Origin of the sequence: Pseudomonas kuykendallii, assembly GCF_900106975.1 — a bacterium.
In the GTDB taxonomy this organism is placed as follows: domain Bacteria; phylum Pseudomonadota; class Gammaproteobacteria; order Pseudomonadales; family Pseudomonadaceae; genus Pseudomonas_O; species Pseudomonas_O kuykendallii.
Window position 1 is genome coordinate 274070 of the sequence record NZ_FNNU01000002.1, and the last position, 115343, is coordinate 389412.

The 115343-nt window shown below is 66.5% G+C and carries 96 protein-coding genes and 1 riboswitch (2 of these 97 running past the window's edge); of the genes, 49 read left to right on the forward strand and 47 right to left on the reverse strand.

The window, feature by feature from the left end; genetic code table 11:
• The 8 genes from BLV15_RS06495 to hemE form a co-directional block, all read left to right on the forward strand.
• Nucleotides 1-1584, forward strand: the 3' portion of a protein-coding gene (locus BLV15_RS06495; RefSeq protein ID WP_090225671.1) for a type IV pilus secretin PilQ. It extends 585 nt beyond the left edge of the window; 1584 of the gene's 2169 nt are visible here — the last part of the coding sequence; its start codon lies off the left edge, out of view; the stop codon is at nt 1582-1584.
• 4 nt (nt 1585-1588) lie between these two features.
• A complete protein-coding gene (gene aroK, locus BLV15_RS06500; RefSeq protein WP_090227370.1) occupies nt 1589-2107 on the forward strand; it encodes a shikimate kinase AroK in 519 nt (172 codons plus the stop codon).
• Between the two features lie 47 nt (nt 2108-2154).
• Nucleotides 2155-3261, forward strand: a complete 1107-nt coding sequence (gene aroB, locus BLV15_RS06505; RefSeq protein WP_090225673.1) for a 3-dehydroquinate synthase — start codon at nt 2155-2157, stop codon at nt 3259-3261.
• A gap of 6 nt (nt 3262-3267) precedes the next feature.
• Nucleotides 3268-4878: an AAA family ATPase gene (locus BLV15_RS06510; protein ID WP_090225675.1), complete on the forward strand. Its 1611-nt coding sequence runs from the start codon at nt 3268-3270 to the stop codon at nt 4876-4878.
• A gap of 234 nt (nt 4879-5112) precedes the next feature.
• Nucleotides 5113-9561 (forward strand): glutamate synthase large subunit, encoded by a 4449-nt coding sequence (gltB, locus tag BLV15_RS06515; protein WP_090225677.1) that lies wholly within the window; start codon nt 5113-5115, stop codon nt 9559-9561.
• A 102-nt stretch (nt 9562-9663) separates the two neighbouring features.
• Nucleotides 9664-11082 carry an FAD-dependent oxidoreductase gene (locus BLV15_RS06520; RefSeq protein WP_090225679.1) on the forward strand — a complete coding sequence of 473 codons (1419 nt, stop codon included), beginning with the start codon at nt 9664-9666 and terminating at the stop codon, nt 11080-11082.
• Nucleotides 11083-11223: 141 nt separating this feature from the next.
• Nucleotides 11224-12336 (forward strand): glycerol dehydrogenase, encoded by a 1113-nt coding sequence (locus BLV15_RS06525; RefSeq protein ID WP_090225681.1) that lies wholly within the window; start codon nt 11224-11226, stop codon nt 12334-12336.
• Between the two features lie 93 nt (nt 12337-12429).
• Complete coding sequence (gene hemE / locus BLV15_RS06530; protein WP_090225682.1) at nt 12430-13497, forward strand: uroporphyrinogen decarboxylase; 1068 nt, start codon at nt 12430-12432, stop codon at nt 13495-13497.
• 77 nt (nt 13498-13574) lie between these two features.
• Here the strand turns inward: hemE and BLV15_RS06535 are convergent, their stop codons facing one another.
• Nucleotides 13575-14843 (reverse strand): MFS transporter, encoded by a 1269-nt coding sequence (locus BLV15_RS06535; protein ID WP_407072475.1) that lies wholly within the window; start codon nt 14841-14843, stop codon nt 13575-13577.
• Between the two features lie 119 nt (nt 14844-14962).
• Here BLV15_RS06535 and BLV15_RS06540 point away from each other — a divergent pair, with 119 nt between their 5' ends.
• On the forward strand, nt 14963-15862 hold the full coding sequence (locus BLV15_RS06540; protein ID WP_090225684.1) for a LysR family transcriptional regulator: 900 nt from the start codon (nt 14963-14965) through the stop codon (nt 15860-15862).
• Here BLV15_RS06540 and BLV15_RS06545 read toward each other — a convergent pair.
• The 22 genes from BLV15_RS06545 to BLV15_RS06650 all read right to left on the reverse strand — a co-directional run bounded on the left by BLV15_RS06545 (nt 15859) and on the right by BLV15_RS06650 (nt 34748).
• Nucleotides 15859-16086: a hypothetical protein gene (locus tag BLV15_RS06545; protein ID WP_245728145.1), complete on the reverse strand. Its 228-nt coding sequence runs from the start codon at nt 16084-16086 to the stop codon at nt 15859-15861. The two genes, BLV15_RS06540 and BLV15_RS06545, sit on opposite strands and share 4 nt — an antisense overlap.
• Nucleotides 16087-16216: 130 nt before the next feature.
• A complete protein-coding gene (locus tag BLV15_RS06550) occupies nt 16217-16654 on the reverse strand; it encodes an excinuclease (protein ID WP_090225687.1) in 438 nt (145 codons plus the stop codon).
• 61 nt (nt 16655-16715) lie between these two features.
• Entirely contained in the window at nt 16716-17942 is a 1227-nt protein-coding gene (locus BLV15_RS06555) for a beta-ketoacyl-ACP synthase (RefSeq protein WP_090225689.1), read from the reverse strand.
• Complete coding sequence (fabG, locus tag BLV15_RS06560) at nt 17942-18670, reverse strand: 3-oxoacyl-ACP reductase FabG (protein ID WP_090225691.1); 729 nt, start codon at nt 18668-18670, stop codon at nt 17942-17944. Before fabG ends, BLV15_RS06555 begins: the two co-directional genes overlap by 1 nt.
• Nucleotides 18667-19119 carry a hotdog family protein gene (locus tag BLV15_RS06565; RefSeq protein WP_090225693.1) on the reverse strand — a complete coding sequence of 151 codons (453 nt, stop codon included), beginning with the start codon at nt 19117-19119 and terminating at the stop codon, nt 18667-18669. The genes fabG and BLV15_RS06565 overlap by 4 nt, the downstream gene beginning before the upstream one ends.
• Nucleotides 19116-20324 (reverse strand): beta-ketoacyl-[acyl-carrier-protein] synthase family protein, encoded by a 1209-nt coding sequence (locus BLV15_RS06570; RefSeq protein ID WP_090225694.1) that lies wholly within the window; start codon nt 20322-20324, stop codon nt 19116-19118. The genes BLV15_RS06565 and BLV15_RS06570 overlap by 4 nt, the downstream gene beginning before the upstream one ends.
• Complete coding sequence (locus tag BLV15_RS06575; protein WP_245728146.1) at nt 20321-20839, reverse strand: DUF3261 domain-containing protein; 519 nt, start codon at nt 20837-20839, stop codon at nt 20321-20323. Before BLV15_RS06575 ends, BLV15_RS06570 begins: the two co-directional genes overlap by 4 nt.
• Nucleotides 20818-21561, reverse strand: coding sequence for a class I SAM-dependent methyltransferase (locus tag BLV15_RS06580; protein WP_090225696.1), 744 nt, complete (start codon nt 21559-21561; stop codon nt 20818-20820). Before BLV15_RS06580 ends, BLV15_RS06575 begins: the two co-directional genes overlap by 22 nt.
• Before the next feature lie 12 nt (nt 21562-21573).
• Nucleotides 21574-22824 (reverse strand): NAD(P)/FAD-dependent oxidoreductase, encoded by a 1251-nt coding sequence (locus tag BLV15_RS06585; protein WP_090225698.1) that lies wholly within the window; start codon nt 22822-22824, stop codon nt 21574-21576.
• Nucleotides 22811-23968, reverse strand: coding sequence for a cation:proton antiporter (locus tag BLV15_RS06590; RefSeq protein ID WP_090225700.1), 1158 nt, complete (start codon nt 23966-23968; stop codon nt 22811-22813). The genes BLV15_RS06585 and BLV15_RS06590 overlap by 14 nt, the downstream gene beginning before the upstream one ends.
• Nucleotides 23965-26307: an MMPL family transporter gene (locus BLV15_RS06595; RefSeq protein WP_090225701.1), complete on the reverse strand. Its 2343-nt coding sequence runs from the start codon at nt 26305-26307 to the stop codon at nt 23965-23967. The genes BLV15_RS06590 and BLV15_RS06595 overlap by 4 nt, the downstream gene beginning before the upstream one ends.
• Nucleotides 26291-26884 (reverse strand): outer membrane lipoprotein carrier protein LolA, encoded by a 594-nt coding sequence (locus tag BLV15_RS06600; protein ID WP_090225708.1) that lies wholly within the window; start codon nt 26882-26884, stop codon nt 26291-26293. The genes BLV15_RS06595 and BLV15_RS06600 overlap by 17 nt, the downstream gene beginning before the upstream one ends.
• Entirely contained in the window at nt 26881-27306 is a 426-nt protein-coding gene (locus BLV15_RS06605) for an acyl-CoA thioesterase (RefSeq protein WP_090225709.1), read from the reverse strand. Before BLV15_RS06605 ends, BLV15_RS06600 begins: the two co-directional genes overlap by 4 nt.
• Nucleotides 27299-28834 carry an HAL/PAL/TAL family ammonia-lyase gene (locus BLV15_RS06610; RefSeq protein WP_090225711.1) on the reverse strand — a complete coding sequence of 512 codons (1536 nt, stop codon included), beginning with the start codon at nt 28832-28834 and terminating at the stop codon, nt 27299-27301. The genes BLV15_RS06605 and BLV15_RS06610 overlap by 8 nt, the downstream gene beginning before the upstream one ends.
• Nucleotides 28824-29756 carry a lysophospholipid acyltransferase family protein gene (locus tag BLV15_RS06615; RefSeq protein WP_090225713.1) on the reverse strand — a complete coding sequence of 311 codons (933 nt, stop codon included), beginning with the start codon at nt 29754-29756 and terminating at the stop codon, nt 28824-28826. Before BLV15_RS06615 ends, BLV15_RS06610 begins: the two co-directional genes overlap by 11 nt.
• Complete coding sequence (locus BLV15_RS06620) at nt 29753-30487, reverse strand: glycosyltransferase family 2 protein (protein ID WP_090225714.1); 735 nt, start codon at nt 30485-30487, stop codon at nt 29753-29755. Before BLV15_RS06620 ends, BLV15_RS06615 begins: the two co-directional genes overlap by 4 nt.
• Nucleotides 30480-32162, reverse strand: coding sequence for an acyl-CoA synthetase family protein (locus tag BLV15_RS06625; RefSeq protein ID WP_090225716.1), 1683 nt, complete (start codon nt 32160-32162; stop codon nt 30480-30482). Before BLV15_RS06625 ends, BLV15_RS06620 begins: the two co-directional genes overlap by 8 nt.
• Complete coding sequence (locus tag BLV15_RS06630; RefSeq protein ID WP_090225718.1) at nt 32159-32704, reverse strand: COG4648 family protein; 546 nt, start codon at nt 32702-32704, stop codon at nt 32159-32161. The genes BLV15_RS06625 and BLV15_RS06630 overlap by 4 nt, the downstream gene beginning before the upstream one ends.
• Entirely contained in the window at nt 32701-32952 is a 252-nt protein-coding gene (locus BLV15_RS06635) for an acyl carrier protein (protein ID WP_090225720.1), read from the reverse strand. The genes BLV15_RS06630 and BLV15_RS06635 overlap by 4 nt, the downstream gene beginning before the upstream one ends.
• Before the next feature lie 11 nt (nt 32953-32963).
• Entirely contained in the window at nt 32964-33224 is a 261-nt protein-coding gene (locus tag BLV15_RS06640; protein WP_090225722.1) for a phosphopantetheine-binding protein, read from the reverse strand.
• Nucleotides 33205-34014: a lysophospholipid acyltransferase family protein gene (locus BLV15_RS06645; RefSeq protein ID WP_090225723.1), complete on the reverse strand. Its 810-nt coding sequence runs from the start codon at nt 34012-34014 to the stop codon at nt 33205-33207. The genes BLV15_RS06640 and BLV15_RS06645 overlap by 20 nt, the downstream gene beginning before the upstream one ends.
• Nucleotides 33990-34748: a beta-ketoacyl synthase chain length factor gene (locus BLV15_RS06650; RefSeq protein ID WP_090225725.1), complete on the reverse strand. Its 759-nt coding sequence runs from the start codon at nt 34746-34748 to the stop codon at nt 33990-33992. The genes BLV15_RS06645 and BLV15_RS06650 overlap by 25 nt, the downstream gene beginning before the upstream one ends.
• A 287-nt stretch (nt 34749-35035) precedes the next feature.
• Between BLV15_RS06650 and BLV15_RS06655 the strand changes: the two genes are divergently transcribed.
• Nucleotides 35036-35809 carry a ParA family protein gene (locus BLV15_RS06655; protein WP_090225726.1) on the forward strand — a complete coding sequence of 258 codons (774 nt, stop codon included), beginning with the start codon at nt 35036-35038 and terminating at the stop codon, nt 35807-35809.
• Between the two features lie 6 nt (nt 35810-35815).
• Here the strand turns inward: BLV15_RS06655 and BLV15_RS06660 are convergent, their stop codons facing one another.
• The 8 genes from BLV15_RS06660 to BLV15_RS06695 form a co-directional block, all read right to left on the reverse strand.
• On the reverse strand, nt 35816-36265 hold the full coding sequence (locus tag BLV15_RS06660) for a YiiD C-terminal domain-containing protein (RefSeq protein ID WP_090225727.1): 450 nt from the start codon (nt 36263-36265) through the stop codon (nt 35816-35818).
• 87 nt (nt 36266-36352) lie between these two features.
• A complete protein-coding gene (trxC, locus tag BLV15_RS06665) occupies nt 36353-36787 on the reverse strand; it encodes a thioredoxin TrxC (protein ID WP_090225729.1) in 435 nt (144 codons plus the stop codon).
• A 67-nt stretch (nt 36788-36854) separates the two neighbouring features.
• Nucleotides 36855-38132, reverse strand: coding sequence for a bifunctional O-acetylhomoserine aminocarboxypropyltransferase/cysteine synthase (locus BLV15_RS06670; RefSeq protein ID WP_090225730.1), 1278 nt, complete (start codon nt 38130-38132; stop codon nt 36855-36857).
• A gap of 116 nt (nt 38133-38248) precedes the next feature.
• The gene (locus BLV15_RS06675) at nt 38249-39226 is read right to left on the reverse strand and encodes a sulfite exporter TauE/SafE family protein (RefSeq protein ID WP_090225731.1); all 978 of its coding nucleotides are present in this window, start codon (nt 39224-39226) and stop codon (nt 38249-38251) included.
• A gap of 140 nt (nt 39227-39366) precedes the next feature.
• Nucleotides 39367-40827, reverse strand: a complete 1461-nt coding sequence (gene selO, locus BLV15_RS06680; protein ID WP_090225733.1) for a protein adenylyltransferase SelO — start codon at nt 40825-40827, stop codon at nt 39367-39369.
• An 84-nt stretch (nt 40828-40911) separates the two neighbouring features.
• Nucleotides 40912-44229, reverse strand: coding sequence for a mechanosensitive channel MscK (mscK, locus tag BLV15_RS06685; RefSeq protein ID WP_090225735.1), 3318 nt, complete (start codon nt 44227-44229; stop codon nt 40912-40914).
• A 95-nt stretch (nt 44230-44324) separates the two neighbouring features.
• Nucleotides 44325-46070 carry a potassium/proton antiporter gene (locus BLV15_RS06690; RefSeq protein WP_090225736.1) on the reverse strand — a complete coding sequence of 582 codons (1746 nt, stop codon included), beginning with the start codon at nt 46068-46070 and terminating at the stop codon, nt 44325-44327.
• A gap of 217 nt (nt 46071-46287) precedes the next feature.
• A complete protein-coding gene (locus BLV15_RS06695; protein WP_090225738.1) occupies nt 46288-48090 on the reverse strand; it encodes an acyl-CoA dehydrogenase in 1803 nt (600 codons plus the stop codon).
• A 132-nt stretch (nt 48091-48222) separates the two neighbouring features.
• On the opposite strand from BLV15_RS06695, the gene BLV15_RS06700 reads away from it, so the two are divergent.
• Complete coding sequence (locus BLV15_RS06700) at nt 48223-49056, forward strand: 23S rRNA (adenine(2030)-N(6))-methyltransferase RlmJ (RefSeq protein WP_090225740.1); 834 nt, start codon at nt 48223-48225, stop codon at nt 49054-49056.
• Nucleotides 49057-49065: 9 nt separating this feature from the next.
• Here the strand turns inward: BLV15_RS06700 and BLV15_RS06705 are convergent, their stop codons facing one another.
• The 5 genes from BLV15_RS06705 to aceE all read right to left on the reverse strand — a co-directional run bounded on the left by BLV15_RS06705 (nt 49066) and on the right by aceE (nt 58832).
• Nucleotides 49066-50313 carry an HD-GYP domain-containing protein gene (locus BLV15_RS06705; protein WP_090225741.1) on the reverse strand — a complete coding sequence of 416 codons (1248 nt, stop codon included), beginning with the start codon at nt 50311-50313 and terminating at the stop codon, nt 49066-49068.
• A 107-nt stretch (nt 50314-50420) separates the two neighbouring features.
• Nucleotides 50421-51068, reverse strand: coding sequence for a peptide-methionine (S)-S-oxide reductase MsrA (gene msrA, locus BLV15_RS06710; RefSeq protein ID WP_090225743.1), 648 nt, complete (start codon nt 51066-51068; stop codon nt 50421-50423).
• Between the two features lie 132 nt (nt 51069-51200).
• The gene (locus BLV15_RS06715; RefSeq protein WP_090225744.1) at nt 51201-53894 is read right to left on the reverse strand and encodes a putative bifunctional diguanylate cyclase/phosphodiesterase; all 2694 of its coding nucleotides are present in this window, start codon (nt 53892-53894) and stop codon (nt 51201-51203) included.
• Nucleotides 53895-54164: 270 nt separating this feature from the next.
• Nucleotides 54165-56159: a dihydrolipoyllysine-residue acetyltransferase gene (gene aceF, locus BLV15_RS06720; RefSeq protein WP_090225746.1), complete on the reverse strand. Its 1995-nt coding sequence runs from the start codon at nt 56157-56159 to the stop codon at nt 54165-54167.
• Between the two features lie 27 nt (nt 56160-56186).
• On the reverse strand, nt 56187-58832 hold the full coding sequence (gene aceE / locus BLV15_RS06725) for a pyruvate dehydrogenase (acetyl-transferring), homodimeric type (protein ID WP_090225748.1): 2646 nt from the start codon (nt 58830-58832) through the stop codon (nt 56187-56189).
• A 271-nt stretch (nt 58833-59103) separates the two neighbouring features.
• Between aceE and glnE the strand changes: the two genes are divergently transcribed.
• The 19 genes from glnE (at nt 59104) to BLV15_RS06820 (ending at nt 80890) form a co-directional block, all read left to right on the forward strand.
• A complete protein-coding gene (gene glnE / locus BLV15_RS06730; RefSeq protein WP_090225752.1) occupies nt 59104-62049 on the forward strand; it encodes a bifunctional [glutamate--ammonia ligase]-adenylyl-L-tyrosine phosphorylase/[glutamate--ammonia-ligase] adenylyltransferase in 2946 nt (981 codons plus the stop codon).
• A 61-nt stretch (nt 62050-62110) separates the two neighbouring features.
• A complete protein-coding gene (locus tag BLV15_RS06735) occupies nt 62111-63034 on the forward strand; it encodes a branched-chain amino acid transaminase (RefSeq protein WP_090225753.1) in 924 nt (307 codons plus the stop codon).
• A gap of 87 nt (nt 63035-63121) precedes the next feature.
• Nucleotides 63122-64156 carry a lipopolysaccharide heptosyltransferase II gene (gene waaF, locus BLV15_RS06740; RefSeq protein ID WP_090225756.1) on the forward strand — a complete coding sequence of 345 codons (1035 nt, stop codon included), beginning with the start codon at nt 63122-63124 and terminating at the stop codon, nt 64154-64156.
• Between the two features lie 2 nt (nt 64157-64158).
• Nucleotides 64159-65175 (forward strand): lipopolysaccharide heptosyltransferase I, encoded by a 1017-nt coding sequence (gene waaC / locus BLV15_RS06745; RefSeq protein WP_090225758.1) that lies wholly within the window; start codon nt 64159-64161, stop codon nt 65173-65175.
• Nucleotides 65175-66296 (forward strand): glycosyltransferase family 4 protein, encoded by a 1122-nt coding sequence (locus BLV15_RS06750; protein ID WP_090225761.1) that lies wholly within the window; start codon nt 65175-65177, stop codon nt 66294-66296. Before waaC ends, BLV15_RS06750 begins: the two co-directional genes overlap by 1 nt.
• Nucleotides 66293-67111: a lipopolysaccharide core heptose(I) kinase RfaP gene (gene rfaP, locus BLV15_RS06755; protein ID WP_090225763.1), complete on the forward strand. Its 819-nt coding sequence runs from the start codon at nt 66293-66295 to the stop codon at nt 67109-67111. Before BLV15_RS06750 ends, rfaP begins: the two co-directional genes overlap by 4 nt.
• 25 nt (nt 67112-67136) lie before the next feature.
• On the forward strand, nt 67137-68093 hold the full coding sequence (locus BLV15_RS06760; protein ID WP_090225766.1) for a glycosyltransferase family 9 protein: 957 nt from the start codon (nt 67137-67139) through the stop codon (nt 68091-68093).
• Nucleotides 68093-68827: a lipopolysaccharide kinase InaA family protein gene (locus BLV15_RS06765; RefSeq protein ID WP_090225768.1), complete on the forward strand. Its 735-nt coding sequence runs from the start codon at nt 68093-68095 to the stop codon at nt 68825-68827. The genes BLV15_RS06760 and BLV15_RS06765 overlap by 1 nt, the downstream gene beginning before the upstream one ends.
• Entirely contained in the window at nt 68824-69576 is a 753-nt protein-coding gene (locus BLV15_RS06770) for a lipopolysaccharide kinase InaA family protein (protein ID WP_090225772.1), read from the forward strand. The genes BLV15_RS06765 and BLV15_RS06770 overlap by 4 nt, the downstream gene beginning before the upstream one ends.
• Entirely contained in the window at nt 69573-71024 is a 1452-nt protein-coding gene (locus BLV15_RS06775) for a lipopolysaccharide kinase InaA family protein (RefSeq protein ID WP_090225774.1), read from the forward strand. Before BLV15_RS06770 ends, BLV15_RS06775 begins: the two co-directional genes overlap by 4 nt.
• Nucleotides 71024-71971 carry a glycosyltransferase family 2 protein gene (locus BLV15_RS06780; protein ID WP_090225777.1) on the forward strand — a complete coding sequence of 316 codons (948 nt, stop codon included), beginning with the start codon at nt 71024-71026 and terminating at the stop codon, nt 71969-71971. Before BLV15_RS06775 ends, BLV15_RS06780 begins: the two co-directional genes overlap by 1 nt.
• 17 nt (nt 71972-71988) lie before the next feature.
• The gene (locus tag BLV15_RS06785; protein WP_090225779.1) at nt 71989-73146 is read left to right on the forward strand and encodes a hypothetical protein; all 1158 of its coding nucleotides are present in this window, start codon (nt 71989-71991) and stop codon (nt 73144-73146) included.
• Complete coding sequence (locus BLV15_RS06790; protein ID WP_090225782.1) at nt 73143-74060, forward strand: polysaccharide pyruvyl transferase family protein; 918 nt, start codon at nt 73143-73145, stop codon at nt 74058-74060. Before BLV15_RS06785 ends, BLV15_RS06790 begins: the two co-directional genes overlap by 4 nt.
• Nucleotides 74057-75238, forward strand: a complete 1182-nt coding sequence (locus BLV15_RS06795; protein ID WP_090225784.1) for a hypothetical protein — start codon at nt 74057-74059, stop codon at nt 75236-75238. Before BLV15_RS06790 ends, BLV15_RS06795 begins: the two co-directional genes overlap by 4 nt.
• A gap of 160 nt (nt 75239-75398) precedes the next feature.
• The gene (locus tag BLV15_RS06800) at nt 75399-77156 is read left to right on the forward strand and encodes a carbamoyltransferase family protein (protein ID WP_090225786.1); all 1758 of its coding nucleotides are present in this window, start codon (nt 75399-75401) and stop codon (nt 77154-77156) included.
• Nucleotides 77140-78273 carry a glycosyltransferase gene (locus tag BLV15_RS06805; RefSeq protein ID WP_090225788.1) on the forward strand — a complete coding sequence of 378 codons (1134 nt, stop codon included), beginning with the start codon at nt 77140-77142 and terminating at the stop codon, nt 78271-78273. Before BLV15_RS06800 ends, BLV15_RS06805 begins: the two co-directional genes overlap by 17 nt.
• Nucleotides 78270-79190 carry a glycosyltransferase family 2 protein gene (locus BLV15_RS06810; RefSeq protein WP_090225790.1) on the forward strand — a complete coding sequence of 307 codons (921 nt, stop codon included), beginning with the start codon at nt 78270-78272 and terminating at the stop codon, nt 79188-79190. The genes BLV15_RS06805 and BLV15_RS06810 overlap by 4 nt, the downstream gene beginning before the upstream one ends.
• A gap of 33 nt (nt 79191-79223) precedes the next feature.
• The gene (locus tag BLV15_RS06815; RefSeq protein ID WP_090225793.1) at nt 79224-79985 is read left to right on the forward strand and encodes a hypothetical protein; all 762 of its coding nucleotides are present in this window, start codon (nt 79224-79226) and stop codon (nt 79983-79985) included.
• 11 nt (nt 79986-79996) lie between these two features.
• Nucleotides 79997-80890 carry a glycosyltransferase family 2 protein gene (locus tag BLV15_RS06820; protein WP_175534305.1) on the forward strand — a complete coding sequence of 298 codons (894 nt, stop codon included), beginning with the start codon at nt 79997-79999 and terminating at the stop codon, nt 80888-80890.
• A gap of 4 nt (nt 80891-80894) precedes the next feature.
• Here BLV15_RS06820 and BLV15_RS06825 read toward each other — a convergent pair whose 3' ends face one another.
• On the reverse strand, nt 80895-81524 hold the full coding sequence (locus BLV15_RS06825; protein ID WP_175534306.1) for a phosphotransferase: 630 nt from the start codon (nt 81522-81524) through the stop codon (nt 80895-80897).
• Between the two features lie 100 nt (nt 81525-81624).
• Here BLV15_RS06825 and msbA point away from each other — a divergent pair, with 100 nt between their 5' ends.
• The 4 genes from msbA (at nt 81625) to hldE (ending at nt 87159) form a co-directional block, all read left to right on the forward strand.
• Entirely contained in the window at nt 81625-83433 is a 1809-nt protein-coding gene (msbA, locus tag BLV15_RS06830) for a lipid A export permease/ATP-binding protein MsbA (protein WP_090225801.1), read from the forward strand.
• 78 nt (nt 83434-83511) lie between these two features.
• Nucleotides 83512-84303, forward strand: a complete 792-nt coding sequence (locus BLV15_RS06835) for a hypothetical protein (RefSeq protein WP_090225803.1) — start codon at nt 83512-83514, stop codon at nt 84301-84303.
• A gap of 53 nt (nt 84304-84356) precedes the next feature.
• Nucleotides 84357-85580 (forward strand): O-antigen ligase family protein, encoded by a 1224-nt coding sequence (locus tag BLV15_RS06840; protein ID WP_175534307.1) that lies wholly within the window; start codon nt 84357-84359, stop codon nt 85578-85580.
• A gap of 157 nt (nt 85581-85737) precedes the next feature.
• Nucleotides 85738-87159, forward strand: a complete 1422-nt coding sequence (gene hldE / locus BLV15_RS06845; RefSeq protein WP_090225809.1) for a bifunctional D-glycero-beta-D-manno-heptose-7-phosphate kinase/D-glycero-beta-D-manno-heptose 1-phosphate adenylyltransferase HldE — start codon at nt 85738-85740, stop codon at nt 87157-87159.
• A 143-nt stretch (nt 87160-87302) separates the two neighbouring features.
• On the opposite strand, the gene BLV15_RS06850 is transcribed toward hldE, so the two are convergent.
• The 4 genes from BLV15_RS06850 to BLV15_RS06865 form a co-directional block, all read right to left on the reverse strand.
• Nucleotides 87303-88211 carry a metal ABC transporter ATPase gene (locus BLV15_RS06850; protein ID WP_090225812.1) on the reverse strand — a complete coding sequence of 303 codons (909 nt, stop codon included), beginning with the start codon at nt 88209-88211 and terminating at the stop codon, nt 87303-87305.
• 42 nt (nt 88212-88253) lie between these two features.
• Entirely contained in the window at nt 88254-89063 is an 810-nt protein-coding gene (locus tag BLV15_RS06855) for an aldo/keto reductase (protein WP_090225814.1), read from the reverse strand.
• Nucleotides 89060-90235 (reverse strand): NAD(P)/FAD-dependent oxidoreductase, encoded by a 1176-nt coding sequence (locus BLV15_RS06860; protein WP_090225817.1) that lies wholly within the window; start codon nt 90233-90235, stop codon nt 89060-89062. The genes BLV15_RS06855 and BLV15_RS06860 overlap by 4 nt, the downstream gene beginning before the upstream one ends.
• 91 nt (nt 90236-90326) lie before the next feature.
• On the reverse strand, nt 90327-90659 hold the full coding sequence (locus BLV15_RS06865) for a DMT family transporter (RefSeq protein WP_090225819.1): 333 nt from the start codon (nt 90657-90659) through the stop codon (nt 90327-90329).
• A 141-nt stretch (nt 90660-90800) separates the two neighbouring features.
• Here BLV15_RS06865 and waaA point away from each other — a divergent pair, with 141 nt between their 5' ends.
• On the forward strand, nt 90801-92069 hold the full coding sequence (gene waaA / locus BLV15_RS06870; protein ID WP_090225821.1) for a lipid IV(A) 3-deoxy-D-manno-octulosonic acid transferase: 1269 nt from the start codon (nt 90801-90803) through the stop codon (nt 92067-92069).
• A gap of 386 nt (nt 92070-92455) precedes the next feature.
• Here the strand turns inward: waaA and BLV15_RS06875 are convergent, their stop codons facing one another.
• Nucleotides 92456-93931 (reverse strand): TolC family outer membrane protein, encoded by a 1476-nt coding sequence (locus tag BLV15_RS06875; protein WP_090225824.1) that lies wholly within the window; start codon nt 93929-93931, stop codon nt 92456-92458.
• A 192-nt stretch (nt 93932-94123) separates the two neighbouring features.
• Nucleotides 94124-94230, forward strand: a riboswitch (TPP riboswitch).
• Between the two features lie 81 nt (nt 94231-94311).
• On the opposite strand from BLV15_RS06875, the gene thiC reads away from it, so the two are divergent.
• Together thiC and cytX are read left to right on the forward strand one after the other, a co-directional pair.
• Entirely contained in the window at nt 94312-96207 is a 1896-nt protein-coding gene (gene thiC, locus BLV15_RS06880; protein WP_090225826.1) for a phosphomethylpyrimidine synthase ThiC, read from the forward strand.
• Nucleotides 96208-96342: 135 nt separating this feature from the next.
• Entirely contained in the window at nt 96343-97635 is a 1293-nt protein-coding gene (gene cytX / locus BLV15_RS06885) for a putative hydroxymethylpyrimidine transporter CytX (protein ID WP_090225828.1), read from the forward strand.
• 33 nt (nt 97636-97668) lie between these two features.
• Here the strand turns inward: cytX and BLV15_RS06890 are convergent, their stop codons facing one another.
• Nucleotides 97669-98421 carry an RsiV family protein gene (locus BLV15_RS06890; protein ID WP_090225831.1) on the reverse strand — a complete coding sequence of 251 codons (753 nt, stop codon included), beginning with the start codon at nt 98419-98421 and terminating at the stop codon, nt 97669-97671.
• Between the two features lie 179 nt (nt 98422-98600).
• Here BLV15_RS06890 and BLV15_RS06895 point away from each other — a divergent pair, with 179 nt between their 5' ends.
• The 9 genes from BLV15_RS06895 to BLV15_RS06935 all read left to right on the forward strand — a co-directional run bounded on the left by BLV15_RS06895 (nt 98601) and on the right by BLV15_RS06935 (nt 107923).
• A complete protein-coding gene (locus BLV15_RS06895; protein WP_090225833.1) occupies nt 98601-99218 on the forward strand; it encodes an NUDIX domain-containing protein in 618 nt (205 codons plus the stop codon).
• Entirely contained in the window at nt 99209-99661 is a 453-nt protein-coding gene (locus BLV15_RS06900) for a DUF1249 domain-containing protein (protein ID WP_090225836.1), read from the forward strand. The genes BLV15_RS06895 and BLV15_RS06900 overlap by 10 nt, the downstream gene beginning before the upstream one ends.
• A 189-nt stretch (nt 99662-99850) precedes the next feature.
• Entirely contained in the window at nt 99851-100663 is an 813-nt protein-coding gene (cpdA, locus tag BLV15_RS06905; RefSeq protein ID WP_090225838.1) for a 3',5'-cyclic-AMP phosphodiesterase, read from the forward strand.
• A 50-nt stretch (nt 100664-100713) separates the two neighbouring features.
• Nucleotides 100714-101322, forward strand: a complete 609-nt coding sequence (locus BLV15_RS06910) for a YqiA/YcfP family alpha/beta fold hydrolase (protein ID WP_090225840.1) — start codon at nt 100714-100716, stop codon at nt 101320-101322.
• A gap of 13 nt (nt 101323-101335) precedes the next feature.
• Nucleotides 101336-103225, forward strand: coding sequence for a DNA topoisomerase IV subunit B (parE, locus tag BLV15_RS06915; RefSeq protein ID WP_090225842.1), 1890 nt, complete (start codon nt 101336-101338; stop codon nt 103223-103225).
• Nucleotides 103222-104214, forward strand: a complete 993-nt coding sequence (locus BLV15_RS06920; RefSeq protein ID WP_245728147.1) for an esterase-like activity of phytase family protein — start codon at nt 103222-103224, stop codon at nt 104212-104214. Before parE ends, BLV15_RS06920 begins: the two co-directional genes overlap by 4 nt.
• The gene (locus BLV15_RS06925; protein WP_090225845.1) at nt 104211-104747 is read left to right on the forward strand and encodes a retropepsin-like aspartic protease family protein; all 537 of its coding nucleotides are present in this window, start codon (nt 104211-104213) and stop codon (nt 104745-104747) included. The genes BLV15_RS06920 and BLV15_RS06925 overlap by 4 nt, the downstream gene beginning before the upstream one ends.
• A 5-nt stretch (nt 104748-104752) precedes the next feature.
• The gene (gene parC / locus BLV15_RS06930) at nt 104753-107014 is read left to right on the forward strand and encodes a DNA topoisomerase IV subunit A (protein WP_090225848.1); all 2262 of its coding nucleotides are present in this window, start codon (nt 104753-104755) and stop codon (nt 107012-107014) included.
• Nucleotides 107015-107224: 210 nt separating this feature from the next.
• Complete coding sequence (locus BLV15_RS06935; RefSeq protein ID WP_090225850.1) at nt 107225-107923, forward strand: PqiC family protein; 699 nt, start codon at nt 107225-107227, stop codon at nt 107921-107923.
• A 318-nt stretch (nt 107924-108241) separates the two neighbouring features.
• Here BLV15_RS06935 and BLV15_RS06940 read toward each other — a convergent pair whose 3' ends face one another.
• Nucleotides 108242-109783: an AhpA/YtjB family protein gene (locus tag BLV15_RS06940; RefSeq protein WP_090225853.1), complete on the reverse strand. Its 1542-nt coding sequence runs from the start codon at nt 109781-109783 to the stop codon at nt 108242-108244.
• Between the two features lie 170 nt (nt 109784-109953).
• On the opposite strand from BLV15_RS06940, the gene serB reads away from it, so the two are divergent.
• Nucleotides 109954-111168 (forward strand): phosphoserine phosphatase SerB, encoded by a 1215-nt coding sequence (gene serB, locus BLV15_RS06945; protein ID WP_090227382.1) that lies wholly within the window; start codon nt 109954-109956, stop codon nt 111166-111168.
• 52 nt (nt 111169-111220) lie between these two features.
• Here serB and ispA read toward each other — a convergent pair whose 3' ends face one another.
• A complete protein-coding gene (gene ispA / locus BLV15_RS06950) occupies nt 111221-112102 on the reverse strand; it encodes a (2E,6E)-farnesyl diphosphate synthase (protein ID WP_090225856.1) in 882 nt (293 codons plus the stop codon).
• On the reverse strand, nt 112099-112341 hold the full coding sequence (locus tag BLV15_RS06955; protein ID WP_090225858.1) for an exodeoxyribonuclease VII small subunit: 243 nt from the start codon (nt 112339-112341) through the stop codon (nt 112099-112101). Before BLV15_RS06955 ends, ispA begins: the two co-directional genes overlap by 4 nt.
• 225 nt (nt 112342-112566) lie before the next feature.
• Between BLV15_RS06955 and BLV15_RS22065 the strand changes: the two genes are divergently transcribed.
• Nucleotides 112567-113565 carry a hypothetical protein gene (locus tag BLV15_RS22065; protein ID WP_175534308.1) on the forward strand — a complete coding sequence of 333 codons (999 nt, stop codon included), beginning with the start codon at nt 112567-112569 and terminating at the stop codon, nt 113563-113565.
• Nucleotides 113566-113606: 41 nt separating this feature from the next.
• A complete protein-coding gene (locus tag BLV15_RS06960) occupies nt 113607-114605 on the forward strand; it encodes a glycosyltransferase family 10 fucosyltransferase (protein WP_175534309.1) in 999 nt (332 codons plus the stop codon).
• A 28-nt stretch (nt 114606-114633) separates the two neighbouring features.
• Here the strand turns inward: BLV15_RS06960 and BLV15_RS06965 are convergent, their stop codons facing one another.
• Nucleotides 114634-115343, reverse strand: partial view of a glycosyltransferase family 4 protein gene (locus BLV15_RS06965; RefSeq protein ID WP_090225864.1) — the 3' portion only. The gene runs 409 nt beyond the window's last position; only the last 710 of its 1119 coding nucleotides appear in the window; its start codon lies off the right edge, out of view — the gene reads right to left on this strand; it ends in the stop codon at nt 114634-114636.

The following is a 115343-nucleotide window of genomic DNA, read 5'->3' on the forward strand; positions in this document are numbered from 1 at the left end:
AAAATTCGGCTGGACTTCGCGAATACCCAGTTACCCGAGTCGCTACGAGTGCGACTGGATGTCAAGGATTTCGCAACCCCCGTACAGTTTGTAAGTGCGAGTACACAGGGCGGCCAAACCAGCATCAATATCGAGCCTACGGGTTTTTACGATTATCTTGCTTATCAGACCGATAACAAGCTGACCATCAGTATCAAGCCGCTGGCAAAAGAAGAGGTTGAACAGCGTAAGAGCGATAGATTCACCTACTCGGGTGAAAAGCTGTCTCTTAACTTTCAGGATATTGACGTTCGTTCGGTACTTCAGCTGATTGCCGACTTCACCGATTTGAACCTCGTGGCCAGCGATACGGTTCAGGGCAGCATCACACTTCGGTTGCAGAACGTGCCCTGGGATCAGGCGCTTGATCTGGTGTTGAAGACCAAAGGGCTGGACAAACGTCAAATCGGTAACGTGCTTCTGGTTGCGCCGGCTGATGAGATCGCGGCTCGGGAGCGTCAGGAGTTGGAGTCGCAAAAACAAATCGCCGAACTGGCTCCGCTACGTCGGGATTTGATCCAGGTGAACTACGCCAAGGCGTCTGACATCGCCAAACTGTTCCAGTCGGTAACCAGTTCCGAGGCGGGCGCGGCTTCTACGCCCGAGCGTGGCTCGATCACCGTGGACGATCGCACCAACAACATCATTGCCTATCAGACCCAAGAGCGTCTGGACGAGCTTCGTCGAATCGTTACCCAGCTGGATATCCCCGTACGGCAGGTCATGATCGAGGCGCGGATCGTCGAGGCAAACGTTGATTACGATAAGGCGCTGGGCGTTCGGTGGGGCGGAGCCTTGAACAAGGGCAACTGGACGGGCTACGGGCAGAACGGAAATATTGGTATCGATGAAGGTGGGACGGGCGGATGTGGTCCCTTTGCCGGTGGGTGCACGTTGCCTACTAGCAGCTCCGGCTCGGGTGCTGGAAGCGATAGCAGTAGCCCAGTTCCATTTGTCGATTTGGGCGTCAGCAACAGCACCTCCGGGATAGGTATTGGCTTCATTACGAATAACGTGATTTTGGACCTGCAGCTTTCCGCTATGGAAGCGACCGGTAACGGCGAAATCGTATCCCAGCCCAAGGTCGTTACTTCCGACAAGGAAACGGCTCGCATCCTCAAGGGTGCTGAAGTTCCCTATCAGGAGGCTAGCTCCAGCGGTGCCACCAGTACCTCGTTTAAAGAAGCAGCGCTATCGCTGGAAGTCACTCCGCAGATTACCCCCGACAATCGGGTAATCATGGAGGTGAAGGTGAACAAGGATGCGCCTGACTTCACTAATGCGGAGGCGTCAAATGGTGTTCCTGCCATCAACAAGAATGAGGTGAATGCCAAGGTCCTTGTGAGTGATGGCGAGACGATTGTAATTGGCGGTGTGTTTTCCAACACCCAAACCAAGAGCACCGAGAAAGTACCTTTTCTGGGTGATCTGCCTTACCTTGGGCGCCTGTTCCGCCGCGATGCTGTCCAGGACTCCAAATCCGAACTGCTGGTCTTCCTCACTCCGCGCATCATGAACAATCAGGCTATTGCAGTGGGTCGTTGATGCTGTGCGCAATCTGATTCTGGTAGGCCCGATGGGTGCTGGGAAAAGCACCATCGGGCGGCTTCTGGCCAAAGAGCTGCGGCTTCCCTTCAAGGATTCCGACAAGGAAATCGAGCAGCGCTGTGGTGCCAACATACCCTGGATTTTCGATGTCGAGGGCGAGCCGGGCTTCCGCGAGCGGGAGCGCTCGATGCTTGCGGAACTCTGCGAGCTCAATGGCGTGGTGCTGGCGACAGGCGGCGGAGCGGTGCTGCGTGATGACAACCGCGCCGTCCTTAAGGCTGGGGGCGATGTCGTTTATCTCTTCACCTCCGTTGCGCAGCAGTTGAACCGTACGGCGCGGGATCGGAATCGTCCGCTTCTGCGCACTTCCGACCCTGGCAAGGTGCTCCGAGAACTGATGGCCGTTCGGGATCCGCTTTATCGGGAGATTGCCGATATCGTCATCGAAACCGACCAGCGCCCGCCGCGGATGGTCGTTCAGGAAATACTCGAGCGCTTGCAGGCGTTGCGGCCGGATTAAACTCCGGCCGGATGCGCTATCCTATTGGCCTTTTTTACGGGGGCCTCATGCAGACTCTTCACGTCGACCTCGCTGATCGCAGTTATCCCATCTACGTCGGCGCCGGGCTCATCAGTCAGGGTGAACTCTTCGCCCGTCATGTTGCGGGCAAGAAGGTGGCGATCGTTACCAACGAGACGATCGCGCCGCTTTATCTCGAATCGGTGCAGCGTGCACTGGCTGCCTACGCACAGACAGCCATCGTTCTTCCCGATGGGGAGGCGTTCAAGACCTGGGAAACCTTGCAGCTGATTTTCGACGGCCTGCTTTCCGCCCGGCACGATCGCCGTTGCACGGTGATCGCGCTGGGCGGTGGCGTGATCGGCGATATGGCGGGTTTTGCCGCAGCCTGTTACCAGCGCGGCGTCGATTTCATCCAGGTGCCGACCACGCTGCTGTCCCAGGTCGATTCATCCGTGGGCGGGAAAACCGGGATCAATCATCCGCTCGGCAAGAACATGATCGGCGCCTTCTATCAGCCGAATGCCGTGCTCATCGATACCTCGACGCTGACCACGCTGCCGCCGCGCGAGCTTTCCGCCGGCCTGGCCGAGGTCATCAAGTACGGCCTGATCTGCGACGAGGGTTTCCTGGCCTGGCTCGAGGAGCATATGGATGCGCTGCGTTCGCTCGACCAGCAGGCGCTGACGTACGCCATCGAGCAATCCTGTGCGGCAAAGGCTCGTATCGTCGGCGCGGACGAGCGTGAGGCCGGGGTTCGTGCCACCCTCAATCTGGGCCACACCTTTGGCCATGCCATCGAGACCCACAAGGGCTACGGTGCCTGGCTGCACGGCGAGGCCGTGTCCGCGGGCACGGTGATGGCCCTGGAAATGTCGCGGCGCCTGGGCTGGATTTCCACGGAGGATCGCGATCGCGGGATTCGCCTGTTCCAGCGGGCGGGTCTGCCGGTGGTGCCGCCCGAAGAGATGACCCCGGCCGATTTCCTCCAGCACATGGCCGTCGACAAGAAGGTTCTCGATGGGCAGTTGCGCCTTGTATTGCTGAGGCGGATGGGGGAAGCCGTGGTTACGGCGGATTATCCTGATGAGACTTTGCACGCCACCCTGAGCGCGAATTACCGCGCCCTGGTGGGCCAGCTCGGAGAACAATGAGAGCTCATGACCAGTTTGCATGCCGATGAAGCGTTTCTAGGTTTTTACCAGTTCAGCCACGACCCTTTCGCACCGCGGGTGCCGGGGTTCAAGTTCTTCGCTGCCCAGCGCAAGCCGGTGTTGGGGCAGCTTCATCACCTCGCGCGTTACAGCCAGCTGCTTCTGGTGGTCAGTGGGCCTGAAGGCAGTGGCAAGACCCTCTTGCGCCAGGCTCTGGTCGCCAGTACCAACAAGCAGAGCGTGCTCAGCGTGGTGGTTTCCGCGCGTGGCGCCGAGGATGCGGCCAGCCTGTTGCGGCAGGTGGCCCAGGGGCTGGGCATGCAGGCCGCCGATTCCCGCTCTATCCAGTCGCAGGTGGTGCAGCTGGGACTGACCGGGCAGGAGGTCTATCTGCTCGTGGACGATGCCGAAGCGCTCAAACCGGATGCGCTCGAGGCCCTGCTGGCGCTGGCGCAGGGCAATGCCGACGGCCGCGCCCACGTGTTCCTGTTCGGCGAGCCTTCGCTGATCGCGCGTCTGGATGAGCTGGGCGACGGCGGGGAAGAGTGCTTCCACGTCATCGAGTTGCAACCCTACGAAGAGGAGGAGACGCGCGCCTACCTGGCTCGCCGCCTCGAGGGCGCCGGGCAGGGAATCGAAGTCCTCTCGGACGATCAGATCGCCGATATCCACGCCCAGTCCGAAGGTTGGCCGGGTGCGATTAACCAGGTGGCGCGCGAGACGTTGATCGAGGCCATGCTGGCGCAGCGCGGCTCGGGCAAGCGCGCCGGTTTCGCATTCAAGTTGCCGAAGAAGCACCTTCTGGCCCTCGTCGTGGTGTTCGTGGGTGTCCTGGCTGCCTGGTTGATGCAGGGGCAGGGCAGCAAGACCCCTGGCGACCCCGCTCCCGGCGTTGTGCAGGCGCCTCAGGATCAGGCGGCAGGCACTCCTGCGGGGCAGGCGCAGCAGGGGGCTTCGCAGGAAGGCAATCCTGCCGTCGAGTTTTCGGGGTCTTCCCAGCCGCTGCCGTTGCCACTGGTGGGCGAGGCTCAGCCGGTCATTCGCAGTCCTCTTGCTCAGGCGGCGGCTACGGAAGATGGCGACGAGACGGCTGCCGAGGTTCCCGGTCCGGCCCCGTTGCCCGAGCCGGGCGCCGCAGCGCCTATCGCCGCCGTACCTGCACCGCCGGTTGCCGCTGCGCCGCCGGTAGTGACCGCGCCAACCGCGAGCCCGGCTCCGGTGACGCAGCCCAAGTCCACGCCGCCCGCGGCGCCTGCGGCAACCAAGCCTGCGGCGCCCGCCACGGCTAAGCTCGACAAGCCTGCAGCGGTGGCGACTGCGGCAGCGCCGGGTGCGGACTGGTATCGGGCTCAGCCGGCAACGGCGTTCACTGTGCAGATTCTCGGCTCGGCGTCGGAGAGCAGCGCGCAGGCGTTCGTTCGGGCGAACGGCGATCAGTACCGGTATTTCAAGAAGGTCTTCCAGGGCAAGCCACTCTACGTGGTGACCTATGGCAGCTTCCCCTCCCGCACGGCGGCGCAGGCGGCGATCAAGACGCTGCCGGCCAAGGTTCAGGCCGGCAAGCCATGGCCGAAAACCTTCGCCAGCATCCAGCAGGAAATGGGCGCTTCGCGCTGATTCCTGGCGGCAAGAGGCGGCGGTTGCTATCACGGCCCGCTGCCTTATTCCTACGTTATTGCGACATTAAAATTCACTGCCACGCCACTAACGATTTGTGAGCGTCAGGGTGGATATGTACAATGACCTCCCTTTGCCTGCGCAAAGCTGGCGACTCGTCCTGCGCGTTCGGTAACTGATTGTATTTGAAAGCATTTTTGCCTTGTTATAGAAGGCAGCCTGGTGAGAGTCCCTATGAAAGCAGGTCTGTATCATCCTGATGAGTTCAAGGATAACTGTGGCTTCGGCCTGATCGCTCACATGCAGGGCGAGGCGAGCCACGATCTGTTGCAAACCGCCATTGAAGCGTTGACCTGCATGACCCACCGTGGCGGCATCAACGCCGACGGCAAGACAGGCGACGGCTGTGGCCTGCTCATACAGAAACCTGACCTTTTCCTGCGCGAGATGGCGCGCGAGCATTTCGCCGTCGAGTTGCCGCAGCAATACGCGGTTGGCATGGTCTTCTTCAACCAGGACCCGGCCCGCGCCGAAGCCGCTCGCGAGAACATGAACCGCGAGATCCTCGCCGCCGGCCTGCAACTGGTCGGCTGGCGCAAGGTGCCGATTGACCCGAGCGTGCTCGGCCGTCTCGCGCTGGAACGTCTGCCGCAGATCGAGCAGGTGTTCATCGGGGGCGAAGGGCTGTCGGACGAAACCTTCGCGGTCAAACTGTTCTCCGCGCGTCGCCGGTCCTCCGTGGCCAACGCCGAGGACACCGACCACTACATCTGCAGCTTTTCGCCGCGCACCATCATCTACAAGGGCCTGATGATGCCCGCCGACCTGGCGGCGTTCTTTCCGGACCTCAGCGACGAGCGCCTGAAGACCGCGATCTGCGTATTCCACCAGCGTTTCTCCACCAACACTCTGCCGAAATGGCCGCTGGCTCAGCCGTTCCGCTTCCTCGCCCACAACGGCGAGATCAACACCATCACCGGCAACCGCAACTGGGCGCTGGCGCGGCGTACCAAGTTCGCCAACGAGGCGATCGCCGATCTCGACGAGCTCGGCCCACTTGTCAACCGCGTCGGTTCCGACTCCTCGAGCATGGACAACATGCTCGAGTTGCTGGTCACCGGCGGCATGGACCTGTTCCGCGGCCTGCGCATGATCATTCCGCCGGCCTGGCAGAACGTCGAGACCATGGATTCCGACCTGCGCGGTTTCTATGAGTACAACTCCATGCACATGGAGCCCTGGGATGGCCCGGCCGGCGTGGTGCTGACCGATGGCCGCCATGCCGTGTGCCTGCTCGACCGCAACGGCCTGCGCCCGGCGCGCTGGGTGACCACCAAGAACGGCTACATCACCCTCGCCTCGGAAATCGGCGTGTGGGACTACCAGCCCGAGGACGTCATCGCCAAGGGCCGCGTGGGCCCGGGGCAGATCTTCGCGGTGGATACCGAGACCGGGCAGATCCTACAGACCGACGACATCGACAGCCGCTTGAAGTCGCGCCACCCCTACAAGCGCTGGCTGCGCGAGAACGCGCTGCGCATCCAGGCGACGCTGGACGACCACGACCACGGCTCGCCGTTCTACGACAGCGACCACCTCAAGCAATACATGAAGATGTTCCAGGTCACCTTCGAGGAGCGTGACCAGGTGCTGCGCCCGCTCGCCGAGCAGGGCCAGGAAGCGGTCGGCTCGATGGGCGACGACACCCCGATGGCGGTGCTGTCCAAGCGCGTGCGCTCGACCTACGACTACTTCCGCCAGCAGTTCGCGCAGGTCACCAACCCGCCGATCGACCCGCTGCGCGAAGCCATCGTGATGTCCCTGGAAACCTGCCTGGGCGCCGAGAGCAACATCTTCGAAGAAGACGCGTCCCACGCCAACCGGGCGATCCTCAGCACGCCGATCCTGTCGCCGGCCAAGTGGCGGACGATCATGACCCTCGAGCGCCCCGGCTTCGAGCGCCAGATCATCGATCTCAACTACGACGAGTCGATCGGGCTGGAAGCCGCGGTACGCAACATCGCCGATCAGGCCGAGGAAGCCGTGCGTGGCGGCAAGGTGCTGCTGATCCTCACCGATCGCCACATCGCCCCCGGCAAGCTGCCGGCGCACGCCTCGCTGGCGGTCGGCGCGGTGCACCACCGCCTGACCGAGAAGGGCCTGCGCTGCGATTGCAACATCATGGTCGAGACCGCCACCGCGCGCGATCCGCACCATTTCGCCGTGCTGCTGGGCTTCGGCGCGACGGCGGTCTACCCGTTCCTCGCCTACGAAGTGCTCGGCGACCTGATCCGCACCGGCGAAGTGCTCGGCGACCTCTACGAGGTCTTCAAGTACTACCGCAAGGGCATCTCCAAGGGGCTGCTGAAGATCCTCTCGAAGATGGGCATCTCCACCGTCGCTTCCTACCGTGGCGCACAGCTGTTCGAGGCGGTCGGCCTGTCCGACGAAGTCGTGGCGCTGAGCTTCCGTGGCGTGTCCAGCCGCATCAAGGGTGCGCGTTTCGTCGATATCGAGGCCGAACAGAAACTGCTCGCGCAGGAAGCCTGGAACAACCGCCGGGCGATCCAGCAGGGCGGGCTGCTCAAGTTCGTCTATGGCGGCGAGTACCACGCCTACAACCCGGACGTGGTGAACACCCTGCAGGCCGCCGTGCAGCAGAGCGATTTCGCCAAGTTCAAGGAATACACCGCACTGGTCGACAGCCGTCCGGTGTCGATGCTGCGCGACCTGCTCAAGGTCAAGCTCGCCGACGCCCCGCTGACGCTCGAGGAAATCGAACCGCTGGAGTCGATCTTCAAGCGCTTCGACGCCGCCGGGATATCCCTTGGCGCGCTGTCGCCGGAAGCCCACGAGGCCCTGGCCGAGGCGATGAACCGCCTGGGCGGGCGCTCCAACTCCGGCGAGGGCGGCGAAGACCCGGCCCGTTACGGCACGGTGAAGAGCTCGAAGATCAAGCAGGTCGCCACCGGCCGCTTCGGTGTAACCCCGGAGTACCTGGTCAACGCCGAAGTGCTGCAGATCAAGGTCGCCCAGGGCGCCAAGCCGGGCGAGGGCGGTCAACTGCCCGGCGGCAAGGTCAACGGCCTGATCGCCAAGCTGCGCTATGCGGTGCCTGGCGTGACGCTGATCTCGCCGCCGCCGCACCATGACATCTATTCGATCGAGGATCTGGCCCAGCTGATCTTCGACCTCAAGCAGGTCAACCCGAAGGCGCTGGTCTCGGTGAAGCTGGTGGCCGAGCCGGGCGTAGGCACCATCGCCGCCGGCGTGGCCAAGGCCTATGCCGACCTGATCACCATCTCCGGCTACGACGGCGGCACCGGCGCCTCGCCGATCACCTCGATCAAGTACGCCGGCTCGCCGTGGGAACTCGGCCTCGCCGAAACCCACCAGACCCTGCGCGGCAACGACCTGCGCGGCAAGGTCCGGGTGCAGACCGACGGCGGCCTGAAGACCGGCCTCGATGTGATCAAGGCGGCCATCCTAGGCGCCGAGAGCTTCGGCTTCGGCACCGCGCCGATGATCGCGCTGGGCTGCAAGTACCTGCGCATCTGCCACTTGAACAACTGCGCCACTGGCGTCGCCACGCAGAACGACAAACTGCGCAAGGACCACTTCATCGGCACCGTCGACATGGTGGTGAATTTCTTCACCTTCATCGCCGAGGAAACCCGCGAGTGGCTGGCCAAGCTGGGCGTGCGCAGCCTCGGCGAGCTGATCGGGCGTACCGATCTGCTGGAAATGCTGCCGGGCGAAACCGACAAGCAGGCGCAGCTCGACCTGTCCCCGCTGCTGGGCAGCGAGCATATCCCGGCTGACAAACCGCAGTTCTGCCAGGTGGAGAAGAACCCGCCGTTCGACCAGGGGCTGCTCGCCGAGCGCATGGTGGAAATGGCCATGCCGGCGATTTCCGACAAGCTCGGCGGCGAGTTCGAGCTGGACATCTGTAACTGCGACCGCTCCATCGGCGCGCGGATTTCCGGTGAGATCGCCCGCCGTCACGGCAACCAGGGCATGGTTTCGGCGCCGCTGACCTTCCGTTTCAAGGGCACTGCGGGGCAGAGCTTCGGCGTGTGGAACGCCGGCGGACTGAACCTGTACCTGGAAGGCGATGCCAACGACTACGTCGGCAAGGGCATGACCGGTGGTCAACTGGTGATCACGCCGCCGAAGGGCAGCGCGTTCAAGAGCCAGGAGTCGGCGATCATCGGCAACACCTGCCTGTACGGCGCCACCGGCGGCAAGCTGTTCGCCGCCGGCACCGCGGGCGAGCGCTTCGGCGTGCGCAACTCCGGCGCGCATGCGGTCGTGGAAGGCACCGGCGATCACTGCTGCGAATACATGACCGGCGGTTTCATCTGCGTTCTTGGCAAGACCGGCTACAACTTCGGCTCCGGCATGACCGGTGGCTTCGCCTACGTGCTCGACATGGACAACACCTTCGTCGACCGGGTGAACCACGAGCTGGTGGAAATCCAGCGGATCAACAACGAACCGATGGAAGCCTACCGCAGCCACCTGCAGCGCGTGCTCGCCGAGTACGTGCAGGAAACCGGCAGTGCCTGGGGACGCAACCTTTCGGAAAACCTGGACGACTACCTGCGCAAGTTCTGGCTGGTCAAGCCGAAGGCGGCGAGCCTTGGTTCGCTGCTTTCCAGTACCCGGGCGAACCCGCAATAAGAACGCCGCTTCAAGCGGCAAGCCCCCCTCGGGGCTTGCCGGCTCACCGTGATCGTCTCGCAGCGCGGCCCAGGTTCGGCGCTGCTGAAAAGAGGTTTTGAAATGACTGAACGTCTGAACAACGACTTCCAGTTCATCGAGGTCGGCCGCAAGGATCCGAAGAAGAAGCTGCTGCGCCAGCGCAAGAAGGAATTCGTCGAGATCTACGACCTGTTCAAACCGCAGCAGGCCGCCGATCAATCGCACCGTTGCCTGGGTTGCGGCAACCCGTATTGCGAGTGGAAGTGCCCGGTGCACAACTACATCCCGAACTGGCTGAAGCTGGTTTCGGAGGGCAACATCCTCGCCGCCGCCGAACTCTCGCACCAGACCAACACGCTGCCCGAAGTCTGTGGCCGTGTGTGCCCGCAGGACCGCCTGTGCGAGGGCGCCTGCACCCTGAACGACGGCTTCGGCGCGGTGACCATCGGCTCGGTGGAGAAGTACATCACCGATACCGCCTTCGCCATGGGCTGGCGTCCGGACATGTCCAAGGTCAAGCCGACCGGCAAGCGCGTCGCGGTGATCGGCGCCGGCCCCGCCGGCCTCGGTTGTGCCGACGTGCTGGTGCGCAACGGCGTGACGCCGGTGGTGTTCGACAAGAACCCGGAAATCGGCGGTCTGCTGACCTTCGGCATTCCCGAATTCAAGCTGGAGAAGAGCGTGCTGAGCAATCGCCGCGAAGTCTTCACCGGCATGGGCATCGAATTCCGCCTGAACACCGAAGTGGGCAAGGACGTCAGCATCGACGAGCTGCTCGCCGAGTATGACGCGGTGTTCATGGGCATGGGCACCTACACCTACATGAAGGGCGGCTTCCCCGGCGAAGACCTGCCAGGCGTCCACGACGCGCTCGACTTCCTCATCGCCAGCGTCAACCGCAACCTGGGTTTCGAGAAGTCCCCCGAAGACTTTGTCGACATGAAGGGCAAGCGCGTGGTGGTGCTCGGCGGCGGCGATACGGCGATGGACTGCAACCGCACTTCGATCCGCCAGGGCGCCAAGGCCGTCACCTGCGCCTACCGTCGCGACGCCGAGAACATGCCCGGCTCGCGCAAGGAAGTGAAGAACGCCAAGGAGGAGGGCGTGAAGTTCCTCTTCAACCGTCAGCCCATCGCCATCGTCGGCGAGGACAAGGTGGAAGGCGTGAAGGTGGTCGAGACCCGTCTCGGCGAACCGGACGCCCGTGGTCGTCGCAGCCCGGAACCGATCCCCGGTTCCGAGGAAGTCCTGCCGGCCGACGCCGTGGTCATCGCCTTCGGCTTCCGCCCGAGCCCCGCACCCTGGTTCGAGCAGTTCGACATCCGCACCGACAGCCAGGGCCGGGTGATCGCTCCCGAGCAGGCGCAGTTCAAGCACCAGACCAGCAACCCGAAGATCTTCGCCGGTGGCGACATGGTCCGCGGTTCCGACCTGGTGGTGACCGCGATCTTCGAGGGTCGCCAGGCCGCCGAGGGCATCCTCGACTACCTGGAAGTGTGATCCCGCGCGGCGTGAGCGCTCAGCTCGCGCCCTTCCGGCAGCAGGCGCGACGCGATGCCGCGCCAAGCTGACTTGACGCAAAACCCCGCCAGCGGCGTTCCCCTAGAGTGACGACATCCCCCGTTGTCCAGGAGTCTCGCCATGCTCACCACCGCCATTTTCCCCTCGCGTTACGTCCAGGGTCGAGGCGCGCTCGCGCAACTCGGTGAGGAGCTGGCCCGATTCGGCGGCAGCAGCCTGGCGTTGCTCGATCCCTTCGCCGACGACAACCTCGGCGCGCAACTCGACGCCTCCGCCAGCGAGCGGATCGATTTCCACCGCGTGCGCTTCACCGGCGAATGCTGCGACGAGGAAATCGCGCGGCTGGTCGACCTCGCCGAGGCGCGCCGTCCGGATTCGATCGTCGGCATCGGCGGCGGAAAGGCGCTCGACACCGCCAAGGCACTGGCCCACGAACTCGGCCTGCCGGTGGCCGTGGTGCCTACCCTGGCCTCCACCGATGCGCCGTGCAGCGCGCTGTCGGTGATCTACACCGCCGAGGGGGCGTTCAAGCGCTACCTGGTGCTGCCGCGCAATCCCGATCTGGTGCTGGTGGACAGCCAGGTGATCGCCCAGGCTCCGGCGCGTTTCCTCGTCGCCGGCATGGGCGACGCCATGGCGACCTGGTTCGAGGCCGAGGATTGCCGCATCCGCGGGGCCGCCAACATGACCGGGCGTCCCGGCCCGCGTACCGCCTTCGCCCTGGCGCGGCTGTGCTACGACACCCTGCTCGAATACGGCCCGCTGGCGCTGCAGGCGTGCCGCCAGCAGGTGGTGACGCCGGCGCTGGAGCACATCATCGAGGCCAACACCCTGCTCTCCGGTCTCGGCTTCGAGAGTGGCGGCCTGGCGGCGGCGCACGCCATCCACAACGGCTTCACCGCGCTGCCGGAGACCCACGCCTACTGGCACGGCGAGAAGGTCGCCTTCGGCGTGCTGAGCATGCTCATGCTGCGCGACAGCGCGCCGGCGCAGATCGATGAGGTCTACGACTTCTGCATCGCTATCGGCCTGCCGGTGACCCTGGCCGACATCGGCCTGCACGACGTCGACGATGCCTACCTGCTGCGCGCCGCCGAGCTGGCCTGCGCGGTCGGGGAGAGCATCCACAACGAACCCTTCCCGGTCGACGCCCTGACCGTTCTCGGCGCCATGCGCACCGCGGACGCCGAAGGTCGCCGGCGCAAGGCCCTGGTGGCCGCCGCCGTACACTGATCCCGATACCGCGTAACGCAAAGGCACGGCACCCGCCGTGCCTTTTGCCCTGCGCTCTGCGAAAATGCCCGCACTTTTTTCCCGGATGACCCCATGACTGTCCTGAAGAACGATCGCTTCCTGCGTGCCCTGCTCAAGCAACCGGTGGACGTTACCCCGGTGTGGATGATGCGTCAGGCTGGCCGCTACCTGCCCGAGTACCGGGCCACGCGGGCCAAGGCCGGCAACTTCGTCAACCTGATGAAGAGTCCCGAGCTGGCCTGCGAGGTCACCATCCAGCCGCTGGACCGCTACCCGCAGCTGGACGCGGCGATCCTCTTCTCCGACATCCTCACCATTCCCGACGCCATGGGCCAGGGCCTGTACTTCGAGACCGGCGAAGGCCCGCGCTTCAAGAAGGTCGTCAGTTCGATGGCCGACATCGAGGCGCTGCCGATTCCCGAGCCGGAACAGGACCTGGGCTACGTGATGGACGCGGTGCGCAATATCCGCCGTGAGCTGAACGGCCGCGTGCCGCTGATCGGCTTCTCCGGCAGCCCCTGGACGCTGGCGACCTACATGGTCGAAGGCGGCTCGTCGAAGGACTTCCGCAAATCCAAGGCGATGCTCTACGACAACCCTCAGGCCATGCACGCGCTGCTCGACAAGCTGGCGCGCTCGGTCACCGCCTACCTCAACGGGCAGATCAGGGCTGGCGCGCAGGCCGTGCAGATCTTCGACTCCTGGGGCGGCAGCCTGTCGGCGGCGGCCTACCAGGAATTCTCCCTGGCCTACATGAAGCAGATCGTCGACGGGCTGATCCGCGAGCACGAGGGCCGGCGCGTGCCGGTGATCCTGTTCACCAAGGGCGGCGGTCTGTGGCTGGAGTCGATGGCCGACAGCGGCGCCGAGGCCCTCGGCCTGGACTGGACCTGTGACATCGGCAGCGCCCGCGCCCGCGTCGGCGCCAAGGTGGCCCTGCAGGGCAACATGGACCCGAGCGTGCTCTACGCCAACCCGGCGGCGATCCGCGCCGAGGTCGGGCGCATCCTCGCCCGCTACGGCCACGGCGAAGGGCAGGTGTTCAACCTCGGCCACGGCATCACCCCGGAAGTCGATCCAGAGAACGCGCGGGCGTTCTTCGAGGCGGTGCACGAGTTGTCCGCGCAGTACCACGCCTGAGCGTTTCCCCTCCACATCGAGGAGCGCTGAAACGAAAACGCCCGGCAAATGCCGGGCGTTTTGCGTTGCGCTGCCGATCAGCCGTTGCGGTTGCCCGGCAGCACCGGCAGGCGCGCCAGGTGGATGGCCACGGCGAGGGCGATCATCAGCAGCGTACCGATGAACAGGCCGATGCCGTTCCAGCCCGCCGCGTGCCAGAACACCCCGCCGAGGGTGCCGGCGACGCTGGAACCGATGTAGTAGCTGAACAGGTACAGCGACGACGCCTGGCCCTTGGCCTTGGGGGCGCGGCGGCCGATCCAGCTGCTCGCCACCGAGTGCGCGCCGAAGAAGCCGAAGGTGAAGGTCAGCAGGCCGATCACCACCAGCGGCAGCGCGGTGAACAGGGTCAGTGCGAGACCGGCGGACATCAGCACGATGGTCGCCCAGAACACCCGGCGGCGGCCCAGCTTGTCGGCCAGCGCGCCGATCTGCGCCGAGCTGTAGATGCCCGACAGATAGACCACCGAGAGCAGCCCGACCAGCGCCTGGCTCATGTGGTAAGGCTCGGCGAGCAGGCGATAGCCGATGTAGTTGAACAGCGTGACGAAGGCGCCCATCAGCAGGAAGCCCTCCAGAAACAGCCAGGGCAGGCCCGCGTCGCGGAAGTGCACGGTGAAGCCGTCCAGCAGGCTGCGCGGGTTGAGCGGGCGAGCGCGGAAGTTGCGCGACTCGGGAAGGATCTTCCAGAACACCACGGCCGCCGTCAGCGCCAGCACGCCGATCACCAGCATCGCCGTGTGCCAGCTGACGAAATCGATCAGCACGCCGGCGATCAGCCGCCCGGACATCCCGCCGATGGCGTTGCCGCCGATGTACAGGCCCATCGCCAGGCCGATGTGCTGCGGGTGGATTTCCTCGCTGAGGTAGGTCATCGCCACGGCGGCGAGCCCGCTGAGGGAAAGCCCGACCAGCGCGCGCGTCACCAGCACGCCCTGCCAGGTCGGCATCAACGCGCTGGCGATAGTGAACAGCGCGGCGGCGGACAGCGCCGCGACCATTACCGGTTTACGCCCGAGCGCATCGGAAAGCGGGCCGGTGATCAGCAGGCCGATGGCGAGCATCGCCGTGGAAACCGAAAGGATCAGGCTGCTCTGCGCCGCGTTGATGGAAAACTCGTGGGAGAGGATCGGCATCATCGGCTGTACGCAGTAGAGCAGCGCGAAGGTGGAGAAGCCGCCGCAGAACAAAGCGAGCACCGTGCGCATGAACATCGGGGTGTTCTTCTCGATGTAGATCTCGCTGCTCTGGACGGCGCTGGAAACAGCCACGGACGACAAGGCGGGCGATGCGACAGCAGTTTTCACGGGTACCTCAAGGGAGCGAATGAAGGAGCGGGCAGGAAAAGAATATAGGTGGCTAACGATTGCATCCAATATATCATTCGACCTGTTTGATATCTGAAACGACCTAATCGGAGCGCGCCATGGAACTGCGTCACCTGCGCTACTTCATCGCGGTGGCCGAGGAACTGCACTTCGGCCGCGCCGCAGAGCTGCTGGGCATCTCCCAGCCGCCCCTCAGCCAGCAGATTCAGGCACTGGAGCAGGAGCTGGGGGCGCGCCTGTTCGAGCGTACCAATCGTCGGGTCGAGCTCAGCGAGGCGGGCCGGCTGTTCCTCGAGGAGGCGCGTCTGGTGCTGGCTCAGGTCGACAAGGCGGCGGATGTCGCGCGCCGTGCGCAGCTCGGCGAACTGGGCGAGATGAAGATCGGCTTCACTTCGTCGGCACCGTTCAGCACGCGCATTCCCAAGGCGATCCACGCCTTCCGCCAGGCGTTTCCCGCGGTCCATCTCAACCTGCAGGAGATGAGCAGCAAGAAGGTCGCCGACGCGCTGGTCGACGAATCCATCGAGATCGGTCTGATGCGTCCGCTGCCGTTGCCCGACTCGCTGCGCATGCAGGAGCTGTTTCGCGAGCCACTGGTGGCGGTACTCAACGCCGCGCATCCGCTGGCGGCTTCCGGCGGCGGTGGCCTGCATCTCGAGGCGCTCGCCGGCGAGCCGTTCGTGTTCTTCCCGCGCGGCTACGGCAGCGGCCTCTATGCCCAGTTGCTCAGCCTCGCCAGTCGCGCCGGTTTCAGCCCGCACTTTTCCCAGGAGGCCGCCGAGGCGATGACGATCATCGGGCTGGTGGCCGCGGGCCTCGGGGTGTCGGTGTTGCCGGCATCGTTCCAGCGCATCCGCATCGATGGCGTGGTCTACCGCACGCTGCTCGACGAGGGCGCCGAGACGGCGGTCTGGCTGGTCCAGCGCAACGAGCCGCCGTCGGCGATGGCACGGGCATTTTCCGACCTGCTGACGCGGCAGGCGGCGCAGCATCGCTAGCGGCGGTGGAGGCGGATCGCGCTGATGCCGAGCACCTCGGCGTGTTCCAGCAGCTGCGCCTCGCTGTCGTCCGCGCCAGGCATCGCCAGGCTGTTTTCCGCATCGGCGAAGTGCACTTCGATCAGGTGACGCGCCGCCTGGCCGGGCGAACAGGCATCGCCCGGCGCGTCTAACGTCTTGGTCCGCGGCTCGCCATGGAATAAGTAATGGATCTCGAGGGACATGCCGGCCTCCGCGTTCGGCGCGGCCTCCGCGACCGCGCCTTCGAGCATTTCGACCGGCCGCCACGCGGCATCGTTCCGACCCAGAACGAAGAACGCCCCGCAGGGCGGGGCGTTCTCGGAGCGCGGGGTCTTACTTGACGGTAGCCAGTTTCCCTTTGAGCGCTACGCCGGCCATGATCGCGCCGGCGTGGCATTCGTAGTTTTCCGCGTTGCGGTACTCGACGTTCTTGTAGTTGCTGGCGATATCCACAACGGCGTTCGCGCCGGCGGCCTTGGCCGCGTTCTGCAGGCGGATCAGCGCCGATTGCAGCACCCAGCCGCAGGCCACTTCATCGGATTTGCCGAAGGCGTTGGTCTTCTGGTTGGTGGTCACCAACGGGTTGATGATCTTCGCGCCGGCCGGGGTCTTCGCCAGGTAGAATTTCACGCTGCCATCGAGCTTGCCGGCCTGGGTCGCCTGGGCGACGACGGCGTCGAACGGCAGGTAGTGGGTCGTGTCGCGCGCCTGGCTGATGGCGGGCAGGGCACTGAGGCACAGCGCGGCGATGATTAGAGCTTTCTTTTGCATATCGTCTCCTTGATGAGCGGGGTCTTGCGGATGGTGTGGCGGCGAACTCCAGGTATGAAGATCAACGCCAGCGACGGAAAACCAGTGAAGTGTTCACTCCGCCGAATGCGAAGTTGTTATTGACCACGTATTCGTGGCTCATTCTCCGCGGCTCGCCGCGGAGATAGTCGAGTTCGCCGCAACGCGGGTCGATCTCGCCCAGGTTCAGCGTGTGAATGTACAGGTCGCTGTTCATCATCTCGATGCAGAACCAAGACTCCAGCGCGCCGCAGGCGCCGAGGGTATGGCCCAGGAAGCTCTTTTGCGAACTGATCGGCATGCGGGTGCCGAACAGCTCGCGGGTGGCCAGGGTCTCGGCGATGTCGCCCTGCTCGGTCGCGGTGCCGTGGCCGTTGACGTAACCGATGGCGTCCGGCGCCAGCCCGGCGTCTTCCAGGGCGAGCTCCATCGCCCGGCGCATGGTCGCCTGCTCCGGCTTGGTGATGTGCTGACCGTCGGCATTGCTGCCGAAACCGACGATTTCCGCATGGATGCGCGCGCCACGGGCCAGCGCGTGCTCCAGTTCCTCGAGCACCAGGATACCGGCGCCTTCGCCGATCACCAGGCCGTCGCGCTGGCTGTCGTAGGGGCGCGGCGAGGTCTGCGGCGCATCGTTCTTCAGGCTGGTGGCGTAGAGCGCGTCGAAGACCATCGCCTCGGTGGCGCAGAGCTCTTCGGCGCCGCCGGCGAGCATCATCGGCAGGCGGCCGAACTTGATCGCTTCGTAGGCATAGCCGATGCCCTGGCTGCCGCTGGTGCAGGCGCTGGAGGTGGGGATCACGCGGCCCTTCAGGCCGAAGAAGATGCTGATGTTGGCCGCGGTGGTGTGCGGCATCATGCGCACGTAGGAGTTGGCGTTGAGGCCGTCGGCGACCGCATTGATCAGCATGTTGCCGAAGGCCTTCACCTCATCGGTGCTGCCGGTGGACGAGCCGCAGGCGACGCCCATGCGGCCGTCGCTGATGCTCGGATCGCCGAGCAGGCCGGCGTCGTCCAGCGCGCGCTCGGCGGCCAGTACCGCAAGGCGCGACACCCGGCCCATGCTGCGCAATTGCTTGCGCGTCCAGTGCTTGGGTACGGCGAAATCGTCGATCGGACCGCCCAGGCGGGTGTTCAGCTCGGTGTAGCGATCCCATTCGTCCATCCGCCGGATGCCGCTTCTGCCGGCCTGGAAGTTCTCCAGTACGGTGGGCCAGTCGCTGCCCAGCGACGTGATGCCGGCCATGCCGGTAACGACCACGCGCCTCATCAGCACAACCCTCCATTCACTGAAATCACCTGGCGGGTGATGTAAGCCGCTTCGTCGGACATGAGGAAATTCACCGCCCCGGCTACTTCTTCCGGCGTGCCCATGCGCTGGGCCGGGATCATCTTCAGCAGTTCCTCGACGGGCACGTTCTCATCCAGCATGTCGGTGTCGATCAGCCCCGGCGCGACGCAGTTGACGGTGATCCGACGCTTGCCCAGCTCGATCGCCAGCGCCTTGGCGGCGCCGATCACGCCGGCCTTGGAGGCACTGTAGTTGACCTGGCCGCGGTTGCCGATCAGCCCCGAGACCGAGGTGATGCAGACGATCCGTCCCGGTTTGCGGCGGCGGATCATCGGCATGCTCAGTGGCTGCAGGACGTTGTAGAAACCGTCCAGGTTGGTCCGCAGCACCTGATCCCAGTCATCGTCGCTCAGCGCGGGGAAGGCGCCGTCACGCGTCAGGCCGGCGTTGCAGACGACGCCGTAGTAAGCGCCGTGGGTTTCGATGTCGGCTTCCAGCGCGGTTCGGCAGGCGACGCGGTCGGCGATGTCGAACTGCAGGATGCGCGCTTCGCGGCCAAGGGCGCGGATCGCCTCCTGCACCGCCTGCGCTTCGTCGAGGCGGCTGCGGCAGTGCAGCACGATGTCATGGCCGGCGCGGGCCAGTCGCAGGGCGATGGCGCGGCCGATGCCACGGCTGGAGCCGGTGACGAGGATGGCTTCAGTCATTGCGGTGTTTCCTGTAGATAGCGCGCCACTTCGGGCGGGCGGAAGACGTTCAGGCGCGCCTCGGCATGGATGCCGGGCCCGTCCAGGTGGCATTCGAAGACGCCCATGCCGCTGTCGTCCTGCAGCGAGCGCAGGGCGCGGATGCTGAGCGGGGCGTCGACCGGAAAGGCGTCGACGTTGCACTGGAAATTGCGCGTGCCGAGCAGGAAGCCGAGCTCCACCGGCTGCCCGGCCTTACGTGCCTGGCAGCCGGCGAAGGCAGCCACGCTCTGCGCCATCAGCTCCACACCGACCCAGGCCGGCAGGCTGCCATCGGCGGCGTTCAACAGGCCCCCTGCGCGTACCTTCAGGTAGGTGACGACGCTTTCGTCATCGAAGCGCTCGACGCCGTCCAGCAGGATCATGTCGCCGGCGTGGGGCAACAGTTCGGCGATCGGCCAGGCGATCATGCGCGGCCCTCCGGCTCGACGCGGCCGAGGATCAGGCTGACGTTGTTGCCACCGAAGGCGAAGGAATTGCTCATCATGTGGCGCAACGGCCGGCTCGCGACGCGGCCGGGGGCGACCAGGTCCAGGCGCGGCAAGGCCGGGTCGGCTCGGCCGTCCCAGACCTGTGGCGGCAGCAGGTTGTCGCGATTGTCCGGGCCCAGGCACAGCCAGCAGAACGCCGCCTCGAGGGCACCGGCGGCGCCCAGCGTGTGCCCGCTAAGCGGCTTGCTAGACGAGCAGGGCACGCCGGTGGGGAACAGCTCGGCCACGGCGAGGCTTTCCATCGCATCGTTGTGCGTGGTCGCGGTGCCGTGCAGGTTCAGGTAGTCGATCTGCCCGGCCTCCAGCGCGGCGCTCTTCAGCGCCTTGCGCATCGCCAGCAGCGCGCCGCGGCCGGTCGGCTCCGGTGCGGAGATGTGATGCGCATCGGAGCTGGCGCCGGCGCCCAGCAGCGCGACGGCGCCGTCGGACGACGGCTCGCGGGTCATCAGAAACAGCGCCGCGCCCTCGCCGATGTTGATGCCCCTGCGTTGCCGGGAGAACGGATTGCAGACGGCGTCGCTCAGGGCTTCCAGGGAATCGAAGCCGTTCAGCGTCAGGCCGCACAGCGAGTCGACCCCGCCGCAGAGCACTGCGTCGCAGACGCCGAGCGCGAGCAGTCGGCGGGCGCTGAGCAGCGCGCGGCCGCTGGAGGTGCAGGCGGTGGAGATGGAATAGGCCGGGCCGCCCAGTTGCAACCAGTCGGCGAGAAAGGCCGCCGGCGCCGCCAGTTCCTGGTGGCGATAGTTGTAGTCGGGCGGGAAGGCGCCTTCGTGCAGCAGCGCGGCGATGCCCTGGCTGGCTTCATGGATGCCGGTGGTGCTGGTGCCGAGCACGACGCCGATGCGGGCCGTGCCGAAGCGCTCGATGGCCTGGCGGATGTCGCCCTCGATCTCCAGCGCGGCAGCCAGCAGCAAGCGGTTGTTGCGCGTGTTGCGCTCGGCGAATCCGCTCGGCATCGCGGGCAGCTCGGCGTCCACCGCGCCCACCGGAACGGCGCGTTCGGGTAGCCAGCCGGACTCGCTGCGCATGCCGGGGCTGGAGCCGTTCAGGAGGTTGTCGAGCACCGCGCGCTTGCCGCTGCCCAGCGCGCAGATCACCCCGAGGGCGTTGAGGTAGGCCTTCATGGCATGGTCTCGAGCGCGTCTACGCGGTAGGTCAGGCTCGCGCCGATCCGCAGATCGAAACCTTGTGGCTGGCGATAGTCAACGCGCCAGGCGGGCTGCCGGTCGTCGAACAGGCGCCGGTTGCCCTGGGTGAGTGCCTGCGGGTACTGCCGGACGAGCTGGTCGGCGGGCGTCAGGGCGAACAGCAGGGCGGCGAACAGCTCGCGGGCTTCGGGGTTCGGCGGCAGCAGGCCGTCGTTCTGCCAGCCGCCGTCGAGCAGCCGTTGCCGGGACAGCGGGATTCCCAGCGGGTCGAGCAGCGACCAGCGCAAGGCGGCGCCTTCGCCCTGGATGACCAGCAGCCAGTCCTGGCTCTGCCCCTCGGCCTGCCGCTGTACGTGCAGCTGGAGCGGCAGATCCAGCGTCGGCGGCCGACTCGGCAGAGGCGCGTTCGCCGCGCAGCCGGCCAGTGCGATCACGGCCAGCCAGAAGGGCAGGCGCAGGCGTGCGGCATTCATGCGCTCGGGCTCGCCCATGTTGGGCTCGCCAGCGGTTTGCGCGCCGCGACGTTGACCAGGGTTTCCTCACGCTGGCCGACGGCTTTCGGGCGTTGCAGGCCGAAGCGTTCGAGCAGGCCGAAATCGCGGGAGCGACTCCACCAGAGGTACGGATAGGAGACATTGCCGTCGCCGAACGCGAAGCCCTGCGCGCGCAGCATGTCGAGGTATTCGGCGGCGCTCTTCTGCACCTGCATCGGATGGCGGAACAGCCAGCGGATCACCCAGGTGTCGATGTAGGCCTTGGTCGATTCGGCGAACAGCAGCCAGCCGCCCGGCTTGAGCACGCGCCAGAATTCGGCGAGGGCACGCTCCTGTTCGACCAGGTGATGGAAGGTCTGGTGGCAGAAGAGGATGTCCACGCTGGCATCGGCCAGCTCGATCCGCGCGCAGTCGCTGGCGATCAGCTCGACATCGAGCCCGAGGCGTCCGGCTTCCGCGCGGGCAAGGTCCAGGCTGTGCGGATCGGCGTCGAGGCCGATCATCCGCGCCGGTGCGAACGTCCGTTGCAGCAGGCCGAACGACTTGCCCTGGCCGCAACCGGCATCCAGCAGGCAGGCGTCTTCGGGCAGTGGCGTGTCGAGCAGGCGCCGCAGGTCGTCGATCGCCACCCGCAGGACGTGGTGCTGCCAGGTGTGGCTCTGCAGGAACCAGAAACCGAAACGGGTTTCCTCGACGTAGGTGGCGGCGGCGCGGGTCATGGCAATCTCTTGTCAGGCGGGCGCTTGCGGTGCGCAGATTTCGGCCAGCACGCGCAGGCGGCGCTGGGGTTCGGTGACGTACGGGTTGTTCTGGTCCCAGGCGTAGCCGGCCAGGATCGAACAGATCATCCGGCGGATGTCGCCGGATGAGCCGGGGTAATAGATCACGTCCTGGAAGCTGCCATCGTACCAACCCTCGACGTAGGCGCGGAAGGCATCGACTCCGCGTTTCAGGGGCACGGCGAAGTCGCTCTCCCAGTCCACGCGCTCACCTTCGAGCTGACGGTGCAGCAGGCCGGCGGCCATGCTCGCCGAGCGCATCGCGATGGTCACGCCGGAGGAGAACACCGGGTCGAGGAATTCGGCGGCGTTGCCCAGCAGCGCGTAACCCTTGCCATGCAGGCTCTTCACGTTGGCCGAGTAGCCGTCGATCTTGCGCGCCGGCGTGTCCCACACCGCATTCTTCAGCACGCCGGCCAGGCTCGGGGTTTCTTCGACGAAGCGCTTGAGGCAGGCATCCAGGTCGTCCGGGCGTTCGGCGATGTACGCCGGGTCGGCGATCACGCCCAGCGAGCAGCGGCCGTTGCTGAACGGAATGGTCCAGAACCAGACGTCGCGCAGTTGCGGGTGGGTGGTGATGAGGATCTTCTCGCGGTCGAAACCCTCATCGTCGATGCGGTCTTCGATGTGGGTGAACACGGCGTGGCGGACCGGCAGGCAGGACGGCGCCTCGAGATCGAGAAGGCGCGGCAGTACGCGGCCGTACCCGCTGCCGTCGAGCACGAAGCTGCATTCGACACGGTAGTGGCTGCCGTCCAGGCGGCGCACGTCGAGGTTCGGCGTTTCGCCGCTGAAGTCGGCGGCGACGATTTCCTCTTCGTAGCGGATTTCCACGCCCTGGCGGGCGGCTTCGTCGGCGAGGATCTGGTCGAAGTGCGCGCGTTGCACCTGGAAGGTCCAGTCCTTGCCCGGGGTGAACTTGTCGCGGAAATCGAAGGCCGTGCGCCGCTCGCCCCAGGCGAAGGCGGCGCCGTTCTTGCGCTGGAACCCCGCCGCCTCGACGGCCTCCAGCATGCCGGCTTCCTCGACGAAATCGAGGCAGTGCGACAGCAGGCTCTCGCCGATGGAGAAGCGCGGGAAACGCTGGCGCTCGATGATCAGCACGTCATGGCCCTGGCGCTTGAGCAGCGCGCCGGCGATGGCGCCGGAAGGGCCGGCACCGATGATCACGACCTGACGGTGTTGCAGTTCAGAAATTGCCATGGGAATTCCTTTTCAATGAAGGCATGGAATGGGGGCGACGGATGCCGAGCAGCGCCGGCAGCAGCGTGGAGAACAGGCTCATCAGCATCAGACTGAAGTAGAGCAATGAGTCGATCAGATGCTGCTGGAAAAGCAGGTTGAGGAAGACGATCTCGGTCAAGCCGCGGATGTTCAGCAGCAGGCTCTCGCGCCAGCGCAGCGCCGCAGGCATGCCCGGCCTGGCCCAGCCCAGGCCGATCCAGTTGCCGCCGAGCTTGGCCAGCACCGGCAGCACCAGCAGTGCGGCGAGGTAGAACCACGAGTAGCCGCTGACCGCCTGGCGGAAGTCGATCTGCAGGATGCCGTAGGACAGGATCAGCGGGATCGCGAAGCCGTTCTGCACCCGGCGCAGCGCCTGGGGGCTCAGCGGCAGGACGAAGGGCTGGCGCAGCCAGGCCAGGCAGAGCAGGTAGCCGATGCCGAAGACCAGCGCGTTCATCTTCAGTTGCTGGAACACCAGCATCAGGGCGAAGAACGGCAGGCTGTAGGCCAGTCCGTGGCGCAGGCGCAGGGCCTTGAGCAGCAACGGCAGCGCCGTCGCGAGCAGCGGCCAGATCAGGTTCTGCGGGTTGCTGCTGCCTTGTGCCAGGGCGAACAGGCTCCAGCACATCAGGTCCATGAGAATCGCCGAGTGCATCAGCCGGCGCGTCGCGCTCGGGTCGTAGCCGATTCCCTGCAGGTACAGGTAGAGCACCGGGATCGCGGTGATCGAGAACAGCAGGCCGATCGACACCGCGCTGAGCCAGGGCAGCGGCTGCAGCAGCCAGAGCGCGCAGGCCAGGCCGCAGAAGAACGGGACGAAGAAACTCGGCAGGGCGATCTTCAGGCTTTCCGGGCTCAGCCGCAGGTCCACGACATCGCTGAGGATGTAGCCCAGCAGCAGGGCGAAGCTCAGCCCGTAGAGGCTCTTCAGCCAGTGCGGCTCGACCAGCTGTACGGCGCCGATCTGCGCCTGCGGCTCGATCACGCCGAGTACCAGCAGCGGCAGGCCGAGCATCGCCAGCAGCAGCTGGCTGACGATGGGCAGCAGGCCGAGCCGGGCGCCCAGCCAGGTACCAGCGGCGAACAGCGCGAGCAGGGCGAGCCAGATCAACAGGACGGTCATTCCCCGGCCTCCGCGGCGTGCGAGGTGTCGGTATGGGCGTGTCCCGCCCATGGCGCGAACAGGCTGGCGAAGAACAGGCCCAGCCCCACGGCCAGGCCGAAGTTGCTCACCGCCGGGGTGCTCGACAGCGCCAGCAGGCCGAAGGAGAGCCAGGTGGTCAGCGCTGAGAGCAACACGCCGAGCAGGCTGGCGCCGGAGCCGCCGACGCGTTCGCGCATGAGGATCGCGTAGTCCACGCCGATGGCGGTCACCAGCAGCAGGCCGAAGAGGCTGAACAGGGTCAGTGGCTGGCCCAGCCAACCGAGGCTGGCGAGGCTGCAGAGCGCCGCCAGCAGCGGCAGCAGGACCACGCGCAACGCGCCTTTCAGGCCGAAGGGAAACACCAGCAGGCCGAGGATCAGCAGGCACGAGAGCAGCTTCAGCTCGCTGGCGCTGACCTGGGTGGCGGCGAACAGGCGGTTCAGTTCGCCCAGGCGATCGACCAGGCATACCCCCTCGAGGCCGTCCGCCTGGGCGGCGAGCAGGGTGGCGTCGCTCAGCCCGCGCAGGCTGACCAGCGCCGCGACCTGATTGCCGCTGGCGCCCAGCCAGAGCGAGCGCCAGGGTTCGCCGTAGGGGCCGGCGAGGGCCGTGTTGATGTCCTGCACCGGCAGCGCCTGGAGCTGGCGCAATTCGTCGTCCAGCGCGCTGCGCGGAATGCCCAGGTCGATCAGCGGCTGCCAGTGCTGCGCCAGCGCGGGCAACGCCTGGCGCAGGCGCTGCTGTTGCTCCGCGGTGGCGAGCAGTTGCGGCAACGCCTGGTAGCCGGCGAGGCTGCCGTCGGCCACCAGCCGGTCGAGGCGCGCGGCCAGCGTGGCCTGGCGTTCGAGTAACTGGGTCTGGTCGTCGCCGCGCACCAGGAAGAACTGGCTGGTGGGCTGCACGCCGGTGATCTTCGCCACCGCCTTGGCTTCCGCGAGCAACTGCGGCGAGCCGCCGATCCACTGGCGCAGGTCGTTATGGACTTCCAGGCGCATCAGCCCGATGCCGCAGAACGCCAGCACCAGCAGCGACAGCGGCCAACTGCCGGTGCGCCGCAACAGCGCCGCGCGGGCCGCCAGCAGGCGGCGGGCGAGGCTCAGCAGCGAGCGTCGCGGGCGCAGTTGCAAGCCGTTCAGCAGCGCCGGCAGCAGGCAGATCGAGCACAGGTAGGCGGCCAGCAGCCCGGCCACCGAGAACACCGCGACCTGGGTCAGCGCCGGGAACGGCGTGCAGGCCAGCGCCAGATAGCCGATCAGGTTGGTCGCCAGGCTCAGGCTGAGCCCCGGCAGGGTGGCGCGCACCGCGTCCCAGCTGCGCCAGGTGGCGGCGCCCCAGCTCTTCGACAGGTAGTGCAGCGGATAATCCGACGCCACGCCGATCAGGCTGCTGCCCAGCATCAGCGTGAGTACGTTGATATGGCCGAACAGCGCCACGCAGGCGACGCAGCCGGCGAGCAGCGCGGCCACCACCGGCAGGAACGCCAGCAGCACGCGAACCCGGCGGAAGGCCAGCAGCAACAGCAGCAGCGCGCCGACGGTCGCGCCGCCGCCGACCCAGGTGATTTCCCGGGTGGCCTGCTGCTGGGCGGCGGCGGCGTACAGCAGGCCGCTGGCGGCGACCAGCCGCCCGCCGTCCGCCGTGACCTGGGCGCGGGCCTCGGCCACCAGTCGCGCGGCCTCCAGCGGTGCGTTCATGTCGAAGGCATCGGCGCGGGTACGCGCGCGCAGCAGCGCCCATTGCTGGCCATCCGCCTCGGCGAAGAACGCGCCGCTGCCGAGGTCCAGCTGCACGTTGGCGCTGGCCGGACGCTGCTGCGCGATGGCGGCGGCCAGGCCCAGCCAGTCCTGCTGGTTGGCGATCAGGCCGAAGCCGGCGAAGGGGTCGAAGAGCTGCTGCACGCGCTGTTCGATGAAGGCCTTCGGGTCGTCGATCAGGCGTTCGCGGGTGGTTGCGCCGAGCAGCGCCAGGCGGCCCTGCAGCAGTTGCTCGCGCAGCGCCGGCAGGTCGGCCTGAACGCCGGTCTGAACCTTCTCGAACAGCGCACCGGCTCGCCAGGCGTCGGCGAGTCGCGCGGCAGCGGCGATCGCGCGCTCGCGCTCCGGGTAGCCGACCAGCACCAGCAATTCGCGATTCAGCGGCTCCTGCATGCGCTGTTCGGCGCTTTTCTGCAACGCGTCGCGGCTGCTGCCGGGCACCAGCTCGAGGATGTCGGTGCTCAGCGGCGCGCCGTTTCGCCACTGCCAGGCGCCCAGCGCGAGGAGCATCAGCAGAAAGGCGAGAAAAGCCCAGGGGGCGCGCCGCTCAATCGGTGAAGTCATGCTGTTCCCGATCGGACAGGGCATCGGCCGCGACGCTGTTCTGCAGCAGCAGCTCGGTGCGGTCGCCCTGGGTTTCGTCCAGCACGATACGCTGCACCAGCGCGCCGCCGTCGATGCGGATGCTGTTGAAGATCTGCTTGAGCAGCAACGCGCGCGGGGTCAGCGTCAGTTGCCAGTTCTGCGCGTCGCCTTGCAGCGCCAGCTCGAAGTCCCGTTGCAGGCCGCTGCTGTCGCCGCCCAGCACGGCGAGGAACAGGCGGTTCTGCTGGGCGCTGGCGCTGCGTTGCGGGATCGCCTGCCAGCCGCCGGCCTCGCGCCGGGCGATGCCTTGTTCGTCGATGCGGTAATCCTGCTGCAGCGGCGTCTTCAACAGCCAGAGCAGACCGTGGCCCTTGGCCAGGACGAACTCCCCGCGGCTGGTCAGCGGTTTTTCCAGGGCGCGGAGAAACTTTTGCTGAACGAATTCGCCGCGTACCACCGCGGGTTTGCCCAGTTGCGCCGCCAGCTGTTCCAGGCCGAACGCCTGGGCCAGCGCCGGGAGCAGCGATAACGCGGTCGCCAGCAGCAGGCGTCTCATGTCAGCGCCTTGCGCACGGCGTCGACGAACACCGCCGGCGAGGCGAGCTGCATTTCCCGGCTGGCGATCTCGACCGCCACCTGCACACTGCTGGCGCGGGTCAGGCGTTCGCCGGTTTCGACGTCTCGGATCAGGTAGTTGATCTTCAGGCGGTTCTCCCACTCGACCAGGTCGGCGCGCACGCTGATGCGCTGGTTGAAGCGCGCCGGCCGCACGTAGCGCAGTTGCAGGTCGATGATCGGCCAGCCGTAGCCGGCGTCGCGCATCTGCTGGTAGTTGTGGCCGATGCGATCGAGCAGCGCGCAGCGGGCGACTTCCAGATATTTGACGTAGTGGCCGTGCCAGACGATGTCCATCGAGTCGACGTCGAAGAACGGCACCAGCACCTCGATTTCGCTTTGCAGTACGCCGTCCTTACGCATACAGCCCCCAGTGGCGATTGCGGATGTGGCTCAGGCACAGGCGCAGCTCGGCCTCCAGCGCGCGGTCTTCGATCACCGGCGCAAAGTCGCTGGCGAGCTGTTCGCGCATGCTCGCCAGCGCTTCCGGCAACGTGCGCGAATCGGCCTGGCCGGCACGAAGCCAGACGCCTTGGTTGGCGGCCAGCAGCGCCGCGGCGGCGACCTGCTCGCTCAGCTCCAGGCTGCGCAGGGCGTCGCGGGCGGCGATGGTGCCCATGCTGACCTTGTCCTGGTTGTGGCATTCGGTGGAGCGCGAGAACAGGCTCGCCGGCATGCCGTTCTTCAGCGCCTCGGCGGTCCAGGCGCTGGCGCCGATCTGCACCGCCTTGAAACCGTGGTTGATCATCGCGGTGTGCGCCGGCGCGCCGGAGAGGTTGCTCGGCAGGCCGTGGTTGTAGCGGGTGTCCACCAGCAGCGCGAGCTGGCGGTCGAGCAGGTCGGCGACGTTGGCGACGAGGTTCTTCAGGCTGTCCATGGCGAACGCGATATGGCCGCCGTAGAAATGCCCGCCGTGCAGCACGCGTTCTTCTTCGGCGTCGATGATCGGGTTGTCGTTGGCGCTGTTCAGCTCGGTCTCGATGAACTGGCGCAGCCAGCCCAGGCTGTCGGCGAGCACACCGAGCACGTGCGGCGCGCAGCGGATGGAGTAGCGATCCTGCAGCCTATGCAGCGGCGGCGTCGGGCCGTCGATGGCCAGGTCGTCGCGCAGCCAGGCGGCGACCTGGACCTGGCCCGGGTGCGGCTTGGCGGCGAACAGGCGCTCGTCGAAGTGCTCGGGGTTGCCCTGCAGGGCGATCACGTTGAGCGCGGTGATGCGCGTGGCCAGGCGCAGCAGGTAGTCGGCGCGGACGAACGCCTGGCAGGCCAGGCCGGTCATCACCGCGGTGCCGTTCATCAGCGCCAGGGCTTCCTTGGGCCGCAGCACCAGCGGTGTCCAGCCGAGTTCGCGATGGACCTCGGCGGCGCTGCGGCGGGCGCCGCGCCAGAGCACGTCGCGTTCGCCGGCGAGGGCGGCGGCGACGTAGGACAGCGGCGTGAGATCGCCGCTGGCGCCCACCGAGCCTTCCTCGGGGATCAGCGGCAGCACGTCCTCGGCGAGGAACGCCTGCAGCCGTTCGAGCAGTTCCAGGCGCACGCCGGACATGCCGTGGGTCAGCGAACGCAGGCGCGCGGCGAGCACGGCGCGGGTGGCCTGGGCGTCGAGCAGTTTGCCCAGGCCGCAGCCATGGAAGGTGAACAGGTGCTGCGGCAGCGCCTCGACGTGCTGTAGCGGCACCGCCACCACGCAGGAGTCGCCGTAGCCGGTGGTGACGCCGTAGATGACCCCTTCGCGGTCGAGCAGGGTATCGAGGAACTGCGCCCCGCGAGCGATCCGCTCACGGAAGGCGGCGTCGTCCTGCAGGCGCGTCGGTGCGCGGCGCTCGGCCACGGCGACCAGCGCTTCGATGGAAAGATGGCTTTCGCCGAACACCACGGGATCAGTCGTCATGCGATTTCCAGAACGGGTAGAAGTTGAACCATTGCAGCGGCGCCTGGGCGCAGTGCTCGCCTAGGCGCAGGGCGTAGCGCTGCGTCCATTCGCTAATCACCTGCTGGCGGTCGTTGCGCCGCCAGTGGATGCGCTCGGCGAAGGGCTCCAGGTGAATCCGGTAGCGTCCGCCATGCTTGATGCAGAACAGCAGGCTCGCCGGGCATTGCAGCAGCCCGGCGAGCAGCCACGGGCCCTGCGGAAAATCGGCGGGCTTACCGAGGAAGTCGACCCGGCTGCGGCGGCCGCCGTGCAGCGGCACGCGGTCGCCGGCGATGGCCAGCCATTCGCCGTTGTCCAGCCGCTCCGACAGCTGCAGCATGATCGCCGGGTCCAGCTCGCTGACCTGAATCAGGCGCAGGCGGCTGGCACCGGCCTCACCGAGCAGGCGGTTGAAGCGCTCGGCGTGGCGGGTGTGCACCAGCACGTTCATGCGCACCTGTTCGCCCAGTTCGGCCAGCGCGCGGCATACCTCGAGGTTGCCCAGGTGGGCGCCGACCAGCAGCTGGCCGCGCTGGCCCGAAGACGTCTTTTGTCGCAGGCCGGCCGGGTCCAGCAGTTCGATGTCGCGCATGTCCAGCTTGCCGTTCCAGACGTCGAGCTTGTCGAGCAGGCTGTCGGCGAAGGCGAGGAACTGGCGGAACACCGAGCGCGTGTTTGGCCGCAGCCCGGCCTGGCCGCTCCATCGGGCGAGGTTGTCCTGGTATTCGCGGGCACTGCGACGCGCCCGGCGGCCGAACAGGAAGAAATAGAAAACGATGCTGTACAGCAGCGGCGCGATCAGTCGGCGGCCCAGGGTGCGCGCGGCCCAGGCGGTGAAGCGCATCAGCAGTAAGCTGCCGCGTTCGCCCTGCGCGGCCCAGTGCTGGCCGGCGTCATTCATGCCCGCCACCGCCGCCAGAGGATCAGCGGCGCGCGGCCGAGCATGCCGAAGAACAGCTTGGCGTGCATTTTCGAGATCAGCGCGTTGTCCTGCCACAGGCGGAAATGCGACAGGCCGTCGAGCGGGTAGTGCACGCGGGTCGGCAGCCAGCGCATCGGCTGGTTGCGCCAGGCCAGGCGCACGAGGATTTCCGGGTCGAAATCCATCCGCCTGCCCAGCCGCGCCGAGTCGATCAGCGCCAGGGTCGGCTCCAGCGGGTATACGCGGAAGCCGCACATGCCGTCGCGGATGCGCAGCGAGAGGCTGTTGATCCAGACCCAGACATGGGTCAGATAGCGCGCGTAGAGGCGGCTCTTCGGCACGCTCGCGTCGTACTGCGGGTAGCCGCAGATCAGCGCCTGCGGCGCCTGCTCCGCGGCGGCGAGGAAGGCGGCGACGTCGCCGAGGTCGTGCTGGCCGTCGGCATCCACCTGCAGCGCATGGCTGAAGCCCAGGCGACGGGCCTCGCGCAGGCCGGCCATCACCGCGCCGCCCTTGCCCTGGTTGGTCGCCAGGCGCACCAGGTGGACCTGCTCGGCGTCGGCCAGGCGATCCATCGCTGCGGCGCACGCCGCGCTGGAGGCGTCGTCGACGATCACGCAGGCCAGCCCGGCCTCGCGCAGCGCCTGCAACACCAGCGGCAGGGCGTGTTCGTGGTTGTACACCGGGATCACCGCGCAGGGCCTAAACATGGCCAGGCCCGAGGAGGATGCGCCCGGAGGAGCAGGGCGCATCGCCGTTGCGGTAGGCGAAGTGCAGCTTGCCGCGCTCGGCATCGAAGCGCAGCGTCAGCTGCAGTCGATCGCCGGGACGCGCGAGTTGCTGGAACTTCAGCACCTCCATGCCGCAGAAGCGCGGGGGCAGCTCGAGCAGCTCGCGGGCCAGGCTCAGCGCCCAGTCGATCTGCACCACGCCGGGGAGCACCGGGGTGCGCGGGAAATGCCCGCTGAAGTGCGCCAGGTCCGGCGGCACGTCCAGCAGCAGTCGCCACTCGCCGTCCACTTCGTGTTCCTCGACCCGTTCCGGCTGCCGGGTGCGCGGCGCCTGCAGCAGGGCATCGACCTGCGCCTGCGGCAGCTTGCCCTGCGCGGTCAGCGGCAGTTGCCGCAACAACCGCCAGCGACGCGGCAGCGCCAGCGCCTCGCAATGGTCGCCGAGGTGGACACGCAGCGCCTGGGTCAGCGCGCGACGGCCCTCGTTGCGCAAGACGTGCAGTCCGGCGTCGCTGAGCGCGACGAGGGCGCCCAGATAGGCGCGGTTTTCGCTGATCACGCCGAGGCGGCAATCGGCGACCCAGGCGTGGCTGGCCAGCGCCCCTTCGAGCATCGGCAGGGAGATGCGTTTTTCTTCCAGCTTGACGATGCGATCGAGGCGACCGAGCAGCTCGAAGCCACCGCTGGCGTCGAGCCTGACGGCATCCGCCGACTGTTCGATATGGCCGGCCGGCAAGTAACGGGAGGCGATGCGCAACGCGCCGCTGTCATCCTGGCTCAGCGCGACTCCGGCGAAGGGCTGCCACAGGCCCTCGCCCTGACGCCAGGCGATGCCGCCGGTTTCCGAGCTGCCGTAGATTTCCGTCGGCCACTGGCCGAGACGCCGTTGCAACTCCTGGGCGGCTTCGGCCGGCAGCGCGCCGCCGGAGGAAAACACCTTGCTGACGCGGCCCAGCGCGGGCCAGTCGAGGTTGTCGCCCATGCGCTTGAGCAGCGCCGGGCTGGCGACCCAGGCGAACCCGCGGGCGTCGGCGAGGCCCAGGCTGGCGAGCTGGATGTCCTCGGGGAACGGCAGCGCGCGGCGCAGGAAGGTGCGCCCCGCGGCCAGCGGCCAGAGCACGCGGAACAGCAGCCCGTAGATGTGTTGCGCGGCGACGCTGCCGATCAGCGTGGCGGCGCCCAGCTCGGCGCCCCACAGCGCTTCGAGCGCGTCGACTTCGTTGGCCAACTGACGCAGCGACTTGCCGATCAGCTTGGGTTCGCCGCTGGAACCGGAGGTGCTCAGCGTCAGGCGGCAGGCGTCCAGGTCCAGTTCCGCGGCGGCCAGCGGCTCGTCCTGCAGCGCGTCGAGCCGGGTGTCGCCAGGCTGATCGGTCAGCCAGAGGTCTACCTCCGGCGCCAGGCGCTGGCGATTGCCCGGTTGCAGGTCGGCCGGCAGGATTACCTCGACGCCGGCGCGCCAGGCGCCGAACAGGGCGATGGCCAGCTCGGCGGCGTCTTCCAGGTGCAGGGCCAGGCGGCGCACGCCGCGGCGTTGCAGGGCGGCCGCCAGGCACAGGGCGCGCTGGCGGAATTCGGCGTGCTCGAGGGCGGGCGCCAGGCTCAGCGCGCGCGGGCCGGGCGATTCCAGCAACAGGCGGTGCAACGGCGTCATGCGTTCGCCCTCACGCGTTGGCGCAACAGCCATTCGCCGATGAACAGCAGGCCCATCAGCAGGTAGGAGAGCAGCCCGTTGTAGAGCGTCCACCAGCTCAGCGGCGCCCACAGCGTCAGCGCGGCGGCGAGCAGCCCGTTGCAGAGGAAGAAGATCGCCCAGACCACGGTGACCTGGCGCGTGTAGCGGATCGCCACGGCCGGCAGTTCCGGCTCGCGCAGGCGTGCCAGGCGCTCGACCAGCGGCGGGCCGTACCTGAGGCTCAGGCCGAACAGCGCCAGCAGCATCAGGCTGATCAGCACCGGGTACCAGCGCAGCAGGTGCGCGTCGCCGACCACGCCGAGCAGCACGCAGAAGGCCAGCGCGCCCAGCGCCAGCCAGCGGTTGCCCGGGCGTTCGGCGCTGCACAGCATGCGCGCCAGCCAGAGGCTGCCGAGCAGGATGGCGAAGAATTGCGGGGACAGATGCCCGAGGCCGTAATAGACGGCGAACGGATAGGCCAACCCGGCCAGCAGCAATCCCAGCGCGATCAGTCGACTCAAGCGGCGTCCTGCATCTTGTGCATCGCCTCGACCACGTCGGCCACCGTGCGCACCGCCTTGAAGTCCTCGGCGGCAATCTTCTTGCCGGTCTGCCGCTTCAGGTGGTCGATCAGGTCGACCGCATCGATGCTGTCGATTTCCAGGTCCTGATAGAGGTTGGCCTCCGGCGTGATGCGCTCGGGTTCCAGCTCGAACAGCTCGACCAACGCGTCGCGCAGGGTGGCAAAGATTTCATCGCGATTCTGCATGGGTCGTTCCTTCAGGCCGCTTTGCTCGCGCTGACGTAAGCCGCCAGGCGGGCCACGTTGGCGAAATGCGTGCGGGTGTCCTTGGCTTCGGCGTCGATCTTGATGCCGAAACGCTTCTGGATGGCCAGGCCCAGTTCCAGAGCGTCCACCGAGTCGAGGCCGAGGCCGTCGCCGAACAGCGGTTGTTCGCTGTCGATGTCGTCCGGGCCCATGTCCTCGAGGCCAAGGGCCTCGATGATCAGGTTTTTGATGTCAGTTTCCAGTTGGCTCATCTTCGGCGAGCTCCTTCATGAAGTAGTGATGCAGATGATCGTTGAGTTTGCGCGAAGCGATGGGCGCGCTGTCCTGCTCGGCGAAGCGTTGCGGATCGATGTCCGCGCCGACCTGCAGGCGGAAGTGGAAGCGTCGCGAGGGAATGCTGTACCAGGGCTCGGCCTTGGTCAGGGTCGTCGGCGTGACGCTGATCACCACCGGCGTGACGATGCGGGCGCCGCGCAGGGCGATCGCCGCGGCGCCACGGTGGAACTCCGGGGCACGACCGGGCGTGGTGCGGGTGCCTTCGGGGAAGACAATCAGGGTCTGACCCGAGCGCAGCGCCCCTGCCGCCTCGTCGAGCATGTCCATGCTGCCGCTGTTGCTGATGTAGCCCGCGGCGCGCACCGGTCCGCGGGTGAACGGGTTGTTCCACAGGCTCTGCTTGACGACGCAGTTCGCATCGCGGATGCAGGCGATCAGCACCACCACGTCGATCAGCGAAGGGTGATTGGCGATGATCAACTGGCCGGGCTGGCCGAGGCGCTGCACCCCTTCGATTTCGTAGGTGAGCACGCCGCTGCGGTACATGAACTGGACGAACAGCCAGAACAGCCGGCTGACGGTGGCACGCGCCCGTTGGCGGCGCCGGGCCGCGTCGCCGGGAAGCAGGCTCAGCAGCGGGAAGATCAGCAGCCGCAGGCACAGCCCGCCGACTCCGAACAGCACGAAGCTCAGTCCCGTGGCGATCAGCCGCCAGGCATAAGGGGCGCTGCCGTGCGCCTTCACGGATTGCGTCGCCAGGTCCATTCGCGGCTCTTCCAGTGGTTGCTGCACAGGCTCCCGCCCTGCAGCAGGGTGAGCAGGAAATTCAGCGCATGCGGCCACCGGCAGGCGGTTGCGTCGGCGCTGGGCGTGTCGCAGGTAAGGGTCCACTGCGCGCCGCGGCGCAGCCTCAGGGCCACGGCGTAGGGGAAGGGCACGTCGTCGATCCAGGGGGCGTAGGCCTCCGGCGGGCGGTCCTCGGCGATCACCAGCAGCACCTGCGGCTCGCCCTCGGCGAGCAGCCCGGCAGCCTCCAGCAGGGCGTGCTCGAGGCCGTCGCCTTCGGCGGCGATGGCGGTCATCTCGCTGTCGTCGCCGCGCAGGATCGACCACAGGCCGATGATCGCGTTGTGCACGGAGAGGCTGAACTGGGTGGGTGAGAGCGGCTGCCGTTCGGCCAGTTCGCTGAGGAGGGCGAAGGTGCGCGGCGTCTCGCCATGCCGGGAGGCGAACACCATCGGCATCGGCGCCTGGCCTTCGGCCAGCGGCCAGGCCACCTGGAAGGTCATTCGCGCCAGCCGACTCATGCGTCGGCGCTGCATCGCGGGGAGGAAATCGACCGCAGGCACGGCCGCCGGGTCGCCGCCGACACAGCCGGGGGCCAGGCTCCAGCGCGTCCAGGCGTCCGCGTCATCCAGGCCGGGTGCCCATGCTCTCCATTGATCGATACTGAATTGAATCACGTCAAAGCGCTCGTTCCCGCCTGTACGGGCGTCCATTGCGAGGTGCGTCTTCCTGAAACGGGTTGGTGTGAAACTGTCCAGACCACGCGCGGGCGGCATTATCCCGGCGCCATCCGCTACAGGCAAACATTGTTACAGGATCGAATGTGACGCGGCGCAACCTTCCGGGTCACCGGCGTTCTAAGCGATCCTTTATACAAAAGGCGGGCGGTGGAGTGATTGCCGCTCATCGAAACGCGGCGATCCGCGGCCCCCGCGCTGTCGTCTTATCGTCATCTTCGCGGCGTAGAGTGGGCAGCGGATTCCATTTCCGGAGGTTTCGCATGCGGCGCGTGGTGTTCAATCAGAAGGGCGGGGTAGGCAAGTCGAGCATCGCCTGCAACCTGGCGGCGGTCGCCGCGGCCGAGGGTTATCGCACGTTGCTGGTGGACCTTGACACCCAGGGGAACTCCAGCCATTACCTCACCGGGCTGGCCGGCAACGAGATTCCGCTGGGGATCGCCGACTTCTTCACGCAGATCCTCTCGTCCGGGCCGATCGCCAAGAACGGCAAGGTGGACATCTACGAGACGCCGTTCGACAACCTGCACGTGATCACCGCCACCGCGGAGCTTGCCGATCTGCAGCCCAAGCTCGAGGCGAAACACAAGATCAACAAGCTGCGCAAACTGCTCGATTCACTCGACGAGGACTACGAGCGGATCTACCTGGATACGCCGCCGGCGCTGAATTTCTACACGGTGTCCGCGCTGATCGCCGCCGAGCGCTGCCTGATCCCCTTCGACTGCGACAGCTTCTCGCGCCAGGCGCTGTACGGGTTGCTGCGCGAGATCGAGGAGATTCGCGACGACCACAACCCCGGCCTGACGGTGGAAGGCATCGTGGTCAACCAGTTCCAGGCGCGGGCGGCGTTGCCGCAGCGGGTGCTCGACGAGATGATCGGCGAAGGCTTGCCGGTGCTGCCGGTCTATCTCGGCGCTTCGGTGAAGATGCGCGAGTCGCACGAGGCCTGCACGCCGCTGATCCATCTCGACCCCACGCACAAGCTGACCCGGCAGTTCGTCGAGCTACACCACCTGCTCGAAGGCGGCAGCTGAACCGCGTCAGCGCGGGTGGGCGCGCAACTGGTAGAGTGCGCTGCTCTCGGCCACCACGGCGCCCGAGGCGTCGGTGAGCTGCAGCTCCAGCCGGTACTCGGCCTTTCCGGCGCGCGTCGCCTCTTCCTGGATGCGCTGGATCTCGGCGGCGTCCAGACGCGCCTCCACGCGGATGTCGCCGGTGGCCGGGCGGCGGAAGCGAAGTTTCATCTCCTTCACCACCGGGTAGAAGCGCTGGCTGTCGAAGCTGGTGAGAAAGAGTGCGCCGCCGGGCATTTCGGCGAGGGTGAAGAGGGCGCCGGCGTAAAGGCTGCCGATGTGGTTCTGGTTGCCGGCCAGCGGTGCCAGCAGGCGGACGAAGCCGGGTTCCAGCACCTCGGCCTTGAGGCCCATGCGCTGGACGAAGGCGATCTTTTCCTCGGTGAGCTGGCGGGCGATCTCGGCGGGCACGGGCATGGCGGACTCCTTCGGTGAGGTCCCCAGCCTAGCCGGCGGCGCTGACGCGGCAATGATCGCCGCGCTCGGCGCCACTGACCGATGCGCTCAGAGTCCCTGGCCGTTCAGCCAGGCGAGCAGTTGCGGCAGCGGCATGGCGCCGCTCTGGCGCGCGCTTTCGCGGCCGTCGCGGTAGAGGATCAGGCTGGGGATCGAACGGATGCCCAGGCGCGCCGACAGCTCGTGGTTGGCTTCGCTGTCCAGCTTGCCCAGCCGGCAGCGCCCGCGTAGCTGCGCGGCGGCCTGCTGGAACACCGGGGCGAAGGCCTTGCACGGCCCGCACCAGTCGGCCCAGACGTCCACCAGCAAGGGCAGATCGCCCTTGATCTGCCGGTCGAAATTGGCCTGGTTCAGTTCGAAGGGCGTGGCGCTGAGCACCTCGGCCTTGCAGTGGCCGCACTTCGGCGTCTCGCCCAGGCGCGCTGCCGGTATGCGGTTGAGCCCGGCGCAGTGCGCGCAGGGAACGAGAAGGGCGTCGGACATGCCGCGGCTCCGTCGAAGGATGGTGATCCTAATGTGGAGCCGCGGGCCGGGAAGTCAAGGCGACCGGTCAGCCGCGGGCCGCGGCCAGCGCCTGCCCGATGTCGGCGAGGATGTCGTCGATGTGCTCGATGCCGATCGACAGCCGGACCATGTCGCGCGGCACGCCGGCCTTCTCCAGTTCGACGTCGTCGAGTTGGCGGTGGGTGGTGGACGCGGGGTGGCAGGCCAGCGACTTGGCGTCGCCGATGTTCACCAGACGCACCACCAGTTGCAGCGCATCGATGAAGCGCGCGCCAGCGGCCTGGCCGCCCTCGATGCCGAAGGACAGGATGCCCGCCGGCTTGCCCTCGACGTAGCGTTGCGCCAGTTCATGCTCCGGGTGATCCGCCAGGCCGGCGTACTTCACCCAGCGCACCTGCGGATGGTCGCGCAGGTATTCGGCGACCTTCAGCGCGTTCGCGGTGTGCCGTTCCATGCGCAGACCCAGGGTTTCCAGGCCCTGCAGGATGAGGAAAGCGTTGAACGGCGACAGCGCGGCGCCGGTGTTGCGCAGCGGCACCACGCGGCAACGGCCGATGAAGGCGGCGGGGCCGAAGGCCTCGGTGTAGGTGACGCCGTGGTAGGACGGATCGGGCGTATTGAGCAGCGGGAAGCGCTCGCTGTTCTGCGCCCAGGGGAATTTGCCGGAGTCGACGACGATGCCGCCGATGGAGTTGCCATGGCCGCCGATGTACTTGGTCAGCGAGTGCACGACGATGTCGGCGCCGTGCTCGAACGGCCGGCAGAGCACCGGGGTGGCGACGGTGTTGTCGACGATCAGCGGCACGCCATGGCGATGCGCGGCATCGGCCAGTGCCTGCAGGTCGACGATGTTGCCGGCCGGGTTGCCGATGGATTCGCAGAACACCGCCTTGGTGCGCCCGTCGATCAGCGCTTCCAGGGCGGCGATGTCGTCGTGCGGGGCGAAGCGGGTCTCGATGCCGAAGCGCGGCAGGGTATGGGCGAACAAGTTGTAGGTGCCGCCGTACAGCTTGGCCACCGAGACAATGTTGTCGCCGACCTCGGCGAGGGTCTGGATCGCGTAGGTGATGGCCGCCGCGCCGGACGCCACGGCCAGCGCGCCGACACCGCCCTCCAGCGCCGCCACGCGCTTTTCCAGCACGTCGCTGGTGGGGTTCATGATCCGCGTGTAGATGTTGCCGGCGACCTTCAGGTCGAACAGGTCGGCGCCGTGCTGGGTGTCGTCGAAGGCGTAGGAGCTGGTCTGGTAGATCGGCACGGCCACCGCCTTGGTGGTCGGGTCGGGGCTGTAGCCGGCGTGAATGGCGAGGGTTTCCAGTTTCATGTGCGAGGCGTTCCATCGTGGCAGGGAAGGCCCTGAGCATGTCGACTGGAACGGCGGCGGGTCAATGCGTCCCGCCGCGCCCGGCTAAACCGTTTGCGCCTAAGGTTATGCCGCGATCAACCAACCAGCGCGTTGTAGATGTTGTAGGCGCTGATCAGGGTGATCAGGCTGCCGATCAGCATCAGCAGGGTCTTCGCCGGCAGGCTCTTGCACAGCAGCGCGGCGAAGGGCGCGGCGAACAGGCCGCCGAAGACCAGGCCGGCGACCAGCAGCCAAGTGCTCGGCTGCCCGGCGAGCAGGATGAAGGAGGTGGCGCTGGCGATGGTCAGGAAGAATTCGGCGAAGTTGACCGAGCCGATGGTGGTGCGCGGGTCGCTGCCGGAGCCGATCAGGGTGGTGGTCACCACCGGGCCCCAGCCGCCACCGCCCGCCGCGTCGACGAAGCCGCCGAACAGCGCCAGCTTGGCGATGTGCTTCGGCTGGCGCTTCTGCAGCACGTGGCGGAACGCCTTGGCCAGGATGTACAGGCCCATCAGCAGCAGGTAGGCGGAGATGAAGGGTTTGAGCACCTTGCCGTCGAACTGGGTGATCACCACCGCGCCGAGCACGGCACCGATCATTCCCGGCACCAGCAGGCGCAGGAACAGCGACTTGTTGACGTTGCCCAGCTTGACGTGGGAGATCCCGGACAGGCCGGTGGTGAAGACCTCGGCGATGTGCACGCTGGCGCTGGCCGCGGCGGGCGAGGCACCGGCACTCAGCAGGAAGGTGGTCGCGGTGATGCCGTAGGCCATGCCCAGCGCGCCGTCGATGGCCTGGGCCAGGAAGCCGACAGCCACCGCGCTCCAGAACAGCGGGCTGTTCAGCGCGCCCTCGATGATCTCCAGGCCGCTGCTCTGGTGTTCGCCGAAGAACAGCCGCCAGGCGAGGAAGCTCAGCAGGCCGACCAGGATGGCCACCGCCAGCCACATGGCGACGCGCAGCACGGGATGGTTGATCGGGTTGGAAACGTAGTCCTCGACCGGCGGCAGGCCAAGGGCCTGGTGCTCGCTGTTGATCGGGCTGGCGGTAAGGTCTAGATCGCGGATTTTCATCTAATGCAGAAGCCGTCTGGGCGAGTGGTTGGCCACCCGGTGGCGCCACGATAGTGAGCTTTGCTTAGAGAGTCTAAGAATGATTCGGCAGGGTTATATGCGCTTTTGTTTGGACCCTGGGCTGGTCGAACCACTGCGGTTCAGGACGAGCAACTGATTTCCAGATGCTTGCCCCATTCCGGCGGGCGCTCGGCGAAACCTTCCTTGCCGGGTTGTTCGTCGAAGGGCCGGGCGAGTACCGCGTGCAGTTCGCGCACTTCGCGGTAGTCGCCAGCTTCCGCAGCCTCGATGGCGCGCTGCGCCAGGTAGTTGCGCAGGACGTACTTCGGGTTCACCGCATGCATGCGCTGCCGGCGCGCGGCCTGGTCGCCGCCTTCGTTCTCGACGCGGGCGCGGTAGCGCTGCGCCCAGGCATCGAACCCGGCGAGGTCGACGAAATCGTCGCGCAGCCGGGCCAGGGCCATTCCCGGCGCGTCCTCGCCGAGGCGGCGGAAGAACAGGCTGTAGTCGACGGCGCTGCCCTGCATCAGTTGCAGCAGGCGCTCGACCAGTTCGCCATCGGCCTCGTCCGCCTGCTGCAGGCCCAGGCGGCGGCGCATCAGGTCGAGGTAGTGCGCCTGGTACAGCGGCAGGAACAGGGTCAACGTCTCGCGCAGGATTTTCACGCTGACGAACGGGGTCAGCGCCTGGGCCAGCGCGGAGAGGTTCCAGTGCGCGATGGGCACCTGGTTGCTGAAGGAGTAGCGGCCGCTGTCGTCGGAGTGGTTGCAGATGAAGTGCGCGTCGAAATCGTCGAGAAAGGCGTAGGGGCCGAAGTCGAAGGTGATGCCGAGGATCGACATGTTGTCGGTGTTCATTACCCCGTGGCAGAACCCGTAGGCCTGCCAGCGGGCGATCAGCTCGGCGTTGCGTTCCAGCACCTCGCGGAACAGCGCGGCGTGCGGCTCGGGCGACTCCAGGCAGTGCGGGTAATGCTCGCGCAGGACGTGGTCGGCGAGTTGCCCCAGGGCGTCGTGCTGGCGCGTGTAGTAGAGGTACTCGAAGCTGCCGAAGCGCACGTGGCTGGGCGCCATGCGCAGCAGCATGGCGGCGCGCTCCTCGGTCTCGCGATAGACGGGCGTGCTCGAGCCGGTCACGCACAGCGCTCGCGAGCTGGGGATGCCCAGCGCATGCAGGTGTTCGCTGGCGAGGAATTCGCGGATCGAACTGCGCAGCACCGCGCGGCCGTCGCCGCTGCGTGAGTAGGGGGTCTGCCCGGCGCCCTTGAGGTGCAGGTCCCAGTGCTCGCCGGCGGCGTTGACCACCTCGCCGAGCAGCAGGCCGCGACCGTCGCCCAGGCGCGGGTTGTAGGAGCCGAACTGGTGCCCGGAATAAACCATCGCCCGCGGTTCGGCGTCGGACCAGAGCATGTGGCCGGCGAAGATTTCGGCGAATTCGGGACGTTCGCTCTCGGCCGGGTCGAGGTCGAGCAGCGCCATGGCCGACGCGCTGGCCACCACCAGCCGCGGTTCGGCGATGGGTTCGGGCAGCACGGCGGTGGAGAAGGTGTCGCCCAGGCGGGCGAAGCGGTTATCGAAAACCAGATCGTCGAGACTTTTCATGGTCCGTTTTTAACACGTCGCGCGGCCGGCAGGGGCCTCGACCGTCCGATCGGCAGCGCCGCGCGGGCGCCGCCGAGTGCCGGATCAGGGCTTGGCCGGCGGGTCGGCGGGCGTTTCGTCGGCAGCGGGCTGCGCGGCGGCGCTGCAGATTTTCTTCTGCGTGCCGTCGCGGTTGTTGAGGAACACGTCCATCTGCGGCACGCCGGCGACGTTGATGTTGTTCTCGCGGAACAGCTGGTCGATGCGCCGGTTCAGCTCGTCGGTGGCCGGGCCGCGGTCGCCGAGGTCGCGCACGTAGATCTTCAGCTCGTGGTCCAGGGTGGTGGCGCCGTACACCGTCAGTTGCACGGTCGGTGCCGGGTCGCGCAGCACGCGGGTGTTTTCCTGGGTCGCCTGGATCAGCAGCTTGCGCACCAGCGCCAGGTCCGAGCCGCGGTTGACGTTGTAGGTCAGCACGATGCGCGTGATGGTGTCGGTCAGCGTCCAGTTGATCACCTGGCTGGTGAGCAGGATCTGGTTGGGCACGATCACCGCCTTGCGGTCGCCGTCGGTGATGTGGGTGGCGCGGATGCGGATGCGGTTCACCGTGCCGGTGATGCTGCCGATGGTGATCAGGTCGCCGATGCGGATCGGTCGCTCGAAGAGCAGGATCAGCCCGGAGATGAAGTTGGCGAAGATCGCCTGCATGCCGAAGCCGATACCCACCGAGAGTGCCGCGACCAGCCATTGCAAGCGGTCCCAGCTGACCCCGAGGGTCGACAGCGTGATCACGAAGCCGAGCCCGGCGATGGCGTAGGACAGCAGCGTGGTGGTGGCGTAGGCGCTGCCCTGGGCCAGGCTCAGGCGCGACAGCACCAGCACTTCGAGCAGGCCCGGCAGGTTGCCGGCGAGAACCACGGTGATGGCGAACAGGATCAACGCGCTGAGCAGGTTGAGCAGGGTGATCGGTGTCTGCACGGCGCTGGCGCCGGTGCCGCTGGCATAGGTATAGAGCGTGATGTTGTCGAGGTAGGCGAACACGCCGAGCAGGTCGGCCCAGACCCAGTAGAGCGCGACGAAGAACACCCCGAGCAGGGCGACGCGGATCAGCCGCAGCGACTGCTGGTTGATCTGCTCGATGTCCAGCGTCGGCTCCTCGAGGATCTCGCCTTCGAGTCCTTCCTTGGCCTGGCTCTGGCGCTTGGCCAGGGCGCGCTGGTAGGCCAGGCGCCGCGCCGCCACCGACAGCCAGCGCACCGACATGGCTTCCAGCAGGATCCAGATCATCACCAGGTAAAGCGTGTCGATCAGGCGATCGGACAGGCGCAGCGCGGTGTAGTAGTAGCCGAAGCCGACCGCGAGGATCAGCGCGATCGGCAGGGCGATGATGGCCACGCCGATGATCAGGTTGACCGCCTTCTTGCGCGGCCCGCTGAGCAGCGTCTTGCCCAGCAGCCAGGCCATCAGCGCGTAGCAGACCAGCACCACGACGATCCCGATGACGTCCTCGGCGAGGGTCTCGGGCTGCACCTCGGCGATGCTCACCACCGCCAGCAACGCCATCACCACGACGCCGAGCTTGCGCATCTGCGCCCGCAGGAACGACACCTGCCGGCGCGCCCAGCGGAAGTGCAGCTCGGCCAGGCCACCGCTGTCGAGCACCCGGTAGGCGGTGTAGAACACCAGCCAGGCCTCGGCCATCTGGATCAGCGCTGAGCCCAGGGCGGCGTTCTGGCCGCGCGCGTCATAGCGCAGCGCCAGCCCGCAGAGCATCAGGAACAGGCTGCCGGGCAGCGCCAGGAGGATGTACAGGAACACCGCCAGCGGCGTGTGCAACTGACTGTCGTCCTTGTAGTGGCCGATGTCGGCGTGCAGCTTCTGCAACTTCTGGTGGATGAAACGGCGCCGCCAGAGCAGCACGCCGATCCCCAGCAGCAGCGGAATGAACACCCACGGGCGGCTGCCGAGGCCGGCCAGCAGCTCCTGGGTCAGCGAACTCCACGGCACCCGCGCCACCTGGCTCTGCAGGTAGGACGGCGCCAGGCGCAGCCAGTCCAGCCCCAGCGGCTGATTGCTGGGAATCCAGAACATCTGCTCTTCGAGCGTGGCGCGCAGGCTCTTGGCGGTGTCCTGCAGCTGTTTCTGGTTGAGCTGCAGGTTGATCGCTTCGTTGAGCAGCGAGTTGAGTTCGGTATTGAGCTGGGCGAGCAGCTCGGCGCGGGTGTCGGCGATGCCCTGCAACGACTGGCGCAGCTCGGGGGTGACTTGCTCCGGCGGCTGCGCGGCGAGCAGCCGGTTGACGTATTCAGTAGGGCGGCCGAGCTTTTCGCGGCGCTGGTTGAGCTCGAACTGGTAGAGGCGCAGGTCGGCGATCTCGTCGGCGAGGTTGCTGTCGGTCTTCACCTTCGGCAGCGCCTGTTGCTGCTGGTAGAGAATCTTCGACAGCAGCAGGCTGCCCTTGAGCACGTTGATCTGCTCTTCCAGCGCCTGGTCGGCCTGGGTCAGGTTGTCCAGCTTCTGCCGGGCCTCGAGGTTCAGGCGATTCAGCTCGCTGAGACGGTCGGTGGCCTTGAGCAGGTAATCGGAAAGCTGCAGGTTCTCGCTGCTTTCCTGGGCCAGCAGGCTGTCCGGGCTGAGCTTCTGCGCTTCCGCCGACTGGGCCGCGACGGTCTGCTCGGACTGTTCGCGGCGCTTGTCGCTGATCAGTTGCTGGAGGTCGAGGATTTCCTTTTCCAGCCGTGCGATGCGCTCCTGCAGGAGGTCGCGCTGGGCGTTGCCGAGGTCCTGCAACAGGCTGTTGCCGGCCATCTCCTGGCGGCGCAGCTGGGTCTGCACGTCGAGTTGCGCCAGTTCCGCTTCGAGCATGCCGCGGCTTTCGGGGATCAGCGGCTTGCCGTCCAGCTTGCCGGTTTTCAGCGCGCTGCTGATTTCCTGACTGCGCGTCTGGTTGCTGCTGATCTCCGTCTGCGCGCGCTCGGGGCGGGTCTGCGAGGTGATGATCAGGCTGTTGGCGGCGGTGCTCGCCTTCTGCCACTCGTTCAGCTGGTTGCTGCGCTCGGCGATCAGTTGCTCGATCTCCGGCACCTTGCTCGCGGCGTAGCGCCTGGCGATGTCCACCGGTGTGCTGGCCTTGAGCTGCGCCAACTGATGCTGCGATGTGGCGATCAGGCGTGGCGCTTCGGCGAGCTGCTGCTTGAGGCTGGCCAGGGCCTGCTGGGTCGTGGCGCGCTGGTCGAGCAGGCTCAGGGTGCGTTCGAGGGCCTGCTGTACCGCGGCCTGGTCGGCCTCGGCGAGCTTGCGCTGGGCCAGGCCGTCGAGGTTCTGCTGCACGGCATCGCGCGACGGTGGTTCGGCATAGGAGGGGGAAACGCTCAGGCAGAAACCGAGCAGGAGGGCGAAAGGCAGGCAACGCAGAAAGGACATGGCGGCGTTCGTGCGGCTGGAAAGACGGCGAGTTTAACAGGCCGTCGCGACCAATAGCCTCAGCCGCTTGCGATGATCCGCCATGCCGCTTCGGGCTAGAGGAACAGCCCCGGCCCCGGGCGGCCGCCTTCGGGAAACCTGACGCCGACCTTGCCGATGCGGTTGCCGTCCATGCTGGCGACGGTCCAGGTCAGGCCCTTCCATTCCACCTGGTCGCCGACGATCGGTTCGCCGCCGATCTGCCGGGCGATGAAGCGGCCCAGTGGCTGGCTGCCGTCGAGATCGTCCAGTTGCAGGCCGTAGAGCGCGCCGATGGCGCCCAGCTCGGCGTCGGCCTCGAGCACGAAGTCGCCGAAGAAGCGCAGGTCCTGGCCGCGCTTGGGCGCCTGGCTGAACAGCTTGCCGAGCGCCGGCAGGTCGCGGTCATGGCCGATCACGCAGAGGATGTCGCCGGCTTCCAGCGTGGTGCTGCCGGACGGGTGAAGCAGGTCGGTGCCGCGGAACAGGGCGGCGATGCGCGTGTCCTCGGGCATCTTCAGCTCGCGCAGGGCGGCGCCGATGCACCATTTCTCCGCACCGAGGCGATAGACGAACAGCTCCCACTCGCTGGTCGGATGCACTTCCAGCCCGGCGCGGGAGATCGGCGCCGGTGCCGGCGGCACCGTGACGCGCAGCAGCTTGGCGGCCCACGGCAGGCTGGTGCCCTGCACCAGCAGCGACACCAGGACGATGAAGAACGCCAGGTTGAAGTACAGCTGGGCGTGCGGCAGCCCGGCCATCAGCGGGAACACCGCGAGGATGATCGGCACCGCGCCGCGCAGGCCGACCCAGGCGATGAAGGCTTTCTCGCGGTCGTGGAAGGCGCGGAACGGCCACAGCCCGATCAGCACCGACAGCGGCCGCGCGATCAGGATCATCCACAGCGCCAGGCCCAGCGCCGGAATCGCGATCGGTAGCAGATCGTGCGGCGTGACCAGCAGGCCGAGGACCAGGAACATGCCGATCTGCGCCAGCCAGGCCATGCCGTCGAGCATGTGCAGGATGCTGTGGCGCGAACGGATCGGCCGGTTGCCGAGCACCAGGCCGCAGAGGTAGACGGCGAGGATGCCGCTGCCGTGCAGGGTGTTGGTCAGGGCGAAGATCATCAGCCCGCCGCTGATGACCAGCAGCGGGTAGAGCCCGTGGGCGAGGTGGATACGGTTGATCATCTGCAGCAGCAGCCAGCCGCCGCCGAGGCCGAGCAGCGCGCCGATGCCGAATTCGCTGAGCAGGTGGCCGAGGAAACCGATATCGACGCCGGTCTGGCCCTTGGCGAGCATGTCGATCAGGGTCACGGTGAGGAACACGGCCATCGGGTCGTTGCTGCCGGATTCGATCTCCAGGGTGGCGTTGACCCGTTCGTTGAGGCCCTTGCCGCCGAGCAGCGAGAACACCGCGGCGGCATCGGTGGAGCCGACGATGGCTCCGATCAGCAGGCCCTGGATCAGGTTCAGGTCGAACAGCCAGGCGGCGGCCATGCCGGTCAGCCCGGTGGTGATCAGCACACCCACCGTAGCCATCGACAACGCGGGCCAGAGCGCCACGCGGAAGCTGGACACGCGGGTGCGCAGGCCGCCGTCGAGGAGGATGATCGCCAGCGCCAGGTTGCCCACCAGGTAGGCCATCGGATAGTTGGAGAAGCCGATCCCGCCGGGGCCGTCGATGCCGGCGACCATGCCGACCGCGAGGATGATCACCAGGATCGGGATGCCCAGGCGCGAGGAGAGCGAGCTGACCAGGATGCTCGCACCCACCAGCAACGCGCCGATCAGGAACAGGCTGTTGATGGTGATGGCATCCACGTACGGCACTCCTCGGGCGGCGAAAACGACCGCCTCGAACGAGTACGGTCCGACCTATCTATGCAGGTCGCATGCCAGGGATTCTAACCTGAGGTTTTGCGCCGCTGTCAAAAAATGTCCGGCGTTTTCCAGGCGGGCGGCGGAGAGGGGCGAGGTGCATCGCCGAAGGGGGAAAACGTCCCGCCGGGCGGGACGTTTGGGTGCGGGCGCGGGCTGGCTAGAACCAGGCCTCCTGCATGCCCAGGCAGGTGTCGTCGCGGGCTTCGAGGAGCGTCAGCGCCTGGTTGCAGCCCGGCACTTCCCAGGTCAGGAAGTAACGCGCGGCCTGCAGTTTGCCCCGGTAGAAGTCCACATCCGCCGGGTTGCCGCGGGCCAGGCCCTGCTCGGCGCGGATCGCCTGTTCCAGCCAGCGCCAGCCGATCACCGCATGGCCGAACACGTTGAGGTACAGCGCCGAGTTGGCCAGCGCCTGGTTGACCTTGCCCTGCATCAGGTCGCCGAGCAGCGCCAGGGTGACCGTCGACAGGCGCTGCAGCAGGTGCTCCAGCGGCTGACGCAGCGCGTTGAGCGACTCGTACTCGGCGGCGCGATGGCAGCAGTCGCCGATCAGCCGGGTCAGTTGCTTGAGGCCGGCGCCGTTGTTCTGCGCCACCTTGCGTCCGAGCAGGTCGAGCGACTGGATGCCGTGGGTGCCCTCGTGGATCGGGTTGAGGCGGTTGTCGCGGTAGTACTGCTCCACCGGGTAGTCGCGGGTGTAGCCGTGGCCGCCGAGGATCTGCACCGCCAGCTCGTTGGCCTTCAGGCAGAACTCGGAAGGCCAGGACTTGACGATAGGAGTGAGCAGGTCGAGCAGCTCGTGGGCCTGCTTGCGCTCTTCCTCGGTGGCGAGGGTCTGGGTGTCGTCGAACAGGCGCGCGGCATACAGGCCGAGGTCGAAGGCGCCCTCGACGTAGGCCTTCTGGGTCAGCAGCATGCGCCGCACGTCGGCGTGCTGGATGATCGAGACCTGCCCGGAGGTCGGGTCCTTGCCGTCCGGCAGGCGGCCCTGCGGACGCTCGCGGGCGTAGTCCAGCGAATACAGGTAGCCGGCGTAGCCGAGCATCACCGCGCCCATGCCGACGCCGATGCGCGCCTCGTTCATCATCTGGAACATGTAGGACAGTCCGGCGTGCGGCTTGCCGACCAGGTAGCCGACGCAGGCGCCGTTGTCGCCGAAGTTCAGCGCCGTCGAGGTGGTGCCGCGCCAGCCCATCTTGTGAAACAGCCCGGCCAGCGCCACGTCGTTGCGCGCGCCCAGCGAGCCGTCGTCCTCGACGAGGAACTTCGGCACGATGAACAGCGAGATGCCCTTCACCCCGGGCGGTGCGTCCGGCAGCTTGGCCAGCACCATGTGCACGATGTTCTCCGACAGCGGATGGTCGCCCCCGGAGATGAAGATCTTGTTGCCCTTGATCCGGTAGCTGCCGTCGCCGGCCGGCTCCGCACGGGTGCGGATGTCCGACAGCGACGAGCCGGCATGCGGCTCGGTCAGCGCCATGGTGCCGAAGAAGCGCCCCTCGATCATCGGCTCCAGGAAGCGCCGCTTCTGCTCCTCGCTGCCGAAGCTCTCGATCAGGTTGGCCGCGCCCATGGTCAGGAACGGATAGGACGTGGTCGCCGCGTTGGCGGCCTGGAAATGCGCGAAGCAGGCCTGGGACAGCAGCGTCGGCAACTGCATGCCGCCCTGCTCGAAGCTGCGCGCGGCGTTCAGGAAGCCGGCCTCGAGGAAGGCATCGACCGCCGGCTTGACTTCGGGAATCAGCTTCGCCGCGCCGTCGATGTATTCCGGCTCGTTCTCGTCGCCCTTGCGGTTGTGCGGGGCGAAGAACTTCTCGGCGATGTTGCGCGCGGTGCCGATAGCGGCGTCGAAGGTCTCGCGGCTGTGCTCGGCGAAGCGCTCGCGCTGGGTAAGGGCTTCGGCATCGAGCACTTCGTAGAGCTCGAAAGCCAGGTTGCGGGAACTGAGCAGGGTCTCGGACATGGGTACCTCCGGTTGGATCGGGCCAGTCTGGGCCCGCGAAGGCGCTCCGACCAGCACCATGCACGAGCGTGATGGAGGCGCAAAAGCCGCTGCCGGGGCGGTAGAATTCGCCGCCTGAGCCGAGGACCTTCGATGAACTACCGCCACGCCTTCCATGCCGGCAACCATGCCGACGTGCTCAAGCACCTGATCCTCGCCAGGATCATCGCCGCCCTGTCGCGCAAGGAGGCGCCCTTCGCCTACGTCGACAGCCACGCCGGCATCGGCCTGTACGACCTGCAGGGCGACGCCGCCAGTCGGACCGGCGAGTGGCTGGCCGGCATCGGCCGCCTGTGGGATACGCCGATGCCGGCGGCGATGGCCGACTATCGCGCCACCATCGCCGCCCTGAACCCGGCGGGCACGCTGCGCTACTACCCCGGCTCGCCGGAGCTGGCGCGGCGCCTGAGCCGCCCGCAGGACCACCTGCAACTGAACGAAAAGCACCCGGAAGACGGGCGCCTGCTCAAGGAAAACATGGCCGGCGACCGCCGCGTGGCGGTGCACCTGGGCGAGGGCTGGCACGTGCCGCGGGCGCTGCTGCCGACCCGCGAGAAGCGCGTGCTGATGCTGATCGACCCGCCGTTCGAGAAGGCCGACGAACTGCAGCGCTGCGCCCAGGCGCTGCAGGAAGCCATCGCGCGCATGCGCCAGGCCATCGTCGCGATCTGGTATCCGATCAAGGACGAGCGCCAGCTCAAGCGTTTCTACCGCGACCTGCAGCAGAGTGGTGCGCCCAAGCTACTGCGCGTCGAGCTGCTGGTGCACCCGGCCGACGAGGCGCAACGCCTGAACGGTTCCGGTCTGGCCATCGCCAACCCGCCGTGGGGACTGGAAGAGGAGCTGCGCGAGCTGTTGCCCTGGCTTGCCGAGCACCTGGCGCAGAGCGAGGGCGGCTGGCGGCTGGACTGGCTGATCGAGGAGTGAGGCCGCGGCTCAACCGCGCTGGCGTGCATCCACGTGATAGGACAGCTGCAGGCGCGGGTTAAGGTACTCCAGCACCTCGGCCGGCAACTGCGCCGGTCGCAGCGCGCGGGCGATCGCCAGCTGCGGCTCCTGCTCCAGGTCGACGATCAGCGCTTCGTTCTTCGGCACCGTGGCGTCGTAGAGAATCAGCGTCGGCTTCAGCGGCAGGCTCGGGTGCATGGCCAGCACCAGGGCGTAGGCATCATTGTCGAGCTGCACCAGGCTGCCCGGCGGATAGACCCCCATGACCCGGATGAACGCCTTCAGCGCGACGTCGTCGAAGCGCGCGCGCACGGTGAACATCTTCGCCAGCGCCTCGTGCGGGCTCAGGCCGTCGCGCGGGTTGAGCGGGTTGCACAGGTTGTCGAAGTAGTTGGTGATGCAGACCACCCGGCTCAGCCGGCTGATCGACGCCTCGCTCAGTTGGCGCGGATAGCCGCTGCCGTCGCAGTACTCGTGGTGCTCGTGGATGATCCGCAGGATGTCGTCGTCGAACATCAGCCCCTGACCGACGCGCAGGCCGTAGTCGGTGTGCATCTGCAGCAACTGCTGCTCGGAGCGCGTCAGCGGCGGCGGCTTGAGCAGCACCTTGCTGGGGATGTCCAGCTTGCCGATGTCGTGCAGTACCGCGCCCATGCCCAGGCTGTGGCAAACCTCTGAGTCGAAGCCGAGCTGCCGGCCCAGCAGCAGCGACAGCACGGTCACGTTCAGCGGATGGTAATAGGCGTCGTCGGAGGCCTTGCCGTTGATGCTGTGCAGCACCACGCCGTCCTCGCCGAGCAGCACCTCGACCATGTCGGCCACCAGCGCGCCGGCCTCCTTGGTCAGGTCTTCCGGCTGCCGGCGCAGGGTCTGGATCAGGCCCTTGGCGCGCTGGCTGGTCTGCACGAACTTGCGATCCACCTCCGCCAGGCGCTTGCGCAGGACGCTGAGCTTGCGCACGCGCTTCTCGCGGGCGATCTCCTCGGCGCTGGGCGGCGGCGCTTCCACAGCCGGCGGGGCTTCGGGCTCGGGCAGTTCCAGCGGGGCGCAATCGCTGCGCGCGGGGTCGTAACGCAGCCGTTTCAGGCCCAGGTCGCGGAGCGCCTTGATCTGCCCCTCGTCCTTGATCTTGAACTTGCTGAACGCGAAGGAATGCTCCCACCAGCCCAGTTCGAGCTGGACATAGAGACCGACGCAGAGCTGGTCGGGAGTGATGTAGACGGGTGTTTCGGGCATGCCTGGCTCGCAAGGCTGATCGGCTGCTGGCTATTTACTGGCATTTTGCAGCGTAGTCTAGACCTCGGCGGGCACCGCGCTCACGCCGGCGAGCCAGGCGGCGCGCTTCACGCCGGCAGGCAGACGCCCGTGCCGCCCAGGCCGCAGTAGCCGTTGGGGTTCTTCGCCAGGTATTGCTGGTGATAGGCCTCGGCGTAGTAGAACGTCGGCGCCTGGATGATCTCGGTGGTGATGCCGGCGAATCCAGCCTTCTCCAGTTCGGCCTCGAACGCCGCGCGACTGGCTTCGGCGGCCGCGGCCTGCTCGTCGTTCAGCACATGGATCGCCGAGCGGTACTGGGTGCCGACGTCGTTGCCCTGGCGCATGCCCTGGGTCGGGTTGTGCGCTTCCCAGAACACCTTGAGCAGCGTCTCGTAGGAGGTCAGCCGCGGATCGAACACCACCAGCACCATTTCGGTGTGGCCGGTCAGCCCGGAGCAGACCTCGTCGTAGGTGGGGTTTGGCGTGTAGCCGCCGGCATAGCCGACCGCGGTGCTCCACACGCCCGGCTGCTGCCAGAAGCGCCGCTCGGCACCCCAGAAGCAACCCAGCCCGAACAGGGCCTGCTGCATGCCGGCGGGGAAGGGCGGCTGCAGCCGGTTGCCGTTGACGTAGTGCGCTTCGGGCACCGGCAGCGGCGTTTCACGGCCGGGCAGCGCCTGTTCGGGCTGCGGCAGTTCGAGTTTGTGGGCGAGGATTTGCGAGCGCAGAGCCATGGTTGCCTCCGGGACTGAAAAGGGCGCGGTTGCCGTTGGATGTCGGCGCCTGGACGGACAAGCATGCCGGCAAAACCGTGGAAAAGTCACCTGCAGGGTTGGACCGGGCGGCGCGACGAAGGTGCGTGCAGGTCAGTTCTGCTGGCGATAGCGGCGCAGCCGTTCGACCAGTTCGGGGCCGGGGATCGGTCGGTCGAACAGGTAGCCCTGGCCGATATCGCAACGCTGCTTGCGCAGGAAGGCGAGCTGCTCGACGGTCTCGATACCTTCGGCGACGACGGTCAGCTTGAGGTTGTGCGCCATGGCGATCACCGCCGAGGTGATTTCCATGTCGTCCTGGCTGGTGGGGATGTCGTTGATGAAGCTGCGGTCGATCTTCAGCACGTCGATGGGGAATTTCTTCAGGTAGCTCAGCGACGAGTAGCCGGTGCCGAAGTCGTCCATCGCCAGGGTCAGGCCGAGGTCCTTGAGGCGGTTGAGCTGGTCGCGGGTGTCCTCGGTGGCTTCCAGCAGCAGGCCTTCGGTGAGTTCCAGCTCGAGCAGCGAGGCGGGCAGGCGCTCTTCCTCGAGGATACTGGTGATGGAACCGACCAGGTCGGGATCGGAGAACTGCTTGGGCGACAGGTTGATGGCGATCTTCAGGTTGCCGAAGCCCTGCGCGGTGAGTTCCTGGCTGGTGCGGCAGGCCTGGCGAACCAGCCACTTGCCGATCGGGATGATCAGCCCGGTTTCCTCGGCCACGCCGATGAACTGGTCGGGGCGGATCATCCCGCGCTCCGGGTGGTTCCAGCGCAGCAGCGCTTCCATGCCCAGCAGCTTGCCGGTGCGCAGGCAGAGCTTGGGCTGGTAGAAGACTTCCAGCTCGTTCTGGGTCAGCGCGCGACGCAGGTTGTTCTCGACGAACAGCTTGTAGCTGGCCTCGGCATTCATCGCCTCGGTGAACACCTGCAACTGGTGCTTGCCGTTGGCCTTGGCCTTGTGCAGCGCGAGGCCGGCGTGCTTCATCAGCGTCTGCGGGTCGCGTCCGTGGTCGGGCGAGCAGGCCAGGCCGACCGATCCGGTGACGCTGATCAGCTGGTTGTCGACGAACAGCGGCTTGTCCAGCAGGTGCAGCACCTGGTTGGCATGGCGCTGCCCGGCCTCCAGGTCGGTCTTGGTCAGCAGCACGGCGAACTCGTTGCTGGCGAAGCGCGCCAGGGTGCCGTTCGGCGCCAGGCTGTTGCGCAGGCGCCGCGCCAGGTTGACCAGCAGCTTGTCGCCGGTCTGGTGGCCGAGGCTGTCGTTGATCCGCTTGAAGTTGTCGATGTCCACCAGCAGCAGGCTGACCGGCACGTCGGCGTCGCGCTCGAAATGTTCCTCGAGGCTGCGGATGAAGTGCGGGCGATTGCCCAGGCCGGTGAGGTTGTCGGTGTAGGCCAGGCGCTCGATGCGCTGGTGCGCCAGCTTGTTCTCGGTGACGTCTTCGTAGATGCCGATGTAGTGGGTCAGCTCGCCTTCGGTGCCGTAGACCTTGGAGATCGACAGCTGGCCCCAGTAGGGCTCCAGGTTCTTCCGCCGGCTGCGGAATTCGCCTTGCCAGCTGTTGGTGGTGGCCAGGCTGGAGTTGTCGTCGAAGAGCAGTTCGCTGAGGTTTTCCAGCGCTGGCAGCTCCGACAGGCGGCGGTTCTGCACTTCCTCGACGCTGTACTGGGTGATTGAGGTGAAGCTCGGGTTGACGTATTCCACCAGGCCGTCGCAGTCGACCAGCAGGAAGGCGCTGGCACTCTGTTCGACGGCGCGCTGGAACAGGTGCAGTGCGCTGGCGGCGTTGCGTCTCTGGTGGTTGGCCAGGACCTGCGCGTACTGGTCGGCCAGTTCGCCAGCGAAGGCCACCTCGTCGGTCTGCCATTCGCGCTGGCCGCCGGTGTGCTCCAGGCACAGCACGCCGACCAGCTCGCCGCCGACACGGATGCCGGCGGCGAGCAGCGCGGCGATCCCCACGGGCTGCAGGTAGGTTTCGCCCAGCTCGCGGGTGCGCGGGTCCTGCTGGGCATTGCTGGCTTCGATCGCGCGGCCGCCGTTGAGCGCTTCCAGGTAGCGCTTGAAGGGCCGCGCATCCAGGGCGAGCGGCTGCTCGTGCCGGTCGATGTCGCGGCGATACAGCGCCACCGGCTCGAGCCGCTCGTTGGCCAGGTTCCAGATGCTGGCGCGGGCCACGGCGTAGGTCTCGCAAGCGGCCTGGGTGATCAGCTCGGCGGCTTCGCGCAGGGGATCGCTGGAGTTGTAGCGGTGCCGCGCCAGACGCAGGATCAGGCTCTGCTGCGCGCGCGAGCGGACCAGGTGCTGCAGGTGGTCGTCCTGGGTCTGCTGGTACAGCTGCAGCGACGCGCGCAGGCGCGCGTTCTGCGCCTCCAGTTCGCTCTCCAGCTCACTCTCGCCGGCCACCGCGGCGGCGTCGTCGACGATCATCAGGTAGCCGCGCAGCAGTTGGCGCTTGTGCTGCTGGAAGCCTTCGCCGATCTCGATCACCTGCAGCGGTCGCTCCGGTGTGTGCAGGGTGTAGCGCACCGTGTAGTGCGGCGCCTGCTGGAGTTGCTGCTGGATGACATCGTGCAGCCGGTAGCGGGCTTCGGGCTCCATCAGGCTGGCGAAGGGGCTGCCGATCAGGGCGCAGAGCTCGCTCGCAGGGAGTCCCAGGCGTTGCTCGCAGGCCGGATCGAGGAACAGCAAAGCCCAGCTGGCCTCGTTCAGCCGCTCGAAACGCAGCATTCCCAACCGAGAGGGCACGGGGAGTTGCGTAACTACCTCGACCGCCGGACGGCTGGCGGGATCGGGATGGTTCTTCATTCGGGCGGCTGCTTCCGGTTTTAGGACCTGGGTAGGGGCGTCGGCCCGTCAATGTGTCGGGCAAGGGTGCATCAAAGTCTCTGCCGCTGACAAGCGTAGAGGCACTTTGGCAGCACTCTGCGGGAAGTGCCTGTTTTAACAGACATTCGGTAGGGTTTTTTTGCGGACTGCACAGTCAAAAAAAAGCCCCGCTGGGAGGCGGGGCCGAGGAACGAGCGTGGCGTGCTCGAGCAAGGGGGCCGGCGGGCCGTGTGGCTCGCCGGAAAACCGTTACAGCAACAGCGTGCGGATATCGCCGAGCAGCTCGCCGAGACGCTTGGTATAGCGCGCGGCGGCGGCACCGTTGATCACCCGGTGGTCGTAGGAAAGCGACAGCGGCAGCATCAGGCGCGGCTGGAAGGCCTTGCCATCCCAGACCGGCTGGATGGTCGCCTTGGAGACGCCCAGGATCGCGACTTCCGGCGCGTTGACGATCGGCGTGAAGCCGGTGCCGCCAATGTGGCCGAGGCTGGAGATGGTGAAGCAGGCGCCCTGCATGTCGTCGGCGGCGAGTTTCTTGGTGCGTGCCTTTTCCGCCAGCGCGGCGGCCTCGGCGGCCAGTTGCAGCAGGCTCTTCTGGTCGACGTTCTTGATCACGGGGACCAGCAGGCCGTCCGGCGTGTCCACGGCGAAGCCGATGTTCACGTACTTCTTGCGGATCAGCGCCTTGCCGCTGGGAGCCAGTGCACTGTTGAAGTCCGGCAGTTCCTTCTGCAGGTGCGCGCAGGCCTTGAGCAGCAGCGGCAGCACGGTCAGCTTGACGCCGGCTTTTTCGGCGACGGCTTTCTGCGCGACGCGGAAGGCTTCCAGCTCGGTGATGTCGGCCGAGTCGAACTGGGTCACGTGCGGCACGTTCAGCCAGCTGCGGTGCAGGTTGGCGGCGCCGACCTGCATCAGGCGGGTCATCGGCACTTCTTCGACTTCGCCGAACTTGCTGAAGTCGATTTCCGGCACCGGCGGAATACCCGCGCCGCCGGTTGCGCCCGCGGCGGCGGCTGGCGCGCTCTTGGCTTTCTGCAGCTGCGCCTTGACGAAGGCCTGCACGTCTTCCTTGACGATCCGGTCGCGCGGACCGCTGGCGGTGACGTCGGCGAGATCGACGCCGAATTCGCGCGCCAGCATGCGGACCGCCGGGCCGGCGTGGACTTTCTTGCCGGCCTTGCTCGGTGCAGCCGCGGCCGGCGCAGGCGCTGCCGATGCCTGGGGCTCGGTGACGCCCTGCTTGTTCGGTGCGACGGCCTGTTGCGGCGTGGCCGCTTCGGTCTTCGCCGCGGCCTTGGCCGGAGCGGCGCCCGCGACCTTGAGCACGAGGATCAGATCGCCGGTCTTGGCCTGGTCACCGACCTTGACCGCCAGGCTTTCCACCACGCCGGCTTTCGGCGAAGGGATTTCCATGCTGGCCTTGTCGGATTCCAGGGTGATCAGCGACTGGTCGGCTTCGACGGTGTCGCCGACCTTGACCATCACTTCGATGATGTTGGCGTCACCGCTGGAACCGATGTCCGGAACCTTGACCTCTTCACTGCTTTCGCCCGCGGGCTCGGCGGCCGCTTCGGGTTCGGCAGGCTTGGCGTCGCTCTTCGGCGCGGCAGCGGGAGCGCTGGCGGCCTTGGCGGGTTTGGCCTTGGCGGCGCCTTTCAGGACCAGGATCAGGTCGCCGGTGCCGACTTCGTCGCCGACCTTGACCGACAGGCTTTCCACCACGCCGGCGGCCGGCGAGGGGATTTCCATGCTGGCCTTGTCGGATTCCAGGGTGATCAGCGACTGCTCGGCTTCGATGGTGTCGCCCGGCTTGACCGACACTTCGATGACGCTGGCCTTGGCGCTGGAGCCGATATCCGGAACCTTGATCTCCTGCGCTTCGCCTTCGCCGGCGGATGCCGAGGCATCGTCGTCGCCCGGCGGTGTAGGCGCTTCTGACTCTTCCGGAGCCTCCTGGGTCTCGCCCACGGCGGCCTTGGGCTCGGCGGATGCCTGCTCGCTGGCGGCGCCGTCGGCGCTCTCCAGGTCGATCAGCAGGTCACCGGTCTTCAGGTTGTCGCCCATCTTGAAATGCAGCGCGACGACCTTGCCGGCCTTCGGTGCCGGAATTTCCATGCTGGCTTTGTCGGATTCGAGGGTGACCAGGCCCTGTTCGGCTTCGACGACGTCGCCGACCTTGACCAGTACCTCGATGACCTCGCCTTCGCCGCTGCCGATATCGGGTACGCGAATGGTTTCACTCACAATATGTTCTCCTGTTCGCTCGCGTTATCAGCAATCAAGCGGGTTGCGTTTCTCGGGATCGATGCCGAACTTGGCGATGGCTTCGGCCACCACCTTGCGTTCGACCGAACCGCGATCGGCAAGTGCTTGCAGCGCGGCGAGGCTGACCCAGCGGCGGTCGACTTCGAAGAAGTCGCGCAATTTCTTGCGGCTGTCGCTGCGGCCGAAACCGTCGGTGCCCAGGACCTGGTATTCCTTGCTCGGAACCCATTGGCGAATCTGGTCGGCGAACAGCTTCATGTAGTCGGTCGATGCGACGACCGGGCCATGACGTCCTTCCAGGCAGGTTTCGACGTAGGTCTTGCGCGGCTCTTCGGCCGGGTGCAGACGGTTCCAGCGGTCCACCGCCAGGCCGTCGCGACGCAGTTCGTTGAAGCTGGTGACGCTCCAGATGTCGGCGCCGACGCCGAATTCGGCGAGCAGCTCGGCTGCGGCGCGGACTTCGGTGAGGATGGTGCCGCAACCCAGCAACTGGACGCGGTGGGCGAAGTCGCCCTTGGCTTCCTCGAGCAGGTACATGCCGCGGATGATGCCTTCTTCCACGCCTTCCGGCATGGCCGGCTGCTGGTAGTTCTCGTTCATCACGGTGATGTAGTAGTAGACGCTTTCCTGCTTCTCCATCATCTGATAGACGCCGTGGCGCATGATCACGGCCAGCTCGTAGGCGTAGGTCGGATCGTAGCTGCGGCAGTTCGGGATGGTGCTGGCGAGGATGTGGCTGTGGCCATCCTCGTGCTGCAGGCCTTCGCCGTTCAGCGTGGTGCGCCCGGAGGTGCCGCCGAGCAGGAAGCCGCGGGTCTGTGCGTCGCCGGCGGCCCAGGCCAGGTCACCGATACGCTGGAAGCCGAACATCGAATAGAAGATGTAGACCGGCAGCATCGGCGTGTTGTAGTTGCTGTAGGCGGTGCCGGCAGCGACGAAGGAGGAGAAGGCGCCGGCCTCGTTGAGGCCTTCCTGGAGGATCTGGCCGTCCTTCTCTTCGCGGTAGTACATCACCTGATCGCGGTCGACCGGCTCGTACAGCTGACCTACCGGGGAATAAATGCCGAGCTGGCGGAACATCCCTTCCATGCCGAAGGTGCGCGCTTCGTCAGCCAGGATCGGCACGATGCGCTTGCCCAGTTCCTTGTCCTTGACCAGCGACGCGAGGATCCGGCCGAAGGCCATGGTGGTGGAGATTTCGCGATCGCCGGAACCGTCGAGCACGGCTTTCAGGGTTTCCAGCGGCGGGGTCGGGATACTCACGCTGGTGTGGCGGCGCTGCGGCAGGTGGCCGCCGAGCTTCTCGCGGCACTTGCGCAGGTACTTCATCTCCGCGCTGTCTTCTTCCGGACGATAGAAGGGCAGGTCATGGAGCTGCGAGTCATTGAGCGGGATGTCGAAACGGTCGCGGAATTTCTTCAGGCTCTCGATATCGACTTTCTTGGTGTTGTGCGCGGTGTTCTTCGCTTCACCGGCGCCGGTGCCGTAGCCCTTGATGGTCTTGGCCAGGATGACCGTCGGCTGACCCTTGTGGTTGACCGCCTGGTGGTAGGCCGCATAGACCTTGTAGGGGTCGTGGCCGCCGCGGTTGAGCTTCCAGATCTCGTCGTCGGTGAGTTTCTCGACGCGCTTGAGCAGTTCCGGATCGGCACCGAAGAAGTGCTTGCGCACGAAGGCGCCGTCCTTGGCCTTGTAGTTCTGGTAGTCGCCGTCGATCACCTCGTCCATGCGGCGCTGCATGCGGCCGTCTTCGTCCTCGGCGAACAGCGGGTCCCACATGCGGCCCCAGATGACCTTGTTGACGTTCCAGTTGGCGCCGCGGAAGTTGCCTTCCAGTTCCTGGATGATCTTGCCGTTGCCGCGAACTGGGCCGTCGAGGCGCTGCAGGTTGCAGTTGATGACGAAGATCAGGTTGTCCAGGTTCTCGCGACCGGCCAGGGAGATGGCGCCGAGGGTTTCCGGCTCGTCGGTCTCGCCGTCGCCGATGAAGCACCAGACCTTCTGTTTGCCGGCGGGGATGAAGCCGCGGTTTTCCAGGTACTTCATGAAGCGCGCCTGGTAGATCGCCTGGATCGGGCCGAGGCCCATGGAGACGGTCGGGAACTGCCAGAAGTCCGGCATCAGGTGCGGGTGCGGGTAGGACGACAGACCACCGCCATCGACTTCCTGGCGGAAGTTGTTCATCTGGTCTTCGGACAGGCGGCCTTCGAGGAAGGCGCGGGCATAGATGCCGGGCGACGCGTGGCCCTGATAGTAGATCAGGTCGCCGCCGTGTTCCTCGGTCGGGGCCTGGAAGAAGTAGTTGAAGCCGATGTCATACAGCGTCGCGCTGGAGGCGAAGGTGGAAATGTGGCCACCCAGGTCCGGGTCCTTCATGTTCGCGCGCATCACCATCGCCAGGGCGTTCCAGCGAACCAGCGAGCGGATGCGGCGTTCCATGAACAGGTCGCCAGGCATGCGTGCTTCGTGGGTGACGGGGATGGTATTGCGATACGGCGTGGTGATCGCGTAGGGCAGCTGAGTACCGCTGCGAGTAGCGAGTTCACCCATGCGGGTCATCAGGTAGTGGGCGCGGTCTTCGCCTTCGCGGTCCAGGACCGACTCAAGGGCGTCCAGCCATTCCTGGGTTTCGACGGGATCGAGATCTTGCATGGCTTGCTCCAGGGCGGAAAGGCAACCAAAATCGGCCGCCTGTAACACCACCGGCCTTGTGGGCCGGAAGTGGCTAAATTCTTGGATGTGCCGGTCATTCGGCCTTGTAGTTTTACTACATTCCGACGTCGGTTTCATCCATTCGGGCACATTGCCCAGTAGTAAAACTACAATAACAACGGCTTCTTCATTGCCAGCGTGGGCTTTCGGCAGGGGCGGAAAACCTCTTTCGCATCCCCCGTCGGCAACCCGCAGCCGACAAGGATAGACCATGAACCTGCCCCCACTCGTCGTCGTGCCGGACGTCCTGCGCAGCGGCGCCGAACGCGCGGAACAGGCCTTGCGCGCTGCCGTGACAAGCCTCGGCGACAGCGCCGAGCGGCGCCTTTCCAGCTGGCCCGCGCCGCGCCGCGCGGACTTCCTGAGGGTAACCGCCGCCAGCGATTTCGTCGCCGAACAGGCCGCGCGCAGCCCCGACGCCTTTCTCGAACTGGCCGATTCCGGCGAGCTGGAGCGTTCTCTGCAGACCGGCGAGCTGCGCGATCAGTTGCACCGCCTGCTTGCCGAATGCAGCGACGAGGACGACCTCGCGCGGCGCCTGCGACGTTTTCGCAACCGTCAGCAGCTGCGCATCATCTGGCGCGACCTGACGCGCCAGGCCGACCTGATCGAAACCTGCCGCGACCTCTCCGAGCTGGCCGACGTGTGCATCGACGAGGCCTACCGCTGGCTTTACCCGCGCCTCTGCGCGCAGTTCGGCACGCCGATCGGCAAGCGCTCCGGCGAGGCCCAGCAACTGGTCGTGCTGGGCATGGGCAAGCTCGGCGCCGGCGAGCTGAACCTGTCCTCGGACATCGACTTGATCTTCGGCTTCCCGGAGGGTGGCGAAACCCAGGGCGTGAAGCGCGCGCTGGATAACCAGGAGTTCTTCGCGCGCCTCGGCCAGCGGCTGATCAAGGCGCTCGACAGCATCACCGTCGACGGCTTCGTGTTCCGCGTCGACATGCGCCTGCGCCCCTACGGTTCCGCCGGTGCCCTGGTGTTCAGCTTCAGCGCGCTGGAGCAGTACTACCAGGACCAGGGGCGCGACTGGGAACGCTACGCGATGATCAAGGCGCGGGTGGTCGGAGGCGACCGGCAGGCCGGGCAGCAACTGCTCGACCACTTGCGCCCGTTCGTCTACCGGCGCTACCTGGATTTCTCGGCAATCGAGGCGCTGCGCCTGCTCAAGCAGATGATCCAGCAGGAGGTCCGGCGCAAGGGCATGGACGAGAACATCAAGCTCGGCGCCGGCGGGATTCGCGAGGTCGAGTTCATCGCCCAGGTGTTCCAGCTGATCCACGGCGGCCGCGACCTGAGCCTGCAGCAGCGCTCTCTGTTCAGGGTGCTGGCGACCCTCGAAGGGCAGGGCTACCTGCCGGCGGCGGTGATCGCCGAGTTGCGCGACGGCTACGCCTTCCTGCGCTACACCGAGCACGCCCTGCAAGCGATCGCCGACCGGCAGACGCAGATGCTCCCCGACGGCGCGCTGGAGCGCGCGCGGGTCGCCTTCATCATGGGTTTCCCAGACTGGGCCGCGTTCCACGAGCGCCTCAGCCACTGGCGCGAGCGCATCGACTGGCACTTCCGCCAGGTGATCGCCGACCCCAACGAGGAAGAGAACCTGCCGAGCCAGGCCAGCGTCGGCGGCGAGTGGCTGCCGCTGTGGGAAGACCGCATGGAAGAGGAGGCCATCGACCGGCAACTGCTGGATGCCGGCTTCGTCGATCCCTTCGCCGCGCGCAAGCGCCTCGCCGAACTGCGCAACGGGCCGCAGGCGCGCGCCATGCAGCGCCTGGGTCGCGAGCGGCTGGACGCCTTCATCCCGCGGCTGCTGAGCATGGCCGCCGAACACCAGGACCCGGACCGGGTGCTGGAGCGCGTGCTGCCGCTGGTCGAAGCCGTGGTGCGGCGCTCCGCCTACCTGGTGCTGCTGACGGAAAACCCCGGAGCCTTGCAGCGGCTGATCGCCCTCTGCGTCGCCAGTCCATGGATCGCCGGGCACATCGCGCGCTACCCGATCCTGCTCGACGAGCTGCTCAACGAAGGACGGCTGTTCAACCCGCCGAACGCGCCGGAGCTGGCCGCCGAACTGCAGGAGCGACTGCTGCGGATTCCCGAGGACGACCTCGAGCAGCAGATGGAAGCGCTGCGCCACTTCAAGCTGGCCCACGGCCTGCGCGTGGCGGCCTCGGAGATCAGCGGCTCGCTGCCGCTGATGAAGGTCAGCGATTACCTGACCTGGCTCGCCGAGGCAATTCTCGACCAGGTGCTGGCGCTGGCCTGGCGCCATACGGTGGCGCGCCACGGCGCGCCGAAACGCGCCGATGGCAGCCCATGCGATCCGGATTTCGTCATAGTCGGCTACGGCAAGGTCGGCGGCATCGAACTGGGCCACGGTTCCGACCTCGACCTGGTGTTCATCCACGACGGCGATCCGCAGGCGGAAACCGACGGGCCCAAGCCGATCGACGGCGCGCAGTTCTTCACCCGCCTCGGTCAACGGATCATTCACCTGCTCACCGCGCACACCAACTCCGGCCAGCTCTACGAGGTCGACATGCGCCTGCGTCCGTCCGGCGCGGCCGGGCTGCTGGTGAGTTCGCTGGGCGCCTTCGCCCGCTACCAGGAGACCGAGGCGTGGACCTGGGAACACCAGGCGCTGGTGCGCGCCCGCGTGCTGGTGGGCAATCGCCGGGTCGGCGAAGGCTTCGAACAGGTGCGCGCCCGCGTGCTCGGCCGCGAGCGCGATCTGCCGACGCTGCGCCAGGAGGTCAGCGAGATGCGCGCGAAGATGCGCAGCAACCTCGGCACCCCGCTGACCGCCGCCGGCACCGCGGCGAATGCCTTCGCCGCCACCGTTGGCTACGACCTCAAGCAGGACGCCGGAGGTATCGTCGATATCGAATTTATGGTGCAATACGCGGCCTTGGCCTGGTCGCACGGGCATCCCGAGCTGCTGCGCTACACCGATAACATCCGCATTCTGGACGGCCTGGCTGATGCCGGACTGCTCCCGGCCGAAGACGTCGCCCTGCTACAGGAAGCCTACAAGACCTACCGCTCCGTGGCGCATCGTCAGGCGCTGGAAAAGCTTCCGGGCGTGGTCCCAGGCGATCAGTTGCAGGCCGAGCGGCGCGCCGTGATGCGCATCTGGCGGACGCTGGGGCTGAGCTGAATCCCGGCGCGTCGCCAACCCGTATTAGTTGTACGAACCGAACCTTGAGGAGCTGGCAGTTATGTCGATGTCCGACCGCGATGGCGTGATCTGGTATGACGGCGAAATGGTGCAGTGGCGCAACGCTACCACTCATGTGCTGACCCACACCCTGCACTACGGCATGGGCGTGTTCGAAGGCGTGCGTGCCTACGAAACCCCGCAGGGCACGGCGATCTTCCGCCTGCAGGCGCACACCGACCGGCTGTTCGATTCGGCGCACATCATGAACATGAAGATCCCGTTCACCAAGGACGAGATCAACGAGGCGACCCGCGCCGCCGTGCGCGAGAACAACCTGGCTTCGGCATACATCCGTCCGATGGTGTTCTACGGATCGGAAGGCATGGGCATCCGCGCCGACAACCTGAAGGTCCACGTCATCGTCGCCGCCTGGCACTGGGGCGCGTACATGGGTGAGGAAGCGCTGAAGAGCGGCATCAAGGTGCGCACCAGCTCCTTCACCCGCCACCACGTGAACATCTCGATGACCCGCGCCAAGTCCAACGGCGCCTACATCAATTCCATGCTGGCCCTGCAGGAAGCGGTTTCCGGCGGCGCCGACGAGGCGCTGATGCTGGACCCGGAAGGCTACGTCGCCGAGGGCTCGGGCGAGAACATCTTCCTGATCCGCGAAGGCCGCCTGTACACCCCCGAGGTGACCGCCTGCCTGAACGGCATCACCCGCGGCACCGTGCTGATCCTGGCCAAGGAACTCGGCCTGGAAATCGTCGAGAAGCGCATCACCCGCGACGAGGTGTACATCGCCGACGAAGCCTTCTTCACCGGTACCGCCGCCGAAGTCACGCCGATCCGTGAAGTCGATGGCCGGCAGATCGGCGGCGGCAGCCGTGGTCCGATCACCGAGAAGCTGCAGAAAGCCTACTTCGACCTGGTCAGCGGCAAGACCGACGGCCACGCCGACTGGCGTACCCTGGTCAAGTAAGTCGCCGGACCTTCCCGGCGAAGCCCGGCGCGAGGCGGCCCTGCGCAGCCTCCGTCGGGCTCGGGCGGTCCGCGCCTCGAGTCCCTTATGAATATTCTGATCATCGGCCCGAGCTGGGTAGGCGACATGGTGATGGCGCAGACGCTGTTCGCCTGCCTGAAACAGCGCCATCCCGGCTGTGCCATCGATGTGCTGGCGCCCGAGTGGAGCCGGCCGATCCTCGAACGGATGCCCGAAGTGCGCGAGGCGCTGAGCTTTCCGCTCGGCCACGGCGTGCTCGATCTTGCCGCGCGCCGGCGCATCGGTGCCGGCCTCAAGGGGCGCTACCAACAGGCCATCCTGCTGCCGAACTCGCTGAAGTCGGCGCTGGTGCCGTTCTTCGCCGGGATTCCCAAGCGCACCGGCTGGCGCGGCGAGATGCGCCTGGGCCTGCTCAACGACATCCGCAAGCTGGACAAGGACCGTTATCCGCTGATGATCGAGCGTTTCATGGCGCTCGCCTACGAGCCCGGCGCCGCGTTGCCGCAACCTTATCCGCGGCCGGCGCTGGTAATCGACCCGGCCAGCCGCGACGCCGCGCTGGCCACGTTCGGCCTGCAACTGGATCGTCCGGTGCTGGCGCTGTGTCCCGGCGCCGAGTTCGGCGAAGCCAAGCGCTGGCCGGTGGAGCACTACGCTAAGGTCGCCGAGCTGAAGATTCGCGAAGGCTGGCAGGTCTGGCTGTTCGGCTCGAAGAACGATCACCCGGTGGGCGAGGAAATCCGCGCGCGGCTGATCCCCGGCCTGCGCGAGGAAGCGCTGAACCTGGCGGGCGATACCTCGCTGGCCGAGGCCATCGACCTGCTCTCCTGCACCGCCGCCGTGGTCTCCAACGACTCCGGCCTGATGCACGTGGCCGCGGCGCTGAACCGCCCGCTGGTGGCGGTGTACGGCTCCACCTCGCCGCAGTTCACCCCGCCGCTGGCGGACCAGGTGGAGGTGGTGCGCCTGGGGCTGGAGTGCAGCCCGTGTTTCGAGCGCACCTGCCGTTTCGGTCACTACAACTGCCTGCGCCAGCTTGAGCCGCGCCCGGTGCTGGATGCCCTCGGCCGGCTGGTCGGCGACCCGCTCGAGGTGAGCTGACGTTGCGCGTCCTGCTGATCAAGACCTCTTCCCTGGGCGATGTGATCCATACCCTGCCGGCCCTCACCGATGCGGCGCGGGCGATCCCCGGCATCCGTTTTGACTGGGTGGTGGAAGAGGGCTTCGCCGAAATCCCGGCGTGGCATCCGGCGGTGGCGCAGGTGATCCCGGTGGCGATCCGGCGCTGGCGCAAGCACCCGTTGCAGACCTGGAAGAGCGGCGAATGGCGACGCTTCAAGGCGCGCCTGCGCGAGACCCGCTACGACCTGGTGATCGATGCCCAGGGCCTGCTGAAGAGCGCCTGGCTGACCCGCTACGTGAAGGCGCCGGTGGCCGGGCTCGACCGCGACTCCGCCCGCGAGCCGATCGCGGCGCGCTTCTACGACCGGCGCTACGCCGTGGCCCGCGAGCAGCATGCGCTGCAGCGCACCCGCGCGCTGTTCGCCGAGGCGCTGGATTACCCGCTGCCGACCGGCATCGGCGATTACGGGCTGGACCGCGCGCAACTGGCCGATCCCGCCGGCGAGCCTTACGTGCTGTTCCTGCACGGCACCACCTGGGCCAGCAAGCACTGGCCCGAAGCCGACTGGCGTGCCCTGGCCGAGCGCATCGCCGAACGCGGCTGGGCGATTCGCCTGCCGTGGGGCAACCCGACCGAGAAATCCCGCGCCGAGCGCATCGCCGCCGGCCTTGAAAAGGTCGCCGTGCTGCCCAAACTGAACCTTGCCGGGGTCGCCAAGGTGATCGCAGGCGCGCGCGCCTGCGTGGCGGTGGACACCGGCCTCGGTCACCTCGCCGCCGCGCTGGACGTGCCGTGCATCTCGCTCTACGGCCCGACCCGCCCGGACCGCGTCGGCGCCTACGGCCGCTCGCAGGTCCATCTGTGCGCGAGCGGGCCGGGCGCCGGCCTTGGCGACCGTGACACGCCGTGCTTCGACCGCCTCGATGCCGAGCGCGTCGGCACCGAACTGGAGGCGTTGCTGCTGGCGCCGGAGAGCGTTTTCGAGGATCGCGCCTGATGCAACTGGCTTTTGCCCTCTACAAGTACTTCCCCTTCGGCGGCCTGCAGCGCGACTTCATGCGCATCGCCCTGGAGTGCCAGCGCCGTGGCCACGCCATTCGCGTCTACACGCCGATCTGGGAAGGCGACGTGCCGGCGGGCTTCGACGTGCGCGTGGCGCCGGTCAAGGCGCTGTTCAACCACCGGCGCAACGAGAAATTCAGCGCCTGGATCGCCGCCGACCTGGCCCGCGATCCGGTGGACCGGCTGATCGGCTTCAACAAGATGCCGAACCTGGACGTCTACTACGCCGCCGACGGCTGCTACGAGGACAAGGCGCAGACCTTGCGCAACCCGCTGTACCGCAAGTGGGGCCGCTACAAGCACTTTGCCGACTACGAGCGTGCGGTGTTCGGCGCCGACGCGAAGACCGAGATCCTGATGATCTCCGAGGTCCAGCAGCCGCTGTTCGCCAAGCACTACGGCACCCCGGCCGAGCGCTTCCACCTGTTGCCGCCGGGCATCGCCGCCGACCGCCGCGCGCCGGCCAACGCCGCCGACATCCGCGCCGAGTTCCGCCGCGAATTCAAGCTGGCCGATGACGATCTGCTGCTGGTGCAGATCGGTTCCGGCTTCAAGACCAAGGGCCTGGACCGCAGCCTCAAGGCCGTCGCCGCGCTGCCCCGCGAGCTGAAGAAACGCACCCGGCTGATCGCCATCGGCCAGGACGATCCCAAGCCGTTCCTGCTGCAGATGGGCGCGCTGGGCATTTCCGAGCAGGTACAGATTCTCAAGGGGCGCAGCGATATTCCGCGTTTCCTGCTCGGCGCCGACCTGCTGATCCATCCGGCCTACAACGAGAACACCGGCACCGTGCTGCTCGAGGCGCTGGTCGCCGGGCTGCCGGTGCTGGTCAGCGCGGTCTGCGGCTATGCCCACTACATCGCCGATGCCGATGCCGGCCGCGTGCTCGCCGAGCCGTTCGAGCAGGCGCAGCTGAACGCCATCCTGGCGAGCATGCTCGCCGACGACGCGGCGCGTGCCGGCTGGTCGCGCAACGGCCTGGCCTTCGCCGATTCGGCGGACCTGTACTCGATGCCGGAGCGGGCGGCCGATGTGATTCTCGGAGAACGGCCATGAGCAAGCTGGTGCTGCAGGAACCCTTCAGGAGCCTCTGGCAGGGCCGCGATCCCTTCGTCGAGGTGGAGAAACTGCAGGGCGAGGTCTACCGCGAACTGGAGGCGCGCCGCACGTTGCGCACCGAAGTCGACGGCCGTGGCTATTTCGTGAAGATCCACCGTGGCGTCGGCTGGGGCGAGATCGTCAAGAACTGGCTGACCGCCAAGGCGCCGGTGCTGGGCGCCGGTCAGGAATGGGCGGCGATCCAGCGGCTGACCGAGGTCGGCGTGCCGACCATGACCTGCGTGGCGTTCGGCGAGCGTGGTGCCAACCCGGCGACGCAGCATTCCTTCATCGTCACCGAAGAGCTGGCGCCGACCGTCAGCCTGGAGGATTTCTGCCGCGACTGGCCGAGCGATCCGCCGCCACCGGCGCTGAAACGGGCGCTGATCGCCGAAGTGGCGCGGATGACCGGCGCCATGCACCGCGCCGGCGTCAACCACCGCGACTGCTACATCTGCCATTTCCTCCTGCACACCGACGCACCGCCGGCAACCGGCGCGTTCAGGCTGTCGGTGATCGACCTGCACCGCGCCCAGGTGCGCACGCAGACGCCGGCCCGCTGGCGCAACAAGGACATCGCCGGGCTGTACTTCTCGGCGCTGGACATCGGCCTGACGCGGCGTGACAAGCTGCGCTTCCTCAAGACCTATTTCGGCAAGCCGCTGCGCGAGATTCTGCGCGACGAAGCCGCGCTGCTGGCCTGGCTGGAGCGCAAGGCCGAGCGCCTGCTGCAGCGCTACCGACGCAAATACGAGCCAGGGGCCGCGGCATGAGCGGCGCCTGCATACAAGGGGCAACATGAATTTCAACGGACTGCGTGTCGGCATCGTCTCGTTTCCGGCACTGGGTGACGTCACCCTCTACCTGCGTCTGGCCTGGCTGTTTCATCGTGCCGGCGCGCAGGTGAGCTTCTTCAGCAAGACCCTCTATCCGGCGCGCGAGTACTTCGACTGGCTCGACGTGCGGCGCGATGACAGCGAGTCGCTGGAGGTGCTGTCGCCCCGCTTCGACCTGCTGATCGCCTGCTTCGAGAAGTGCTACGAGCCGGGCGCGGGTGCGCAGGCCTACGCGGCGCTGACCAACGTGGCCTTCGTCACCGCGAAGAAGATTTCCCGGGAGTCCGGCCTGCACGGGCGCGAGGTGATCGTGCGTGGCGAGCGCCTGCCGGGCGCGAGCATTCCGTTCTGCCTCGATTCGCGTGCCGGACAGACCATGGTCGACTGGGTCGACTCCTACGCCAACCAGGTGTACGGGATCTCCCTGGGGCCCGGTGAGCGGGTCATGGGGCGCGAGAAAGAGCCGGCACCGAGCCGCCGCGTGGTGGTTTTCCCGACCACGCCCAAGGAGAGCAAGAATTACTGGCTGGCCGGTTTCCGCCTGCTGGCTCATGCCATCAAGGCGCGCGGCTGGGACGTCGAGTTCGTCTGCATGCCGGACGAACGCGAGCGGATCGGCGCGGCCATCGGCGATTTCCCGCTGCATGCCTTTCCCGACGTCAAGGCGCTGATGGATTACGTCGCCGGCGCCGCCGTGGTCATCAGCAACGATTCCGGCGGCGGCCACCTGGCCTCGATGATGGACATTCCCACCTTCACCATCACCCGCCGGCGCAAGAACTTCGTCTGGCGCCCCGGCTTCAACCACAAGAACACCGTGCTGTATCCACTGTGGCGCTTCAAATGGCTCGGCAACTACGTCTGGCGGCCGTTCGTACCGGTCTGGCGGATCGCCCGCGACCTCGGTCAGGCGCGCTGATGGCGGGCTGGAAGCTCGATCCGTCGCATGCCGATCTGTCGGCGCACTTCGGCAGCCTGGAAGCGGTGTTCGCGCTCGAGGGCGAGCGCCTGACCCGCGACCCGCTGTCCGAGGTGATCCGTGTCGAAGTCGACGGCGTTCGCTATTACGTCAAGCGCTACTGGGGGGCCGGCAAGGGCGTGCGGCGCTACCTGGGCCGGCCGCGGGTCAAGGCCGAGTGGCAGAACCTCAAGCATTTCGCCCGCTGGGGCATCCCCACGGCGACGGTGGTCGGCTGGGGGCTGGAGCGTAGCGGCGGGGCCTTCCTGCGCGGTGCGCTGATCACCCGGGAGTTGCCCAACACCCACGACCTGGCGTGGCTTGCGAACAACCACGATCCCCGCCTGCGCGATCGTCGCTGGGTCGATGGCATCAGTCGGCAACTGGCTGCGGCGACGCGCATCCTGCACGACCATTCGTTCGCCCATAACGACCTGAAGTGGCGAAACCTGCTGGTCGACGACCGCGGCGAGCTGTTCTTCATCGACTGCCCAGGCGGCACCTTCTGGCGCGGCGCGCTGCTGCGCCGGCGCATCGTCAAGGACCTCGCCTGTCTGGACAAGGTGGCGAAGTACACCCTGTCGCGTACGCAGCGGCTACATTTCTACCTGCGGTACGCCGGCGTGACGCGGCTCGGGGCGAGCGACAAACAGCGTATCCGCCAGGTGCTGACCTATTTCGAGGGCCGCGAGTGAGCGATTACCTGTGTGGCGATGACCGCGACCTGTTCGAGCGCCACGTGCTGGCGAGCTTCGACGCGCTCTGGGCCTTGCAACTGGACGCTGTGGACGCGCCGAACCGGGCGGGGAAGGGCTGGAGCCAGGTCTTCCGCCTGGAGCTGGAGGGCCGCGGTTACTACCTCAAGCGCCAGTCCGACTACCTGATGCGCAGCCTGCGCCATCCCTTTGGCGAGCCGAGCTTCGCCCGCGAGTTCCGCAACATCCAGCGCTACCGTGAGCTGGGCATTCCGGCGTTGCAGGCGGCCTTCTTCGGCCAGCGAAAGGTGCGCGGCGAGCGCCACGCGATCCTCCTGACCCGGGCGCTGGACGACCGCCGGGACCTGCAGCACTGGCTGGAGGGCTGGGAGCAGCGGCCGGCGGAGCAACGCCAGGCGCTGCTGACGGCGGTGGGGCGGCTGGCGCGCCGGCTGCACGAGGCCGGGCAGAGCCACGGCTGTTTCTACCCCAAGCACATCTTCCTGCGCGAGGCCGACGGCTTCGACGCCTGCCTGATCGACCTGGAGAAGACCCGTCCGCTGCGCCGGGGCGAGGCCGACCGGGTGCGTGATCTGGAACCGCTGCTGCGCCGCGCGCACGTCTGGCAGGAGACCGACGTGCGCGGATTTCTCGCCGCCTACCTGGACCGGCCGGCGACGAGCGCCGAGGTGGAGCACTGGTTGCCGCTGCTCGCCGCGCGTCAGCGCCGCAAGGAGGCGCGCACGTGAAGCTGGCCGAGTTGCAGCATGCCGGCCGCGCGCCGGCGCTGCCGCTGAGCGTTGACCTCGGCGCGGACAGCCTGGAGGTCAGCGCTTGGCTGCGCGTGCTGCCGGGGCAGCGCTATGTCGGCCTGGCGCAGCGGCAGGGGCGAGCGGTGCTCGCCAAATTGCTGGTTGGCGCGAAGGCCGAGCGGCATTTCGCCCGCGAGCGCGACGGCGCGGCGCTGTTGGCCGCCTCCGGCCTGGATACCCCGGCGCTGCTCGCCGAAGGCTTCGAGGCCGGGCAGGGCGGCTGGCTGCTGTTCGAGTTCCTCGACGGCGCGCAGAGCCTGTGGGACGCCTGGCGCGCGGTGGAGCACCAAGCGCCGCTGTCGGACGCCCAGCAGGCCGTGCTGGGCGAAGCCCTCGCCGCCATCGCCCGCCTGCATGCCCAGGGCCTGTGGCAGAGCGATCTGCACCTGGACAATCTGCTGCGCCACGACGGTCGCCTGTTCCTCATCGATGGCGGCGGCGTGCAGGCGGAAACCCCTGGGCAGCCGCTGTCCCGAGCACGGGCGCTGGAAAACCTCGGGGTGTTCTTCGCCCAATTACCGGCGCGCCTGGAACCCTTTTTCGAAGAGCTGCTGGTGCACTACCTGCTGGCCAATGGCGAGCACGCCCTGCCGCTGGAAGCGCTGCTGAAGGATGTCGCCCGGGTCCGTCGCTGGCGTCTGCGCGATTACCTGCAGAAGGCGGGGCGCGATTGCAGCCTGTTCAGCGTGCGTACCGAGCCGCGCAGCCTGTGCGCCGTGCGCCGTGACGAGCAGGACGCCCTGGCGCCGCTGCTGGCCGACCCCGACGCGTTCATCCGCGCCGGGCAGTTGCTGAAGGACGGAGGCAGCGCGACGGTCGCGAAGGTCGAGGTGGCGACGCGCCAACTGCTGGTGAAGCGCTACAACGTCAAGGGCCTCGGCCACTGGCTCCGACGCTGCCTGCGCCCGAGCCGGGCCTGGCACAGCTGGATCGAGGGCAATCGGCTGGAGTTCCTCGGCATCGCCACGCCACGACCGCTGGCCTGCATCGAGCGACGCTTTCTCGGGCTGCGTCGCGGGGGCTGGCTGATCAACGTCTTCTGCGAGGCGGGCGACCTGTTCGCGCTGTTCGGGCGCGAGGGCGATCGTCTGCCGTCCCCGGAAGAGGCCGGCGCGATTCAGAGCCTCTTCGCCGACCTGGCGCGCGAGCGCATCAGCCACGGCGACCTCAAGGCGACCAACCTGCTGTGGGATGCCGGGCATCTGCTGCTCATCGACCTCGACGCGCTGCGCGCGCATCCACCGGGTGCCGGATGGCAGCGCGCCCAGGCGGCGGACCGCGCCCGCTTCATTCGCAACTGGCCGGCGGATAGCCCCCTGGCGCGTTGGCTGGAGGAAAACCTGCCCAGCGCCGAAGCGCCGCCACCCGCCGTGGGGCATGACTGATGCAGGTGGCCGATGCTCGCTGGAAACGGGACGCACCGGCCGATCTGCTATTGAGCGTGATCATTCCCGCCTACAACTACGCCTCGGTGTTGTCGCGCTGCCTGGATTCGGTGCTGATGCAGCTCACCGGCGAGTGCGAGCTGATCGTCGTCGACGACGGTTCGCAAGACACTACGCTCGATCTGCTGCGCGGACGGCATTGCGGGGCGCAGCGTGCCGCTTATCTGCGCCAGGACAACCGCGGCCCTTCCGCGGCCCGCAATGCCGGGCTGGCGATATCCTCCGGGCGCTGGGTGTTGTTTCTCGATGCCGACGATGTCATGGCTTCGGGGGCGATAGCGGCGATCCTGCATAGGCTGCGCACCTGCCCCGGTATCGATCTGTTGCTCGGCGGGCATCTGGATTGCGCGGAGGACGGCAGTAGCCGCTATCACCCTCCCGGACGGATCGCCGACGCGGTTTTTTCCCGGCTCGACGATTTCCTGCTGAAGAAACGCTTCGGCATGGGGCACGGCAGCGCTGTGTTCCGCCGCGCGCGGGCGACCTGCTGTCCCTATCCCGAGGATTTGAAGCAGGGCGAAGATCTGGCGGTTTTCGCCTTCATGCTCTCGTCGCCGGTGATTTCGGTGCTGGATGTTCCGCTCGTCTGGATCTACAAGCACGCGGATTCCCTGCGCAATCAGCTGGAGCTGGATGCCGCCCACGGCGACCGGGTTGCGGCGGCGGTCTTCGAGCGTCTGCCGGGCGAGTTCCAGCACCGCCTGCGCGCCTACCGGGCACAGCGCCAGCTGTCCCTGTTTCGCGGTTGCTACCTTGCCGGGCTGCGCAGCGAGGCGTTGGCTTGCTATCGTCGGGCCTGGCGGCTCGATCCCTGGATAGCGTGCCGCTGGGACTATCTTTCGAAATGGCTACGGCTGGTAATTGGCTGGCGAGGGACGCGACTTTGAGCGTGCAGGATGTGCACATGACGGACACCCGGCAGGTCGCTTCGCTGGCGCCGGGCACTTCGAGCGGCAGCCGGATCGACTATCAGCTCCAGCTCGGTGAGCGGCGCTACCCGGTCTATTTCTCCGCCGCAGGCATTCCGCTGTCCGGCGATGGCGAAGCGCTGCTGGCCATGGCCGCGCTGGGGGCGATGGCCACCGATACCGACCTTCGCTTGCCGGGCATGCTCTCGCCGCAGTTCCTCGCCAACCAGCGCCAGCTCATGCAGACGTTCACCGGTTGGTTTGCGCGCTATCGGCCGGTGTCGATCACCGCGCAAGCCCTGGTTTCCCGCCCGAAAGCGGCCACCGGGCGTGTCGGCAGTTTCTTCACCGGTGGCGTCGACTCGTTCTACACCTTCCTCAAGCACCGCGAGGAAATCACCGATCTGATCTTCGTGCACGGCTACGACGTCGCGCTGGACGACTTGCCACGGCGGCAGGCGATCAGCGAAATGGGCCGCGCGATAGACCAGGCGACCGGTGTGCGCTTCATCGAGCTGGAGACCAACGCCATCCGTCTGTTCAAGGACTTCGGGCGCTGGGGGTTGCATGGCCACGGATACGGGCTGGGCAGCGCCGCGCGCCATCTGGCCGACTACCTGGACCGGATCTACATTCCGTCCTCGTTCGCCGAAGCCGACCTGATGCCCTGGGCATCCCATCCGCAGACCGATCCGCTGTTCTCCGACGAGCGTCTGGAGGTCATCCACGACGGGTGCGAGGTCGGACGGATCGACAAGGTCGAGGCGCTGGCCGCGGACCCTTTGGCGCTGGCTCACCTGCGGGTTTGCTGGGAGCGGGTCGAGGGCAGCTACAACTGCGGGCGCTGCGAGAAATGCCTGCGCACCATGACGTCACTGGAGGCGCTGGGCGTTCTCAAAGACAGCGCGACCTTTCCGCCACGGGTGGCCCTGGAGCGCGTCCGTGCCCTAGTGATGTACGACGATTCCCTGATCAAGTTCGCCCGCGAGAACGTCCGCCTGCTGTCGGCCCGCGGGCTGGGCGACAGCCCTCTGGCGAGGGCCTGGCAGCAGGTGCTGGAGCGACCGCAGTGGCGCAACAGGCTGATCCTGCGCGGCAGGAAAATACGCGGCAAATGGCGGCGGGTTATCAGGAAAATAAGGAATGCCACGTGAGGCCGATCTGTTTGCTGGAATACACCGGCGCGATATTCGAGCGATTCGTCAACCTGGGTGACGATATCCAGACACTGGCTGTCAGCCGCCTGGTGCCGCGTGTCGATGGCTATGTGTCGCGTGAGGCCCTGAACCAGATCGCGGAGCCCTGCACCGTGCCGATGAATGGCTTCTTCATGAACACCGGGAACTGGCCGCCCTCCGCCCAGGTGAGCCCGGTGTTCTTCGCGTTCCATATCTCGCCCCCCGCGCAGGCGGTGATCTGCTCCCCCGAAGGCATCGATTACCTGCGCCGCTGGCAGCCCATCGGCTGCAGGGATCGCGGCACGCAGGCACTGCTCGAACGGCATGGCGTGCAGGCGTATTACAGCCGCTGCGTGACCCTGACCCTGCCACGGCGCGAGCAGTCGCCCGAAGGCGAGGGCGAGGTGTTTCTGGTCGGCCTCAGCCCGGCGGCTCGGCGGACGGTGCCGGCTTCGATTCGCAAACGTGCGGTCGTCGTCGACCAGGCCAAGCTGCGCCTGCCGATCGGCAACACGCGTTTGCGCCTGGAGCTGGCCGGCGAACTGCTGGACCAGTACCGCCGACGCGCGCGTCTGGTCATCACCTCGAAGATCCATTGCGCGATGCCCTGCATCGCCATGGGCATTCCCGTCGTGTTTCTCTACGACGCGGCGCGGCGCGACGACTATCGGGTGAAGATCATCGAGGACCTGGTGGGTATCCATTACGTGCACAATTCCGGGCCCCTGGCCGCGTTGCGCAACCTGCATCTGGCGCGCGGGATCGACTGGAATCCGCCGCCGCTGGATATCGAGTCGCTGAAACTCGAGATCGCCGCCGAGTTCGGCCGGGCGTTCAGTCGCGTCCACGCTGGCGAACCGGGCGTCGCCGAAGCGGAGTCCGCAACGTGAGCATCATCGTTTCGGAGCTTTCCTCGGACTGGTCGCGCGAGCCGTCGGAGAAATCGACGGTGACCTACCGCGTCGACCTCGGCGATCGGCACTACGACGTCTTCATCCGCAGCAACGGCTTGCAACGGCAGCCCGGACTCGATGCGGCGCTGCCGCTGGCATTGCTGGCGGCAATGAAGCTGCGTCGGCCGATTCGGGTCAAGGGGGCGCTGTCGGCGACCTACCTGGCGGGTGTCAGGCAGGTGATGGCGCTGTTCGAGGCAAGCTTCGACGAATATTTCGCGGTGCCGATCGAGGCCGATTCGATGTACCAGCCGGCGCCGCAGGCCGGGCCGCGCAAGGCGGCCTTCTTTTCCGGCGGCGTCGACTCCTTCTTCACCCTGATCAAAGGGCAGGAAGAGCTCACTGACATCCTGTACATCCATGGCTTCGACGTGCGCCTGGACGACCTGCCGCGACGTGCGGCGGTGAGCGCGATGGGCGCCGCCGTGGCCGAGGGCACCGGGACGCGCTTCATCGAGGTGGAAAGCAATCTCGGCAAGGTGATCCAGGATTTCGGCTCGTGGCCCATTCACGGGCACGGCTTTGCCTTGATGAGCGTCGCCCGCGCGCTGGCCGGCGATATCGGCGAAGTACGCGTTCCCGGGACCCACAGCCTGCAGCACCAGAAGCCCTGGGGCTCCTGGCTGGATACCGATCCGCTGTTTTCCGATGAACGTCTCGCCATCGTCCACGATGCCTGCGAGGCCGAGCGGATCGACAAGATCAGGCGCATCTCCAGCGAGCCGCTGGCGCAGGCGTATCTGCGGGTGTGCTGGGGCAAGGTCGACGGGATGTACAACTGCTGCCGCTGTGAAAAATGCCTGCGGACCATGGTTTCCCTGCATGCGCTGAATCGCCTCGAACAGTTCACCAGCTTCCCGCTGCCGCTGGAGACCCGGGACGTTGCGCGCACTCTTCTCCCGCGCGACGGCTTGCGCATCTACCTGGCGGAGAATATCGAGCTGCTTAGGCAGAATCGGCCGGAAGAGCGTGCATTGATCGCCGCCTTGCAGCGGCAATTGCGCCGGCCCATATGGCTGGCCGTGCTGCGCCTGAAGTGGCGCAAGCGATTTGCCCGGCTCAAGGGCCATTTTCGCCGCTTGACGCGGCGAGGCGCCGGACGCGACCTTGAGTGACGGGCTGAATTACCGATTTCGACGGGCCCCGCGATATAATCGCCGTTTTTTGCTGCTCGGTGCCGCCCCGCTTCCCCCTTCCGGATGAAGGTCGCCGCGGCCGGCCGTGCGCCGGGCACGACCCACTTGATGTGGTCATCCAAACTCAAGAGGCAACGCTGTGTCACTCACGATTCTCGGCCTTTCCGGCGCGCTCAGTCATGATCCCTCCGCCGCGCTGTACATCAACGGCAAGTTGATCGCGGCAGTGGAAGAGGAGCGCTTCGTTCGCGACAAGCACGCGAAGAACCGCATGCCCTACGAGTCGGCGAAGTTCTGCCTGGAGCAGGCCGGCATCCAGCCGGCGGATGTCGACGTGGTGGCGATCCCGTTCGCGCCTATCAGCATTTTCGGCAAGGCGCGCTGGCACTATGCGAAACGCTACTGGTACGCGCCGGATCGCGCGCTGGACGCCATCCTGCTCGGCAACCGCCGCTACAAGCGCTATCACAAGCGCATCGAATGGTGCCTGCAGCAACTCGGCTTCGACCTGAAGAAGGTCCGCATTGAGCCTGTCGAGCACCACCTGGCGCACGCCTCCAGCGCCTACCATTGCTCGGGTTTCACCGAGAAGACTGCGATCATGGGCATCGACGGCAAGGGCGAGTACGCCACCACCTTCTTCGGCTACGGCGAGAACGGCAAGATCCACAAGATCAAGGAGTTCTTCGACCCGGATTCGCTGGGCGGCCTGTATGGCGCGATCACCGAGTACCTCGGCTTCGAGATGCTCGACGGCGAGTTCAAGGTGATGGGCATGGCGCCCTATGGCGACGCGGCCAAGTACGATTTCTCGCGGCTGGCCAGCTTCGAGAACGGCGAGCTGACCATCAACACCGAGTACGCCAACGTCATCGGCTTTCGCCGCTACAAGGAGAAGGGCAAGGGCTTCTACTTCTCGCCCAAGCTGATCGAGTGGCTGGGACCCAAGCGCGAAGGCGACATCGCCGACGACCCCTACATCCACTATGCGGCGAGCATGCAGGCGCTGTTCGAGAAGCTCGCGCTGCAGATGATGGACCACTACCTGGGCGACATCATCAGGCAGACCGGCAAGATCGCCTTCGCCGGCGGATGTGCGCTGAACGTCAAGCTGAACCAGAAGATCATCGCCCGTCCGGAAGTGAAGGAACTGTTCGTCCAGCCGGCCTCCGGCGACGCCGGCACCGCAGTGGGCGCGGCCGCCTACGTCTCGCACCAGCGCGGCGTGCCGGTGGAGAAGATGGAGCACGTCTACCTCGGCCCGGCCTACTCCAACGAGGACATCATCGCCGCCTGCGCGCGTCACCCGAGCCAGCCGGTATGGAAGCGCATCGACGACATGCCGCAACGCATCGCCCAGATCATGGTGGCCGGCAACCCTGTCGCCTGGTTTCAGGGGCGCATGGAGTTCGGCCCGCGTGCGCTGGGCGGACGCTCGATCATCGGTTGCCCGAGCGTGGCCGGTGTCGCCGACCGGATCAACGCGCAGATCAAGTTCCGCGAGCGCTGGCGCCCGTTCTGCCCGTCGATGCTCGATACCGTCGCCCCGCAAATGCTCAAGGTCGACCATCCGTCGCCGTTCATGACCTTCACCTTCGAGGTCAACGACGAGTGGAAGAACCGCGTCGGCGAGGTCGTCCACGAGGACGGCACTTCCCGCGCCCAGGTACTCAAGCGCGAGTACAACCCGCGCTACTACGACATGATGAAGGCGCTGGAAGACCTCACCGGCAACGGTGTCTCGCTGAACACGTCGCTGAACCGCCGCGGTGAGCCGATGGTGTGCTCGCCGACCGATGCGTTGAACATGTTTTACGGGTCCGATCTGCCGTACCTGATCATGGAAGACATCCTGGTTGCCAAAGACGGGATGGACTGGCATGACCCCATCGGCTGAGCCGCGCGTTCTGCAGATTTGCCATGGCTATGACGGGCCCTTCCTCGATTGCGCCCGTCAGTACGCGGTGCTGTTCGCCGGGACGTCCTACAAGGTGACCACGGTGTTCCTGACCGGCGCGCCCGATCCGGCAGTGGCGGCCGGTTGCGCGTCCGACGAGGTGCTGTTTCTCGATTACAGCTCCCGGGACATCCGCGGCCTGAAGCTGCGCGCCATCCGCGAGATTCGCCAGATCGCCCGCCTGCGCAACGTGCAGCTGTGCATCGCCCACCGTTTCAAGCCTATCTACATCGCCTGCCTGGCCACCCGGTTGCCGGTGATCGGCGTGCACCACGCGTTCGGCATCTACACGCGGCTGATGCGCCGCGCATTCGTCGGCCTCTTTCGCCGTCGCCTGACGCTGCTCGGCGTCTCCGACGCCGTGCGCGACGACATGCGCCGCTGTCTCACCGACTGGCCTGCCGAGCGCATCCAGACGCTCTACAACCGTATCGACGTGGCCGCCGTGCAGGCTCTCCAGGTCGATCGCGCCGCCGCCCGCGCGGAGCTGGGTCTGCCGGATGGGGCCTGGATCGTCGGCAACGTCGGCCGCCTCCATCCGGACAAGGACCAGGCGACGCTGCTGCGTGGCTTCGCCGCCGCGCTGCCGGAGTTGCCGCCCAACAGCCTGCTGACGATCATCGGCACCGGTCGCCTGGAGAGCGAACTCAGGGCTCTTGCCCACGAACTGGGCATCGCACCGAAGGTCGCGTTTCTCGGCCAGGTGCCCGATGCGCGTCGCTACTTCAGCGCTTTCGACGTCTTCGCGCTGAGCTCCGATCACGAGCCTTTCGGCATGGTGCTGCTGGAAGCCATGGCCGCGGGTGTGCCGATCATCTGCAGCGACTGCGGAGGAGGGCGCGAGGTGGTCAAAGGCGTGGGGATGTTGTTCCCGCTCCGCGATACTGGCGTACTGGCGAAGCACTTGCTGAGCTTGGCGCGTGCCGATGCACCTCAGGCCGCCGACAGGCGCCAGGCTATGGCCGAGCGGCTGGACAGCTGCTTTTCCGACAGGGCGGCGCAGGCTCGATTCAAGGAACTGATGTCGCGCATGGAACGGCTGGAGGCATACCGATGAGCGAACCCGTGGTGCCTTTGGTTTCGGTACTGGTCCCTTGCTACAACTACGCCAGCTTCGTTGGCGAGGCGCTGACCAGCGTACTGGAGCAGGACTATCCCAACTTCGAGCTGATCGTCGTCGATGATGGCTCCACTGATGACAGTGCCAGCGTCATCGAGCGCACCATCGAAGCCTCGAAGCCTGGTTCGCGGGCACGCGGTGTCCTGTTCGTGAAACAGGAAAACCAGGGCGTGAGCGCCGCGCTCAACACGGCTTTGGCGCTCGCGGAGGGTGAGTTCGTCGCGACCTTCGATGCCGACGACATCATGCCCCAGGGGCGGTTGGCGGTGCAGGCGGCCTATCTGAGCGAACATCCCGAAGTGGGGTGCCTGGGAGGCGTGGCGATCCGCATTGACGAGCAAGGAGCGCTTCTACCCAAGAAAGACAAGAAGCGCGAAGTCCGGCGCTACGATTTTGATCGGGCGCTCGCGGAGGCCCTGGTGGTCGGCGGCAACATTGCCGTCTATCGCCGCGACGCGATGATTGCGGTGGGCGGGTACGACCCGGCGATCAAGGTGCAGGACTTTCAGATGACCCTGAAGATCGCCCACGAGGGTTACTTCGTCGATATCTTGCCGGAAATCGTTACGCTGTACAGGAAGCACCCCGATAGCTTGTCCAAGCAATACAAGTCTGAATACTTATATGGTCTACAAGTGATTCAAGACTATAAGGGGTGTGCCGCTTATTCTTCTTCAAAGTCAAAGCTGATAACGAAGGCGTTGCGCATCGCAGTAACGGATGACAAGGCTTACGCCTGGAGATTGCTTTTCCAGGTCCCGTTGGCTCATTGGGATGGCCAGTTGTTCAAGAGATTTCGTCATCTCCTGTTCAAGCCCAGCTCCAGGGGCTGCAGAAGCGGGATGGGTAATTGATTTATTTCGTGTATATTTTTAAAGAGAAGTTGTATGCCTTGCGATAAGGTTCGTATCGTTTCGCTGTATTGGAATAATGTCAGGCCGGATCTGGTTTCGGCCCAGGCTCGTGTCTTCAACTTTTTTGGCTACCCAATAGAACAGCAAAATCTGCATGGGGTCGATCACGGCGCCTGGATGGAGAAGATGCTCGATTCGGCAGCCGATGATGAGGTAGTCATTATCGTTGATATTGACTGCATTCCCTTGTCAGCTGAGGCGGTAGGGCGCGCCGTGAGAGTAGCGCAGGATGGGGCGATATTCGGGTGCGCTCAGTCGGCGAATCATATCGATCATCGATTCATCTATGCGGCTCCGATGTTTCTGGCACTTACTGGGCGAACCTGGCGCTTACTGGATGCTCCCTCTCTAAAAGCCAGTGAGCAGTATGACGTTGCTGGAAGATTGTCCGCAGTTGCCCGCCAACGAGGTGTCCCGGTAGAGCTGGCCTATCCAACGTGCTCTGCCGTACCTCTGTGGTTGCTGGGGGATACGTCGACTTACGGCCTGTTCACCATCTTCGAAGGGCAGTACCTGCATTTGTTTGAGTCTCGAAATACGGCTGTGGTGCAGTCCTTCGTTGCTTTGGCGAATTCCCTGGTGGCTGATGGCGAGTTGTTCGACTATCGCCCCTTTATTCTTCGTTGCAACCAGGAAAGCCACGAGCAATATGCCAAAAAATACTTCCTCAAACACAGCTTCTCCGGAAAGCTCAAGCGAGAGTGGGCGCGTTTGAAGAAGCGGGTTGGATGCTAGGTGGGCATGACGTGAGCGATCTGCCTTTGGTGTCCGTCGTTATCCCCTGTTACAACCATGGGCGCTATTTAAGTTCCTCGATAGCATCTGTGCTTGCGCAGGATTATCCTCGCATCGAGTTGATTGTGGTCAACGACGGTTCCCAGGACGACAGTCTTGAGGTCATGCGGAATCTTCAAGCGAGCCACGGGTTTCTGGTGATAGACCAACCCAACGGAGGCGTTACCTTGGCCTCTGAAGCGGGTTGTAAGGTTGCCAGTGGCGAGTACGTGGTGATATTCGATGCTGACGATGTGATGCCTCCTTACCGGATCAGCAAGCAGGTTGATTTTTTAAAGAGGCATCCTGATGTCGGCTGTTGCGGAGGGAACTTCGTTTATATTGACAGTGATGGTCGAGAGATTGCGGGTGCTCCTGTAAAGCGCTTCGGTATTTATGGTTTCCACGAGCTGTTCAGTGTGGAGGATCTTTGGGTGGGTGGGCCCACGTCGATGTATCGTCGTAAGGCAATGCTCGAAGTAGGTGGTTTCGATGTATCCCTAGATATTCAGGACTTGCAAATGGAGTTGAAAATAGCGCATGCGGGATACGATGTTGCCATTCTAGACGATATGCTTTCTTACTATAGAAGGCACTCGGAGAACAAATCTTCTAAATACAAGGAAAATTTTTATATTTGTTTAAGGTTGATTGATGCATATCGACAGGAGTCGGGGTATCGGCTGGCGTATCAGGCGTTGGTCAATAGCGCATTGAAGCGGGCAGTCAAGGAAGATTTGGCGTTTGCTGCATCCTTGTTCAGGATGTTGCCGCTGCGGGACTGGAATCGAAAGACGTTCAAACGATTCCGTAAGTACGTATGGGTGAACTGTGTCTCACGATTGACGGGTAGGCGGTCTGCCTAAGACGTCACTCGTCAAAGAACTCTTCCTGATCAGATATTTCCTTATATCCTCTCTTCAGGTCGTCGATGTTCTCTTCGAACAGCCATCGGCGATCCTCCTCATAACGCTGCATGTGTTTGAGGTTTCTTCTTCGCTTCCAGAGCGAAAGCCGTTTTCGCTCGAGGCGCATGTCCGCGAAATCGATGAGCCCTAGCCGTAGGTCTGGCAACAACAATACGTTGCCCAGATGCAATGATCGGAAGTAGACCCCGGCTTCATGGAGTTGCGCCAGTAATTGACCGAAGCGGTTGGCGAGATCCCGCCTTTGGGGCGGGGCAACACTGTTCATCGCCTGCCTTAGCGTTATGCCGGGAAGTCCCTTGTAACGAACGGCTGTGCGTTTGGGGCTGGACAGTCGGTACACCCCGACGATCTCCGGCACGGGCACGCCAAGCGCGCTGAGGGCGCAGGCATTGTCGGCGAAGCGCTGGGCGTAAGGCCTGAAAGCCTCCGAAGAAATCAGGTGTTTACGCCTGAAAAGCTTGAGGAAATCTCCGGTAGCCAGCCTCATCACCTTGGGCCCGTGGCCGTCAGCTTCGAGTACCTCAGCGCCTGACGTGAGGGTTTGATAGGCGATGGCGCTCATGGGCAGCATGGTGTGTTCCGACGAGATCATGTCCGCGGATTCTAACGAGTGTTTAGGCCCGTGTCCTTCGATGGTATAGTCTCTTTTTCCTTTCCGTCAGCAGTGGCCAATGACCGATTCAACAAGCAAATCTAATACAATGTCCAGTTTCAGGCTGTATATGCGCCTGCTGAGTTATGTGCGTCGTTATTGGGTGATGTTTGCTGTAAGTATGCTGGGTTACATTATTTTTGCGTCCACTCAACCGATGATGGCCGGGCTGTTGAAGTACTTCGTGGATGGAATTGCCCATCCTGAAAAAAATATTACGCAGTTGCCCATTCTTGGCGAGATGCAGCTGCTGTATGCAGTTCCGCTTGCATTGTTGCTCATTACGGTATGGCAAGGCATAGGTTCTTTCTTAGGGGGGTATTATCTGGCTCGAGTTGCTCTTGGGCTTGTTCAGGATCTGCGTGTAGCGCTGTTCAATAACCTGCTTACATTGCCCAATCGATATTTCGACAACCATGCATCCGGGCACCTTATCTCGCGGATTACCTATAACGTCAGCATGGTTACTGGTGCAGCGACAGATGCACTGAAAGTGATGGTCAGGGAAGGTCTTACCGTTGTTTTTCTGTTCGGCTATCTGGTGTGGATGAACTGGAAACTGACACTGGTCATGGTCGCCATCCTTCCGGTCATTGCGCTGATGGTACGCACGTCCAGCCGCAAGTTTCGCAACCAGAGTCGAAAAATCCAGGGGGCAATGGGCGAGGTGACGCATGTCACGTCCGAAACCATTCAGGGCTACCGGGTGGTCCGCAGCTTTGGTGGCGAGCGCTATGAAAGCGAGCGATTCCTGGCGGCCAGCGAAGACAACATGCGCAAGCAGCTGCGAATGACGCGGACCTCGGCGATCTACACTCCGAGCCTCCAGTTCGTCACCTACAGCGCCATGGCGTTGCTCATGTTCCTGGTGTTGTTCCTTCGCGGAGACTCCACGGTCGGTGACCTGGTGGCCTACATCACCGCGGCAGGCCTGCTTCCCAAGCCGATTCGCCAGCTTTCGGAGGTCAGCTCGACCATCCAGAAGGGCCTCGCGGGCGCGGAGAGCATCTTCGATCAACTCGACGAGGCGCCAGAGAAGGACGAGGGGACGGTAGAGAAGGAGCGCGTCAGCGGCGCGCTGGAAGTTCGCAATCTCAGCTTCACGTATCCGGGTACGGAAAAACTGATCCTCGACGACATCAGCTTTCGCGTCGAGCCGGGGCAGATGGTTGCTCTGGTAGGGCGCTCCGGGAGCGGTAAGTCCACGCTCGCCAACCTGATTCCGCGCTTCTACCAAGGCGAGCCGGGCGCGATCCTGCTCGACGATGTGCCGGTCGAAGCGTATCGCTTGCGCAACCTGCGCAAGCATATCGCGCTGGTTACTCAGAACGTCACGCTGTTCAACGACACCGTCGCGAACAATATCGCCTACGGCGATCTGTCCACTGCGCCGCGGGAGGCTGTCGTGCGTGCAGCGGAAGATGCCTACGCCAAGGAGTTCATCGATCAGCTTCCACAGGGCTTCGATACCCTGGTCGGTGAGAACGGTGTGCTGCTGTCGGGTGGCCAGCGTCAGCGTCTCGCCATCGCCCGCGCCTTGCTCAAGGATGCCCCGGTACTGATTCTCGACGAGGCGACCTCCGCGCTGGATACGGAGTCCGAGCGGCATATCCAGGCCGCTCTGGATGAAGTGATGAAGGGGCGCACCACCTTGGTTATCGCGCATCGCCTGTCGACCATCGAGAAGGCCGACACCATTCTGGTGATGGACGCGGGGCGCATCGTGGAGCGCGGCTCGCACCAGCAGTTGCTGGATGCCAATGGCTACTACGCCAAGTTGCATGACAAGTTCGAAGAGCTCGCTCGGGATGAGCAGTCCTCGCACTGATGGTTTCCTGCGTGTTTCTGCCGTATCGGCTTCGGGTTCGATAATCATGTTACCGCGCCTTAATCGGACTTTTGCCCCATGAAATTTAGCGGTGACAGCGATATCACTCTGGTAGTGACCAGCTGCGGACGTTTCGATCTGCTCGCCAGGACGCTGGAAACCTTCGATGCGTTCAATACCGCGCCGATCAACCAGGTCATCATCACGGAAGATTCTGGGAATGATGCGGTGGCTGACGCATTACCTGCTCATTGGAAGGAGCACACGAAAATTTTCGTCAATCGACCGAAGATTGGTCAGCTTGCATCCATCGATCTGGCCTATGAGGCGGTGAAAACACCCTTCATTTTCCATTGTGAAGACGATTGGGAGTTCTATCGCCCTGGTTTCGTCGAAGCATCCAGGGCAATTCTCGAACAGATGCCTTCCGTGCTCGTCGTCTGGTTGCGAAGCTTTGCCCATGACGTCCGCATCAGTTACCCCTTTCATTCGCTGGGCGAGCGCTACGTCATCGAGGGCGAGGCGTGTTCACGGCTGCTGTCGAGCAATCCTTCGTGGCAGGGGTTCACCTTCAATCCAGGCTTGCGTCGTCTGCAGGACTATCGCCCCCAGGCTCCCTTCGCCCGTTTCGAGTCCTCGGCAGCGGGTGAGTCGGGCCTGTCCAGGGCCTATGCGGAGCAGCGGTTTTTCGCGGTCATACTGGAATCGGACGCCGTCCTGCATATCGGCGGAGAAAACCACGTCTGGAACCCGCAGGACGCTCTCAAGAAGAAGAGAAAGTTGCTGCGCAGGGTGGCGCGGGTGATGGTGGCGCTGGCAATCCTTGGCATCGGTGCATTGATCGGCGCTGCCGTCTGCGGGTTCGACTGATGCCTATCGCGTCGACGTCCCGGGTCTTCGATGTGGCGCAACGGTGCCGGTTGATGCTCATCCTGCTGTCCTTTTTCGCATTGCTGGTCGGCCGTTTCTACTGGTATGGAGAGACCACCTCCTGGGCCGCCTTCATCCGCGCCTCCCTGTTCGCTGCCCTGCTATTGGCGCTGGCGGAATGGAAAAGCATCCGCCCCTTTTTGCAGGGCAATGCCTTTGCATTTCTTCTGCTGGGCTTCATGGCGTACTTGGCGGCCAACAGCATTTGTCTGGGTGATGGCAAGACGGCCCGCAGGGTGGCATTGCTCATTGCATTGCTGGTTGCGGTGAGGTGCGTTGTAAGCAAGGCGCCCGGAGCGATGAGGGGCCTGTTGATGCTGATGGTGGTGGTGTCGGCCGGGGTGGCACTCTTCAGCATCTTCAACCTGCATGCGGCGGGCATGCTCAATTTCCAGTATCGCAGGGGAAGTATCGAAGGCTCCGGCGTTCCGGGCTTCGCAGAATTCGAAAACAGCATTCTGGCGGCCCTCGAGCTCGGCTTTTCCTGCGTGACGGCCTGCTGGCTTCTGCTGCAGGCGCGAGGCCGATGGCTGCAGGTGTTGCTCCTGTGCTGTGCGCTGGCCGTCGCCGCCTACATCTACCTGACCTATGGACGGACGGGATGGCTGGCCACCCTCGCGGGCTGCGGCATCGTGATGCTTTTCGGCGTCGAGCCTCGGCAGAGAGGGCGTCTGCTACTCGCGGGCTTGGCGGTCGGTATCGTCGTAGTGGTGGTTTTCCATGAGCGCCTCGCCTACGAACTGTTCAACCGACAGCTGACCAATCGCGACGAGATATGGGCGATGGTGCTGGATCTGATGCCGGACCACTGGCTATTCGGCCATGGCGCCGACACCAGCCTTAGCCGAATGCTGGGCCATCGCCCGTTGGGTGGCGGGAAGCCCGTCCTGATCGCGCACGCCCACAGCATCTACATGGAAGTGCTGTTCAACTACGGGTTGGTTGGCCTGAGCGGCTTCGTTTCAGTGCTGCTTTTTGCCGGGAACCGGCTCTGGGCACAACGCAAAGAGCCGCTGGCGCTGTTCTGGCTTGCGGTGCTGGTCGGCGGTGCGCTGGGGATGCTGTTCGATTTCAGCTCCTTCGTATCCACGCCCAATCTTCTGTGGCTATGGTTCTGGTTGCCGGTCGCCTGGGCTTTTGCGTTGTCGGGAGCCGTGCAGCATCGGCAGATAACGGCGCCGCTAGCCAAGCTCCATGGTGTGAAAGAGAAACTCTGAAAAATCGCGGCGTTTTCCTCTGAAAGAGTAGCGCCGCCGATACGTTCCCCTTGCTGAAACCCGAGACTCCCACGGTGCCGCGCCAGGCGGCTGCGCGGGATGTCACCTCGGCCCGCCATGTTATTATCCGCGCCGATTTCGCTGTCCGGAGTTACCCATGAAGCTGTCCATGCCCCGTTTCGATCAGGCCCCGGTATTGGTGGTCGGTGATGTCATGCTCGACCGCTATTGGCATGGCGGCACGTCGCGGATTTCTCCGGAGGCGCCTGTCCCCGTCGTGCGTGTCGATCAGATCGAGGATCGTCCGGGTGGCGCGGCCAACGTCGCGCTGAACATCGCAGCACTCGGCGCGCCGGCGTTTCTCGTCGGTGTCACCGGCGAGGACGAGGCCGCGCGGAGTTTGGGCGACAGCCTGGCAGCGGCCAAGGTCTCGGCGCATTTCCAGCGCATCGCGCACCAGCCGACCATCGTCAAGCTGCGCGTGCTCAGCCGTCATCAGCAGTTGCTGCGGATGGACTTCGAGGAACCGTTCGAGACCGACGCGGCGGCGATGGCGGTGGAGGTCGAGCGCCTGCTGGCCGGGGTGCGTGTGCTGGTGCTTTCCGACTACGGCAAGGGCGCGTTGAAGAACCACCAGGTGCTGATCCAGGCGGCGCGCGCGCGCGGGATACCGGTGCTGGCCGATCCGAAAGGCAAGAATTTCGAGATCTACCGCGGCGCGACGCTGATCACGCCGAACCTGGTCGAGTTCGAGGCGATCGTCGGCGCTTGCCCGGACGAGGCCGATCTGGTCGCCAAGGGCGCGCAGTTGATGAGTGATCTCGAACTCGGCGCCTTGCTGGTTACCCGCGGCGAGCATGGCATGACGCTTCTGCGCCCCGATCAGCCGCCGCTGCACCTGCCGGCGCGTGCGCGGGAGGTGTTCGACGTCACAGGCGCGGGCGACACGGTGATTTCCACCCTGGCCGCCGCGCTGGCGGCGGGCGAGGCGCTTCCCCAGGCGGTGGCGTTGGCCAACCTGGCGGCGGGCATCGTGGTCGGCAAACTGGGTACGGCGGCGATCAGTGCTCCCGAGTTGCGCCGCGCGGTTCAGCGCGAAGAGGGTTCGGAGCGCGGCGTGCTGGGTCTCGAACAGTTGCAGTTGGCGATGGAGGACGCGCGCGCCCACGGCGAGAAGATCGTCTTCACCAACGGCTGCTTCGACATCCTCCATGCGGGGCACGTGACCTACCTGGAACAGGCCCGCGCGCAGGGTGATCGGTTGGTCGTCGCGGTCAACGACGATGCCTCGGTCAGTCGCCTGAAGGGCCCTGGCCGTCCGATCAACTCGGTGGACCGGCGGATGGCCGTGCTGGCTGGCCTGGGCGCAGTGGACTGGGTGGTCAGCTTTGCCGAAGACACTCCGGAAAACCTGCTCGAACAGCTGAAGCCGGACGTGCTGGTCAAAGGCGGCGACTACGGCATCGAGGGCGTGGTCGGCGCCTCCATCGTCAAGGCCTATGGCGGCGAGGTGCGGGTGCTCGGCCTGGTGGAGAACAGCTCCACCACCGCCATCGTCGAGAAAATCCGCAGCCGCTAGGGGCTGGCGTCCGAGCCGGGTCTTCGATCCGGCCCGATGCCGAACCCGGCGAGCCATCCGTAAATGGCGCCGGAGGGCTCGAGCTCATCGACCTTCCTGCTTCGGATCCGATCGCCCCCACATGCCGTGAGGCGGCGGGCGTCTCAACCCTGCTCTTTTGCCTGCCGCGGCGTCGCCAGGACGTTCTGCCGGGCCAGCCAGTCTTTCCATGGGGTGCGCTCGTCGCGTACCAGCCAGCCTTGCTGCGGCGCGAAGCTTTCGGCCAGCCACAGTCCGCGGGTGCTCACCGGCAGCAACACGCCGCGCTTGAGGCGCAGCAGCTCGCCGGTCGGGCGCCGCTGGTCCAGGGCCACTAGGTAGATATCGCCCCGTGAGCGATCCAGGCGCGAGACCAGCTTGCCTTCTTCGAGCACTTCGTCGACGTGGAACAGGCTCGGCAGGCGCGTCTCCTTGGGCAGGTCGAGGCGCATGTCGTAGACCAGTTGCAACGACGCAGTGGGCAGGTGCACATAGGCGCGCGGGCGCTCGAGCAGGCGCAGGTTGCCGCACTGCACCGGGCGCGCGGCACCCGATAGCGGGCTGAGGCGGAAATGCGCCAGCTCGCGGTAACGCAGCACGCTCTGGTAGGGCGTCGGCAGCCAGGTATCGCCGAAGCGCCCGGCGAGCCAGCCGTCGGGCGTTTCCAGCAGGCACTCTTCGGCGACTTCGTTGATCGCGGTGAGCAGCGGCAGGTTCAGTTCGTGGGCCGGCACGTAGCCGGAGATCAGCTTGAGCACCACGTCGCCGCGGTCGTGGCGGCGTTGGCGCACCAGAATCCAGTACTCACGGCCTTGCCAGCTCAGCGTCAGGCGCACCGAGACGCCGAGATTGGCCAGCTCGGCCGAGAACCGCTGGCCGTCGTCGATCTGCAGCGGCCGCCGGCGTTCGAGCATCTGGGTGAAGTTGAGCGGCATCCCCAGGCTCCGGTAGCTGAGCCCGTCCGGGGTGGCTTCGACCAGCAGCGGCAGGGTCTTGAAGGAGCTCGGGTCCTTGCGGGCGAGGGTGCGCGGCATCTTGACTCCTTGGCAGGTCGGCGCCGCTGGGGCGGCTTGTTGTTATCCGGCGATCACCGTTGCAGCGGTCGCCACGTTATGCGACAGGTGCAGCGGATCGATGGTTCCTACGATGGCGCCGGTGACGCCGGGGTGCGAAAACAGCAACTCGAAGCTGGCGCGCACCGGGTCGACGCCCGCTCCGAGGCAGGCATGGCCGCTGGCCAGCGCCTTCTTCACCAGGATCGCCTTGCCCAGCTCGGCGGCGCGGTCGAGCACCGGGCGCTCGCCCTGCTCGGCGAGATTGTAGGTGACCATCGCGCAGTCGCCCTGCTCGAGTGCCAGCAGGCCGCCCTCGACGGTCTTGCCGGACAGCCCGAAGGCGCGGATCTTGCCCTCGCGCTTGAAGTCGGCCAGCGCCTCGTAGAGTCCACTGTCGCGCAGGATTGCGGTGTCGTTGCCATCCGAATGGATCAGCAGCAGGTCGATGAAGTCGGTCTCCAAACGCTGCAGGCTGCGTTCGAGCGAACGGCGCGCGTGCGCCGGAGTGAAGTCGAAGTGCGACTGGCCGTCGTCGAATTCCTCGCCGACCTTGCTGACGATCACCCAGTCGTTGCGCTGGCCGCGCAGCAGCGGGCCGAGGCGTTCTTCGCTGCGCCCGTAGGCCGGCGCGGTATCGATGAGGTTGATGCCCAGGTGGCGGGCCAGCGCGAGCAGCTGCCGCGCTTCGGCGTCGTCCGGGATGCGGAAGCCGCTGGGGTATTTGACGCCCTGATCGCGGCCCAGCTTCACCGTGCCCAGGCCGAGCGGCGACACCGTCAGGCCGGTGCTGCCGAGGGGGCGATGCAGGCCGTGCAGGGTCGCGACGCTCATTCGAACAGTTCCTCCCACACCGGCTGGCCGAGCGGAGGGCGCGGCAGGGCTCCGGCGGCGGATTTCTCGCCGGGCCGGATGCCGTCGCGCTCGAGGGCGACGAACACGCGATCGGCGAAGTCCGGCGCCAGCGCCAGCTTGGTTGGCCAGCCGACGAGGAGCTTGCCCTGTTCGGCGAGGAAGGCGTTGTCGGGACGCGTCAGCCCGGATTGCTGCGGCTCGGCGCGCTCCACGCGCAGGGTCGCCCATTGCGCCTGCGACAGGTCGATCCAGGGCAACAGGTCGTGCAGTTCCTTCTGCGCGGCGCCGATCTGCGCGGCTTCGTCGCGCGCCACGCCTTCGGCTTCGGCGAGGTCACCGCCCAGGTACCAGACCCACTGGCCGTCGGCGGCCGGATGGCTGGTGACGGTCACCCGCGGCTTGCTGCCGCCGCCCAGGCAATGTGCGTAGAGCGGTTTCAGCGTTGGCGCCTTGACCAGCACCATGTGCAGCGGGCGGCGCTGCATCGCTGGCTGAGCGAGGTTCAGGCGGGCGAGCAGGTCCTGGTTGCCGGCGCCGGCGATGAACACCACGCGCTGCGCGCGGATTTCACGGTCGTCGACCCGCAGACCCACCAGGTGACCGTTCTCCTCGAGGGGCGCGACCTGCTGGCCGGCCAGCAGGCTGTCGCCAGCGAGTTCAGCCAGTCGCGCGATCAGGCTCGGCACGTCGAGGACCAGTTCGGCGAGGCGGTAGACCTTGCCCTTGAACCTGGGATGCTGCAGCGCCGGCGGCAGTTGCTCGCCCTTTACCTGGTCGACGCGGCCACGCACCGCCTTGCTGGCGAAGAAGCTGGTGAGGTTGCCGGCCAGGGTGCCGGGCGACCATAGGTAATGCGCCTCGGACAGCACGCGCACGCCGGCGAGGTCCAGTTCGCCGCTGCCGGACAGCGCCTCACGCCAGCGCCGCGGCATGTCGGCGATGGCTTCGGAGGCGCCGGTCAGCGCGCCATGCAGCGCGTACTTGGCGCCGCCGTGGATGATGCCCTGGGACTTCAGGCTCTGCCCGCCGCCGAGCGCGCCGCTTTCCACCAGCACGGTGGAATAGCCGGCGCGGCGCAGGCGGGCGTTGAGCCAGAGGCCGGCGACACCGCCGCCGACTATCAGGACATCGGTATGCAAAGCGTTGGACATTCGAGGGCTCGTCGTTCGAAAGCGGAAGGGGAGTATAAACCGCTGCCTGTCGCCTGCCGGAAGCTGCGACAAAGCAGACGCCGGAACCCGCTCAGTGGCCGGTACTGGCGGAGAACAGCTGGATCACCACCACACCGGCGACGATCAGGGCCATGCCGGCGATGGCGGGCAGATCGAGTTTCTGCCCGTAGATCAGCGCCGCGGCGATGCTCACCAGGACGATGCCCAGGCCCGCCCAGATCGCGTAGGCGATGCCGACTGGAATGCTCTTCACCACCAGCGCGAGCATCCAGAACGACAGGCCGTAGCCGCAGATCACCAGCGCCAGCGGCAGCGGCTTGCTGAAACCGGCGAGCGATTTCATCGACGTGGTGGCGATCACTTCGGCGGCGATGGCGATGCCGAGATACAGGTAACCGGTCATGTTCGGGACTCCTTATCGAGCGGCGGATTCTAACCGCTGCGCCGCGTTCGCAGGGCCGGGTTCGGCCCGTCGGCGTCGGTGTCGCCCCGGCGCACGCGCCAGCGGGAAATTCCGCAGGGTTTTTTGCTACGCTGCGCGCCCATGAACCGACGCCTCTACAGCCTGATTTTCCATCTCGCCCTGCCGATCATCGTCGCTCGCCTGTTCTGGCGCGCGCGCCGCGCTCCGGCCTACGCCCAGCGCATCGGCGAGCGTTTCGCCCTGGCGCTGCCCGAGGTCGCTCCCGGCGGCATCTGGGTGCATGCGGTGTCGGTGGGCGAAAGCATCGCCGCGGCGCCGATGATCCGCGCCCTGCGCCAGCGCTACCCGGACCTGCCGATCACCGTCACCTGCATGACCCCCACCGGCTCCGAGCGCATCCGCGCGCTGTTCGGCGACCAGGTCGCCCATTGCTACCTGCCCTACGACCTGCCGTGGGCGGCGGCGCGCTTCCTGCGCCGGCTGCGGCCACGCCTGGCGGTGATCATGGAAACCGAGCTGTGGCCGAATCACATCCACCAGTGCGCCCGCCGTGGCATTCCGGTAGCCCTCGCCAATGCACGGCTGTCCGAACGCTCGGCGCGGGGCTATGCGCGTTTCGCCAGGCTCACCGCGCCGATGCTCGCCGAGCTGGCGCTGATCGCGGTGCAGAGCGAGGTGGAGGCTCAGCGTTTCCGCCAACTGGGCGCGCGGGCGAAATGCGTCGAGGTGACCGGATCGATCAAGTTCGACCTGAGCATCGACCCGGCGCTGGTCGAGCGCGCCACCGCGTTGCGCGAGGCGTGGCAGGCCACGGCGCGGCCACTGTGGATCGCCGCCAGCACTCACGCGGGCGAGGACGAGGTGCTGCTGGCCGCGCATCGGCGGTTGCTGGCGCGCCGTCCCGATGCGCTGCTGATCCTGGTGCCGCGCCACCCGGAACGCTTCGACGCGGTGTTCGAGCTGTGCCGGCAGAGCGGTTTCGGCAGCGTGCGTCGGTCCACCGGCGAGCGCCCGGGCGCGGAAACCTCGGTGCTGGTCGGCGACACCATGGGCGAGCTGCTGTTTCTCTACGCGCTGGCCGACCTGGCGTTCGTCGGCGGCAGCCTGGTGCCGAACGGCGGGCACAACCTGCTGGAGCCCGCCGCGCTGGGTAAACCGGTGCTCAGCGGTCCGCACCTGTTCAATTTCCTCGACATCGCCGCGCAACTGCGCGAAGCCGGCGCGCTGGTGGAGGTCGCCGATGGCGATGCCCTGGCCGAGCGGCTGGACGGGCTGTTCGCCGACCGTCTGCGCGCGCAGGCCATGGCGGATGCCGGCCTGCGTGTGATGCGGGCCAACGAGGGCGCGCTCGGGCGGCTGCTGGCGGGCCTGGGGCGGTTGCTGGATTAGCCGAGGCGGTGTGTCGCGAGGCTTCGCTGCGGTGGGCATGGCCCACCCTACGTCGAGGTGGGCGCTTTTGTAGGGTGGGTTAGGCCCGCGGTGCGGGTGCGGGCGTTTGCGGTGATTGGCGCCGTAACCCACCGGGCGGTGTGTCGCGAGGCTTCGCTGCGGTGGGCATGGCCCACCCTACGTAGAGGTGTGGCGCTTCTGTAGGGTGGGTTAGGCGTGCGGTGCGGGGGCGGGCGTTTGCGGTGCTTGGCGCCGTAACCCGCCGGGCGGTGTGTCGCCGGTCTCCGTTGCGGTGGGCGCGGCCCACCCTACGTCAGTGGGCGCATGCGTATGTTCCACGCGTAAAAAAGCCCGGCATTTGCCGGGCTTTTTTTCGTGCGTGTTGCTCAGAGCTGCGGCGTCTTGTTGCGCTGCTCGCGCTCCGTGGCGCCGAGGTCGGGTGGCAGGAAGTCGCGGTCCGGATCGTAGTCGGGCTTGAGGTAGCTGGCCAGGGTTTCCAGATCGGCCGGGCTGAGGGTGCCGGCGGACTGTTTCAGGCGCAGGTTGTCGAGGATGTAGTCGTAGCGCGCATTGTTGTAGTCGCGCACCGAGGCGTACAGCTGGCGCTGCGCGTCGAGCACGTCGACGATGTTGCGGGTGCCGACCTGGTAGCCGATCTCGGTGGCTTCCACTGCGCTCTGGTTGGAGACGATGGACTGGCGCCGGGCGGAGACCTGCTCGACGTCGGTGTTCACCGCGCGGTGACGGTTACGGGTGTCCTGTACCACCTGGCGGCGCAGGCTTTCGCGCTGCTGCTCGGCCTGGTTGAGCAACTGGTAGGCCTCGCGGGCCTGGGAACTGGTCAGGCCGCCGCTGAAGATCGGGATGTTCAGTTGCACGCCGATGCTGGTCTGCTCGACGTCGCCGTTGTAGCGCGGAAGATTGATCCCGGCCGCGGCGCCGAGCGCCTCGTTGGCGCCGGAGTTGCTGAAGCCCAGCGCGTCGTTGTCGCCCTTTTCATAGCTGGCGACGGCATCCAGAGTCGGTGCGTGGCCGGCCTTGCGCTGGCGCAGCGTTTCTTCGGCGGCGTTGACCGCGTAGTTGACGGCCTGCAGGTTGAGGTTCTGCTGCGCGGCGGTGTCGACCCAGGACTTCGCGTCGTTCGGCACCGGCGTCTGCACGGGCAGGGTGTGGCGGATGCCCTCGACGGCCGGGAAGTCGCGGTTGGTCAGGGTGATCAGCGCCTGGAAGGCGTCGTCGACGTTGCGCTGCGCGATGATCCGGTTGGCCCGCGCGGTGTCGTAGCCGGCCTGGGATTGCAGCACGTCGGTGCGGTCGGACAGGCCGACGTCGAAGCGCTCGTTGGCCTGGTCGAGCTGGCGCTTGAAGGCGGATTCCTCGGCCTTGGTGGCGGCCAGGTTGTCCTGCGCGCGGAGCACCGCGAAGTAGGTCTCGGCGGTCTGCAGGATCAGGTTCTGCTGGGTCGCGGAAAACTCCAGCGCGGCCTGTTCGCTGGTCGCCTGGGCGGCCTGCAGCTGGAACCAGCGGTCGGCGCGGAACAGCGGCTGGCTGAGGTTGGCCTGGTAGGAAAAGGCGTTGCGATCGACCTTCTGGCTGCCGGCGCTGGTATCGACCTTGGTCCGCGTGTCGCCGGTGAAGGCGCCGGCGCTGAGGTACGGCAGGAGGCCGGCGCGCGCCTGGGGCACCAGTTCCTGGCGGGCGGCGAGCTGCGCACGGGCGGCGGCCAGGTCGGCATTGTTGTTGACGGCTTCCTGATAGACGGTGACCAGGTCGGTCTTGCTGGAGAGGGGCACTTCTTGTGCCTGAGCCAGGCCGGAGGAAGCCGCAGCCACAGCGACAGCCAGCGAAAGTCTGCGCAGCATGATCGTTCCTAGATTCGTTTCGAGAGCGGCAAGGCTAAGTGCACCACCCATGACGGTCAAGCGCCCCATGGCCTTTGATTGGCGGGCTCTCCGGCCATTTGTGCCGGGGTTGATGACAAATCATCATTTAACCTCCGGGCGATGACCCTGCGCCGGGGTTGGTTTTATCGTCGGGGGTTGTTTAGACTGGGGCCGTTCTTGTCGGGGTGCCTCGAATCGGAGGCTGAGATCGGAGAGTTCCGGATCCCGTTGAACCTGATCAGGTTAAGGCCTGCGTAGGGAACAAGATGTGCTCGCCCCATGGCGGCTCCTCTCGGCACCGGTCCCGGTGCACCTCTGCTTCATCAGGTTCGCTCCGACATTCAGCCAGGAGCCAGCCGATGACCGTAAAACAACAACAAGACGACCGTGCCAACCTCAGCGACAGCGCTCGGGTCGACCAGCAGTCCATCCAGCCGTTTCCCCGTTCGCAGAAGATCTACGTGCAAGGCAGCCGCCCGGACATCCGCGTGCCGATGCGCGAAATCAGCCTGGACGTCACGCCGACCGCCTTCGGTGGCGAGATCAACGCACCGGTGCTGGTCTACGACACCTCCGGCCCCTACACCGATCCGGCCGTGCAGATCGACGTGCGCAAGGGTCTGGGCGACGTGCGTTCGGCGTGGATCGCGGATCGCGACGACACCGAGCTGCTCGACGGGCTGAGTTCGCGGTTCGGCCAGGAGCGCCTGGCCAATCCCGAACTGACGCGGATGCGCTTCGCCCACGTGCGCAACCCGCGCCGCGCCAAGCCCGGCAGGAATGTCAGCCAGATGCACTACGCGCGGCAGGGCATCATCACGCCCGAGATGGAATACATCGCCATCCGCGAGAACATGAAACTGGCCGAACACCGCGCCGCCGGCCTGCTCGACCAGCAGCACGCCGGACACAGCTTCGGCGCCAGCATCCCGAAGGAGATCACCGCCGAGTTCGTCCGTGACGAAGTGGCCCGCGGCCGCGCGATCATCCCGGCGAACATCAACCACACCGAGCTGGAGCCGATGATCATCGGCCGCAACTTCCTGGTGAAGATCAACGGCAATATCGGCAACAGCGCCCTGGGCTCGTCCATCGAAGAAGAAGTGGCCAAGCTGACCTGGGGCATTCGCTGGGGTTCGGACACGGTGATGGACCTGTCCACCGGCAAACACATCCACGAAACCCGCGAGTGGATCATCCGCAACTCGCCGGTGCCGATCGGCACTGTGCCGATCTACCAGGCGCTGGAAAAGGTCAACGGGGCGGCCGAGGACCTGACCTGGGAGCTGTTCCGCGACACCCTGATCGAGCAGGCCGAGCAGGGCGTGGATTACTTCACCATTCATGCCGGCGTGTTGCTGCGCTACGTGCCACTGACCGCCAAGCGCGTCACCGGCATCGTCAGCCGTGGCGGCTCGATCATGGCCAAGTGGTGCCTGGCCCACCACAAGGAAAACTTCCTCTACACCCATTTCGAAGATATCTGCGAAATCATGAAGGCCTACGACGTGTCCTTCTCCCTGGGTGATGGCCTGCGCCCCGGTTCGATTGCCGACGCCAACGACGCCGCGCAGTTCGGTGAACTGGAAACCCTCGGCGAGCTGACCAAGATCGCCTGGAAGCACGACGTGCAGTGCATGATCGAAGGTCCCGGCCATGTGCCGATGCAACTGATCAAAGAGAACATGGACAAGCAGCTCGAATGCTGCGACGAGGCGCCGTTCTACACCCTCGGCCCGCTGACCACCGATATTGCCCCGGGTTACGACCACATCACCTCGGGCATTGGTGCCGCGATGATCGGCTGGTTCGGCTGCGCCATGCTCTGCTACGTCACGCCCAAGGAACACCTGGGCCTGCCGAACAAGGATGACGTCAAGACCGGCATCATCACCTACAAGATCGCTGCCCACGCCGCCGACCTCGCCAAGGGTCACCCCGGTGCGCAGATCCGCGACAACGCGCTGTCCAAGGCGCGTTTCGAATTCCGCTGGGAAGACCAGTTCAACCTCGGCCTGGACCCCGACACCGCCCGCGCCTACCACGACGAAACCCTGCCGAAGGACTCGGCGAAGGTCGCGCATTTCTGCTCCATGTGCGGGCCGAAATTCTGCTCGATGAAAATCACCCAGGAGGTCCGCGACTACGCCAAGGACAACGGCCTCTCCGACGAGAGCAAGGCGGTCGAGGCGGGTTTCCGCGAGCAGGCCGAGCGCTTCAAGGGCGAGGGGTCGGTGATCTACAAGCAGGTCTGATGCGCTTGGGTGGACGACGCTTTTACCGTCCACCAGGCAGGCCGCGCGGTGGAGGGATAGAGCGTCATCCACCCTGCGAATACGCAGCGCTGCGGCCAGTCCGCAGCCGTCACTCACTTGAACGAGCCCCCTACGATGCCTCTTCCTTCCGGCACCTATTCCCCCGGCGTTGCCGTCCCCGCCGCCCAGCGCGTGCTGGGCGCGCGCGATCTGTTTTCCCTGTGGTTCTCCCTCGGCATCGGGCTGATGGTGCTGCAGCTTGGCGGCCTGCTGGCGCCGGGCCTCGGCCTGGCGGGCGGCGTCGGCGCGATCCTGCTCGGCACCGCGGTCGGCGTGTTGCTGCTCGGCGCGGTGGCGGTGATCGGCGCCGATACCGGATTGTCGGCGATGTCCGCGCTGAAACTCAGCCTGGGCAGTCGCGGTGCGGTGTTGCCGGCGCTGCTCAATCTGCTGCAACTGGTCGGCTGGGGGGCATTCGAGATCATCGTCATGCGCGATGCCGCCAGCCTGCTGGCCGGCAAGCTGTTCGCCGAGGGCAGCGTGCTGACCAGCCCCTGGCTGTGGACGCTGTTCTTCGGCGCACTGGCCACGCTGCTGGCGGTGACCGGCCCGCTGACCTTCGTGCGCCGGGTGCTGCGCAAGTGGGGCATCTGGCTGCTGCTCGGCGCCTGCCTGTGGCTGACCTGGAACCTCTTCGACAAGGCCGACCTGGGCGCGCTGTGGGCGCGCGCCGGCGACGGTTCGCTGCCGTTCGCCCTGGGTTTCGACATCGCCATCGCCATGCCGCTGTCGTGGTTGCCGCTGATCGCCGATTACTCGCGCTTCGGCAAGGCGGCCGGGCGGGTGTTCGCCGGCACCGCGGCAGGGTTCTTCTGCGGCAACGTCTGGTTGATGAGCCTGGGCGTCGCCTACACCCTGGCCTTCGCCCCGAGCGGCGAGATGAACGCCCTGCTGCTGGCGCTGGCCGGCGCCGGCCTGGGGATTCCGCTGCTGCTGATCCTGCTCGACGAGTCGGAGAACGCCTTCGCCGACATCCACTCGGCGGCGGTGTCCAGCGGCACCCTGGTGGCGTTGAAGGTCGAGCACCTGGCGCTGGGCCTCGGCACCTTGTGCACGTTGATCGCGCTGTTCGCGCCGCTGGCGGAGTACCAGAACTTCCTGCTGATGATCGGCTCGGTGTTCGCGCCGCTGTTCGGCGTGGTGCTGATCGACCACTTCGTGCTGCGCCAACGCCGCGCCGCCGTGGCGCCGGCTGGCTTGCGCTGGGATGCGCTGGTCGCCTGGGCGTGCGGTGCGCTCACCTACCACCTGCTGGCGCAGCTGGCGCCGGACGTCGGCGCGACGCTGCCGTCGCTGCTGCTCGCCGGCATGCTGCAACTCGCGTTCGGCTGGTCGCGTCGCGGCCGGCAGGCGCCCGCGGTCGCATGAGTTAGGCGAGGCGCGCGCGAGGCGCCCCGCGCGTCACTTCGTCGGCAGGTACTGCGGCTGCAGGATGCCCTGCAGCTGCGCATACGGCAGGTGCAGTTCCGGATGCCCGGCGGCGTAGGGCGCGATGCTGTAGACCGGGTACTTGAGCAGCACTTCGTCCTTCTTCAGGGCGACGTTGTCGGTGCGCTGGAACGGCCAGTTGGCGGCGAATCCGGGTTCCTGGGCGAACTTGTTCTCGGCCAGCCAGCGCTGGTGCGCCTGCGCCGCGAGGCGCCAGAAGGCCTCCTCCTGGCCGGGCAGCAGCACGTCCTGCAAGGTCAGGGCGCGGTCCTGCTGGCGGTCGTAGTTGATGAAGCCGCGGCCGGGCATGCCGTGGGCTCCGCCAGTTTCCAGATAGCTGGACAGCTCGACCACCGTCAACGGGCCATGCTGGTCGATTACTTTCGCCTGCAGATAGGTCGCCCAGCGCGCATCGGCGCGGGTGAGGAATTCCTTCTCGTAATCCTGCAGGGTGGCCGCCGGCGCGCGGTCCGGCGAGTCGTCGGTCATCGCCAGCAGGCGCTTTTCGATCAGCTCGGTGAGTGCCGGTTCGTCGATGAAACGCAAGGTGTCGACGTTGATCAGCGCACAGTCGCTGGCCTGGCAACCGGCGGAGCGATGCTCCCAGGCGATGTGCTGGGCTTCGAGCGGTTTGTCCTTGGGCGGTGGGGTGAAGGTCTGGCAGGCGCCGAGCGCCAGGACCAGCCCGGCGAGGCAGAAGGGTTTCGCGAAAGGTAGGGAATTCATCGTGGTTTGCACAGTCGGTTAGGGTGCGGTCTTCGATTGCCCGAAGTGGCCCGAGTTCGCCTGGGCGGCCTCTGGATCGGGTGACGAATAACACAGGCCGCGGTTAATCCGCAAAGGGCTGCGCCTGCCGATCGGGCGCGTTAGGATGGCGCGAACATCAACCAGCAAGCGAGCTGAGCATGATCGATACCTTCAAGCCCGACGCCGGTGCGGTGGAACTCGTCGAGCGGGAAAACTGCTTCCAGGGTTTCTACCGGCTCGACCGCCTGCACCTGCGTCACCGGCAGTTTTCCGGGGCGATGGGACCTCAGATCAGTCGTGAGCTGTTCGTCCGCCACGACGCCGTCTGCGTGTTGCCCTACGACCCGAAGCACGACCGCGTGGTGCTGATCGAGCAGTTCCGCGTCGGCGCCCTCGACAAGTCGGAGAACCCCTGGATGCTCGAGCTGGTCGCCGGCCTGATCGACAAGGCCGAGGAGCCGGAGGAGGTGGCGCGCCGCGAAGCGGTCGAGGAGTCCGGGCTGACGCTCGGCGCGCTCTGGCCGATCACCACCTATTTTCCCTCTCCCGGCGGCAGCGACGAGCTGGTTCACCTGTACGTGGGGCGCTGCGACAGCGAGGGCGCCGGCGGCGTGCATGGTCTGGAAGAGGAGGGCGAGGACATTCGCGTGCACCTGCTGTCGTTCGCCGATGCCTTGCAGTTGCTCAGGGATGGCCGCATCAACAACGCTGCCAGCATCATCGCCTTGCAATGGCTGGCCTTGAATCGAAATGAAGTTCGGGGGCTCTGGTCTTGAATCTGCTGCGTGAACGTTACCGGGTCGATCTGACCGGCCTGCAGGCCACCTGCGAGGCGAATTACGCCCGGCTGATGCGCCTCCTGCCGTCGATGCGCGACGGTAACGGCGCGCGCCGGGTCGCCCTGAGCCAGGGCGAACGCCTGCTCGGCGTGCTCGCCCTCGAAGTGCTCGACGCCGGCCCGTACACCACCACCCTGCAGGTTCGCCAGGAACACAGCCTGCCGTGGCTGCCGGTGCCGCGGCTGGAGGTGCGCGTCTATCACGACGCGCGCATGGCCGAGGTGATCTGCGCGGAAAAGGCCCGGCGCTTCCGTGGCATCTATCCCTACCCGAATGCCGACATGCACCAGCCCGACGAGAAGAGCCAGCTCAACCTGTTTCTCGGCGAGTGGCTGAGCCATTGCCTGGCCTGCGGGCACGAACTGGAGCGGCAGATCTAGTACGGAGCCCCAAACCGTGGCGCATCGTGGCACCAGGTCCGTGCGCTGCCCCTGCCACCCGTTTCCGGGGCCGCGCAGCCACTTCTGCGACGGGCTGTCGCGCCAACTGTGACCTGCGTCCCCTTCATGGTTTGCCCGCCCGCGTCCCAGACACCATAATCCCGCAACTTTCGCTCGAAGGAGACAGCCTTGCCGCGCCTGTCAACCCATGCCGACTCGTCGGTCCTGCTGGTGCAGTTGTCCGATAGTCACCTCTTCGCCGAGGCGGACGGCAAGCTGCTGGGCATGGACACCGCGGACAGCCTGCAACGGGTCATCGAGCGGGTGCTCGAGGAGCAGCCGCGGATCGATCTGCTGCTCGCCAGCGGCGACCTTTCGCAGGACGGCTCGCTGGCGTCGTACCAGCGTTTCCGCCAGATGAGCGCCGCGATCGACGCGCCGGCGCGCTGGTTTCCCGGCAACCACGACGAACGCGCGCCGATGCGCGAAGCCTGCGCCGGCACCGACCTGCTCGACGCGGTGGTGGACATCGGCGCCTGGCGCTTGATCCTGCTCGACCGCACCATCCCCGGCGCCGTGCCCGGGCATCTCGACGACGCGCAGCTGCACCTGCTGGAAGAAGCCCTGGAGGACGCCGCGCAGCGCCATGTGCTGGTCAGCTTCCATCATCACCCGGTGTCCATCGGTTGCCGCTGGATGGAGCCGATCGGCGTCCGCAACCCGGCGGCGCTGTTCGCCGTCACCGACCGTTTTCCGCAGGTGCGCGCGCTGCTCTGGGGCCACGTGCATCAGGAGTTCGACCAGCAGCGCAACGGCGTGCGCCTGCTGGCGTCGCCCTCGACCTGCGTGCAGTTCGCGCCGGGCAGCGAGGCGTTCCAGGTCGACCGTCTGGCGCCCGGCTATCGCTGGCTGCGGCTGAACGACGACGGCAGCCTGGAGACCGGCGTGTCGCGGGTCACCGGCATCGACTTCGTCGTCGACTACAGCATCAAGGGTTACTGACGGCGCGACGCTTGCGGCGGCTACGCCCGAACTTGTAGCCTCCCCACCCCATGACGACTTCCATTCTCTATCTGCACGGCCTCAACAGTTCGCCCGATTCGCTCAAGGCGAGCCAACTGACGCGGGCCATGGCACGCCTCGGCTGGAGCGACCGGCTGCGGGTTCCGGCGCTGCACCACCATCCGCGCGAAGCCATCGCCACGCTCGATGCGCTGATCGCCGAGCTGGGCCGGCCGGTGCTGGTCGGCAGCTCGCTGGGCGGCTACTATGCGACCCACCTCGCCGAGCGCCATGGCCTCAAGGCCCTGCTGATCAACCCGGCGGTCAGCCCGCACCGGTTGTTCGACGGTCATCTCGGGCCGCAGACGAACCATTACAGCGGCGAGGCCTGGGAACTCACCCAGGATCACGTGGATGCCCTGGCCGAGCTGGAAGTGCCTGCACCCAACGATGCGCAGCGCTACCAGGTGTGGCTGCAGACCGCCGACGAAACCCTCGACTACCGCCACGCCCAGGCCTACTACCGCGGCTGCGCGCTGCGTATCCAGGCGGGTGGCGACCATGGCTTCCAGGGGTTCGCCGAGCGCCTGCCGGCGCTCCTGCACTTCGCCGGGTTCGATCCGCGGGACTGGCGCGACAGCGATTTTTCCGACATCTAGACCACGAGAGCTCATGGCCACTTACAACGCCGACGCCATCGAAGTCCTTTCCGGGCTCGACCCGGTGCGCAAGCGCCCGGGCATGTACACCGACACCTCGCGGCCCAACCATCTGGCCCAGGAAGTCATCGACAACAGCGTCGACGAGGCCCTCGCCGGCCACGCCCGCTCGGTGCAGGTGATCCTCCACGAGGACAACTCGCTGGAAGTGATGGACGACGGCCGCGGGATGCCGGTGGACATCCACCCGGAAGAGGGCGTATCCGGTGTCGAGCTGATCCTCACCAAGCTGCACGCCGGCGGCAAGTTCTCGAACAAGAACTACCAGTTCTCCGGCGGTCTGCACGGCGTCGGTATCTCGGTGGTGAACGCCCTGTCGACCCGCGTCGAAGTGCGCGTCAAGCGCGACGGCAGCGAGTACCTGATGAGCTTCGCCGACGGCTTCAAGGCCAGCGATCTGGCGGTGGTCGGCACGGTCGGCAAGCGCAACACCGGCACCAGCGTGCACTTCTGGCCGGACCCGAAGTACTTCGATACGCCAAAGTTCTCCATCAGCCGCCTCAAGCACGTGCTCAAGGCCAAGGCCGTGCTCTGTCCGGGCCTGTCGGTGAGTTTCGAGGACAAGGCCAGCGGCGAGAAGGTCGAATGGCACTACGAGGACGGCCTGCGCTCGTACCTCGCCGACTCGGTCGCCGAACACCTGCGCCTGCCCGACGCGCCCTTCGTCGGCTCCCTCGCCGGCACCAAGGAAGCGGTGGACTGGGCGCTGCTGTGGCTGCCCGAGGGCGGCGAGAGCGTGCAGGAAAGCTACGTCAACCTGATCCCCACCGCCCAGGGCGGCACCCATGTCAACGGCCTGCGCCAGGGCCTGCTGGACGCCATGCGCGAGTTCTGCGAGTTCCGCAACCTGTTGCCGCGCGGCGTCAAGCTGGCCCCGGAAGACGTCTGGGAGCGCATCGCTTTCGTCCTCTCGATGAAGATGCAGGAGCCGCAATTCTCCGGCCAGACCAAGGAGCGCCTGTCCTCCCGTGAGGCCGCTGCGTTCGTCTCCGGAGTGGTCAAGGACGCCTTCAGCCTGTGGCTCAACGCCCACCCCGAGCTGGGCCTGCAGCTCGCCGAGCTGGCGATCAGCAACGCCGGCCGCCGCCTCAAGGCCGGCAAGAAGGTCGAGCGCAAGAAGATCACCCAGGGCCCGGCGCTGCCCGGCAAGCTGGCCGATTGCGCCGGCCAGGACCCGATGCGCTCCGAGCTGTTCCTGGTCGAGGGCGATTCCGCCGGCGGCTCGGCCAAGCAGGCGCGAGACAAGGAGTTTCAGGCGATCCTGCCGCTGCGCGGGAAGATCCTGAACACCTGGGAAGTCGATGGCGGCGAAGTGCTCGCCAGCCAGGAAGTGCACCACATCGCCGTGGCCATCGGCGTCGATCCCGGCTCGCCGGACCTCGGCGAGCTGCGCTACGGCAAGATCTGCATCCTCGCCGACGCCGACTCCGACGGCCTGCACATCGCCACGCTGATCTGCGCGCTGTTCGTCCGCCACTTCCGCCCGCTGGTGGATGCCGGGCACGTGTACGTGGCGATGCCGCCGCTGTACCGCATCGACCTGGGCAAGGAAATCCACTACGCCCTCGACGAAGCGGAGCGCGACGGCATTCTCGAGCGCCTGAGCGCCGAGAAGAAACGCGGCAAGCCGCAGGTCACCCGCTTCAAGGGCCTCGGCGAGATGAACCCGCTGCAGCTGCGCGAGACCACCATGGACCCGAACACCCGGCGCCTGGTGCAACTGACCCTGGAAGACTTCGACGCGACCCGCGAGATGATGGACATGCTGCTGGCGAAGAAACGCGCCGGCGACCGCAAGAGCTGGCTGGAGTCCAAGGGCAACCTCGCCGAGGTTCTGGTGTGACCCCAGGCGCGCGCGCGATCCTCGCCCTCCTGCCGCTGCTGATCCTGCTGCAACCCTGCGCCGCCGCTGAGCTGGAGGAGCTGACGCTGCTCGACGAGCACGTCATCGACGGCGTGCCGGCGGGCAATCTCTCCGGCCTGGAGCGCTGCGGCGATTCGTTGTGGACCGTCTCCGATCGCGAGGACGACCGCTTCTACCGGCTAATTCCCCAGGCCGGTGGCGAACCGTGGCAGGTCGAGGTGGAAACCTTCGTCGCCCCGCCTGCACCGGACGTGGGGCTCTCCGCGGGCCTGCGCAGCAGCGCCTGGGTGCTCGGCAAAATGCGCGGCGGCGAGCTCGATTTCGAAGGCCTGGCCTGCGATATGGCGGGCAACCGCTATCTGGTCAGCGAAAGCCAGGCCGCGGTGCTGCAGATACCGCTGGCGGCTCCGCCGAGCTGGTTGCCGCTGCCCCCGGCGCTGGTTCGCCAGGCGCGGGCGAGCGGTATGTTGCAGCAGTACAACAGTTTGTTCGAGGGCATCGTCATCAACCCCGAGGGCGACCGCCTGTGGCTCGCCGCCGAGCGCGAGAAGCGCGGCCTGCTGGCCCTGCAGAAGCGCAAGGGCGGCTGGGCATGCAGCGACGGCTGCGTGCTGATGAGCGAAGGCGGGCGCGAGGACACGCCGAAGGGTGACAGCATGCCGCGCGACTTCTCCGGCCTTTCGCTGTTCGACGGCAAGCTCTACACCCTGGAACGCGCGACCTATCGCATCTGCCGGCGCTCGCTGAAGCACGGCGACGCCGAGCGCTGCTGGTCGTTCGCCCGGGAAGGGCTGACCGAGGCGCGTGACTACGGCAAGACCTGGGGCATGGCCGAAGGCCTGGTGGTGGACGCCAACGGCGCCTGGATCATGCTCGACAACGGCAAGCACGCCCGCGGCGATGGCGAGGACCGTCCGATCCTCTGGCGCTTCGCCGCGCCGGCCAGGGGCTGGGGAGCGAACCCGTGAGCACGCAGCGACCGGGCCAGCGCATCGGCCGGGTGATGCTGGTGCTCGCCTGGGGCGCCGGCTTGCTGCTGGCCACGCGCTTCTTCGGCGAGTGGCAGGCGTCGCGGGAGAACCCCAACCAGGCACCGCAGTCGCGGCATGCTGAGAACTACGTCGAAGTGCAGCTGGCCGGCGACGGCCGCGGGCATTTCATCGCCAGCGGGCAGATCAACGAGCAGCCGGTGAGCTTTCTTCTCGACACCGGCGCCACCGACGTGGCGATTCCGCAGTCGGTGGCCGAGCGCCTTGGCCTGGAACGCGGCGAAGCGGTCGGCCTGATGACCGCCAACGGCCGCAGCGAAGGCTATCGCACCCGTCTGCGCAGCCTGCGCATCGGTGACATCGTGCTCCAGGACGTGCGCGCCCTGGTGGCGCCCGGTTTCGACGGCGAGCGCGTGCTGCTCGGCATGAGCGCGCTGCGCCAACTCGAATTCACCCAGCGCGACGGCACCCTGGTGCTGCGCCGCTATACACCGAACAGAACCCAGGAATAGACCCGATGAGCGAAACCCTCGACCTGAGCCTGGAAGGCGTGGAGCGCCGCTCCCTGGCCGACTTCACCGAGCAGGCCTACCTCAACTACTCGATGTACGTGATCATGGATCGCGCCCTGCCGCACATCGGCGACGGCCTGAAACCGGTGCAACGCCGCATCATCTACGCGATGAGCGAGCTGGGCCTGGACGCCGACTCCAAGCACAAGAAGTCGGCGCGTACCGTCGGCGACGTGCTCGGCAAGTTCCACCCGCACGGCGATTCGGCCTGCTACGAAGCCATGGTGCTGATGGCACAGCCGTTCAGCTACCGCTACACGCTGGTCGACGGCCAGGGCAACTGGGGCGCGCCGGACGATCCGAAATCCTTCGCCGCCATGCGCTACACCGAGGCGCGCCTGTCGCGCTATTCCGAGGTGCTGCTCAGCGAACTCGGCCAGGGCACCGTGGACTGGGTGCCGAACTTCGACGGTACCCTGGACGAGCCGGCGACGCTGCCGGCGCGGCTTCCCAACCTCTTGTTGAATGGCACCACCGGGATCGCCGTGGGCATGGCCACCGACGTGCCGCCGCACAACCTGCGCGAAGTCGCCGCCGCCTGCGTGCGCCTGCTCGACGAGCCGAACGCCACGGTGGAGCAGCTCTGCGAGCACATCCTCGGCCCGGATTTCCCGACCGAGGCGGAAGTCATCACGCCACGCGCCGACCTGTTGAAGCTCTACGAGACCGGTCGCGGCTCGGTGCGCATGCGCGCCGTCTACCGCGTCGAGGACGGCGACGTGGTGGTCACCGCGCTGCCGCACCAGGTCTCCGGGGCCAAGGTGCTGGAGCAGATCGCCGGGCAGATGCAGGCGAAGAAGCTGCCGATGGTGGCCGATCTGCGCGACGAATCGGACCACGAGAACCCCTGCCGCATCGTCATCATCCCGCGTTCCAACCGCGTGGATGCCGACGAGCTGATGCAGCACCTGTTCGCCACCACCGACCTGGAGTCCAGCTACCGGGTCAACACCAACGTCATCGGCCTGGACGGCAAGCCGTCGGTGAAGAACCTCCGCCAGTTGCTGGTGGAATGGCTGGTCTACCGCGTCAACACCGTGCGCCGGCGCCTGCAGTTCCGCCTGGACAAGGTGGAAAAGCGCCTGCACCTGTTGGAAGGCCTGTTGATCGCCTTCCTCAACCTGGACGAAGTGATCCACATCATTCGTACCGAGGAACATCCCAAAGCGGTGCTGATGCAGCGCTTCGAGCTGAGCGATACCCAGGCCGACTACATCCTCGACACCCGCCTGCGCCAGCTGGCGCGCCTCGAGGAAATGAAGATCCGTGGCGAGCAGGAAGAGCTGGCCAAGGAACGTGAAAAGCTGCTGGCGCTGCTCGGCAGCGAGGCCAAGCTGAAGAAGCTGGTGCGCAAGGAACTGCTCGAGGACGCCGAGAAGTACGGTGACGACCGCCGCTCGCCGATCGTCGCCCGCGCCGAAGCCAGGGCGCTCTCGGAAACCGAACTGATGCCCACCGAGCCGGTCACCGTGGTGGTCTCCGAGAAGGGCTGGGTGCGCTGCGCCAAGGGCCACGACATCGACGCCACCGGGCTTTCCTACAAGGCTGGCGACGGCTTCAAGGTCGCCGCGCCCGGACGCTCCAACCAGTTCGCCGTGTTCATCGACTCCACCGGGCGCAGCTATTCGCTGGCCGCCCATTCGCTGCCCTCGGCGCGCGGCCAGGGCGAGCCGCTCACCGGCCGCCTGCAACCGCCGCCAGGCGCCAGCTTCGAGTGCGTGCTGCTGCCCGAGGACGAGGCGCTCTACGTGATCGCCTCCGATGCCGGCTACGGCTTCGTGGTCAAGGGCGAGGACCTGCAGGCGAAGAACAAGGCGGGCAAGGCGCTGCTCTCGTTGCCCGCCGGCGCGCGGGTGGTGGCGCCGCGGCCGCTCGCCGATCGCGATCAGGACTGGCTGGCGGCGGTGACCACCGAGGGTCGGCTGCTGCTCTTCCCGGTCCGTGACCTGCCGCAACTGGCCAAGGGCAAGGGCAACAAGATCATCGGCATCCCCGGCGACCGCGTCGCCAGCCGCGAGGAATACCTCACCGACCTGGCCGTGCTGCCGGTTGGGTCGACCCTCGTTCTGCAGGCCGGCAAGCGCGTGCTGTCGCTCAAGGCCAGCGATCTGGAGCACTACAAGGGCGAGCGTGGGCGCCGCGGCAACAAGCTGCCGCGCGGCTTCCAGCGCGTCGACTCGCTGCTGGTCGAGCCGTTGGCCCCGTAGCCTGCGGACACAGCCGGAAGCGATTTCGCCCCGGCTGCAGCTCCCGTCGCGCGCGGCTCCGGTGGCATACTGAGCGAAATCGACCGGTGGGTCGCACTGGAGTTGTGCGCCGGTTTAAAGGATCATAAGCAGCCGAGACGCTGCGGCTTTTTCACGCAGCGTCCCCGTATGCAACAACCAGCCACCCGCGGTGGCAGTGGATGACTCTTGATGACTCTCGTGCGCGTTTCCCGTCTGCTTCTGCTGACCGGCCTGCTGGGCCTGGGCGGCTGCATGAGCAAAGCGCCGACGCCGCTCTATCAGCTGGACAGCGGCAGTCCGGCCATTCCACAGAAGGCCAACGGGCCGGCGGTGCTGCTCGGTCCGATCCAGCTCGCCGAATACCTGTCCCAGGACAACCTGCTGCAGCGCCAGGCCGACGGCAGCCTGCTCGCCGACCGTGACGCGCGCTGGGCCGGGCGCCTCTCGGCGAACGTCGACGATGTGCTCCTGCGGCAGCTCGCCGGACGCCTGAACAGCCAGCGCGTGGCGCTCGCCCCGGCGATCGGTTTCAGCGCCGACGTGCAGGCCCAGCTGAACATCACGCGGCTGGATTCCGGCCCCACACAGCCGGCGGTGCTCGAAGCGCAGTGGCGCCTGGTGGACAAGGCCGGGCAACTGCGCGATACCCGCCTGGTGCGCCTGCAGGAGGAGCATCAGGGCAGCGCCGCGGATCAGGTGCGTGCCCAGGGCGTGCTGCTGCAGCGCCTGGCGGGCGAGATGGCCGAGACGATCGGCCCGCTGTCGCGGCAACTGGCCGAAAGCGCGCGCAAGGCCGAGGCGAGGGCGGCGACTGCGACCAAGGAGAAGCCTTCGCGCATCCCGGTCGCCGAACCGGTGCGCAACGGCGCCGAAGTGTTCCGCTTCTAGCCCGCGCCGCACGCGCAAGAGCCCGGACCGCCCAGCGCGCTCCGGGCTTTTTTATTGAAGTACGAAAGGCTGCGGTTGGTGGCGAACCTGCGCGCGACTTTGCGGGAGAGGCTCGAAGATAGCCCGTCTGGTGGGTTACGGCGCATGGGGTACGGGGAGTGACCGAAACACCAGTGATGCGCCTAACCCACCCTACGAAGTGGGGCTGGACGTAGGGTGGGTTAGCGGCGATAGGCACTGGCGGGGGTACGACGCCGCAGTGCTGCGCCGCGTAACCCACCGGGCGGAGTACCGTGATCGCCAAAGGAAACGGCCGCCTCAGCGGCCGTTCATGTCCTGCATGCGCACCAGTTGGCGTTCGAGCAGCGAGGGGTAGGGTTCGAGCAGGCGCTCGACGCAGCAGGCGCCCTCGGGGCTGGCGATCGGGCGGATGCGCGCGCGCTGGCGCAGCAGCGGGTCGTCGGCGATGCGGCGTTCCACCAGCAGCAGGTTGCGGCTGTGCTGCGACAGGGCCAGGGCGTCCTGGGCGGTTTCGCTGAGCAGCAGTTCGGGCTGGTCGAGGTCGGCCAGGTCTTCGCCGAGGGTCAGCCCCAGTTGCAGTTGCAGGGCGATGCCGCTGTCGGCGACCTCGATCTGCAGGGCGTGGCCGAGGGCGCGCATCAGTTCGCCACAGCACAGCGCGTGGGTCAGGTAGTCCTCGCCACTGTCCTGGCGATGGAAGAGCAACAGGCTGCTGCCGTCGCTCAGTGTGTGCAGGTCGCACTGGTAGAGCGAGGCGGCCTTGTCCAGGCAGTCGCGGTAGCGCTGCAGCAGGTCGAGCAGGCGGCTGCGCGGCAGGCGGCGCAGCTGTTCCTGGGCGCCGAGCTGGATCGCCAGTACCGCGCTGAGCGCGGGCAGGCTGGGAGCCGCCGCGACCGGGGCCGGCTGCACCTGTACCGGCGGCCGTGTTCTCGGCGTCTCGACCGGGCTTTCGTCGCGCAGCTCGGAGAACGGATCGTCCTCGTCGTGAAGGCGGCTCGAGGCGCGCACCGGAGCCGGTTCGTCGTCGTCCTCCTCGTCGCTGTCGAAGCGGCTGTCGCCGAGGTCGCGTACCTCGAACTCTTCTTCGGCTTCCTCGTCGAGGTAGTCCTCCTCGAGGTATTCGTCTTCGGCCTCGGGCTCGGGTTTTTCCGGCACCAGGCGCGCCTGCAACTGGCGCGCGAGGTCGCCGATCTCGTCCTGGCGGCCTGCGCCGGGCGCCGGATCGTCCGGGTCGCGCAGCCACACCCGCAGCTCCAGCAGCGGCGTCGAGATGTGCCGGCCCAGGCGCAGGCTCAGCGACAGGGTCAGCGCCAGCAGGATCAGGCTGAGCAGCCCCATGCTCTGCAGGCTGATGGTCATCGGCTGCTCGAACTGCTGCATGTCGAGGCTGATACGCAGCTGCCCGGCGATCACTTCCTGGAAGGTGATCGGCGTGGAGAACACGCCTTCGGTCTCGCCGAGCATGCTCTGCTTGGGCCGCGAACCGGCCTCGGCGAGCAGGCGGTTGTCGACGCTGTAGATCGCCGCGTGGGCGACCAGCCGGTTCTTCACCAGGTTGCCCAGCAGCACGTTGAGGCTGAGGATGTCGTTGGACACCAGCGGATCGCGCGCCGAGGAGGCGGTCTGGGTGATCAGGCTCTGGCCGAGGGCGTCGGCTTGCGATTGCATCGCCTGCTTGAACTGCATCCCCATCACCCAGGCGTAGATCACCAGCGCCAGGGCCACCAGCAACAGGCTGTGACTGGCGATGCGCAGGGCCAGGGGTACACGCCGCTGACGCAGGGCGTGGAAGATGAGGAGGAAGAAGTTGTCGGGCTTGACGGGGGCTGGCCGGTTCACGGAGCTCGGCTCTTCTCGAGTAGGAAATGTGGCCGGCAGTATACGGGAAAAGCCGGGCCAGGCTTCAAGCTAGACGGCCGCCTTTGCGCCAGGCGGACGCACAGAGCGGGAAGCCGGGCGTCGACGGCTCGGTTAGAATGGCCGCCGCATTCTTCAGCGGAGCCAGCACCTTGCGCGAAATCGTCCTGATCAACATCACCGGGGAAGACCGCCCGGGCCTGACCGCCGCCATCACCGGCGCGCTGGCGCAGGGCGGGGTGAACATCCTCGATATCGGCCAGGCGGTGATCCACGACACGCTGTCGTTCGGCATCCTGGTGGAAATCCCGGACAACCAGCGCGCCTCGGCGGTGCTCAAGGAAGTGCTCTTCACCGGCTACAAGCTGGATCAGCAGGTGCGCTTCACGCCGGTTTCGGAAGCCGACTACCAGCAATGGGTCGGCGGTCAGGGCAAATCCCGCCACATCGTCACCCTGCTGACGCGCAAGGTGACCGCCGAACAGCTGCAGCGGGTCAGCTCGATCACCGCCAAGTTCGGCCTCAACATCGATCGTATCGACCGTCTTTCCGGGCGTATGCCGCTGGATACGCCGGACGAGCGCAGCAACGGCTGCATCGAGTTCTCGGTGCGCGGCGAGCCGGCCGACACGCTGGCGCTGCGCGCCGAGTTCCTCCGCGTGGCGCAGGAGTTGAACGTCGACATCGCCTTCCAGCGCGACTCGGTGTTCCGCCGCAACCGGCGCCTGGCGGTGTTCGACATGGATTCGACGCTGATCGAGGCGGAAGTCATCGACGAGCTGGCCAAGGTCGCTGGCGTCGGCGAGAAGGTGTCCGAGATCACCGAGCGGGCGATGCGCGGCGAGCTGGATTTCCGCGCCAGCTTCACCGAGCGCCTGGCGCTGCTCAAGGGATTGCCGGAATCCGAGCTGGAAGCCGTCGGCGCCTCGCTGCGCCTGACCGAAGGCGCCGAGGTGCTGTTCGCCGAGCTCAAGCGGCTGGGCTACAAGACCGCGATCCTTTCCGGCGGCTTCAGCTACTTCGCCCGGCAACTGCAGGCCAGGCTAGGCATCGACTACGTGTTCGCCAACGAACTGCAGATCGAGAACGGCGTGCTCACCGGCGTCGCCGTCGAGCCGATCGTCGACGCCCAGCGCAAGGCCGACCTGCTGCGTCAGCTGGCGGAACAGGAAGGCCTGCGCCTGGAGCAGACCATCGCCGTGGGCGACGGCGCCAACGACCTGCCGATGCTCGGCCTGGCTGGCCTCGGCGTGGCCTTCCGCGCCAAGCCGCTGGTCAAGCAGTCGGCCAAGCAGGCGATTTCCACCCTCGGCCTCGACGGCATCCTCTATCTGCTCGGTTTTCGCGATCGGGAAGGGCAGGACTAGAGCAGTCCCGCGTCGGCGGGGCGGTTGAATCGCCCCGCCGGAGTGATGGCTGTTAGCTGCGCCGTTCGACGATGAAGCGCGCAATGTCTCGCAGCGGTTCGGCGCGCTCGCCGAAGGCCTCCAGCGCGGCCAGCGCCTGGTCGCGCAGGTCCAGCGCGTAGGCCTTGGCGGGTTCCAGTCCGAGCAGGGCCGGGTAGGTGGGCTTGTCCTGGGCCTGGTCCTTGCCCTGGGTCTTGCCCAGCGTCGCGGTGTCGCTTTCCACGTCGAGGATGTCGTCCTGCACCTGGAACGCCAGGCCGATGGCCCGCGCGTAGGTTTGCAGCGCGGCCAGCGCCGCGTCGTCGGCCCGGCCGCTGGCGAGGGCGCCGAGGCACACGCTGGCTTCGATCAGCGCGCCGGTCTTGTGCCGGTGCATGCTTTCCAGCGCGCGCTGGTCGATCTGCCGCCCCACCGACTCCAGGTCGATCGCCTGGCCGCCGACCATGCCTTCGGGCCCGGCCGCGCGGGCCAGGGTGGTCAGCATGCGCAGGCGAGTCTCGGCGCTGGGTGCGCTCGGCTCCGCCAGCACGCTGAAGGCCAGGCTCTGCAGGCCGTCGCCGGCGAGAATCGCCGCCGCTTCGTCGAACGCCTTGTGGGTGGTCGGCTGGCCACGACGCAGGTCGTCGTCGTCCATCGCCGGCAGATCGTCGTGCACCAGCGAATAGGCATGGATCAGCTCCACGGCACAGGCCGCGTTGTCGGCCTGTTCGGCGTCGCCGCCAAGGGCTTCGCAGGCGGCGTAGACGAGGATCGGGCGCACCCGCTTGCCGCCGTTCATCACGCTGTAGCGCATCGCCTGGTAGAGCCGCGCCAGGTCGTCCTGCGGAGGCTGGAAGAACCGCTCCAGGCACGCGTCCACACGCGCCCGGCAGGCTTTCTGATAGGCCGCGGTCATGCCTCGGGGTCCGTTTCGAAGGGCGCTTCCTCGGTTTCGCCGTCACGCTCCAGGAGTATCTGGACCTTCTGCTCGGCCTGGCTGAGTGCCGCCTGGCAGTCACGGGTGAGGCGAATGCCTTGCTCGAAGGCGCCCAGGGAGTCTTCCAGCGACAGCTCGCCGTTTTCCAGGCGCTCGACCAGGTTCTGCAGGTCGGCGATGGATTGTTCGAAATCGAGTGCAGCTTTCTTGCGGGCCATGGGCGTTCTCTACGACGGGGGCGGAAACCGCGGCGACACTAGCAGAGCGGCCGCGCACGGAGCAAATGGCCCGCGGGGCGATTCCGCGCGAGCACGCATCTGCCCATTGATGCCGGACAAGGGTGAACAGCCGTTTCGCGCTGATTCTTTGCGCGCTGCGGCTTGGTATCCTGCGCAGGACTTCGGGAGAGCAACGAAATGGGATGGGGCATGGTGCGGCGGCTCATGGCACTCGGCAAACGCCTGCGCAGGTCGGTCGTAGCTCTGACCTTCGATGCGGATGATTTCTCCGACCCGCTCCCCTGCCTCTGGTCGAAGGGCCTGTGCCGCCAGTGCGACTTCCGCGGGCCGGAAGGCTACTGGCAGGCGCCGACCGAGAGCGTCCAGAGCGAAAGCCTGTTCCGCGAGCATTATGCCGATGCCCACGGTCTGGTCTGGGTCCGGCTGAGCACGCAGTCGCGCGACGGCGTCGCCGCGGACCTGGATCGTTTCGTTGCCGCCGCGCTGCCCTCCATCGCCAAGCCCTTCGTGCTGGTGACATCCGACGGCGACGTTTCGGTGCCCTCCGAGCTTCGTCCGGAAACGGTCGCTGCGCTGCTCTCCTGTTCCTGGCTGGTCGCCTGGTACACGCAGAACCACGACGGCAGCGGCGCCCCGCGGCTCGCGCCATTGCCCATCGGGCTCGACCTGCACACGCCGCGCCCCTTCACCAGCCCGCGCCGGCTGCTCGACGACCTGGCGCGCATCCGCGCGATGCGTCGCGACGCGCGCGATCTGCCGCCGACGATCCTGTGCGACATCGGCTTGAGCCTGGCCTCCGCACAGCGAATCGCGGCGGTGCAGGCGCTGCATGGCTGCGCGCATGTCGAAAAGGTCCGGCGCCGGGTGAGCCAGCGGGCGATATGGCAGCGTTATGCGAACCATCCCTTCGTGCTCAGCCTGGAGGGCAATGCGGTGGACTGCCATCGCACCTGGGAGGCGCTCTACCTCGGGTCCATCGTGATTACCATGAGCTCGGCGCTCGATTCGCTGTTCGCCGATCTTCCGGTCGTGATCATCCACGACTGGTCGGAGATCCTCGACCAGGACAACCTGCGCCGCTGGCAACTGCAGTACGGTCCGCTGACCGGTCGCGAGCACGTCTGGAGCCTGCTGCAGGCGCAGTCCTACATGGACCGGCTGCGTTGCCGGCTCGAGTTGCCGACCCTGCCCGCGGCGGTGTGAACTTGCCCACCCACTTTCCACACGCTGAAGGAACGCCGTGCATGTCCGCGACGGAACGCCCCCCACTGATCCTCTTCTACAACGCGTTCTTCGGCGAATATCCGGATGTCTCGCACTTCGCCGACCGGGCCGTTTGCCGCTTCACCACCGACCGCGCCCGCCTGCGGGAAGCCGATGCGGTGATCTTCCACCTGCCGGCGTTCAACGAGTTCGCCGATGCGCCCAAGTATCCCGGCCAGCTGTGGGTCGGCTGGTCGATGGAAAGCCGCGCGCACACGCCGATCCGCCACAACCCGCGGCTCATGCGTCACTTCGATGTACAGATGAACTTCGAGCCGGCGGCGGACGTGCGCTGCACCTATTTCCCCAAATGGGACGAGTGGCGGGCGGCGATGGCGCGTCCGCTGCCGGCGAAGGTTCAGCCGCGCACCACGGCGCTGTTCCAGTCGGCGCCGAAGGACACCAGCAGGCGCAACGCCTTCGCCGCCGAACTGATGCGTCATCTGCCGGTGGATTCCTACGGCCGGTTCCTCAACAGCAGCGCCATCCCGCAGCCGGATCGGGGCGCGGCGACCAAGATGGACCTGCTCGGCGGCTACCGCTTCTGCCTCGCGCTGGAGAACACCTTCGAGGAGGACTACGTCACCGAGAAGTTCTTCCAGCCGCTGCTGGCGGGCTGCGTGCCGGTCTATCGGGGCGCGCCGAACGTCGAGGCCTACGCGCCGGGCGATCACTGCTACATCGATGCGGGTGCGTTCGAGAGTCCGCGGAGCCTGGCGGCCTACCTGCAGGACCTCGCCCACGACGAGATCGCCTATGCGCGCTATTTCGACTGGCGTTCGCAGCCGCTGCGGCCGGCCTTCGTCACGCAGATGGATCTGGCGTCCGAGGAAGTCTTCCTGCGGCTCGCGCGGTACATCGCGAGCCGGCTGCACGCGCACCCCCGTCCGCAGGATACCGGCGCCCCGCAGAGGCCCTTCGGCTGGCTGGGCTATGCGCGCGCGCGTCTCCAGCATCTCCGGCGCCGTTTGGCCGGCTGAACGCATCCGTGGTTCGGGCGAATCCCGCTCACCGGGGGCTTGAGCCCAACTGGCGATACAGCGCCACGTAGCGCTCGGCCATGCGTTGCGCGGTGAACAGCTGCCAGTAGCGGGCTTCGGCGCGCTGGCCCATCGCGGTGGCTTGCTGCGGGTGATTCCACAGGTACTGCATGGCGCCGCGCAACGCGTCGGCGTTGTCGGCCGGGACCACCAGGCCGGTCTCTTCGCCGATGTTGATGAAGGTGGTGCCGGTGCCGATCTCGCTGGAGATCATCGGCTTGCCATACATCGCGCCTTCCAGCAGCGAGATGCCGAACGCCTCCGAACGCAAATGCGAGGGAAACACCACGGCGTAGCTCAGCTCCAGCAGTGCGACCTTGTCCTCGTCCGGCAGGCGGCCGAGGAAGCGGATGTTGATCAGGCCGAGTTCGGCAGCCTGGGCGCGCAATTCGGCTTCGATGGGCCCGGCGCCGACGATGACGATCGGCAGGTCGGTGCCCTGGGCGGCCTCCAGCAGGATGTGCAGGCCCTTGTAATAGCGGATCACGCCGACGAAGAGGAAGAACTTCGGGCCGATGCGCTCGCGCCAGTAGCGCAGCTTTTCGGGTGAGGCGGCGGGATAGCTGGTCTTGTCCAGGCCGATGGGAATCACGCTGACCTTGTCCCGGTGCTGCTCCAGCACGTCGCTGGACGCCAGGTAGTTGGGCGAGGTGGCGACGATGTGGTCGACGTCGGCGA

What these genes read in the sequence shown, in the direction of transcription:
- BLV15_RS06785 (WP_090225779.1), top strand. Translation starts at nt 71,989, where the DNA reads ATGACGGACACCCGGCAGGTCGCTTCGCTGGCGCCGGGCACTTCGAGC.
- BLV15_RS06525 (WP_090225681.1), top strand. Translation starts at nt 11,224, where the DNA reads ATGCTCACCACCGCCATTTTCCCCTCGCGTTACGTCCAGGGTCGAGGC.
- BLV15_RS06955 (WP_090225858.1), bottom strand. Translation starts at nt 112,341, where the DNA reads ATGGCCCGCAAGAAAGCTGCACTCGATTTCGAACAATCCATCGCCGAC.
- BLV15_RS06675 (WP_090225731.1), bottom strand. Translation starts at nt 39,226, where the DNA reads ATGAAAATCCGCGATCTAGACCTTACCGCCAGCCCGATCAACAGCGAG.
- BLV15_RS06695 (WP_090225738.1), bottom strand. Translation starts at nt 48,090, where the DNA reads ATGTCCGAGACCCTGCTCAGTTCCCGCAACCTGGCTTTCGAGCTCTAC.
- BLV15_RS06555 (WP_090225689.1), bottom strand. Translation starts at nt 17,942, where the DNA reads ATGAGGCGCGTGGTCGTTACCGGCATGGCCGGCATCACGTCGCTGGGC.
- BLV15_RS06890 (WP_090225831.1), bottom strand. Translation starts at nt 98,421, where the DNA reads ATGAATTCCCTACCTTTCGCGAAACCCTTCTGCCTCGCCGGGCTGGTC.
- BLV15_RS06860 (WP_090225817.1), bottom strand. Translation starts at nt 90,235, where the DNA reads ATGTCCAACGCTTTGCATACCGATGTCCTGATAGTCGGCGGCGGTGTC.
- parC (WP_090225848.1), top strand. Translation starts at nt 104,753, where the DNA reads ATGAGCGAAACCCTCGACCTGAGCCTGGAAGGCGTGGAGCGCCGCTCC.
- BLV15_RS06545 (WP_245728145.1), bottom strand. Translation starts at nt 16,086, where the DNA reads ATGTCCCTCGAGATCCATTACTTATTCCATGGCGAGCCGCGGACCAAG.
- BLV15_RS06700 (WP_090225740.1), top strand. Translation starts at nt 48,223, where the DNA reads ATGAACTACCGCCACGCCTTCCATGCCGGCAACCATGCCGACGTGCTC.
- BLV15_RS06645 (WP_090225723.1), bottom strand. Translation starts at nt 34,014, where the DNA reads ATGGACCTGGCGACGCAATCCGTGAAGGCGCACGGCAGCGCCCCTTAT.
- BLV15_RS06570 (WP_090225694.1), bottom strand. Translation starts at nt 20,324, where the DNA reads ATGAAGGCCTACCTCAACGCCCTCGGGGTGATCTGCGCGCTGGGCAGC.
- aroB (WP_090225673.1), top strand. Translation starts at nt 2,155, where the DNA reads ATGCAGACTCTTCACGTCGACCTCGCTGATCGCAGTTATCCCATCTAC.
- BLV15_RS06935 (WP_090225850.1), top strand. Translation starts at nt 107,225, where the DNA reads ATGACTCTCGTGCGCGTTTCCCGTCTGCTTCTGCTGACCGGCCTGCTG.
- BLV15_RS06510 (WP_090225675.1), top strand. Translation starts at nt 3,268, where the DNA reads ATGACCAGTTTGCATGCCGATGAAGCGTTTCTAGGTTTTTACCAGTTC.
- BLV15_RS06595 (WP_090225701.1), bottom strand. Translation starts at nt 26,307, where the DNA reads ATGACTTCACCGATTGAGCGGCGCGCCCCCTGGGCTTTTCTCGCCTTT.
- cytX (WP_090225828.1), top strand. Translation starts at nt 96,343, where the DNA reads ATGCCTCTTCCTTCCGGCACCTATTCCCCCGGCGTTGCCGTCCCCGCC.
- glnE (WP_090225752.1), top strand. Translation starts at nt 59,104, where the DNA reads ATGAACCTGCCCCCACTCGTCGTCGTGCCGGACGTCCTGCGCAGCGGC.
- mscK (WP_090225735.1), bottom strand. Translation starts at nt 44,229, where the DNA reads ATGTCCTTTCTGCGTTGCCTGCCTTTCGCCCTCCTGCTCGGTTTCTGC.
- fabG (WP_090225691.1), bottom strand. Translation starts at nt 18,670, where the DNA reads ATGACTGAAGCCATCCTCGTCACCGGCTCCAGCCGTGGCATCGGCCGC.
- BLV15_RS06765 (WP_090225768.1), top strand. Translation starts at nt 68,093, where the DNA reads ATGGCGGGCTGGAAGCTCGATCCGTCGCATGCCGATCTGTCGGCGCAC.
- BLV15_RS06750 (WP_090225761.1), top strand. Translation starts at nt 65,175, where the DNA reads ATGCAACTGGCTTTTGCCCTCTACAAGTACTTCCCCTTCGGCGGCCTG.
- BLV15_RS06810 (WP_090225790.1), top strand. Translation starts at nt 78,270, where the DNA reads ATGAGCGAACCCGTGGTGCCTTTGGTTTCGGTACTGGTCCCTTGCTAC.
- thiC (WP_090225826.1), top strand. Translation starts at nt 94,312, where the DNA reads ATGACCGTAAAACAACAACAAGACGACCGTGCCAACCTCAGCGACAGC.
- BLV15_RS06715 (WP_090225744.1), bottom strand. Translation starts at nt 53,894, where the DNA reads ATGAAGAACCATCCCGATCCCGCCAGCCGTCCGGCGGTCGAGGTAGTT.
- BLV15_RS06605 (WP_090225709.1), bottom strand. Translation starts at nt 27,306, where the DNA reads ATGCGTAAGGACGGCGTACTGCAAAGCGAAATCGAGGTGCTGGTGCCG.
- BLV15_RS06540 (WP_090225684.1), top strand. Translation starts at nt 14,963, where the DNA reads ATGGAACTGCGTCACCTGCGCTACTTCATCGCGGTGGCCGAGGAACTG.
- BLV15_RS06825 (WP_175534306.1), bottom strand. Translation starts at nt 81,524, where the DNA reads ATGCTGCCCATGAGCGCCATCGCCTATCAAACCCTCACGTCAGGCGCT.
- BLV15_RS06650 (WP_090225725.1), bottom strand. Translation starts at nt 34,748, where the DNA reads ATGGACGCCCGTACAGGCGGGAACGAGCGCTTTGACGTGATTCAATTC.
- waaF (WP_090225756.1), top strand. Translation starts at nt 63,122, where the DNA reads ATGAATATTCTGATCATCGGCCCGAGCTGGGTAGGCGACATGGTGATG.
- BLV15_RS06635 (WP_090225720.1), bottom strand. Translation starts at nt 32,952, where the DNA reads ATGCAGAATCGCGATGAAATCTTTGCCACCCTGCGCGACGCGTTGGTC.
- BLV15_RS06660 (WP_090225727.1), bottom strand. Translation starts at nt 36,265, where the DNA reads ATGCCCGTGCCCGCCGAGATCGCCCGCCAGCTCACCGAGGAAAAGATC.
- BLV15_RS06620 (WP_090225714.1), bottom strand. Translation starts at nt 30,487, where the DNA reads ATGTTTAGGCCCTGCGCGGTGATCCCGGTGTACAACCACGAACACGCC.
- hemE (WP_090225682.1), top strand. Translation starts at nt 12,430, where the DNA reads ATGACTGTCCTGAAGAACGATCGCTTCCTGCGTGCCCTGCTCAAGCAA.
- BLV15_RS06805 (WP_090225788.1), top strand. Translation starts at nt 77,140, where the DNA reads ATGACCCCATCGGCTGAGCCGCGCGTTCTGCAGATTTGCCATGGCTAT.
- BLV15_RS06865 (WP_090225819.1), bottom strand. Translation starts at nt 90,659, where the DNA reads ATGACCGGTTACCTGTATCTCGGCATCGCCATCGCCGCCGAAGTGATC.
- BLV15_RS06580 (WP_090225696.1), bottom strand. Translation starts at nt 21,561, where the DNA reads ATGACCCGCGCCGCCGCCACCTACGTCGAGGAAACCCGTTTCGGTTTC.
- trxC (WP_090225729.1), bottom strand. Translation starts at nt 36,787, where the DNA reads ATGTCCGACGCCCTTCTCGTTCCCTGCGCGCACTGCGCCGGGCTCAAC.
- BLV15_RS06520 (WP_090225679.1), top strand. Translation starts at nt 9,664, where the DNA reads ATGACTGAACGTCTGAACAACGACTTCCAGTTCATCGAGGTCGGCCGC.
- aceE (WP_090225748.1), bottom strand. Translation starts at nt 58,832, where the DNA reads ATGCAAGATCTCGATCCCGTCGAAACCCAGGAATGGCTGGACGCCCTT.
- gltB (WP_090225677.1), top strand. Translation starts at nt 5,113, where the DNA reads ATGAAAGCAGGTCTGTATCATCCTGATGAGTTCAAGGATAACTGTGGC.
- ispA (WP_090225856.1), bottom strand. Translation starts at nt 112,102, where the DNA reads ATGACCGCGGCCTATCAGAAAGCCTGCCGGGCGCGTGTGGACGCGTGC.
- BLV15_RS06565 (WP_090225693.1), bottom strand. Translation starts at nt 19,119, where the DNA reads ATGATCGCCTGGCCGATCGCCGAACTGTTGCCCCACGCCGGCGACATG.
- BLV15_RS06550 (WP_090225687.1), bottom strand. Translation starts at nt 16,654, where the DNA reads ATGCAAAAGAAAGCTCTAATCATCGCCGCGCTGTGCCTCAGTGCCCTG.
- BLV15_RS06585 (WP_090225698.1), bottom strand. Translation starts at nt 22,824, where the DNA reads ATGGCAATTTCTGAACTGCAACACCGTCAGGTCGTGATCATCGGTGCC.
- BLV15_RS06600 (WP_090225708.1), bottom strand. Translation starts at nt 26,884, where the DNA reads ATGAGACGCCTGCTGCTGGCGACCGCGTTATCGCTGCTCCCGGCGCTG.
- BLV15_RS06705 (WP_090225741.1), bottom strand. Translation starts at nt 50,313, where the DNA reads ATGCCCGAAACACCCGTCTACATCACTCCCGACCAGCTCTGCGTCGGT.
- rfaP (WP_090225763.1), top strand. Translation starts at nt 66,293, where the DNA reads ATGAGCAAGCTGGTGCTGCAGGAACCCTTCAGGAGCCTCTGGCAGGGC.
- BLV15_RS06875 (WP_090225824.1), bottom strand. Translation starts at nt 93,931, where the DNA reads ATGCTGCGCAGACTTTCGCTGGCTGTCGCTGTGGCTGCGGCTTCCTCC.
- BLV15_RS06575 (WP_245728146.1), bottom strand. Translation starts at nt 20,839, where the DNA reads ATGGGCGAGCCCGAGCGCATGAATGCCGCACGCCTGCGCCTGCCCTTC.
- BLV15_RS06735 (WP_090225753.1), top strand. Translation starts at nt 62,111, where the DNA reads ATGTCGATGTCCGACCGCGATGGCGTGATCTGGTATGACGGCGAAATG.
- BLV15_RS06655 (WP_090225726.1), top strand. Translation starts at nt 35,036, where the DNA reads ATGCGGCGCGTGGTGTTCAATCAGAAGGGCGGGGTAGGCAAGTCGAGC.
- msrA (WP_090225743.1), bottom strand. Translation starts at nt 51,068, where the DNA reads ATGGCTCTGCGCTCGCAAATCCTCGCCCACAAACTCGAACTGCCGCAG.
- BLV15_RS06895 (WP_090225833.1), top strand. Translation starts at nt 98,601, where the DNA reads ATGATCGATACCTTCAAGCCCGACGCCGGTGCGGTGGAACTCGTCGAG.
- selO (WP_090225733.1), bottom strand. Translation starts at nt 40,827, where the DNA reads ATGAAAAGTCTCGACGATCTGGTTTTCGATAACCGCTTCGCCCGCCTG.
- BLV15_RS06835 (WP_090225803.1), top strand. Translation starts at nt 83,512, where the DNA reads ATGAAATTTAGCGGTGACAGCGATATCACTCTGGTAGTGACCAGCTGC.
- BLV15_RS06840 (WP_175534307.1), top strand. Translation starts at nt 84,357, where the DNA reads ATGCTCATCCTGCTGTCCTTTTTCGCATTGCTGGTCGGCCGTTTCTAC.
- hldE (WP_090225809.1), top strand. Translation starts at nt 85,738, where the DNA reads ATGAAGCTGTCCATGCCCCGTTTCGATCAGGCCCCGGTATTGGTGGTC.
- BLV15_RS06760 (WP_090225766.1), top strand. Translation starts at nt 67,137, where the DNA reads ATGAATTTCAACGGACTGCGTGTCGGCATCGTCTCGTTTCCGGCACTG.
- BLV15_RS06780 (WP_090225777.1), top strand. Translation starts at nt 71,024, where the DNA reads ATGCAGGTGGCCGATGCTCGCTGGAAACGGGACGCACCGGCCGATCTG.
- parE (WP_090225842.1), top strand. Translation starts at nt 101,336, where the DNA reads ATGGCCACTTACAACGCCGACGCCATCGAAGTCCTTTCCGGGCTCGAC.
- BLV15_RS22065 (WP_175534308.1), top strand. Translation starts at nt 112,567, where the DNA reads ATGGCACTCGGCAAACGCCTGCGCAGGTCGGTCGTAGCTCTGACCTTC.
- BLV15_RS06590 (WP_090225700.1), bottom strand. Translation starts at nt 23,968, where the DNA reads ATGACCGTCCTGTTGATCTGGCTCGCCCTGCTCGCGCTGTTCGCCGCT.
- BLV15_RS06625 (WP_090225716.1), bottom strand. Translation starts at nt 32,162, where the DNA reads ATGACGCCGTTGCACCGCCTGTTGCTGGAATCGCCCGGCCCGCGCGCG.
- msbA (WP_090225801.1), top strand. Translation starts at nt 81,625, where the DNA reads ATGACCGATTCAACAAGCAAATCTAATACAATGTCCAGTTTCAGGCTG.
- BLV15_RS06855 (WP_090225814.1), bottom strand. Translation starts at nt 89,063, where the DNA reads ATGAGCGTCGCGACCCTGCACGGCCTGCATCGCCCCCTCGGCAGCACC.
- BLV15_RS06640 (WP_090225722.1), bottom strand. Translation starts at nt 33,224, where the DNA reads ATGAGCCAACTGGAAACTGACATCAAAAACCTGATCATCGAGGCCCTT.
- BLV15_RS06610 (WP_090225711.1), bottom strand. Translation starts at nt 28,834, where the DNA reads ATGACGACTGATCCCGTGGTGTTCGGCGAAAGCCATCTTTCCATCGAA.
- BLV15_RS06815 (WP_090225793.1), top strand. Translation starts at nt 79,224, where the DNA reads ATGCCTTGCGATAAGGTTCGTATCGTTTCGCTGTATTGGAATAATGTC.
- BLV15_RS06960 (WP_175534309.1), top strand. Translation starts at nt 113,607, where the DNA reads ATGTCCGCGACGGAACGCCCCCCACTGATCCTCTTCTACAACGCGTTC.
- BLV15_RS06850 (WP_090225812.1), bottom strand. Translation starts at nt 88,211, where the DNA reads ATGCCGCGCACCCTCGCCCGCAAGGACCCGAGCTCCTTCAAGACCCTG.
- waaA (WP_090225821.1), top strand. Translation starts at nt 90,801, where the DNA reads ATGAACCGACGCCTCTACAGCCTGATTTTCCATCTCGCCCTGCCGATC.
- BLV15_RS06615 (WP_090225713.1), bottom strand. Translation starts at nt 29,756, where the DNA reads ATGAATGACGCCGGCCAGCACTGGGCCGCGCAGGGCGAACGCGGCAGC.
- BLV15_RS06910 (WP_090225840.1), top strand. Translation starts at nt 100,714, where the DNA reads ATGACGACTTCCATTCTCTATCTGCACGGCCTCAACAGTTCGCCCGAT.
- BLV15_RS06670 (WP_090225730.1), bottom strand. Translation starts at nt 38,132, where the DNA reads ATGAAACTGGAAACCCTCGCCATTCACGCCGGCTACAGCCCCGACCCG.